At 50.0% G+C, this 115,343-nt stretch carries 112 protein-coding genes and 1 tRNA gene (2 of these 113 only partly in view); 55 read left to right on the top strand and 58 right to left on the bottom strand.

All coding sequences use genetic code 11. From position 1 onward, the window contains the following. Positions 1-247, bottom strand: the start of a protein-coding gene (locus AC55FS_RS05050) for a hypothetical protein (protein ID WP_496934983.1). Its footprint begins 740 nt before the window's first position; only the first 247 of its 987 coding nucleotides appear in the window; it begins with the start codon at positions 245-247; its stop codon lies off the left edge, out of view. A gap of 359 nt (positions 248-606) precedes the next feature. Here AC55FS_RS05050 and AC55FS_RS05045 point away from each other — a divergent pair, with 359 nt between their 5' ends. Then, positions 607-2,550, top strand: a complete 1,944-nt coding sequence (locus AC55FS_RS05045; RefSeq protein ID WP_496934982.1) for a methyl-accepting chemotaxis protein — start codon at positions 607-609, stop codon at positions 2,548-2,550. 334 nt (positions 2,551-2,884) lie between these two features. Here AC55FS_RS05045 and AC55FS_RS05040 read toward each other — a convergent pair whose 3' ends face one another. From AC55FS_RS05040 to AC55FS_RS05020, 5 genes are read right to left on the bottom strand one after another with little or no spacing between them, the layout of a single operon-like run. Continuing rightward, the gene (locus tag AC55FS_RS05040) at positions 2,885-3,232 is read right to left on the bottom strand and encodes a hypothetical protein (RefSeq protein WP_496934981.1); all 348 of its coding nucleotides are present in this window, start codon (positions 3,230-3,232) and stop codon (positions 2,885-2,887) included. Then, positions 3,225-3,563 (bottom strand): Bor family protein, encoded by a 339-nt coding sequence (locus AC55FS_RS05035; RefSeq protein ID WP_496934980.1) that lies wholly within the window; start codon positions 3,561-3,563, stop codon positions 3,225-3,227. The genes AC55FS_RS05040 and AC55FS_RS05035 overlap by 8 nt, the downstream gene beginning before the upstream one ends. Beyond that, positions 3,550-4,911, bottom strand: a complete 1,362-nt coding sequence (locus AC55FS_RS05030; RefSeq protein WP_496934979.1) for an ATP-binding protein — start codon at positions 4,909-4,911, stop codon at positions 3,550-3,552. The genes AC55FS_RS05035 and AC55FS_RS05030 overlap by 14 nt, the downstream gene beginning before the upstream one ends. Beyond that, a complete protein-coding gene (locus tag AC55FS_RS05025) occupies positions 4,911-5,576 on the bottom strand; it encodes a response regulator transcription factor (protein WP_496934978.1) in 666 nt (221 codons plus the stop codon). Before AC55FS_RS05025 ends, AC55FS_RS05030 begins: the two co-directional genes overlap by 1 nt. Then, positions 5,557-5,982 (bottom strand): hypothetical protein, encoded by a 426-nt coding sequence (locus tag AC55FS_RS05020; protein WP_496934977.1) that lies wholly within the window; start codon positions 5,980-5,982, stop codon positions 5,557-5,559. Before AC55FS_RS05020 ends, AC55FS_RS05025 begins: the two co-directional genes overlap by 20 nt. A gap of 233 nt (positions 5,983-6,215) precedes the next feature. Between AC55FS_RS05020 and AC55FS_RS05015 the strand changes: the two genes are divergently transcribed. Beyond that, on the top strand, positions 6,216-6,368 hold the full coding sequence (locus AC55FS_RS05015) for a hypothetical protein (protein WP_496934976.1): 153 nt from the start codon (positions 6,216-6,218) through the stop codon (positions 6,366-6,368). After that, on the top strand, positions 6,365-6,574 hold the full coding sequence (locus AC55FS_RS05010) for a hypothetical protein (RefSeq protein WP_496934975.1): 210 nt from the start codon (positions 6,365-6,367) through the stop codon (positions 6,572-6,574). The genes AC55FS_RS05015 and AC55FS_RS05010 overlap by 4 nt, the downstream gene beginning before the upstream one ends. A gap of 4 nt (positions 6,575-6,578) precedes the next feature. On the opposite strand, the gene AC55FS_RS05005 is transcribed toward AC55FS_RS05010, so the two are convergent. The 9 genes from AC55FS_RS05005 to xdhA are packed head-to-tail and all read right to left on the bottom strand — an operon-like array spanning position 6,579 to position 16,192. Further along, positions 6,579-7,754, bottom strand: coding sequence for a urate hydroxylase PuuD (locus AC55FS_RS05005; RefSeq protein ID WP_496934974.1), 1,176 nt, complete (start codon positions 7,752-7,754; stop codon positions 6,579-6,581). After that, entirely contained in the window at positions 7,754-9,043 is a 1,290-nt protein-coding gene (gene guaD, locus AC55FS_RS05000; RefSeq protein WP_496934973.1) for a guanine deaminase, read from the bottom strand. Before guaD ends, AC55FS_RS05005 begins: the two co-directional genes overlap by 1 nt. Then, positions 9,040-9,588 carry an ureidoglycolate lyase gene (locus AC55FS_RS04995; RefSeq protein ID WP_496934972.1) on the bottom strand — a complete coding sequence of 183 codons (549 nt, stop codon included), beginning with the start codon at positions 9,586-9,588 and terminating at the stop codon, positions 9,040-9,042. The genes guaD and AC55FS_RS04995 overlap by 4 nt, the downstream gene beginning before the upstream one ends. Then, positions 9,588-9,929: a hydroxyisourate hydrolase gene (uraH, locus tag AC55FS_RS04990; RefSeq protein WP_496934971.1), complete on the bottom strand. Its 342-nt coding sequence runs from the start codon at positions 9,927-9,929 to the stop codon at positions 9,588-9,590. Before uraH ends, AC55FS_RS04995 begins: the two co-directional genes overlap by 1 nt. A 1-nt stretch (position 9,930) precedes the next feature. Continuing rightward, complete coding sequence (uraD, locus tag AC55FS_RS04985; protein WP_496934970.1) at positions 9,931-10,443, bottom strand: 2-oxo-4-hydroxy-4-carboxy-5-ureidoimidazoline decarboxylase; 513 nt, start codon at positions 10,441-10,443, stop codon at positions 9,931-9,933. Beyond that, on the bottom strand, positions 10,440-11,465 hold the full coding sequence (gene alc / locus AC55FS_RS04980) for an allantoicase (RefSeq protein ID WP_496934969.1): 1,026 nt from the start codon (positions 11,463-11,465) through the stop codon (positions 10,440-10,442). The genes uraD and alc overlap by 4 nt, the downstream gene beginning before the upstream one ends. A 2-nt stretch (positions 11,466-11,467) precedes the next feature. Then, the gene (gene xdhC, locus AC55FS_RS04975) at positions 11,468-12,376 is read right to left on the bottom strand and encodes a xanthine dehydrogenase accessory protein XdhC (protein WP_496934968.1); all 909 of its coding nucleotides are present in this window, start codon (positions 12,374-12,376) and stop codon (positions 11,468-11,470) included. Next, on the bottom strand, positions 12,360-14,720 hold the full coding sequence (gene xdhB, locus AC55FS_RS04970; protein WP_496934967.1) for a xanthine dehydrogenase molybdopterin binding subunit: 2,361 nt from the start codon (positions 14,718-14,720) through the stop codon (positions 12,360-12,362). Before xdhB ends, xdhC begins: the two co-directional genes overlap by 17 nt. After that, complete coding sequence (xdhA, locus tag AC55FS_RS04965; RefSeq protein WP_496934966.1) at positions 14,717-16,192, bottom strand: xanthine dehydrogenase small subunit; 1,476 nt, start codon at positions 16,190-16,192, stop codon at positions 14,717-14,719. The genes xdhB and xdhA overlap by 4 nt, the downstream gene beginning before the upstream one ends. Before the next feature lie 237 nt (positions 16,193-16,429). On the opposite strand from xdhA, the gene AC55FS_RS04960 reads away from it, so the two are divergent. The 6 genes from AC55FS_RS04960 to AC55FS_RS04935 all read left to right on the top strand — a co-directional run bounded on the left by AC55FS_RS04960 (position 16,430) and on the right by AC55FS_RS04935 (position 22,574). Further along, entirely contained in the window at positions 16,430-17,977 is a 1,548-nt protein-coding gene (locus tag AC55FS_RS04960; RefSeq protein WP_496934965.1) for an ABC transporter ATP-binding protein, read from the top strand. Further along, a complete protein-coding gene (locus AC55FS_RS04955; RefSeq protein WP_496934964.1) occupies positions 17,970-19,052 on the top strand; it encodes an ABC transporter permease in 1,083 nt (360 codons plus the stop codon). Before AC55FS_RS04960 ends, AC55FS_RS04955 begins: the two co-directional genes overlap by 8 nt. Before the next feature lie 4 nt (positions 19,053-19,056). Then, on the top strand, positions 19,057-19,983 hold the full coding sequence (locus AC55FS_RS04950; protein ID WP_496934963.1) for an ABC transporter permease: 927 nt from the start codon (positions 19,057-19,059) through the stop codon (positions 19,981-19,983). A 17-nt stretch (positions 19,984-20,000) separates the two neighbouring features. Beyond that, positions 20,001-21,068: a BMP family ABC transporter substrate-binding protein gene (locus AC55FS_RS04945; RefSeq protein WP_496934962.1), complete on the top strand. Its 1,068-nt coding sequence runs from the start codon at positions 20,001-20,003 to the stop codon at positions 21,066-21,068. A gap of 17 nt (positions 21,069-21,085) precedes the next feature. Further along, the gene (locus AC55FS_RS04940) at positions 21,086-21,817 is read left to right on the top strand and encodes a hypothetical protein (RefSeq protein WP_496934961.1); all 732 of its coding nucleotides are present in this window, start codon (positions 21,086-21,088) and stop codon (positions 21,815-21,817) included. A gap of 109 nt (positions 21,818-21,926) precedes the next feature. Then, on the top strand, positions 21,927-22,574 hold the full coding sequence (locus AC55FS_RS04935) for a TetR family transcriptional regulator C-terminal domain-containing protein (protein WP_496934960.1): 648 nt from the start codon (positions 21,927-21,929) through the stop codon (positions 22,572-22,574). Here AC55FS_RS04935 and AC55FS_RS04930 read toward each other — a convergent pair. Beyond that, a complete protein-coding gene (locus AC55FS_RS04930) occupies positions 22,571-24,109 on the bottom strand; it encodes a sensor histidine kinase (RefSeq protein ID WP_496934959.1) in 1,539 nt (512 codons plus the stop codon). The genes AC55FS_RS04935 and AC55FS_RS04930 overlap by 4 nt on opposite strands. 257 nt (positions 24,110-24,366) lie before the next feature. Here AC55FS_RS04930 and AC55FS_RS04925 point away from each other — a divergent pair, with 257 nt between their 5' ends. Further along, positions 24,367-25,722 carry an 8-oxoguanine deaminase gene (locus AC55FS_RS04925; RefSeq protein ID WP_496934958.1) on the top strand — a complete coding sequence of 452 codons (1,356 nt, stop codon included), beginning with the start codon at positions 24,367-24,369 and terminating at the stop codon, positions 25,720-25,722. On the opposite strand, the gene AC55FS_RS04920 is transcribed toward AC55FS_RS04925, so the two are convergent. Beyond that, complete coding sequence (locus AC55FS_RS04920) at positions 25,719-27,182, bottom strand: TolB family protein (protein ID WP_496934957.1); 1,464 nt, start codon at positions 27,180-27,182, stop codon at positions 25,719-25,721. The two genes, AC55FS_RS04925 and AC55FS_RS04920, sit on opposite strands and share 4 nt — an antisense overlap. 310 nt (positions 27,183-27,492) lie before the next feature. Here AC55FS_RS04920 and AC55FS_RS04915 point away from each other — a divergent pair, with 310 nt between their 5' ends. Further along, the gene (locus AC55FS_RS04915) at positions 27,493-28,179 is read left to right on the top strand and encodes a hypothetical protein (RefSeq protein WP_496934956.1); all 687 of its coding nucleotides are present in this window, start codon (positions 27,493-27,495) and stop codon (positions 28,177-28,179) included. 27 nt (positions 28,180-28,206) lie between these two features. Continuing rightward, positions 28,207-28,722 (top strand): GNAT family N-acetyltransferase, encoded by a 516-nt coding sequence (locus AC55FS_RS04910; protein WP_496934955.1) that lies wholly within the window; start codon positions 28,207-28,209, stop codon positions 28,720-28,722. A gap of 327 nt (positions 28,723-29,049) precedes the next feature. On the opposite strand, the gene AC55FS_RS04905 is transcribed toward AC55FS_RS04910, so the two are convergent. Continuing rightward, positions 29,050-29,592 (bottom strand): PepSY-associated TM helix domain-containing protein, encoded by a 543-nt coding sequence (locus tag AC55FS_RS04905; protein WP_496934954.1) that lies wholly within the window; start codon positions 29,590-29,592, stop codon positions 29,050-29,052. A 195-nt stretch (positions 29,593-29,787) separates the two neighbouring features. Between AC55FS_RS04905 and AC55FS_RS04900 the strand changes: the two genes are divergently transcribed. Further along, positions 29,788-30,753 carry a helix-turn-helix transcriptional regulator gene (locus AC55FS_RS04900; protein ID WP_496934953.1) on the top strand — a complete coding sequence of 322 codons (966 nt, stop codon included), beginning with the start codon at positions 29,788-29,790 and terminating at the stop codon, positions 30,751-30,753. A 90-nt stretch (positions 30,754-30,843) separates the two neighbouring features. Here AC55FS_RS04900 and AC55FS_RS04895 read toward each other — a convergent pair whose 3' ends face one another. Next, a complete protein-coding gene (locus tag AC55FS_RS04895; RefSeq protein WP_496934952.1) occupies positions 30,844-31,104 on the bottom strand; it encodes a hypothetical protein in 261 nt (86 codons plus the stop codon). Between the two features lie 2 nt (positions 31,105-31,106). Beyond that, positions 31,107-31,958: a formyltetrahydrofolate deformylase gene (gene purU, locus AC55FS_RS04890; protein ID WP_496934951.1), complete on the bottom strand. Its 852-nt coding sequence runs from the start codon at positions 31,956-31,958 to the stop codon at positions 31,107-31,109. Positions 31,959-32,461: 503 nt separating this feature from the next. On the opposite strand from purU, the gene AC55FS_RS04885 reads away from it, so the two are divergent. Continuing rightward, positions 32,462-33,043 (top strand): CBS domain-containing protein, encoded by a 582-nt coding sequence (locus AC55FS_RS04885; RefSeq protein WP_496934950.1) that lies wholly within the window; start codon positions 32,462-32,464, stop codon positions 33,041-33,043. Between the two features lie 23 nt (positions 33,044-33,066). After that, on the top strand, positions 33,067-34,428 hold the full coding sequence (gene ppnN / locus AC55FS_RS04880; RefSeq protein ID WP_496934949.1) for a nucleotide 5'-monophosphate nucleosidase PpnN: 1,362 nt from the start codon (positions 33,067-33,069) through the stop codon (positions 34,426-34,428). Here the strand turns inward: ppnN and AC55FS_RS04875 are convergent. The 9 genes from AC55FS_RS04875 to AC55FS_RS04835 form a co-directional block, all read right to left on the bottom strand. Then, positions 34,415-36,142 (bottom strand): Aq_1262 family (lipo)protein, encoded by a 1,728-nt coding sequence (locus AC55FS_RS04875; protein ID WP_496934948.1) that lies wholly within the window; start codon positions 36,140-36,142, stop codon positions 34,415-34,417. The genes ppnN and AC55FS_RS04875 overlap by 14 nt on opposite strands. 58 nt (positions 36,143-36,200) lie before the next feature. Beyond that, entirely contained in the window at positions 36,201-38,024 is a 1,824-nt protein-coding gene (locus AC55FS_RS04870; RefSeq protein WP_496934947.1) for a PhoX family protein, read from the bottom strand. 436 nt (positions 38,025-38,460) lie between these two features. Further along, positions 38,461-38,751, bottom strand: coding sequence for a 4a-hydroxytetrahydrobiopterin dehydratase (locus AC55FS_RS04865; RefSeq protein WP_496934946.1), 291 nt, complete (start codon positions 38,749-38,751; stop codon positions 38,461-38,463). A gap of 210 nt (positions 38,752-38,961) precedes the next feature. After that, a complete protein-coding gene (locus tag AC55FS_RS04860; protein WP_496934945.1) occupies positions 38,962-40,335 on the bottom strand; it encodes an ATP-binding protein in 1,374 nt (457 codons plus the stop codon). Next, entirely contained in the window at positions 40,332-41,000 is a 669-nt protein-coding gene (locus AC55FS_RS04855) for a response regulator transcription factor (RefSeq protein ID WP_496935941.1), read from the bottom strand. Before AC55FS_RS04855 ends, AC55FS_RS04860 begins: the two co-directional genes overlap by 4 nt. After that, on the bottom strand, positions 41,000-41,884 hold the full coding sequence (locus AC55FS_RS04850; RefSeq protein ID WP_496934944.1) for an FAD:protein FMN transferase: 885 nt from the start codon (positions 41,882-41,884) through the stop codon (positions 41,000-41,002). Before AC55FS_RS04850 ends, AC55FS_RS04855 begins: the two co-directional genes overlap by 1 nt. 14 nt (positions 41,885-41,898) lie before the next feature. Further along, positions 41,899-43,266, bottom strand: a complete 1,368-nt coding sequence (locus tag AC55FS_RS04845) for a DUF3570 domain-containing protein (protein WP_496934943.1) — start codon at positions 43,264-43,266, stop codon at positions 41,899-41,901. Further along, positions 43,257-43,469: a DUF4266 domain-containing protein gene (locus AC55FS_RS04840; protein WP_496934942.1), complete on the bottom strand. Its 213-nt coding sequence runs from the start codon at positions 43,467-43,469 to the stop codon at positions 43,257-43,259. Before AC55FS_RS04840 ends, AC55FS_RS04845 begins: the two co-directional genes overlap by 10 nt. Next, positions 43,469-43,906 carry a TlpA disulfide reductase family protein gene (locus AC55FS_RS04835; protein ID WP_496934941.1) on the bottom strand — a complete coding sequence of 146 codons (438 nt, stop codon included), beginning with the start codon at positions 43,904-43,906 and terminating at the stop codon, positions 43,469-43,471. The genes AC55FS_RS04840 and AC55FS_RS04835 overlap by 1 nt, the downstream gene beginning before the upstream one ends. Positions 43,907-44,129: 223 nt before the next feature. Between AC55FS_RS04835 and dsbD the strand changes: the two genes are divergently transcribed. After that, positions 44,130-45,761 (top strand): protein-disulfide reductase DsbD, encoded by a 1,632-nt coding sequence (dsbD, locus tag AC55FS_RS04830; RefSeq protein WP_496934940.1) that lies wholly within the window; start codon positions 44,130-44,132, stop codon positions 45,759-45,761. A 102-nt stretch (positions 45,762-45,863) separates the two neighbouring features. On the opposite strand, the gene AC55FS_RS04825 is transcribed toward dsbD, so the two are convergent. After that, positions 45,864-47,570 carry an alkaline phosphatase gene (locus AC55FS_RS04825; RefSeq protein ID WP_496934939.1) on the bottom strand — a complete coding sequence of 569 codons (1,707 nt, stop codon included), beginning with the start codon at positions 47,568-47,570 and terminating at the stop codon, positions 45,864-45,866. Between the two features lie 466 nt (positions 47,571-48,036). On the opposite strand from AC55FS_RS04825, the gene AC55FS_RS04820 reads away from it, so the two are divergent. Next, positions 48,037-49,491, top strand: coding sequence for an FAD-binding oxidoreductase (locus AC55FS_RS04820; RefSeq protein WP_496934938.1), 1,455 nt, complete (start codon positions 48,037-48,039; stop codon positions 49,489-49,491). Positions 49,492-50,311: 820 nt separating this feature from the next. On the opposite strand, the gene AC55FS_RS04815 is transcribed toward AC55FS_RS04820, so the two are convergent. The 3 genes from AC55FS_RS04815 to AC55FS_RS04805 all read right to left on the bottom strand — a co-directional run bounded on the left by AC55FS_RS04815 (position 50,312) and on the right by AC55FS_RS04805 (position 51,830). Further along, positions 50,312-51,001 carry a hypothetical protein gene (locus AC55FS_RS04815; RefSeq protein WP_496934937.1) on the bottom strand — a complete coding sequence of 230 codons (690 nt, stop codon included), beginning with the start codon at positions 50,999-51,001 and terminating at the stop codon, positions 50,312-50,314. Positions 51,002-51,112: 111 nt separating this feature from the next. Further along, a complete protein-coding gene (locus tag AC55FS_RS04810; RefSeq protein WP_496934936.1) occupies positions 51,113-51,403 on the bottom strand; it encodes a hypothetical protein in 291 nt (96 codons plus the stop codon). A 70-nt stretch (positions 51,404-51,473) separates the two neighbouring features. After that, positions 51,474-51,830 carry a hypothetical protein gene (locus AC55FS_RS04805; RefSeq protein WP_496934935.1) on the bottom strand — a complete coding sequence of 119 codons (357 nt, stop codon included), beginning with the start codon at positions 51,828-51,830 and terminating at the stop codon, positions 51,474-51,476. A 321-nt stretch (positions 51,831-52,151) separates the two neighbouring features. On the opposite strand from AC55FS_RS04805, the gene AC55FS_RS04800 reads away from it, so the two are divergent. Both AC55FS_RS04800 and AC55FS_RS04795 read left to right on the top strand, forming a co-directional pair. Next, positions 52,152-53,114 (top strand): integron integrase, encoded by a 963-nt coding sequence (locus AC55FS_RS04800; protein ID WP_496934934.1) that lies wholly within the window; start codon positions 52,152-52,154, stop codon positions 53,112-53,114. Positions 53,115-53,760: 646 nt separating this feature from the next. Further along, entirely contained in the window at positions 53,761-54,306 is a 546-nt protein-coding gene (locus tag AC55FS_RS04795) for a hypothetical protein (protein ID WP_496934933.1), read from the top strand. A 412-nt stretch (positions 54,307-54,718) separates the two neighbouring features. Here AC55FS_RS04795 and AC55FS_RS04790 read toward each other — a convergent pair whose 3' ends face one another. Beyond that, the gene (locus AC55FS_RS04790) at positions 54,719-56,230 is read right to left on the bottom strand and encodes a fumarate hydratase (RefSeq protein WP_496934932.1); all 1,512 of its coding nucleotides are present in this window, start codon (positions 56,228-56,230) and stop codon (positions 54,719-54,721) included. A 91-nt stretch (positions 56,231-56,321) separates the two neighbouring features. After that, positions 56,322-56,951: a DUF2846 domain-containing protein gene (locus tag AC55FS_RS04785; RefSeq protein WP_496934931.1), complete on the bottom strand. Its 630-nt coding sequence runs from the start codon at positions 56,949-56,951 to the stop codon at positions 56,322-56,324. Between the two features lie 135 nt (positions 56,952-57,086). Here AC55FS_RS04785 and AC55FS_RS04780 point away from each other — a divergent pair, with 135 nt between their 5' ends. Both AC55FS_RS04780 and AC55FS_RS04775 read left to right on the top strand, forming a co-directional pair. Next, positions 57,087-57,599, top strand: coding sequence for a hypothetical protein (locus tag AC55FS_RS04780; RefSeq protein ID WP_496934930.1), 513 nt, complete (start codon positions 57,087-57,089; stop codon positions 57,597-57,599). Positions 57,600-57,622: 23 nt separating this feature from the next. After that, entirely contained in the window at positions 57,623-57,991 is a 369-nt protein-coding gene (locus tag AC55FS_RS04775; RefSeq protein WP_496934929.1) for a hypothetical protein, read from the top strand. On the opposite strand, the gene AC55FS_RS04770 is transcribed toward AC55FS_RS04775, so the two are convergent. Continuing rightward, complete coding sequence (locus AC55FS_RS04770; RefSeq protein WP_496934928.1) at positions 57,978-58,781, bottom strand: hypothetical protein; 804 nt, start codon at positions 58,779-58,781, stop codon at positions 57,978-57,980. The two genes, AC55FS_RS04775 and AC55FS_RS04770, sit on opposite strands and share 14 nt — an antisense overlap. Continuing rightward, entirely contained in the window at positions 58,778-59,515 is a 738-nt protein-coding gene (locus tag AC55FS_RS04765; RefSeq protein WP_496934927.1) for a hypothetical protein, read from the bottom strand. The genes AC55FS_RS04770 and AC55FS_RS04765 overlap by 4 nt, the downstream gene beginning before the upstream one ends. Before the next feature lie 253 nt (positions 59,516-59,768). Between AC55FS_RS04765 and sodB the strand changes: the two genes are divergently transcribed. Continuing rightward, positions 59,769-60,353, top strand: coding sequence for a superoxide dismutase [Fe] (sodB, locus tag AC55FS_RS04760; protein ID WP_496934926.1), 585 nt, complete (start codon positions 59,769-59,771; stop codon positions 60,351-60,353). A gap of 63 nt (positions 60,354-60,416) precedes the next feature. Beyond that, entirely contained in the window at positions 60,417-61,001 is a 585-nt protein-coding gene (locus AC55FS_RS04755; protein ID WP_496934925.1) for a Maf family protein, read from the top strand. A gap of 43 nt (positions 61,002-61,044) precedes the next feature. Here the strand turns inward: AC55FS_RS04755 and gspD are convergent, their stop codons facing one another. The 4 genes from gspD to AC55FS_RS04735 all read right to left on the bottom strand — a co-directional run bounded on the left by gspD (position 61,045) and on the right by AC55FS_RS04735 (position 66,837). After that, the gene (gene gspD, locus AC55FS_RS04750) at positions 61,045-62,934 is read right to left on the bottom strand and encodes a type II secretion system secretin GspD (protein ID WP_496934924.1); all 1,890 of its coding nucleotides are present in this window, start codon (positions 62,932-62,934) and stop codon (positions 61,045-61,047) included. 11 nt (positions 62,935-62,945) lie between these two features. Beyond that, entirely contained in the window at positions 62,946-63,827 is an 882-nt protein-coding gene (locus AC55FS_RS04745; RefSeq protein ID WP_496934923.1) for a type II secretion system protein N, read from the bottom strand. Positions 63,828-63,885: 58 nt separating this feature from the next. Further along, positions 63,886-64,647, bottom strand: coding sequence for a type II secretion system protein N (gene gspN / locus AC55FS_RS04740; RefSeq protein WP_496934922.1), 762 nt, complete (start codon positions 64,645-64,647; stop codon positions 63,886-63,888). Positions 64,648-64,767: 120 nt separating this feature from the next. Continuing rightward, complete coding sequence (locus AC55FS_RS04735; RefSeq protein WP_496934921.1) at positions 64,768-66,837, bottom strand: neutral/alkaline non-lysosomal ceramidase N-terminal domain-containing protein; 2,070 nt, start codon at positions 66,835-66,837, stop codon at positions 64,768-64,770. Positions 66,838-67,077: 240 nt separating this feature from the next. Between AC55FS_RS04735 and AC55FS_RS04730 the strand changes: the two genes are divergently transcribed. Together AC55FS_RS04730 and AC55FS_RS04725 are read left to right on the top strand one after the other, a co-directional pair. Continuing rightward, positions 67,078-68,607: a methyl-accepting chemotaxis protein gene (locus tag AC55FS_RS04730; protein ID WP_496934920.1), complete on the top strand. Its 1,530-nt coding sequence runs from the start codon at positions 67,078-67,080 to the stop codon at positions 68,605-68,607. Between the two features lie 26 nt (positions 68,608-68,633). Beyond that, on the top strand, positions 68,634-69,371 hold the full coding sequence (locus AC55FS_RS04725; RefSeq protein ID WP_496934919.1) for a substrate-binding periplasmic protein: 738 nt from the start codon (positions 68,634-68,636) through the stop codon (positions 69,369-69,371). A 54-nt stretch (positions 69,372-69,425) separates the two neighbouring features. Here the strand turns inward: AC55FS_RS04725 and AC55FS_RS04720 are convergent, their stop codons facing one another. Beyond that, positions 69,426-69,713 carry a GIY-YIG nuclease family protein gene (locus tag AC55FS_RS04720; RefSeq protein ID WP_496934918.1) on the bottom strand — a complete coding sequence of 96 codons (288 nt, stop codon included), beginning with the start codon at positions 69,711-69,713 and terminating at the stop codon, positions 69,426-69,428. A 67-nt stretch (positions 69,714-69,780) separates the two neighbouring features. Between AC55FS_RS04720 and trhA the strand changes: the two genes are divergently transcribed. Together trhA and arfB are read left to right on the top strand one after the other, a co-directional pair. After that, positions 69,781-70,434 (top strand): PAQR family membrane homeostasis protein TrhA, encoded by a 654-nt coding sequence (trhA, locus tag AC55FS_RS04715; RefSeq protein WP_496934917.1) that lies wholly within the window; start codon positions 69,781-69,783, stop codon positions 70,432-70,434. Continuing rightward, positions 70,434-70,871, top strand: coding sequence for an alternative ribosome rescue aminoacyl-tRNA hydrolase ArfB (gene arfB / locus AC55FS_RS04710; protein ID WP_496934916.1), 438 nt, complete (start codon positions 70,434-70,436; stop codon positions 70,869-70,871). Before trhA ends, arfB begins: the two co-directional genes overlap by 1 nt. 47 nt (positions 70,872-70,918) lie before the next feature. Here arfB and djlA read toward each other — a convergent pair whose 3' ends face one another. From djlA to AC55FS_RS04695, 3 genes are read right to left on the bottom strand one after another with little or no spacing between them, the layout of a single operon-like run. Further along, positions 70,919-71,722, bottom strand: a complete 804-nt coding sequence (djlA, locus tag AC55FS_RS04705) for a co-chaperone DjlA (protein WP_496934915.1) — start codon at positions 71,720-71,722, stop codon at positions 70,919-70,921. Next, on the bottom strand, positions 71,719-72,366 hold the full coding sequence (gene murU / locus AC55FS_RS04700; RefSeq protein WP_496935940.1) for an N-acetylmuramate alpha-1-phosphate uridylyltransferase MurU: 648 nt from the start codon (positions 72,364-72,366) through the stop codon (positions 71,719-71,721). The genes djlA and murU overlap by 4 nt, the downstream gene beginning before the upstream one ends. A 5-nt stretch (positions 72,367-72,371) precedes the next feature. Continuing rightward, on the bottom strand, positions 72,372-73,400 hold the full coding sequence (locus tag AC55FS_RS04695) for an aminoglycoside phosphotransferase family protein (RefSeq protein WP_496934914.1): 1,029 nt from the start codon (positions 73,398-73,400) through the stop codon (positions 72,372-72,374). 126 nt (positions 73,401-73,526) lie between these two features. Here AC55FS_RS04695 and AC55FS_RS04690 point away from each other — a divergent pair, with 126 nt between their 5' ends. The 10 genes from AC55FS_RS04690 to AC55FS_RS04645 all read left to right on the top strand — a co-directional run bounded on the left by AC55FS_RS04690 (position 73,527) and on the right by AC55FS_RS04645 (position 85,651). Next, positions 73,527-75,947 carry an LPS-assembly protein LptD gene (locus AC55FS_RS04690; protein ID WP_496934913.1) on the top strand — a complete coding sequence of 807 codons (2,421 nt, stop codon included), beginning with the start codon at positions 73,527-73,529 and terminating at the stop codon, positions 75,945-75,947. Beyond that, positions 75,937-77,217: a peptidylprolyl isomerase gene (locus AC55FS_RS04685; protein WP_496934912.1), complete on the top strand. Its 1,281-nt coding sequence runs from the start codon at positions 75,937-75,939 to the stop codon at positions 77,215-77,217. The genes AC55FS_RS04690 and AC55FS_RS04685 overlap by 11 nt, the downstream gene beginning before the upstream one ends. Beyond that, positions 77,214-78,185, top strand: a complete 972-nt coding sequence (gene pdxA / locus AC55FS_RS04680; RefSeq protein ID WP_496934911.1) for a 4-hydroxythreonine-4-phosphate dehydrogenase PdxA — start codon at positions 77,214-77,216, stop codon at positions 78,183-78,185. The genes AC55FS_RS04685 and pdxA overlap by 4 nt, the downstream gene beginning before the upstream one ends. A 3-nt stretch (positions 78,186-78,188) precedes the next feature. Then, the gene (gene rsmA, locus AC55FS_RS04675) at positions 78,189-79,007 is read left to right on the top strand and encodes a 16S rRNA (adenine(1518)-N(6)/adenine(1519)-N(6))-dimethyltransferase RsmA (protein ID WP_496934910.1); all 819 of its coding nucleotides are present in this window, start codon (positions 78,189-78,191) and stop codon (positions 79,005-79,007) included. Further along, positions 79,000-79,377, top strand: coding sequence for a Co2+/Mg2+ efflux facilitator ApaG/CorD (gene apaG / locus AC55FS_RS04670; RefSeq protein WP_496934909.1), 378 nt, complete (start codon positions 79,000-79,002; stop codon positions 79,375-79,377). The genes rsmA and apaG overlap by 8 nt, the downstream gene beginning before the upstream one ends. A 7-nt stretch (positions 79,378-79,384) precedes the next feature. Beyond that, positions 79,385-80,188, top strand: coding sequence for a symmetrical bis(5'-nucleosyl)-tetraphosphatase (locus AC55FS_RS04665; protein ID WP_496934908.1), 804 nt, complete (start codon positions 79,385-79,387; stop codon positions 80,186-80,188). Positions 80,189-80,203: 15 nt separating this feature from the next. Then, positions 80,204-80,545, top strand: coding sequence for a thiosulfate sulfurtransferase GlpE (gene glpE / locus AC55FS_RS04660; RefSeq protein WP_496934907.1), 342 nt, complete (start codon positions 80,204-80,206; stop codon positions 80,543-80,545). Positions 80,546-80,863: 318 nt separating this feature from the next. After that, positions 80,864-82,786, top strand: a complete 1,923-nt coding sequence (locus AC55FS_RS04655; RefSeq protein ID WP_496934906.1) for a PrkA family serine protein kinase — start codon at positions 80,864-80,866, stop codon at positions 82,784-82,786. Between the two features lie 64 nt (positions 82,787-82,850). Then, positions 82,851-84,134, top strand: coding sequence for a YeaH/YhbH family protein (locus AC55FS_RS04650; RefSeq protein WP_496934905.1), 1,284 nt, complete (start codon positions 82,851-82,853; stop codon positions 84,132-84,134). An 11-nt stretch (positions 84,135-84,145) separates the two neighbouring features. After that, positions 84,146-85,651, top strand: a complete 1,506-nt coding sequence (locus AC55FS_RS04645) for a SpoVR family protein (RefSeq protein ID WP_496934904.1) — start codon at positions 84,146-84,148, stop codon at positions 85,649-85,651. A gap of 54 nt (positions 85,652-85,705) precedes the next feature. On the opposite strand, the gene AC55FS_RS04640 is transcribed toward AC55FS_RS04645, so the two are convergent. Together AC55FS_RS04640 and AC55FS_RS04635 are read right to left on the bottom strand one after the other, a co-directional pair. Further along, positions 85,706-86,902, bottom strand: coding sequence for a flagellar assembly protein FlgT (locus AC55FS_RS04640; RefSeq protein ID WP_496934903.1), 1,197 nt, complete (start codon positions 86,900-86,902; stop codon positions 85,706-85,708). A gap of 10 nt (positions 86,903-86,912) precedes the next feature. After that, the gene (locus AC55FS_RS04635; protein WP_496934902.1) at positions 86,913-87,491 is read right to left on the bottom strand and encodes an LPP20 family lipoprotein; all 579 of its coding nucleotides are present in this window, start codon (positions 87,489-87,491) and stop codon (positions 86,913-86,915) included. Positions 87,492-87,673: 182 nt separating this feature from the next. On the opposite strand from AC55FS_RS04635, the gene traF reads away from it, so the two are divergent. Then, positions 87,674-89,323 carry a conjugal transfer protein TraF gene (gene traF / locus AC55FS_RS04630; protein WP_496934901.1) on the top strand — a complete coding sequence of 550 codons (1,650 nt, stop codon included), beginning with the start codon at positions 87,674-87,676 and terminating at the stop codon, positions 89,321-89,323. 72 nt (positions 89,324-89,395) lie between these two features. Beyond that, positions 89,396-90,619, top strand: coding sequence for a multifunctional CCA addition/repair protein (locus tag AC55FS_RS04625; RefSeq protein WP_496934900.1), 1,224 nt, complete (start codon positions 89,396-89,398; stop codon positions 90,617-90,619). Here the strand turns inward: AC55FS_RS04625 and folK are convergent. Genes folK through tsaD form a run of 3 tightly spaced genes read right to left on the bottom strand, consistent with a single transcriptional unit; the run spans position 90,610 to position 92,533 of the window. Next, positions 90,610-91,146, bottom strand: coding sequence for a 2-amino-4-hydroxy-6-hydroxymethyldihydropteridine diphosphokinase (folK, locus tag AC55FS_RS04620; RefSeq protein ID WP_496934899.1), 537 nt, complete (start codon positions 91,144-91,146; stop codon positions 90,610-90,612). The genes AC55FS_RS04625 and folK overlap by 10 nt on opposite strands. Then, complete coding sequence (gene folB, locus AC55FS_RS04615) at positions 91,143-91,499, bottom strand: dihydroneopterin aldolase (RefSeq protein WP_496934898.1); 357 nt, start codon at positions 91,497-91,499, stop codon at positions 91,143-91,145. The genes folK and folB overlap by 4 nt, the downstream gene beginning before the upstream one ends. A gap of 2 nt (positions 91,500-91,501) precedes the next feature. Continuing rightward, positions 91,502-92,533, bottom strand: coding sequence for a tRNA (adenosine(37)-N6)-threonylcarbamoyltransferase complex transferase subunit TsaD (tsaD, locus tag AC55FS_RS04610; RefSeq protein WP_496934897.1), 1,032 nt, complete (start codon positions 92,531-92,533; stop codon positions 91,502-91,504). 162 nt (positions 92,534-92,695) lie between these two features. Here tsaD and rpsU point away from each other — a divergent pair, with 162 nt between their 5' ends. From rpsU to AC55FS_RS04580, 6 genes are all read left to right on the top strand, one after another. Then, entirely contained in the window at positions 92,696-92,911 is a 216-nt protein-coding gene (gene rpsU, locus AC55FS_RS04605) for a 30S ribosomal protein S21 (protein WP_094058637.1), read from the top strand. Between the two features lie 37 nt (positions 92,912-92,948). Further along, positions 92,949-93,395 carry a GatB/YqeY domain-containing protein gene (locus AC55FS_RS04600; RefSeq protein ID WP_496934896.1) on the top strand — a complete coding sequence of 149 codons (447 nt, stop codon included), beginning with the start codon at positions 92,949-92,951 and terminating at the stop codon, positions 93,393-93,395. A gap of 145 nt (positions 93,396-93,540) precedes the next feature. Next, a complete protein-coding gene (gene dnaG, locus AC55FS_RS04595) occupies positions 93,541-95,370 on the top strand; it encodes a DNA primase (protein WP_496934895.1) in 1,830 nt (609 codons plus the stop codon). A gap of 229 nt (positions 95,371-95,599) precedes the next feature. Beyond that, entirely contained in the window at positions 95,600-97,414 is a 1,815-nt protein-coding gene (rpoD, locus tag AC55FS_RS04590) for an RNA polymerase sigma factor RpoD (RefSeq protein ID WP_496934894.1), read from the top strand. 311 nt (positions 97,415-97,725) lie between these two features. Continuing rightward, positions 97,726-97,802 (top strand) — tRNA-Ile (locus tag AC55FS_RS04585). 573 nt (positions 97,803-98,375) lie between these two features. Continuing rightward, on the top strand, positions 98,376-99,089 hold the full coding sequence (locus tag AC55FS_RS04580; RefSeq protein ID WP_496934893.1) for an MORN repeat-containing protein: 714 nt from the start codon (positions 98,376-98,378) through the stop codon (positions 99,087-99,089). A gap of 84 nt (positions 99,090-99,173) precedes the next feature. Here AC55FS_RS04580 and AC55FS_RS04575 read toward each other — a convergent pair whose 3' ends face one another. After that, positions 99,174-99,599 carry a hypothetical protein gene (locus tag AC55FS_RS04575; protein WP_496934892.1) on the bottom strand — a complete coding sequence of 142 codons (426 nt, stop codon included), beginning with the start codon at positions 99,597-99,599 and terminating at the stop codon, positions 99,174-99,176. Positions 99,600-99,825: 226 nt separating this feature from the next. On the opposite strand from AC55FS_RS04575, the gene AC55FS_RS04570 reads away from it, so the two are divergent. After that, entirely contained in the window at positions 99,826-100,152 is a 327-nt protein-coding gene (locus tag AC55FS_RS04570) for a hypothetical protein (protein ID WP_496934891.1), read from the top strand. Between the two features lie 59 nt (positions 100,153-100,211). Here the strand turns inward: AC55FS_RS04570 and AC55FS_RS04565 are convergent, their stop codons facing one another. From AC55FS_RS04565 to AC55FS_RS04545, 5 genes are all read right to left on the bottom strand, one after another. Beyond that, positions 100,212-102,215 (bottom strand): M3 family metallopeptidase, encoded by a 2,004-nt coding sequence (locus tag AC55FS_RS04565; RefSeq protein WP_496934890.1) that lies wholly within the window; start codon positions 102,213-102,215, stop codon positions 100,212-100,214. A 35-nt stretch (positions 102,216-102,250) separates the two neighbouring features. Beyond that, entirely contained in the window at positions 102,251-102,766 is a 516-nt protein-coding gene (locus AC55FS_RS04560; RefSeq protein WP_496934889.1) for a GAF domain-containing protein, read from the bottom strand. Positions 102,767-103,074: 308 nt separating this feature from the next. Beyond that, a complete protein-coding gene (locus AC55FS_RS04555) occupies positions 103,075-103,947 on the bottom strand; it encodes an SDR family NAD(P)-dependent oxidoreductase (RefSeq protein ID WP_496934888.1) in 873 nt (290 codons plus the stop codon). Between the two features lie 30 nt (positions 103,948-103,977). Further along, positions 103,978-104,916, bottom strand: coding sequence for an alpha/beta fold hydrolase (locus tag AC55FS_RS04550; protein WP_496934887.1), 939 nt, complete (start codon positions 104,914-104,916; stop codon positions 103,978-103,980). An 11-nt stretch (positions 104,917-104,927) separates the two neighbouring features. Further along, positions 104,928-106,433, bottom strand: coding sequence for a flavin-containing monooxygenase (locus AC55FS_RS04545; protein WP_496934886.1), 1,506 nt, complete (start codon positions 106,431-106,433; stop codon positions 104,928-104,930). A gap of 357 nt (positions 106,434-106,790) precedes the next feature. Between AC55FS_RS04545 and AC55FS_RS04540 the strand changes: the two genes are divergently transcribed. Then, positions 106,791-107,513: a TrmH family RNA methyltransferase gene (locus AC55FS_RS04540; RefSeq protein WP_496934885.1), complete on the top strand. Its 723-nt coding sequence runs from the start codon at positions 106,791-106,793 to the stop codon at positions 107,511-107,513. Between the two features lie 88 nt (positions 107,514-107,601). Here AC55FS_RS04540 and AC55FS_RS04535 read toward each other — a convergent pair whose 3' ends face one another. Next, complete coding sequence (locus AC55FS_RS04535) at positions 107,602-108,336, bottom strand: substrate-binding periplasmic protein (RefSeq protein ID WP_496934884.1); 735 nt, start codon at positions 108,334-108,336, stop codon at positions 107,602-107,604. A 578-nt stretch (positions 108,337-108,914) separates the two neighbouring features. Here AC55FS_RS04535 and tkt point away from each other — a divergent pair. The 5 genes from tkt (at position 108,915) to AC55FS_RS04510 (ending at position 112,620) form a co-directional block, all read left to right on the top strand. Beyond that, on the top strand, positions 108,915-110,915 hold the full coding sequence (gene tkt, locus AC55FS_RS04530) for a transketolase (protein WP_496934883.1): 2,001 nt from the start codon (positions 108,915-108,917) through the stop codon (positions 110,913-110,915). Positions 110,916-111,102: 187 nt separating this feature from the next. Then, positions 111,103-111,642 (top strand): sigma-70 family RNA polymerase sigma factor, encoded by a 540-nt coding sequence (locus AC55FS_RS04525; protein ID WP_496934882.1) that lies wholly within the window; start codon positions 111,103-111,105, stop codon positions 111,640-111,642. After that, positions 111,626-112,018: a DUF3619 family protein gene (locus tag AC55FS_RS04520; protein WP_496934881.1), complete on the top strand. Its 393-nt coding sequence runs from the start codon at positions 111,626-111,628 to the stop codon at positions 112,016-112,018. The genes AC55FS_RS04525 and AC55FS_RS04520 overlap by 17 nt, the downstream gene beginning before the upstream one ends. Before the next feature lies 1 nt (position 112,019). Further along, positions 112,020-112,217, top strand: coding sequence for a hypothetical protein (locus AC55FS_RS04515; protein WP_496934880.1), 198 nt, complete (start codon positions 112,020-112,022; stop codon positions 112,215-112,217). Further along, positions 112,207-112,620, top strand: coding sequence for a DUF3106 domain-containing protein (locus tag AC55FS_RS04510; protein WP_496934879.1), 414 nt, complete (start codon positions 112,207-112,209; stop codon positions 112,618-112,620). The genes AC55FS_RS04515 and AC55FS_RS04510 overlap by 11 nt, the downstream gene beginning before the upstream one ends. A gap of 3 nt (positions 112,621-112,623) precedes the next feature. On the opposite strand, the gene AC55FS_RS04505 is transcribed toward AC55FS_RS04510, so the two are convergent. Continuing rightward, the gene (locus tag AC55FS_RS04505; RefSeq protein WP_496934878.1) at positions 112,624-113,580 is read right to left on the bottom strand and encodes a hypothetical protein; all 957 of its coding nucleotides are present in this window, start codon (positions 113,578-113,580) and stop codon (positions 112,624-112,626) included. Between the two features lie 83 nt (positions 113,581-113,663). Between AC55FS_RS04505 and AC55FS_RS04500 the strand changes: the two genes are divergently transcribed. From AC55FS_RS04500 to AC55FS_RS04490, 3 genes are all read left to right on the top strand, one after another. After that, positions 113,664-114,089 carry a hypothetical protein gene (locus tag AC55FS_RS04500; protein WP_496934877.1) on the top strand — a complete coding sequence of 142 codons (426 nt, stop codon included), beginning with the start codon at positions 113,664-113,666 and terminating at the stop codon, positions 114,087-114,089. A 79-nt stretch (positions 114,090-114,168) separates the two neighbouring features. Further along, positions 114,169-115,071, top strand: coding sequence for a hypothetical protein (locus AC55FS_RS04495; protein WP_496934876.1), 903 nt, complete (start codon positions 114,169-114,171; stop codon positions 115,069-115,071). Positions 115,072-115,150: 79 nt separating this feature from the next. Beyond that, positions 115,151-115,343 carry the 5' end (the start) of an HD domain-containing phosphohydrolase gene (locus AC55FS_RS04490; RefSeq protein WP_496934875.1) on the top strand. 2,972 nt of this gene lie beyond the right edge of the window, so the window shows 193 of its 3,165 coding nt (coding positions 1-193); it begins with the start codon at positions 115,151-115,153; the stop codon falls past the right edge of the window.

The raw sequence follows: 115,343 nt of genomic DNA, 5'->3' as shown, positions 1-115,343 counted from the left end.
TGGAACCAGACGGCTCGCCACTGCGCTCGTAACGACCGAGTTCAACCAAATCGCTGGAGATTAGTGTCTCAACATCCATACCGAAGGTGAACCGAGTAAAGTCATTAGCTCCAACCGCTGTACGATCTATCTGCAAAAACGCCTGACCGGTATATTGGCTCAATTCTTCATCAGTGATGGGCTGAAGGGCGGCTGTTGCAACCAGTGGCATCAATAGCCAGGCGACAACAGTCAGTACTGCTTTCATAGGCATTCCGTGAGTTCCCGATCAGATCTGCACATGGCGATTGGCCGTGGTGTCAGCGCGATCGTGGCGAGTTTGTTGTTATTTTTTGAAACGTCTAGCCAGAGAGTAAGGATTTTCTTGCCCTCAGCAACCACTATTAATTGTACGATCGTACAGCTTATCCAAGCAATCCCGTTTGCGCCGCCATCATCGGACTTCCGGCGCCATGTAACAATTCGAGCCAACCATGACATCCACCAATGGGTACTACCCATTGACCGAAATATTCCGACCAGAAGGCCCAACAAACAGCCAAGTTTGCGAAAGCTAGCTAAGCTTATCGACATAGTGCCGCACTCGCTTTGAAGAGGCTTGCTCCCATGTCAATACGCACACGTCTAATGCTTGCTCTGTTGTCCGCCGTTATCCTGCCGTTATTGATTATCACCATTCAGGTAACCCTGAAGATTCGTGATCAAGCGGTAATGGACTTTGAGCAACGCGCCGCAGCCGAGATCAGCCATATAGATACTGCTTTCACCCTGTATCTGAACGGCTTGGCTGAAGATGCTACATTCCTGGCTCGTACTAATGCGCTTAGGCGTCTGACGGCAGATACCAACACATACATGGGTGCCGAGCGGCAGACTCGTTCAGAGCGTCAGGGGGATGCAGAGGCAGAGGCATTTGCACTGCTGGATGACTTCGGCAAGGCCCGACCAGATCTTGCCTATGTATTCTTGGGGTTGGAAACCGGCGGCTACATTCAATGGCCATCGAGTAAAATCAGCAACTATGACCCCAGAAAACGCCCTTGGTACACAGGTCCAATGGCCTCATCAACTCAACCTGTGCGCCCTCCCGCTTACGCCGATATCAACACCGGGGTGCCGCTCATCGATTTCTTGCACACCTTTACCACCGACAGTGGTTTGAAGGGCGTAGTCGGTGTTGATGTGACACTGGGTAAACTGACCGACATGGTCAAGGCCGTTAAGTTTGGTGAAGATGGCTATCTCATCCTGATCGAAGAAACCGGATCGGTACTGGCTGACAGTCGAAATAGTGATAATAACTTTAAGAACGTAAAAGTTTTGGGCCAGCCTTATAACGGCTTTTTTAAAACGGATGGGTTATCAGAAGTAGAACTCGATGGCCGGCGCTGGTTCGTTCAGGTTTCTACCTCAGCTGAGTTGGGGTGGAAATTTGTTGGCCTGATTCCCGAATCAGAAGTGTACGCCACCGCCAATGATCTGCGAAATGGCATCATCTTTATTAGCATTATCTTGATTGCTGCCTTTGCTGGTATTGGTTACTGGATCAGCAGCCTAATCGCCAAACCTATTGTTGCCGTGACCATGGGGTTAGAAGAAGTCGCCAGCGGCGGCGGAGATCTAACTAAACGACTGCAAGTGAATAGCAGTGATGAATCCGGCAAGATGGCGGCCGCGTTTAATCGCTTTGTCAGCATGATTCATTCCCTTGTCAGCGACATAAATCAGGGGGCAGGTAACGTCAAACATCAAGCAGAGAATACACTGGGGTTATCTGAACAAATCAATCAGAGCGCCGATCAGCAGCGCAACGCTATTGAGCAGGTGTCCACCGCCTTTAACGAGATGGTAGCTACGGCTAACGAGGTATCACGCAACTGTAATGATACTGCCAGCGCGGCGGATGAAAGCCAGCAACACGTGCAACAGGGTCGTGACTTTATCGATCACACTTCGAAAGCGGTGCAGCAGCTGGAGCAGGTGATTCAAGCTTCTAACGATGCCATGGGGGCGTTAGCGGATGAATCCAAAAACATTACCGTCATTCTCGATACTATTCGTGGCATTGCTGAACAAACCAATTTACTGGCACTAAATGCCGCCATTGAAGCTGCACGGGCTGGTGAGCAAGGCCGTGGTTTTGCCGTGGTGGCCGATGAGGTACGCACTCTGGCGGCAAGAACGGCTGAGTCCACGGAAGAAATTGATGCTCTGATTAGCTCACTGGTGAATCGTACTGGCGATGTGTCTGGCAAACTTTCGAGCAGCCTTGAGCATGCCCACGCGACCACCAAAGCGACCGAGCAAACGGGTGAGGTTTTCAGCCGCATTCAAGAATCTGTGACCGCTATTCGAGATATGGCGACGCAAATTGCGGCGGCTGCTGAAGAGCAACATCAGGTGGCAGAAGAAATTAATCAGAACATCATTAATATCAATTCAGAGGCCAATAACAGCGCCGATACGGCTGCTCAACTGCAACAAAATTCCGCGGGCATGGGCGATGTCGCCGCTGAACTCAACAAGCTGGTATCACGTTTCAAGGTTTAGTCGATACGAAAACGTTAGATTAGCGGCAGTAGTTAGTTGAAGCGATGATTACGCTAGGGCGTCACCAGGAAAGTTCATCCTTCAGCCACTAGGGCCTGTTAACACTATTTAGCTCTTTGCTGATTTTTGATGCATGAGGAGCGTGGTTTAACCGGTTAAATAAGCAACGAATAACACGACTCAGGGAAACAGGCTCCAGCCCTTCGGGGTATGGCTGAAAGCCCCTCAATCCGTGTTTCTCATCCTTCATTTAACTCGTTAAGCATCCTGCTTCGCGCCTTGATAGAGGGCTTTTCAGCACATAACAGCGTGATCGAAATAGTGTTAACTGGCCCTAGCGAGATTGATAAACTCCACATCGAATTTCATAGGCCCAAGGCGTGTAGGGGCTAACAAATGACAAAGCAGGTACCACAAAGCTCAATACACTGCTGCTGGCAATCGCGACCATGCTGTTGCTAAAGGTATATTCGATTTCAATTTCCGCCCAAGGCTTGCCACGACACTCCTGATACAAGTTCACCGGCTCACTGATTTCCACCATGCCGTCGATCGTAGTGTCATGCCATTTTTCATGACTGGCCACTCCAGCCGAATAACCATCAGGCAAGTCTTGCGTAAATCTCACAGTGCCACAACCAGTTAACATAATGGCGGCAAGCAAGAAAGCGACTTTATCCATGCGTTTCACCTGCACCAGGCTCCTCACACCAAACTTTTGCTGTTCTAGGAGTGTAAATAAGCACGCTAAAGAAGCTTTGTACCAGATCGGATAAGCTGTTCACCGTCTGCATTTGCATGACCCTGCGATCACCACAAATATCGCTAACATTGACTTCATGTTCACCAATCAACCAGCCTAAGTAAAATGACTTACTCGCTTTGTAATCGGGTTCGGTGGTGTCTTTTTCTCCACCGTAAGGTCGCACTGTAACGCTGGAGCATGCAGACAAACAAACCATTGCACACGTCACCAGTACATATTGAAATATTTTATATTTATATTCGGCCACTGGACTGGCCCCCCTTCCATCGCACAGAGAAGCTCGCTCCTCCTAAAGAGGACTGCGAGATGGTTAATTGTGCCTGATATGCATCCAAAATGTCTTTCACTAATGCCAGACCAAACCCCTGACCTGGCTGCTGACTATCTAAACGCACACCGCGGCGCATTATCTGTTCATGATGCTCGGTCGGGACTCCTGCACCATCATCTTCAACCGTTAAGGTGCAGTACTGCTGATTATTTGTCAAAGTGATATGCACCGAGTGGCGACCATATTTACAAGCATTGTCAATCAGGTTTCCAACAATCTCCATTAGATCATTGTCATCGCCGTAAAAAAAGCAGCCGTCATCACATTTTAACTGCCAACTAATTTGCTTATCGGCATACACTTTTTTTAATGCCGAGATCACAGAATCCAGGATTGGCTTTACAGCAATACGCTGAGCGGCACTGATACGACTGCCGGTTGTTGCCCGCTGCAATTGATACTGGACGGTATCTGCCATACGTTGCAATTGCTGCTGCACTTCCTGCTGTTGCTGCTCTGGCAATGACAACTGTGGCAGCATGCCCCCTAGTACCGACAAAGGCGTTTTTAAACTGTGTGATACGTCTGCTACTGTATTTCGATATCTTTCACGCTGGGCCTGCTCAGAGCTTAACACGCGATTAAAATTCGAAATCAATGGCCTGAGTTCTCTCGGGTAATCATCACTCAGTACGGCTTGCTGACCACGTTCTAATCTCGTCAGCTCATCGCTCATTCGTCGCAATGGACGCAGGCCTAAAGTTAGAATCAATACTTGCAATATCATTAATGCAACAACAATTTCCGCTAACAACGACCATAACTGTTGACGAAAAGCGAAGGCTTGCTGATCCAAACGATGACTGTTTTCTGCAAACACCAAATTGTAGGTCACGACTCCCGCTGCAGTATTAGCAGACATCCAATCAAAGCCGAATCGTGCGACTAAGAGCTCCTGTTCGCCATTACTGGCTCGACTGAATTGCCAGTCACCAGCTGCACTCCAGCCACTGCTAAATCGCCCCAGTCCAATGGTTGATGGAGCGCGCCACACTGTTTGATCGTCGCGCTCTATCACAGCGTACAAACCGGAGTCTTGTTGGTTAAAGCGTTGATCCGGCATTTGCTTGGGCAGCACAAGTTGTCCATTATTTTGATCTAACAAGGCCAGCAGGTTGTAGCTATGAATTTTCATCTGTTGCTGCCATTCTTGCACCTGCCCCTGCCGATAGACCGTATCCAGCACATAGCCCACCGCAGCCATCAGCAACAGTAAAAACAACAAAGTAAACAGCAATAAACGAGCAAGCAGCGACTGTCGCATTAATCGCTAAAACGGTATCCGCGACCACGTAAGGTGGCAATGGGAGCAAAACCTTCAGCTTTAGCAAGTTTACGCCGTAAACGCCCGACTAATACTTCAATAACGTTGCTGTCACGATCAAAGTCCTGCTCATACAGGTAATCGGTTAACACGCTTTTTGATACCACTTCATTTTTATGGCGCAGTAAATACTCCAGTATTCGGTGTTCAAATGCCGTCAACTCCAACGGCTGCTCCTGAAGTAAAAACTGTTGTGTCGTCAGGTTCAGACATAAAGGCCCAGAGACCAGCTCACTGCTATACCCGCTCACCCGGCGTAACAAGGCTCGCAAACGCGCCTGTAGCTCCTCGATATGAAACGGCTTTTCCATATAGTCATCACCACCCGCTTCTAAGCCGTCAACTTTAGACTTCCAACCTCCACGAGCGGTAAGAATCAGCACCGGCAAGGTAGAGCCACTGGCTCGTAATTGCCGGATCAGCTCAATACCATCTAATTGAGGCAACCCGAGGTCGACTACAGCAACATCAAAGGGCAGCTCTAACGCCTGAAACAAGCCATCACGACCATCCCTAGCTAAAGTAACGTCAGCGCCGCTACCCGTTAAGCCCTGTTGTAGCTGCGCTCCTAAGGCGAGATCATCTTCAACGATCAGGATCTTCATGGTTTTCTCCTTGGCTCGTGGATGGTTGGGTGGCTGGAGCCTGTTCCAGCAAAGTGCCATCTTTGGCGTTCATGTAATACAACTGTATGCGACCAGCACGACTCAATAAACGCAGCACATACACAGGCGGCTCCGACGCCAGCCATTGCACCCTGAGTACTTTGCCACGTTGAATCAGGGTGAGCAGTCGAGCTGCTTCGCTGGGGGCGATAACACCAACAGGCAGAGGATCGGGAACCTCGCTAACAAAGTCGCCTTGTGGATTTGAAGGGGAAGGATCCTGAATGGCTTTTTCCATCCAACGAGTGAAGGGGACAAAAGCCCGCTCCACCCATTCTGTCGATGGGGAAATATTCTCCTCGACCCAATCGCCGGATTCTCTATCGGCAAAGGCTAGAGGAGACATGCCTAACCACAGCAAACACAACAGCGCACACCGTCCTTGCAACAAGGAACAGCGGTGACAGATGTCATATAGCCAATAAAGATCAATTGCTCGCAAAATGGTGATCCACAAATAACTGCTGCCAGCATACCAGTTTGCGCATGAATCGAAACTGAATCAGACAGTTCAGCTAGCGTTCAGACAGGTGCCGTAAACTGCCGTGCTATCTGGCTAATACTCAGAAAGGAGCCTGTATGACATCGCCCTATATCGATCAGTTGCAATACTTAGTACAGCAGAATCGAGCGGCCATGCGTCGCAATCGCAAACAGCGTCCAGGCAAACAACAGAAATCAGTGCCTGGTGATATTATCGCCAGGCCAGTAATGGTCACACGAGCAGCATGAATAACCTGTATCTTTTATCGCTAGCCTTTGTTTGCTGTGCCTGTAGCTACAGCCATATGCAGGACAATCAAAGTTCACGCTGCATGCGTGAATTTCCTCCTGAGCAGTACGAGGAGTGCATGGGTAGCTACATGATGACTGAACAGGAGTACCTGCAACAGCGAGAACAGCTGCTGCAAGACGAAGATCTTTCACCTAAACCATAGCGCGCTAGTTCAAGGCTTCAATTAACTGGGCGCGCTGCTCATCAGTGAGACCACTGGTATTGCCCAGCGGCATATACCCGGTACGCAAAGCCGGAACGATGCGAGCAGCATTCGCTTCCACTTGAGACCAGCTTTCCAGAATAATGCCAGCTGGTGCTGCATTAAATGCAGGATGCGAGGGCTTAGTCACATGGCAGGCGCCACAATGTACTTGCACTAACTCCATCGCCGGCCCCTCATTCATCACGGGCTGCTCTGAACTCATGTGCTCAACTGGCTTTGGCAGCATCCAGCCAATGACCAACAACAGTGCCACAGCCGCTACCAGCAAAATCCAAGGCTGATGATTGTCTTGATGCTTGAGATTAAAGTAGTGGCGCGCAAAGGCTGCGATGGCGCCAATCAAGGCCAATACCAACCATCCGTGCTCGTGACCATAGGTCATAGGATAGTGGTTACTGATCATGATAAAAATCAGCGGTAGTGTTAGATAGTTGTTGTGTGTTGAGCGCAGCTTAGCCAGTAGCGCAAAATGCGCTTGCGGCGTTTCTCCGGCCTGCACTGCACGCACTAACTCACGTTGAGCTGGCATAATGCCAAACAAAACATTGCCCGCCATAATGGAGCCAATTAACGCGCCAACATGCAAGTAGGCAGCGCGATCGCTGAATACCTGATCTAGCCCCCAAGCAGACAACACCAGCAATGCATATAACACTGCGGCAAAAACCATCGGTAATTGACGTAATGGGCTTTTTATCAAGGCTTCGTAGAGCACAAAACCCGCTATCAGAAATGCCAGGCTAATGCCAATAGCCTGCCACTGGCTTAGCGCCATTTTTTGTGGATCAATCAGGTACTGATCGGCACCCCAGTAGTACATCACCGACATTAAGGCGAATCCGGTCAGCCAAGTGGTGTAGGCTTCCCATTTAAACCAGTGCAGTTTTGTCGGCATTGCTGGCGGCTGTAACTGATATTTGGCCACCTCATAAAAACCGCCGCCGTGGATGGCCCACAAGTCGCCTTTCACGCCTTGCTGTTTTTTCCACTCTGGTGGTTCACGCAGACTTAAGTCTAGCCAAACAAAGTAGAAAGAAGCCCCTATCCAAGCGATACCGGTAATGACATGAAACCAGCGAAAAAAGAGATTTAACCAGTCAAACAAGTAAGCTTCCATTAGCAGCCCTCGTGTTTACTGTAAGCTTTTTTCCCCGCCACCCAGGTTTCTGCAATACTGCGATCATCGCCCAGCATGGTCAGACAGAACAGGGTCTCGTCTAGCGTTGAACACGCACTCTGGCGCCGGCGCATCAACTCAGTTGAAGCCAAGTCTAAAACTAGAAAATCGGCTTCTTTTCCTACTTCAAAATTACCAATTTTGTCATCCAGCTTCAGTGATTGAGCATTGCCTAAGGTCATCATATAAAACGCCCGCAGCGGCGATAATCGACTGCCACGTAACTGGCACACTTTGTAGGCTTCATTCATGGTTTGCAACATAGAGAAGCTGGTTCCACCACCAACATCGGTGGCGACGCTGACTTCAACGGGGAACGGCTGATCATCCAGTGGCAATAAACCACTACCTAAAAACAAGTTCGAAGTTGGGCAAAAAGCTATCTTACTGCCTGTTTCGCTTAAGCGCTGATACTCGCTGTCTTCTAGATGCACACCGTGGGCAAAGGTGCTGTATTCCCCCAGCAAGCCATAATAATCGTATACATCCAAATAATTTTTACGCTCTGGAAACAGCTCTTTAACAAAGGCAATTTCGTCCAGATTTTCTGACAAGTGAGTTTGCATATAGACACCAGGATTAGCCGCCAGCAGCTCGCCCGCTGCAGCCAGCTGCTCTGGTGTCGAGGTAATAGCAAAGCGCGGCGTTATGGCGTACAGCTGACGCCCCTGACCATGCCAGCGGTCAATCAACGCCTGGCTATCGGCTTTGGAGCTGTCAGCATCATCACATAAAAAATCAGGTGCATTGCGATCCATCATGACTTTGCCACAAATCATGCGAGTATTCAGTGCATGACTGGCTTTAAAAAATGCATCTACTGACTGAGGATGTACAGTGCCAAAGACCAAGCCAGTGGTTGTGCCATTTTTAAGCAGTTCGCGCAGGAAAAACTCTGCGGTTTCTTCTGCGTGCTGTCGATCAGCAAACTTACCTTCATTAGGAAAGGTGTAGTTATTCAGCCAATCCAGCAGCTGTTCACCGTATGAAGCAATCACATCAACTTGTGGATAATGGATATGGGTATCGATGAAACCTGGGCAAATCAACGCCTGCTCATGATTGCTTACATCCGCTTGCGGAAACTGTGCCAGCACCTCGGCTGCATCCCCCACTGCCAAAATTGTTCCGCTGTCAGCGTCAGTGACCAGTGCACCGTCAGCAAAATATTGTGGAGTATTTTCATCCAAGCAGTGCAATACTGCGCCACGCTGGGCCTTAACATTCATAGCTCGTCTCTTTTACTCATGTGCTCTGCCACCGCCCCGTCCATTAAGCGCGGATCTGATAACTCAATACTAAGGGCGGTATCAAACCAGGCTTCTTCCAGGTTATTGCCTGGCCCCTGTCGGTCAACCACCCAAAAATCACAAACCTTGTTCAGTGCCAATAGAGGATGGTGCCAGCATCCGGCCCGATAATTGATACCCACCCCCTGAGCCATAAATAACATCAGAGTATCAGGCTCAGGCTGCTGCTCTCCCAGGCACACCAGCACCAAATAAGGCGTATCATCCGTCGGCAAAAATGCCTGACTTCCAAGCGGATGGCGTTCCATCATAGTTATTGCCATAGGCAGGGTTCGAGGCTGTGCACGGAAAATATTAATAATGGCATTGCCCTGCTCACCGACCTCAACAGAAGACAGGGCATGATGACGTTCCGTCGTGCCTTCGTTGATCAGCAATGGGGTTTCCTGCGTCTGAATCAGCTCGCCAAAAGGTGCAAACGCCTGGGCCGTAATCGGCTGCGGCGTCAGAACAAGATGCGTCACTAGGACCCCCGATAAGTGGAATAGCCATTAGCACTCAATAATAACGGAATATGGTAGTGCTCACTGGCGTCATCTATTTGGAAATGAATTTCCACTTGTGGATATAAGCTGCTGAGTTCATAACGCGAAAAATAGTCCTGGGTCGAAAACACCAGACGATATAGGCCCTGCTCTCGCTGACGCTCGCCTAACCAGTCAGTAATACGACCATCGTCATCGGTTTGTGCTTGCGCCATCAATTGCCAGCTTTGCTGCTGCCATTGGTACAGGCTTACGTCGACACCAGCGGCAGGTCGTCCTCGGTGGGTATCGAGAATGTGAGTGGTTATCACACTTTTCATATCAGCTTTCCCCCAATAACTTACGCAGGCGCAAGTCCGTTATTTGCTGTTGATTAGCGGCCGCATTGGCGATTTCTTCAGCGCGACTATTGTTCAATCGCTGCTCCAGCAGCGCTAACATTTGCTCGGCACTTTTACCAGTGGCGAAGACTATAAAAATAAAACCAAACTTATCTTCATAGGCATGATTTCCAGCTGCCAGCCTCTCTAACGTTTCATCACTGGCATACTGTGCGCCGCTTTGCTCGCCTGCCGCTAGCGCCTTAGTACTGGCATATTTTTCTCGCAGCGAGTCAACATCACCAATCTTTGGATGCGCGGCAAACGCCTGTAAATAATCGGCTTCATCCAGTGTTTGCCAAATTTGTTGAGCTTGTTGGCAAATATCCTCAACACTGGCAAAAGGACGCTGACTTAACATCTTGTCAACCCAACGCTGAGCCGCGCAGCAACGGCTCAGCTGCTCCCCCGCGTCACTACTGCCGAGTTGATTAAATTCATCCAACGTCATCATGACAATTCCTGCTCTGGATAGCCCCAGACACGCAAACGACTGATGCCACCGTCGGGGTACATCAACAACTTCACATGGGTAAAGCACTGCTGGGCAGTTTGAATTTCATCGAGATAGCCATGTTCGGCATCAGCCGTTAACCCTTGGCGTTCAATAATGGTTTGCCAATCAGCGCCTTCATCAGGATCGGTCGACGAATAAATACCGTGCAGGGCAAAACCATCCGGGAAGTTGCCTTTAAAATGTGCCGTATCAACCAACACTCGCGCAATATTGCCTGGTGTTGCCAGTTTTATAATAACCCAGTCGTATTCCCGGCCTCCACGACGGCGCTTGGTTTCCCAGCCATCCCCCATATTAAAACCACGATCTGGCATAATCAGATTGTTCATGTCACTAAAGAACATATCACTGCAAGCCAAGGGGCGAGCACCATTTTTGACATAAGCCAAGTCAATCGGCTCACCCGGCAAACGCCAGTGATCATCCATCTGTGCCTGCCCATAAACTCGTAAGCGTGCGATGCCACCGTCGGGATACATGGTCAGTCTCAAATGGCTCCAGCCCTGTTCACTGCTGCAATCAATAAAATTATCGCTATCAGGCTGCACATCTTGACGGTCAACGATAACAGTCCACTGAGTATCCTGGTCTGGGTTCGTGTGACTTTGGCACGCTTCGATTTTCACTTGCTGCGGTGCATTGCCAGCAAAAAATCGGGTGCACACATTAAAACCACGAATAACCCCAGTGGCACCTAGTTTTAAAATAGCCCAGTCAAAACCATCCTCCAGCTCTCCGGAAGGTAGGGTTTTAAGACGCTTACGCCGACTTTCCCAACCATCCATCCATTTACCACGATCCGTGTATTTATCTGCAATAAACACAGGCTCACTGGCTTTGATCAGGTTTTCCATTTCCGCGAAAAAGTCATCACTACAATCGAGTACTTGCCCACCCAAGCGACGGGAGGCTAGATCCACCCATTGCTGATACGGATGCTGTGCAACGGCCTGTGCCATAGTTATTCTTCTCCTGCGATGATATTGGGTTGTTGTGCTTGGGTAGGTTTATTATCCGTTGCCGGTGTTAACGCAGCCTTGAGCTGCTTCCAGTGAATGCCTTGACGTAAGCTGCGCGTTGGGCTCGAGCTTGTCGATAACGTCATTAGCTCGGCACAGATGGATATCGCCACTTCCATTGGCAATTTACCCTGAATATCAGCGTGGCCAATCGGCATACGAATAGCGTCAATGGCCTCATCAGAAAAACCATCATAGGCCAGGCGCATAGCGAAACGCTGGGCTTTGGTCTCAGAACCGATGCAGCCGATATATTCCAATTGGCCGTGCTCTATAGCAGCACTTAATAAATCGTAATCGAGCTGGTGGTTGTGAGTAACAATCACCACACGAGTAGCAGCGGGCAGGGAACGCATTTGGGCGATAGGATCACTGTGCCATTCACAGGATATTTTCTGACCCACCATCCCATTGGCTTGATCCACCATATCAGCGCGATTATCGATCCAGCGTAGCGGGCCAGGTAATTGTGTTAATACCGTCACCAATGCCTGGGCTACGTGTCCGGCACCGAAAATTGCAACGGGTGCATAGGCCGATATTCGACATTCCAATAAAACACTGACGCTGCCACCACAGCATTGCCCGGCTTTTGCGGCCAACGGCATGTTCAGCAATTGTTGGCTGCTTTCATGGCCCAAGAGCAGCTGTCGTGCTCGTTGAATTAATTGAAATTCCAACTCGCCGCCGCCAATGGTGTCGTATTGATGCTCGGCCGTGACCAGCATCTTGCTGCCCACATCTCGTGGAATAGATCCCGCCGTGCCCAGCACCGTCATCAACACATAGCTGTGGCCCTGACGCTCACAACGGTGCAGAGCTTCATGCCAAGACTCAGCAGCCATGCTCATCGCTATGCTCCTGACAGTAACGTATGGCTGCCAACACTCGCTCTGGTGTCGCTGGCGTATCCAGTGGCGGATTTATTTGATAATTGGCCACACTGGCGGCTGCATCGCGCAAGGCACACCAAACCGAAATACCGTGCATCAGTGGCGGCTCACCCACAGCTTTTGAGCGATAAATAGTGTCTTCTTCATTGTCGCGTTGCCACAAGGTTACCTGCAGTTCAGGTACGTCTATTGAGGTGGGGATTTTATAATTGGCAGCGGCATTGGACGTTAACCGACCTTCGTCATCCCAGCTCAGTTCTTCCGTCGTTAACCAGCCCATGCCCTGTACAAATCCGCCTTCAATCTGACCGATATCAATGGCAGGATTCAACGAACGGCCGGCATCGTGCAAAATATCGGTGCGGATGATTCGATACTCACCGGTTAAGGTATCGACTTCGACTTCACTGCACGAAGCCCCCAGAGCGTAGTAGAAAAACGGCCGCCCTGTTGCTGAATCACGGTCATAATGAATTTTAGGGGTACTGTAAAAACCCGTCGATGATAGCGAAACGCGAGCCTGGTACGCCAGCATAATAAAGTCGCTAAAGGCCACCCATTGCTCGCTATCACCTTGCACTACTAAATGATTCTGCTCAAAACGCAGCGCATCCCGGCCCACACCATAGTGCTGTTCAGCAAAATCCAACAATCGCGATTTAATAGTTAAGCAGGCATTTTGTGCAGCTTTACCGTTTAAGTCTGTACCTGACGACGCCGCAGTGGGTGAGGTATTCGGTACCTTATCGGTGGCCGTGGCCGATACCTGAACCGTATCGATATCCACATCAAACTCGCTGGCAACAATTTGTGCCACTTTAACAAACAGCCCTTGGCCCATTTCGGTACCACCATGATTAACATGGATTGAGCCATCGGTGTAAATATGTACCAAGGCACCGGCCTGATTTAAAAACTGCACAGTAAACGAAATACCAAACTTAACCGGCGTTAATGCCAGACCGCGCTTTTTAAAACGGTGTTTATTATTAAAGTCCGTAATCTCTTCACGGCGCTGCTCGTATCGACTTTGCTGTGCCAGTTCAGTCATCAACTCAGCCATAGGGAAATGCTCGATACATTGCCCATAGTGAGTGTATTGACCAGTTTGATAGATATTTTCTAGTCGCACCTGCAAAGGATCACGGCCAACGGCCCTGGCCACGTCATCCAATATGCCTTCACCTATCAACATGCCCTGTGGGCCACCAAAGCCACGAAACGCAGTATTCGATACTGTATTGGTTTTACAACGATGGCCAATCACTCGCATGGCCGGATAATGGTAGGCATTGTCGATATGAAACATGGCGCGATCGACGATAGCATCGGATAAATCAGGAGAAAAACCACATTTACCAGCCAGCTCTATATCTGCTGCCAATAATTTTCCTTGTTCATCAAAGCCCACTTGGTAACGGCCAGAAAAATCATGGCGCTTACCTGTCATCACCATATCGTCTTGGCGATCCAGACGAATTTTGATGGGGCGCTTTACTCGATTTGCAAAAACGGCTGCCAGACACGCCCAAGGTGCGGCCTGGGTTTCTTTGCCACCAAAGCCTCCGCCCATACGGCGTACTTCGGTTTGCACCAAATTAATCGGTAAATCTAATACTTCTGCCACCAGTTTTTGCACTTCACTGGGGTGCTGGCTAGAGGTGTAAACCTTCATACCACCGTCTTCCACCGGCACCACGTAACTCACTTGCCCTTCGAGGTAAAAGTGCTCTTGCCCTTTATTGTACAAGCTGCCATGCAACACCTTAGGTGCCTGGCTTAGCGCCTCTGTCACGTTTCCTTTTTGCATGGTATGGGCAGGACGAACAAAGGCGTTTTGCCGCAGTGCATCGGCGATGGTTAAAATGGGAATTTCTTCCTGGTAGTCTATCTGTGCCAGTTGCACAGCGCGCTTGGCTTGCTCAAAGCTGTGGGCAGCAACGGCAAAAATTGGCTGGCCATGAAATTCAACCCGCCCATCGGCCAGCAATGGATCGCCTTTAAACACTGGGCCAATGTCTTTTTCACCCGGTACGTCGTTAAGGGTTATGACGTCGACGACTCCCTCTGCAGCCCGCACAGCCGTTAAATCAATGTCACGGATCACTCCGCAACTGATCTGACTTTTGCCCACCGCCACATGTAAGGTACGCGCCAACTCGGGCATATCGTCGATATACTGAGCCTCGCCCGTAACGTGCTTGTGGGCGCTGTCGTGGGCCTGAGAATGACCACGACCGCCTTTGGCCGGACGTTGACGACGCTCACTGGCCGTTGCCAACCGCGATGACTGATAATTCATGCCACCCCCTCCTGCTCGGCCCAAATTTTAACCAACAAGTTTTGCACCAACTGAATGCGATACTGGCTGCTGGCGCGAACATCATCGATGGGCTGATAATCCAGGCTAACGTCTGCCGCGGCCTGCCTCATGGTCGCTTCACTCCAAGGCTGCTGGCGCAACCCCTGCTCAACCTGATAAGCACGCTTAGGCGTTGCCGCCATACCACCACAAGCAATGCGCACATCAACAATCTGATCGTCGTTGCGCTCAACCCAGGCCGCTAGCATCACTGCAGAGATATCATCATCGTAGCGTTTGGACACTTTGAAACAGTTTAATGTTTGCCCAGCCGTCAGTTTCGGCAGGTAGATCGCGCGCAGGTATTCTCCCTGGCGCAGACGGGTTTGCTTGTAACCGGTAAAGAAGTCGTTGGCAGCCATGCGATGGCGGCCATAGATGCCATCAATTTCCAACTCGGCTTCCAATGCCAACAGCACAGGTGGAGTGTCACCGATAGGAGAGGCATTCACGATGTTGCCGCCTAACGTGCCCATATTTCGAATCTGGCGAGAGCCAATGCGATGCAGTAATTGAGTAAAGGCGGGAAAGTCGTTAGCCAATAATAACTCTGCTTGGCTATAAGTTACGCCAGCTCCCAACACCCACTGCTGCTCGAGCTCTTCCGCCTGATTAAGACTGGCTATGTGCTGCAAAGCAATGATGGTGTCGAACTGACGAAATCGCTGCGAAATTTCCAATCCTAAATCCGTTCCACCGGCCCACAACAGCGCCTGAGGGTATTGCTGCAATAATTTAATCAGCTGACTTTCTGTCGTCGGTAAAAATAACCGACGCTGGCCTTGCTGCATTAAGGCTGATAATTCGCAACTGTCGTCGACTTTCATCTCTTTCGGGTCAAAGCTGACAACAACGTCAGTATTTGGCGGCGGATAGTCAGCCATTGCTCGGGCGGCATCGACAATAGGGCGATAGCCAGTACAGCGGCATAAGTTGCCAGAAATAGCGGCATGAATGACTTCATCGTTCGGCACAGGCCAAGGAGCCTTAGCTTCATTACTGACTGGCTGGACAAGCGCACTAGATTCTTGCCCTTGCCATTGCTGCTGATACAGCGCCGCCATCGACATCACAAAGCCTGGCGTGCAAAAGCCACATTGGGAACCATGGTGATCAATCAAGGCTTGTTGCGCTGGGTGCAAACTGCCGTTTTGCGACAGCCCCTGGGGCGTGATCACATAGGCATCTTGCACACTGGCGAGCAAGGCAATGCAACTATTGATGGTCAGATAGACAGGCCCGTCTGGCGATGCCTTGATCACCATCACAGTGCAGGCGCCACAGTCACCTCCGGCACAGCCTTCCTTCACATCCACCTGCGCCATTTGGGTGCGCAGGTAACGCAGGATGGTCCATTGCGGATCAGCATGAGCATCTTCTACCCACTGACCGTTGAGATTAAATCGAATCACGCGTTCACCTTTTTTTGCCGCTTCGCCTTTGAAATAGCGTATCATGGCGGCCGTTTTTCGGGCCCGCTCGCAGCCCGCAATCTTCCGGTTTGCAGCGGTCTTGTAAACAAGACCCTGCAAAAATCTGACCATTTAGTCAGGTGTGTTTTATCATATCCCAAATGGTGGATTTTTCGCAGTGGCAAACTAATTGCTAAGACTGGCCAACTGGTCAGCTTTATCAACCGAGGTTTCACTGTGAGTTCCAGCGATCGTTTACACCTGACAGGCATCACCAAGGCCTACCCAGGATGTATCGCCAATGACGCCGTTGAATTAAAGGTTCAACAAGGCGAGATTCATGCCCTGCTCGGGGAAAATGGCGCCGGCAAAAGCACCCTAATGAAAATTATTTATGGGGTGATCGCACCGGATGCCGGTCAGTTACTGTGGCATGGACAGGCACAAACGATCCGGGGGCCCGCCCACGCTCGCCAGCTGGGCATAGGCATGGTGTTTCAACACTTTTCCTTGTTTGAAACCCTGACCGTTGCCGAGAACATCGCTCTCGGCCTGCCGCCTGAGCAGGCCAAAGATATGCCGGCACTGCAGCAACGCATTAGCGAAGTGTCCGAGCATTATGGCATGGCCCTCGACCCTCAGCGGTTGGTACATACCTTATCTGTGGGGGAGCAGCAGCGAGTAGAAATTGTGCGCTGTCTGTTACAGGACATTGAGCTGCTGATTCTCGATGAGCCCACTTCAGTGCTGACGCCGCAAGAAGTCCAGCAACTGTTTAAAACGCTAAAAACCCTAGCCGACGAAGGCTGCTCGATCTTATTTATATCCCACAAACTGGATGAAGTGGTGGAACTGTGCACCGCTGCTACCGTGTTACGCCACGGTAAAGTCACCGGCCACTGCAACCCTCAGCACACCACCAGCACTGAGCTGGCGCGCATGATGGTTGGCAACGATACGCCCCTGAGCGAGAACTACGCCAAAGCCCAAGGCGGCGAACTAGCGCTGCATGCAGATAATCTCTGTTATCGCCCACACGATCCTTTTGGTGTAACGCTGCAGAATTTGTCGTTACAGGTCAAAGCTGGTGAAATCCTTGGCATCGCCGGGGTCGCTGGCAATGGCCAGGATGAACTGATGGGACTGCTGTCAGGTGAAGAACAGCAAGACAGCGGCTCTATTCATTTACACGGCCAAGCGATAGAAAAGCTCAGCCCGGATCAGCGCCGTCAACTGGGTTTTGCCTTTGTGCCAGAAGAACGCCTGGGACGCGGTGCTGTGCCCGATATGTCGTTGGTTGATAATGCATTACTCAGTGCCAGTCACCGCCAGCTTAAGCGCAAGGGATGGATTCAATATGATGCCGTGCGCACCTTTGCGCGCGACATTATCGATCGCTACAACGTTAAATGTGCCAATGAAGATGCCCAGGCCAAAAGCCTGTCGGGCGGAAATTTGCAAAAATTTATTATTGGCCGAGAAATCGAGCAACAGCCTAAATTTTTAGTCTGCTCTCACCCGACCTGGGGTGTTGATATTGGCGCAGCTATCTTAATTCGCCACGCGCTTATTCAACTGCGCGATCAAGGTGCAGCCATTTTGGTGATTTCTGAAGATATTGATGAGCTGTATCAAATCAGCGACCGCATCGGTGCTATCTGCGATGGCCAGTTATCGCCACTCGCAGCCACCCAGGATGTATCCATTGAACAACTCGGCCAATGGATGGCAGGTCAATTTGATAACGGAAGCAGTGATCAGCCACAGGAGTTAAGCCATGCTTAAACTGGAAAAGCGCCCTTCCGATTCGCGCTTAATGGCCTATTTATCGCCTTTGATTGCCATCGCGTTAACTTTATCGTGCGGCGCCATCTTATTTGTTTTTCTCGGCCACGATCCTTTGGGAGCCCTGCATACCTTTTTTATTGCCCCTCTAACCAGCGTCTATGGCTGGACCGAGCTGGGCATAAAAGTGGCGCCTCTGCTGCTGTGCGCCATGGGTTTGACCGTCTGCTTCCGTGCAAAAATCTGGAATATTGGCGCTGAAGGCCAATTCATCATGGGTGCTTTGGGCGGCAGCATGGCAGCGCTGCAGTTCCTTGATAGCGACAGCCGCTGGGCTCTGGTACCGATTTTATTGGCTGGCACGCTGAGTGGTTTGGCCTGGGCAGGCCTAGCAGCCTGGCTGAAAACCCGCTTTAACGCCAATGAAATTCTGACCACCATTATGCTTAACTACATCGCTTTAAACGCCTTGCTGTATGGCGTGCACGGGCCGTTAAAAGATCCCGACGGTTTTAATTTTCCAGAATCGGCTCTGTTTGCCGACGCCACCTTATTACCTGTGTTCAGCGACGATTATCGTTTAAACATTTCGATTTTGTTTGCCCTGCTGGCCATGGTTGCGATTTGGACATTGATGTCACGTAGTTGGATTGGTTATCAAATCCGCGTTCTGGGTGAAGATGCAAAAGCTGCCCGTTATGCTGGCTTTAAAGATCAGCGTCTAACTTGGTTTGCATTATTGTTGTGTGGCGCCCTGGCAGGACTGGCTGGCGTCGCTGAAGTCACCGGGCCACTAGGCCAGCTGGTGCCGCAAGTCTCCCCGGGGTACGGCTACGCCGCCATTATTGTGGTGTTTCTTGGACGTATGCAGCCGCTAGGAATTTTATTGGCCTCCATGCTGCTGGCACTCACCTTTATGGGGGGGGAGATGGTGCAAATTGAAATGGCCTTGCCTAAATCTTTAACCGGTCTTTTCCAAGGTATGTTGCTGTTTTTCCTACTGGCAACAGACCTGTTAATTGCTTATCGCATTGTTCCCAGCAAACTTCCCTCGACTTCAGTGAGCCAGGCCTGATTCTATGGATATCGATCTGATTACCAATATTCTATTTGCCACCATTCGCACCGGAACACCGCTAATATTGATTGCTCTGGGCGAAATGGTGTGTGAAAAATCCGGCGTGTTAAACCTAGGCCAAGAAGGCATGTTATTGATGGGTGCCGTGATTGGTTTTATCGCTGCCAGCCTCACCGGCAGCTTGTTTATCGCCGTTTGGTTTGCCATTGCCGCTGGCATGTTAATGGCTTTGCTGTTTGGTTTTTTGGCCATCAGCCTAGCCTCAAACCAGGTGGCTACCGGCCTTGCCCTGACAATTTTTGGCACCGGTTTAAGCGCCTTTTTGGGCACTAGTTATGTCGGTATTGGCCTTGAAGGCATGCAGCCATTGGCGATACCTCTATTAAGCGACATCCCGGTTATTGGCAAGGTGCTGTTCCAGCACGACCCATTGGTATACGTCGCGTTAATACTGTTTGCTGTAGTGTTCTGGCTATTTCACTCTAGCCGCCTAGGCTTGCAAATCCGCGCTGTCGGCGAAAATCCCGAAGCCGCCAATGCCATTGGTATCAATGTGCAGGCCATTCGCTATATGGCAGTACTGTTTGGTGGTGCCATGACCGGATTAGCCGGCGCGTATTTATCTCTGGTGTATACCCCCATGTGGTCTGAAGGTATGTCAGCAGGTCGCGGATGGATTGCGTTAGCACTGGTGGTCTTTGCCAGCTGGAAGGCCGAGCGTATTTTGCTCGGCGCGTATTTGTTTGGTTTTGCCAGTATTTTACACCTGGTACTGCAAGGCACACGCTTTGAAGTACCGCCCAATATTATGGCGATGTTGCCGTATGTTGCGACCATAGTGGTGTTGGTATGGCTATCTAGCGATGCCATTAAAACCCGCTTGAGCGCACCAAAATCCATCGGTCGCCCCTATCGGCCAATGAGTTAATGAGGAAGGAGAAGCACATGACGATCAAGAAATTGATGGCGGCTGCAAGCCTGGCGGTTGCCGCCAGCGTGGCACAAGCCGAACCACTGAACATTGGCTTTGTTTATGTTGGCCCTGTGGGTGATGCCGGCTGGAGCTATGGCCACGATGCAGCACGTAAAGCAGTTGAAGAGAAGTTTGGCGATAAAGTTAAAACAACTTATGTTGAAAGTGTCGCGGAAGGTGCTGACTCTGCACGAGTCATTCGCAACCTAGCGCAAAAAGGCAATGAGCTGATTTTCACCACCTCATTTGGCTATATGAACCCGACCTTGAAAGTGGCGCGCAAATTTCCCAAGGTAAAATTTGAGCACGCTACCGGCTATAAGCAAGGTAAAAACGTCGGCAACTATATGGCTAGAGCCTATCAGGGCCGTTATCTGACTGGCCTGGTGGCTGGCAGCATGACCAAAAGCAACACTCTTGGTTATGTCGCCTCTTTCCCAATCCCAGAAGTAGTCCGTGGTATTAATGCCTTTACCAAAGGTGCACGTGAAGTGAATCCAGATGTGAAAGTAAAAGTCATCTGGATCAGCAGCTGGTATGACCCAGCTAAAGAGCGTGAAGCCGCAGAAACCCTGATGCTGCAAGGCGCCGACGTATTAACCCAGCACACAGATTCCGCCGCCGTCATTCAGGCCGCAGAAGCGAACGGCAAATATGCCATTGGCTATCACACCGATATGTCAGCCTATGGCAAAAAAGCACACCTGACTTCTACGGTACACAACTGGGCACCGCTATACATAGCGAAGGCCGAAGCCGTTATGCAAGGCAACTGGGAATCACAAAGCCTGTGGTATGGCATAAAAGAGGGTGTCACTGATATTGCCCCCTTCAACCCTGCCATTCCTGCCGATGTACAGGATCTGGTAAAGAATAAAAAAGCTCAGTTAAAAGCCGGTGAGATCCAGGTATTTACCGGCCCTATTAAAGATCAGCAAGGCACCGTTCGCGTAAATGCAGAGCAAAACCTATCCGATGAAGATCTGAAAGGCATGAACTGGCACGTTGAAGGTGTCGAAAGCAAACTACCCGAAGCTTGAAGTAAGAGAGAGAAGTAATGAATAAAGTAGTCATTGGTACTGTTCTAACCGCTGCTCTGGTGGCACCGGTTCAGGCCGAGCAATATTGGGCCGATAACAGTGTCTCTGTTTTATATGGTGAAGATTACAAGCTGGTGCCAGAAGAGAAACTCACCACCATGACATTGGAGCATGCCTCAGGTCACAGCTGGGGTGGTTTGTTCTTCTTCGTAGATCGCCATGTCGGTGAAACCGGAGAAGACGGTGTGCAGTTTAAAGAAACTTATGGTGAGTTTTCACCAAAGTTTACTGTGGTAAAAATGGACGGATTTGTTAGCGCCATTAACGCCGCCTTCACTTATGAATTTGGCTCTACCAGCAACAACTCAGGCCAGCAGGACAACTACCTGTATGGTGTTGGCGCCGACTTCAATGTTCCTGGCATGAATTACGCCAGTGCGACCTACTTCTATGCCAACAACGAAAATGTTGAAGATGATCATCAGTTGACACTGACCTACGGTTGGAACAAGGGCAATTTCAACATCGATGGTTACATTGACTATTCGACGGCAACCGAAGACCTGAACGCTCAATTCCACTTTAACCCTCAAATTACCTACAACGTTGGCCCGGCTCTGGGAATCAGCAACAAAATCAAAGTGGGTGTGGAATACAGCTACTGGAACAACAAGTTTGGTCTGAACTTCTTAGAAGATGACGACAAGGATCAGAATGCAGTGAGCTTTATAATCAAGGCCCACCTGTAATCTGTTCGCCAAGGAGCAGCTCGCTGCTCCTTGGTCTCCATCCGATGTGGTGATGGCGCCGTTACTATTTGAATGTGATATTCTCAGCACTGGTTGCAGGAAGTGAATCATGAGCACACAAAAGTACAAACCTGGCAAGATCCGCGAACGCAATGAAGAAAACATACTAGCTGCTGCCGAGCGAGAATTCGTACGTAACGGATTTAAAGGCACCAGCATGCAGGCCATTGCGGATCGCGCTGAAGTACCTAAAGCCAATGTTCACTATTATTTCAAGAGCAAGGCCAATTTATACCGTGCTCTGTTGAATCACATCATGCAAAGCTGGAATGCGGTACTGGAAGATATCACTGCAGATGACGATCCAGCCGATGTGTTAAGCCGGTTTATTGCTGTAAAAGTTGAACAGTCTTATTTAAACCCTAATGGTTCTAAGATTTTCGCCATGGAAATCATTCAAGGTGCTCCCCACCTGAAAGAGCATTTAAGCCAGGAAATGCGCCACTGGGTCAAAGAAAAGTCGGCTGTCATTCAAAGCTGGATTGATCAGGGCAAGCTACGCGCTGTTGATCCGATGCATTTGATTTTCATGATATGGTCGACCACACAGCATTACGCCGATTTTGAAACCCAAGTACTGGAAGTTTCCAACAAACGCCAATATGAACTGGAGGACGTTGAGCGCATCACGCATTTTTTGCAGGATATGATACTGACCGGCTGTGGGCTCACTGTGCGGCCAACAACGCAGGCTTAACCGGGATTGGAAGACTGTGGCTGACATTGCTCTTCGGCGGTCACATCCATCGGCAAAGTCAGCACAAAATGGGCGCCAGGCTGTTTGTCAGTGGCTTGAATATCACCCGCCAGAATTTGATTTACTAGATTAAATACCAGGTGCAAACCCAAGCCGGTGCTGCCCTTAGAACGCCGAGTGGTATAAAACGGGTCAAATGCGTGCTGACGTATCTCTTCTGACATACCGATACCATCATCAGAATATTCCAACATCAACCAATTATCTTGTGGACTGCCCGCCGTCAAGCGTATAACAATAGGCCCACCTTGTGGATAACCATGCTCAATGCTGTTCGCTAATAAGGCACGAATAACAGTAACAAAACTGGCGTAATAGGTATTGAGCCAAATATCGCCCAATTCAATGTGCAAACTAATACGATCGGCAACTCCGTATTCGGCCACCCATTCTTCTAGCAGCTCTTCTAATTCGGTCAGACTAAAGCGGCGCCGGGCTTCATGTTTCTGCTGGACGCCCAGACTTTTGAAGGTATTAACGATATTGATGGCGCGCTGAAGGCTTTGCTCTAGTAACTCTAGTCCCTCCTCCATTTCGGCTTTACTGCCCTGCTGTAGTTGCTCTTTGACAAAGCTATGGGCCGTTAATGCTGTTCCTAGGGGGGTATTTAATTCATGGGCGACACCGGCAATCAAGCTGCCCAGCTGTGCCATTTTTTCCGATGTCACCAACTGCTGTTGCGTATCACGCAAATCCTCCAATGATTGCTGCAGTTGCTCAAAAGCATGGGTTAGCCGCTCAGTGCGCTCAGCAACCTTTTGCTCTAATGTCTCGTTTAGATCCTGCAGCTTACGATTGGCAGCATCACGTTGAGTTAGGCTTTTCAACACCCGTTTGCGTTGTCGGTCTATGGCCCGTACTAACCGAGTCAGCTCATCTTCACTGCCATGTTTGCGCTCTAAAGTCGGTTTTTTGTTTAAATCATCGTTATCCGCCCAGGCGGCCAAACGGTTGAGGTGGCGGGTCACCATGTGGTTCACCAACAGCAGAATCATGGTGGAGATTAATAAAGTGCGAATCATTTGTGACACTAAAATCGTCACTGCTTTGTTATATACCTCGGCCAGTATTTGGTCGCGATCAATCTTCAGCTCCAGCACACCAAGTCGCCTGGGGCCGCGCTTATCTTCAAATATGAGCTCAAATTCATAACTATCGAGGCTTTGACTGGCACGTCGCTGGCCCGCACTGACAACGGCACCAAAGTCATCAATCACCTGCGCTTGCACCACATAAGGCAAGTTCACCATACCATCGACCTGGGCCGCCAGCTGGGTTTCATCCATATTCCATAAACTGATGGCAACGGATTCAAGGTAGGTTAAGCGAATATGCTCGACGGCTTGGCGAGAAAAAGACACTTCACGCTGGTAATCTCGCCACAGGATAAACCCCGTCATCAACAAGGTCACTAGGGAGCTGCAAAGCAGAATAGCCAGCAATAACTTGCGGCCTAATACCCCAGGTTTGGACATTGAACAGCTCCCGCAGACTTCTGATCGTGATAACGATCATGCTTTTAGCCTAGCAGTGCCCAGCAAGGCTGTCAGCACGCTATTCGCGCCTTATCTGCCAAAGCAACCTTGATATTGCAGCACTGACATTCATTTGTGCCTTTGTTAGACTGCCACCAGCAGATTAACACGCAAGTCACTGCTGTTTACGGCACCCCAAGTGCCTTTCTAAACAGAGTGCGGCGCGTGGCGTCGCACCGTATCAAACGGAAACGCCTGTGACCTCTATCTGGATCAAACACCCTAACGCCTGTTTCACTGCCAACGATGAAAATGCCGACAATGGCGTGGTCATTGCCGATGGGCACATTGTCGAACTGGTAGCCGCTGGTAAACAGCCCAGCATCAATGTGGATACACAGTGGGATGCGAGTGAACACGTACTGCTACCAGGGTTGATCAACAGTCATCACCATTTTTATCAAACCCTGACCCGTGCCTGCCCTGCCGCCCTTAATAAAAAACTCTTCCCCTGGCTCAAAAGCCTATATCCCATCTGGGCTGGCCTAACCTCAGAGTGGCACGCATTGGCAACCGAACTGGCACTGGTCGAACTACTACTATCTGGCTGTACCACCGCCGCTGACCATCATTATTTTTTTCCCGACCATCTAAACGATGCCATTGATCAACAAGCTCAGATTGCAAAGCAGCTGGGCATCCGCGCGACCTTGACTCGAGGCTCTATGTCCCTTAGCGAAGACGAGGGTGGTTTACCGCCCAAGCAAGTCGTGCAAACAGAGCAGCATATTCTGCAAGACAGCGAGCGTTTGATTCAACGCTGGCACCAACAAGACAGCCAGCAGTTAGTGGAGATTGCCCTTGCCCCCTGCTCACCCTTTTCAGTGACTACAGAGCTGATGTCGGCCACGGCCAAACTGGCCCAACACTACGACGTCGGTCTGCATACACATCTAGCTGAAACCGAAGATGAAAACGCGTTTTGCCTGCAACGCTTTGGTTTGCGCCCGCTCGATTACCTCGATTCCGTGGGTTGGCTGCAACCGCGCACTTGGCTGGCCCACGGCATTCATTTCACTGGCGAAGAAATCCGCCGTTTAGGCCAAACGCACACCGGCATCTGCCACTGCCCCTCTTCCAATATGTTATTGGCTTCTGGCATTTGCCCTGTCAATGAACTACTCCAGGCAGGCTGTCCAGTGGGGCTGGGGGTCGATGGCAGCGCCTCTAACGATCACAGCAATCTGATGCAGGAAGTCCGCCAGGCACTACTGATTCAAAGGCTGCGCTACCCCGCCGATAGCTTCGGTCACATAGAGGCGCTCACACTAGCCACTCGAGGGTCGGCACAACTGTTGAATCGCTCCGATATCGGTCAATTAGCAGTTGGCAAAAAGGCTGATTTAGCGCTGTTTAAACTCGATGAGCCACGTTTTAGTGGCAGCCATGATCCACTGGCAGCGTTAGTATTAAGCGGCGCCCACCGTGCCGATGCTGTTATGGTGCATGGCCAATGGCGAGTACTCGACGGCACCTGGTTAGGCGGTGACCTGACTAAGCTGATGCACCGTCATCAGACTGCTGCGCAGCGCTTATTACGTGAGTCCTGCTAAGGTGTATTGGCCAATTCATCCCACAGCCCTTGGCAGGCATTAGAAGATTGAAGAGCCACCTGCTCAAAGCGTCCGCTGGCCAATGAGGTATCGTCCTTTAATAAACGAAACCGCATTGGCCACCATAGCTGATCTACGCGCTGATACTCTGACTCAACACCAATAACACCATCGTCATAACGCAGCTGCTCGATTTTTTGCAGACTGTTATCCAATAATACACTGTAGGGCGATGCAGTATTTAATTGCAGTCTAAATAATCGGCCTTGCTCAGCTTCGCTAGCATACACTTCACGCCAACGTGGCTGTCTTTGTTTTAGCAGATAAACAAAATTAACTTCCGTTGCTGACATCAACTGATCGACTTCTTCCTTCGACATGGTCTCTACTGGTTGCCCGCCGTAACGCTTAAATCCCGTGAGGCCATCACTCCAGCGCTGCAAATCACCACTGAGCTGACAAATAGAGAAGGGTGAAAACAGCATTGAAGTATGATTGCGAGTAACCGCTTGGTTTGGCTGGTCAATGAATAGGTCAAACGAAAACCCCATCAACCCAGCAAAAAACTCTGGTGGTGCTAGTAGTGGCAAAACTTTGGCAGCGAGATGTGCAGTATACCAAGACTGAGGAAAGGCTTTGTCCGTGGCGATACGATATATGTCCAGGTCTGATTGCTCATCGCCGGATGCGGCATAATATAACCAACGAGCGTCGGCCGAAAATTGGGGGGTAAATATATGCCCAGAAGCTGGAACAAATGGCTTCAATGACTGCGGTGATTGCCACTGTCCATCAGCCCAGCGCATAGCCATCAGTTCAGTATGCTTTGTATTCGGCGGTAACTGCCAAAACACCGCCAGTTGTCCATCGGGTGAAAAAGTTAAATCACTCACTTGCCCGGCCATATGTTTTAGCGGCTCAAACAAGCTGACGGAAACAGGCGAAGTGGATAAATCAGCCTGATACAGCTGTAACCGTCCATTCCGATCTGAGCTAAAAAACAACGTCTGACCATGAATTTCTGGTCCCAGCTCGTCATGTTCCGAATTAATTGTTAACGGCAACGGTCCTTGGGTCTGCCAGCGACCTTGCTGCCAGTTAGCCTGCCAAATATTATAATCAGAGCGATCATCATCAACGCTCAGAGGGCGGTCAGAAATATATAATAATGTCTGACCATCTGCGCTGATCATAGGGTCAGAATAGCGGTATTCTGCAGGTCCTAAATCCACTATCGAAGGCTTTGAAAAGCTGCCATCGGCTTCAAGCAATGATTGATAAACTTGGCTGTTTGAAAAATCGTCATCAGAGCGCGCCAATATGTATCGATCAAATTGTGCACTTTGCTGCAAGCCATAATCACTGCGAGACGTTGACCAATCTAACGATGGATTTGCTCGTACCGGAAGCGATATTGATATAAACAATATTAATCTGACTGCGCTCGCCATGCTTTTCATTGCCTGTTTTCCCAACAAAATAGATTCAACTGACCTTATCTTAGCCACCAGCAACGACACTCTCAGGACCAACAGCAACACCACTCAGCAGTGCAAAGTAAGCCAAATGCCTGATATCAATTCTGTTAAATGGCCATCTGGTGAGATCCAGTCCTCATATTCAAGCAGACCATGTTCACAGTCAGGCGATAGCGACACATCAGCGCTGGAAAGCGTGCAGCGATGGACATAGGATACGCCCCTAAGACCAATTCAGACACATTCGGTTGCGCCACTGCACGCAGCCCTTCAATTACAGGGAAGCCTTCACATGAATTCCGCTAAAACTATGTTATGGGCGCTGTTACCACTGATGGCCAGCCACACAGCCATGGCGAGTAACTATATTTGTACCCACAAAGATCAGCAAAGACAGATCAGCGTGGTGTATTTAACCGAGGGCGCCGCGGTTCCGTGTGAAGTGCGCTACCAAAAAGACGGCCAACAACAAACACTGTGGCAAGCCAGTAAATCCGTCGGCTTTTGTGAAAAAAAAGCTGAGCAATTTATGCAGAAACAACAAGCCTGGGGCTGGGACTGCCAACAGAGTTCAGATACAGAGATCACACCACCGCAAAACGAATCGACTGAGCAAGCATTACTGGACAGCCAACCAGATTATCAGCGTAGCGCACAATTTTCGGCCATTTTTCAGGCAGTGATGCCCATTAAGCTAAAAACAGACGAGCACGCCCGACGCTTTGGTGAGTTCCCTGCAAACATGGCCACCATGGGGTTAGACACGCCAGACTACCTGCAACACAAAAAGTACAATCGGGTAAAAGTCGTTGATGGTGTAATCACAGTGGAAGCTACTGATGATCATGGTGAACCAACAGTACTGCGCATGACGCCACAGTTTTCTAGCGGTGGTACTTATGTGGAGTGGGATTGCAACACCAACCTGACACTGGTCAATCAAGAGATCTGTCCATTGCAACCGGCCCTAGTATTCTAACTATCAAGGTTGCCATTAGTACTGATTATGAGCTCCCGTTACCCGCTCGGATTTTGCACTCAGCGAATCACTGCCAAAGAAATTCGTCAGCCTTTGACCGATAGTGATCGTCAAAGGCTGCTGCCTGCATTGCCCACCTTGTTATCCGCTGCCGTGGTTGAACACTTACCAGACTATTTTCATGGTATTGATAGTCCAGAAAAGGCTGAGCATTGGCTGCAGCGCAGCCTGAACGAAGGACATGTGTTGCTGTTGCAACAGCAGCAGTCATTGCTGGGTTTGATGCTTATCGCTAGCCCCGATGGCAGTAATGCTCATATTGGATACTTGCTGGCGCAAGCGTACTGGGGGCAAGGTCTCGCTAGCGAACTGTTACAGGGTTTTATTGCCATGGCAAAGCAAAATACACCATGGCAGCAGTTGTTCGCGGGCGTTGCCAAAGACAATCTAGCGTCATCACATGTGTTGAATAAAGTGGGGCTTGTACCCCACCAGTTCAATCAAGATAGCACAACTTATCGCTATGACCTTGGCTCAAAGTAATTCTATCAAGCATCAAGCTCGATTCCAGATCCTGAGCCAACTCAGACAAGATAAGCGGGTCAGACTCAAAGCGGTATTTCTCAAAATAGTGATCACCAACGACACCACTGCGCAGCATGAATTGACTGGTTAGCTCAGAAATATTTTTGATTTTTTTAGCCAGACTCCAAGGTAAACATACGCTCTGTCGTAGATAACAGAGCGCGACATGGACGGGCATATTAGTCCCCCATTGCAGAGCAATCCTGTTACGCCTGCCGTTTTGCAATCGGCATTCTCACACAAGAAGTACAGTGGCTGTGGCTAAGCAACCACCTGCAGTCCAGACTATATCAGCGCCAACACTGCAAAAGCTAAAATACCCGAGCAACTCAATATCACAGTCTGCTTTTTAAACATAGGTGACAGCAATCCCAACGCCATACCCGACAGCATGACAACCACTAGGGCAATCGCAAATAATTTTTCCAACCACTTAAACCACCCCGGCCCATGACCCTTGTGCAACTCCATTATCATGGCCTGCAAGTCTGGATTGGCCTCAGCAATACTGACGCGACTCCCCTGTAATTCAATTTTATAATGCTGGCGACTGGTGGGGCGGGTATACCAGGTATCACCTTTTTCTTTCACGTATTCAAACCCAGCATCCAGTTGCGCATCTTGCAGCAATTGTTTAAGTTGCTGCTGACGCTCAGCCCTGACGTCAGACCAGGTCGGTGCCTCCAACGTCTGCAGCGGCTGATAATTCATGTTTCCTTTTATGCCAAACAAGTACAAGCCACCAGAGATTGCCATAATAATGACCATGGGCGCGAAGAAGGCTGCCAGATACAGGTGAATAGAAACAATAAGTTTTCTTGACATCATTAACCATATACTCAATAAGGTTTAAAGGTGTGGCAAGCCTAACAAAACTAGATTGCAGTTTTACGAAAAAAGTATCAGTAAGTGTCAGTCGCAGCAGCTCCAAGTCAATTGCCCTATTAGAGTCTAGGCTGCGACTAATGGGCAATTGACCCCAACTACAGATTCCTACATCTTGCAGATTTTTATCGATTTATCATGACCCTTGTTTCTACTTCTTCATCCGGCTTAGTCTCTCAGCCGGCCTTACAGTGTTTGATGGATTTGGTCCGCTGGCGCAGTGGTGACCCAGATGCGGTACTGCTAGCCACTCGACTGAATCCTCACGCCGCCATGCAACCCATGTCCGACAAACAGTGCCAGCAGGCACTCAATACAGCTGCCAGTGAAATGGATGAACCCGCATTGGGGCTCTATCTGGGCAGTCAATGGTTTTTATCCTGCTACGACCTAGTGAATAGTTGTACGGATAACAGTCCAGACCTGCTAACAGCACTGCAGCGCCTGTGCACACTACTGGCGCAACATATGCCGCTGCTACAGTTTGACTTGGACCATCATGCCGATCTGACTCGCTTGAGTATCAGCGCCACTCAACCGGTGCAAAAAATAGAACCCATATTGCTGGAGTTCAGCGCGAGTCTGATTAACGGTGTTTTGGCCTATATTTCCGATAATCGCTGCCACCCCCAAGAAGTGCAGCTCGATTTTACCGAGCCTGCCCACCAGGCTCTGTATACAGTATTTTTTGCTTGCCCGGTGAACTTTCACTGCAGCCAAAATCAGCTGTTATTCGATAGAAAGAGTCTCTCCAGACCACTCAGTCAACGTGATATCAATGCCCCGTTCTGTGTGCAAATTGAACACTTGCTTACTCACGTGCGCGGCCGCTATCCCAATATTGAACAAGTGGCTGAGCGCATGGCGCTATCGGCACGTACGCTACGACGTCGTCTGCGTGATGAAGGTTGGAGTTATCAACAACTGGTGGAGCAGTGGCGCCAGCAAAAAGCGCTGGAGTATTTATTAAATACCCGACTTACCGTGCAACAGGTGGGCTATGTATTAGGCTATTCAGATCCAGCTAACTTTGGCCGTGCGTTTCGCCAGTGGTTTGGCAAGTCACCACGACGCTTCCGCGAAGGGCGCGGCCAATACGACTAACATTCAGGACGATTAAAGAAGAAGAGCAGGACGCTCTTCCCCATCCGCCATGCTGATTCTGACAGCAGGCACCCAGCCGATTCCAGGGTGTTACAAAGCAAACTCTTTGATTTCATCATTCAACTGACACCAGCAGCGATCTGGCACCGAGTGAAAGCGCGAATCCATTTCAAAATCAAAGGCCTGCATCCAGCCACCTTGCTGCCGACACCAGTCGCGACAGTTGCAGCGTGCCTCGACATAGGTATAAATAAACAAAGCCGCCATCCCAAGCAAACAGACCACAAATAAACGTCTGGTCCAGTGTTCCAAGGTCGCATCAAATGGCGTTGATCGCAGTGGCGGCCGCATAATTAAAACACAATCGTTTTATTGCCGTGGCGCAACACCCGATCTTCCAAATGGCTGCGAACACCACGCGCCAGCACCATTTTCTCCACGTCTTTGCCAAGGCGCACCATGTCTTCGACGGTATCTTGATGGGATACGCGAATCACATCCTGATCAATAATTGGCCCGGCATCCAACTCTTCGGTGACGTAATGGCAGGTGGCACCGATCAGTTTCACGCCACGTTCTGCTGCTTGGTGATAAGGTTTGGCGCCCACAAATGACGGTAAAAAGCTGTGGTGAATGTTGATTACCTGGCCGGCGTAGCGCTGGCATAAGTCGCTGGGCAAAATTTGCATATAACGAGCCAACACTATGGTATCCGCATTATGTTCATCAACAATGGCGCTGACGCGACGGAAATGCTCTTCCTTATTACTTGCATCAACAGGTACATGGAAAAACGGAATGCCATGCCACTCCACCATAGAGCGTAAAGTATCGTGATTAGAGATCACACAAGGAATATCACAATCTAATTCCTGGCTATGCCAGCGATGCAGCAAGTCTGCCAAACAATGGCTTTCACGGCTGGCCATCAAGATAACTTTTTTCGGTATGCCAGAATCTTTAACGTCCCATTGCATATCAAACTCAGCCGCAATCGGTGCAAATTCCTGTTTAAACTGCTCCAAGCTCAACGGCATGCTGTCAGCCTTGATGCAATGGCGCATAAAAAACTGACCACTGGCCAAATCGGAATAGTGATTCGCTTCCACAATCCAGCCACCATGGCCGGACAGGAACTGCCCTACTTTGGCAACAATGCCAACACGGTCAGGACAGGAGATGGTTAAACGGTACACACGTTCCATAAAAATGCTTTCTTCTCTAGAGTATTTGCCCATAACGGGCGTCAAATAAGGGCGCAGATAATACCAGCTCCACTCCCCTGTGACTGTGCTTTTAATCTACCTAGGCGTTTTTATGTCAGCAAAGATACAGTCCGGAGACTCAAAGTTTGTTCATCTGACGAAGATAGCTATGACTGTGGCCATCATTGCGCACATTGCTCAAACGAAGTGCGTAGGCCACTTTACTCAACCTATCGTCTAAAAACTCATGTACTGATAGGGCCATTTAGAGACCGTCTCTGTCCGAGCTACGGCAGTTTCGACTGTGCAAAACCGTGATCTGGTCGCGCTGTTTACCGCCACGTTATTAGTCTGCAACTGAGCTCAGTATACAAAACCCTTGTTCAGTAAACGGCAGCGGATGAGAAGCAACGCCATTGGCGCTATGCTTAGTGTGACTTTGATCTATCACACAGTATGGCCTGTCAGGTTCTCTGTGTTACCGCCAAGGAGCGAAGCAAAGTATGTCACTGGTTGTCTTCGATATGGGGCGAAGAATAGAAACACCGCCACGCCCCGACCGGTTGCGGACCGAAAAAACGTCCCCCAGCGACACGGTTCATGACGAGCATGCCGCCGTGCACAGCTATGAAAGCCAATCTGGCTCGGCATATCAGCATGCCCAGCAGCGGCCACCGCAACCCGTCGCCTATGTACAGGATATTATGTCACCGCAGGTGGAAACTCTGGCACCTGGAGACAGCTTGGGCCTGGCACTAAGGCGATTTCAGCACAGCAGTTTTCATCATTTTCCAGTGGTAGACAATGATCTGAAGGTGCATGGTATTTTATCGGATCGCGATGCCCTCAATGCCATGTTGAAACACACCGATATTCAGCACCATCCCGTTAGTCGCTATGCCAGTCATCCGGTGGTTTGCATACAAGCAAGCGCTGACATTCGCCAAGCTGCACAAACCCTGTATCAATACAATATTGGCGCTTTGCCAGTCGTGAACGATCAGCAACAATTGTGCGGCATCCTGACACCATCCGATATTTTGCGTACCCTGAGTCACTACGGCCCGATGGAATTATGGGCCTGATCATCAGGAATTAAGGAGTAGCCATGATCAAAAATTACCAACTTGTCCATCCAAAAACCCACCTGCGCGTTTTATCACGCTACGAAATTCAGCAACTAACCGACACCAACAGTGAAACCCATGAACTGGTTCGACGCTGTTGTTACGCCGTATTAAATGCCGGTAACGGCACCGATGATTATCTCGACCTAGAGCAAGACTATCGCCACTTCAATATTGAAGTGCTGCAGCAGGACCGCGGCATAGTATTAAATTTAACCAATCCTCCCGCATCAGCATTTGTTGATGATGAAATGATTCGCGGTGTTAGAGAGCAGTTATTCTCAGTACTGCGCGATGTATTGTACGCTCAGGATTCCATCTTAAGGGCGCATAGGTTTGATCTAAATAACTCCGAAGACATCACCAATGCCGTGTTTCATTTATTACGTAACGCTGGGGTATTGCTTCCCGATATGGAACCAAACCTGGTGATCTGTTGGGGTGGCCATTCCATTCCACGTCACGAATACGAATACACTAAGCAAGTGGGTTATCAGTTGGGACTGCGTGGCCTTAACATTGGCACCGGCTGCGGCCCAGGTGCGATGAAAGGGCCAATGAAAGGTGCAGCTATTGGCCATGCCAAACAGCATATTTGTGATGGTCGTTATATCGGTATTACTGAACCTGGCATTATTGCTACCGAAGCGCCCAACCCAATCGTTAATGAGCTGGTGATCTTACCAGACATAGAAAAACGCCTTGAAGCTTTCGTTCGTATGGCACATGCCATTGTCATTTTCCCTGGCGGCCCAGGCACCGCTGAAGAGCTGTTATACCTACTCGGTGTTCTGTCACACCCAAACAATCAAGAAATGCCTTTTCCTGTGGTGCTTACCGGCCCTAAAGAGGCAGAGAGCTATTTACGCGCCATTGATGCCTTTATTGGCACCTGCCTGGGTAGCTCGGCACAGAAGCGCTATCAACTGATCATTGATAATCCCGCTGAAGTTGCCCGAACGATTAAGCAAACACTGAAAGATGTGCAGGCATATCGCAGGCGTGAAAACGATGCCTATTTCTTTAATTGGCGTCTCAATATCGATGCCGACTTTCAGCATCCATTTGAACCCACCCATGAAGCGATGGCAACACTAGATTTAAATAAAGATTTGCCAGAACATGAACTGGCCGCCAATTTACGCCGTGCTTTTTCTGGCATAGTCGCAGGGAATGTGAAGGAGTCAGGCGTTACTGAAGTTAGAAAGCATGGGCCGTTTCAGCTTAGTGGTGACGCTGGCATTATGGCCGGCATGGATGCCTTATTGAAAGCCATGGTGGATAATGGCCGCATGAAAATCAGCGGCCAATATACACCCTGCTATCAAATTAGTAATAGCTAAGTACGGTATCGATACCAGTATCGCTGTCCAGCTCAACCTGTTGGTGAACGTTGGTCAGCGGTGCCACAACCGCATCCCGCCCTAGGGCAAAGCTTTGCTCTTTTACGATAACTTGGTAAGCCTTATTCAATTGCAAAGCACGCTCTGCAGAGGGCATAAGTAGAAACGAGATATCTGATTCGAGCTTTGCAAAGGCAGCTTTGTTAGGTGTTTTATCGGCATTAAAGAAAGTATTAAACACGTCCATATTGTTGCGATATTCGTTGCCAGTTGGATTATTCATCAAATAAAACGCGTATTCCCCCTGACCATCTTCGCGCTTGGGATCAGCTACTCCAGCTAGGCCTTTTTCGCTCCAGTGATACCAACCATCTTTAAAGCTACCATGATCAAACTTACGTTCCAGCGAGATAATAGTGTCGTTGCTGGCTCCCATACCACCGTGACAACCAGCACAGAAGTAGGTTTCTTCATAGGTTTGCGGCCTTAACTCGCCAGCATCGTCTTCAATAAAGCCTTGATATGTCCAACCATGAGCCACCGTTAAACCTTGCTCTGCATTGCCGGTTACCTGTTTAGTTCGATCAGGAAAATCGTGGCGCTCTTTAACTTCGTTATCAACCACGGTACGTAGCTGATGATAGTTACGCCAAAATGCTTTTTTACCATAGCGGAACTCTTTCATGCGCTTGGCCATTACAGCCCCCTGCTCGGTAACATCGATATAGCGCACACTGTGAGCAAACTCGGTTCCAACTGGCAACAGTCGTGCTGCGGCTTTGACCTCACCGGCTTTTTGCAGCTCACCTGCCAAGCCAACATAGTACATATGGCGATCTTGCAGCGGTGCCCAATCGTAACGAATCACTGAGCTGATACTCAACACACCATCTTTGTTTAGATCGACACCCACTTGAGTTTCATCCACAGGACCAAAAGGTACGTCCTTTTCTCTAGCTATGGCCTCGGCAATCGCCAAATTTAATTTGTAAATGTCCTTATCGAACTCGCCATTACGGTTCTGGCGAAATGGCTCAGGCAAACGAATCATCACATCATCCGTTGAGCCATTAGTCGGCATAAATGTGCCTGGAAAAGGATAATAGGCATAAACACGCCAGCCCGTTATTTGACCATCAGGGGCACGATCAAAACCTTCGTCATCAAAGTTAAAATACACATCGGGTACGTAGCCATCCCACTGGCCGTTGCCATTCCTATCCCAGGCCGATGGTAGCTGCTGTAACTTCTGTGCCAGAATTATGTCGCCATTTTCGGTTTTGTAGTTGTCTTCACGCACATACTGCAAGATGCCATCATCGCTAATGGCTGCTATCTCATCGCGGCGATCTTTAAATAGGTTGGTCCAATAGTTTTTATAACCAGGTTCTGGAAAGCTATAGCTTTGCTGCACATCGGTGTCATTTAGGAAATTAGGGCGTTTGCTGTCAGTATGGCAAACATAACAAGGGTTCTGACTGCCTTCTGCTGTCACGGGGTCGGTATAACATTGCGGCGGTATGTAGGCTACCGGGTTGGCACTGCGATCGTGGCTTAAATCAACCAAGGTACCGAATTTAAGATTATTGGTGGCTATTTTTTCACTGCCGGTTGACGTGCTATTTGCTTTGCTGGCCATTGCAGCAGAATCATCCTGATCATTAAAACAGCCGCTCAACAACAATACAGCGATCAGGCCCATAGATTTTTTCATGACACTCTCCAAAACCAAAAAAGGACGGCCAAAGCCGTCCTGTATAACATCGCTCAGATTATTGCTTCACCGCAGGGAAAGGCCCCATGTAACCTGTGTAGGCACGTGCTTCACCGGCACCTGTGTCTTTATCACCATCAGATTCGCCGTACGGGTGCTGAACTACCGAGGTCAGGTAGGCCCAGCCATTAATATTTGGATACCAGTAAGGTGACGTGGTTTCTGCACCATATGGCGTGGTTTGAATACGCGTCAGTGACTGATCAGCAAAGTCATAAGCCCAGATAACATCGTTCTGGTGGCCACTACCAGTGTCTTCGCCAATAATCAGCTGATCGTAACCAGACATATAAGTAACGTTGTCTGGATTGGCCAAGCCGTTGATGTGACAGCTGTTGTTGTCTTCAAAACCAGCTAACTGTGGGTCTTGCTCAGATACAGGGCGGCCAGCCAATAAACCTTTCATGCTGATCGCAACAAAATCGGAACCTTTACTTTCACTGCGTGCCAGATCCAATTCATACACAGCACCGCACTTGTTGTAGCTGTCTAAACGAATATGATTTGGCCCACCCAAGTCATAAGAGTTACTTTGGTTGCCATTCTTTTTAAAGTCTTCCATACCACGTTCAACAGAAGACATTGCAACGTACAGCTTGTTGCGTTTGCTATCGAAGGTCACCCCTTCTTCCTTGCGGAATTCTGTGGTGGCTCCCATCATGGCAGCATAGCGACGGGTTTCAAAACGTGACGCCACCTTTTCCATGCCGTCTTTCACTTTCAAACATTCCTGACCGTTGCCACCAGCATTCACTGAGCTGTAACCAACCGGACATACATTGGCTTCGGGCTCAACGGCATCAAAAATATCGGCAAATTTAACCGCAGGCTTACCATTGGTACCGTGCACATAATCTTTTAATTCAGCATTGCTGGCATGGCCTAAGCTAACCCATTCTAAGTTTGCTGCGCCTACGCCTGCTGCTGAAGTTTGCTTCCATACCGCAGCATAGGTAGTACCTGAGCTGAGGTCGCCTTTGTTATCAGCAACAAACATATAAAAACCGACGTTAGTGCCATCGTCCGTCATGTATACGGTTTTCTGATCCGGCATCACATACGACAGCTCAAATGCTAATCGACCCATGGCATAGTGCTTAGTAGTAGTGACCGCAGCGCTCTCATCGACCGCCACTTCAATGTTCCAGCCATAGAAGTACGGATTCCATTGATTGATATCAGCGTAGTAATCCAGCATGCCAGCGCTGTAACCGTCTTCAGCCGCGTCTGCTCCGCTAATTAAACTGCGAGCATTGGGCTCGTATTCTTCTGAAGCCAGATGGGTTGTCCATGGAGTAACGGAACCTGCACAATGTACCCAACCGCCATCAACACCAGACTGGTCGATTTGCTGCAACGATTTAACGGACAGAATGCCCTGATCATCCTGATCCAATTCCATCAAGAACATGGCACCGGGGCGATCTTCAAATTGCGAGACAGAGAACAGCTTGTCGCCTACAGGCAAGATAGATGTGAACTCGTTAGAGTCCGAAATGCGTGACGAGCCATCTTCAGCTTTTAACACAGCGCCGGTTTTATCCACCAACTGTCCAAACTGCATGCCGCTTTTATCTTCGCCCGAGCGTAAGAAGGTACGGTATTCGCCAGCATAGGTTTTGTCTTCTACTGTCGCCGCGGATGCGAGGATAACGCGCTTTTCGGCATCGGTCGCTGGAGCTTCAACGCCTGCAAAGTTGATTACACGGCTTTCAGGCAGGCTATCGTTGTCATCATCGTCGCTGCCACAGCCGGTTACTGCGGTCGCTGCTGCTGCGATCATCATCGCCTGAACCAGGCGCGACTTCATCATCGTGTCCATGTTTTATCTCTCTCATTGAACCCAAGTACGGTCAGGAGAGGGCAGCCTAGCGTCGATAAATGACAATTCCGTTAAAAACTATGACAAAGGTATGGCAAATTGACGAGCGTCCTAAGACATCTCAGGCTGCAAGCGGCCTATGGCGATGGCCACCTAAGTGAATTTTCCTAGGGCCAATTAACACTGGGTTGGTCTTTGTTGCTAGAGTCAGCTTTTCTCGGGTGAGGCATTAGCTGCACCGTTTAGCCCTGGAACTAATCATCAATAACACAGCTCAGAGGAAAATGGACTCCTGCCCGTCGGTGGCTGAACATCCCTCAACCTGCAGCGCTCATCATTCATCTAATTCACTAAATATCCATCTTTACGCCTTAGTTGAGCAATATTCAGCTCATAACAGCGTGATCGAGTTAGTGTTCATAGGCCTTTGCATTGGCTACAGCGTTTCACACAACTGTGCCAAACGAATATCACGCTGACTAATACCATTGATATCATGGGACCACCACAATACCTCAACATGGCCATAACGAATGGTTAGTTGCGGATGATGGTTTTGCTCGTCGGCCAGTTTGGCTACTTTTTGTGCAAACACCATAGCCTCGGCAAAATTGTCAAAGCGAAAGTCCTTTTGCAAAGCCGCAACACCCTCGAGCAGCAGCTGCTGCCATTGAGGTAAGGTGATCAGCGCCGCTTGGATCGCATCATCTGATAACTTATCGCCCATCTTACTCAATCTCTATGTGATGACTTATCATCACCATATCCATGTCACACTATGCTTTAAAGTAGTTTGAGGAGATTGGCACCTTGTGTCATCTATTAAGCTTTGTCATTAACGGGAAATATAGGTGAGATAAGTAGTAAAATATAGGATGGAATTAATGCACATTACTTACCTCAATACTTAAGCAATAAAGTCCTAACTCAGCGATCATTAGGCCTTAAGAAAATACAAACTTACGGCCAGACCGCCAGCTGGATGATTGTAAATATCCAGATATCCTCCGTGAACCTCCATAATACGACTAACAATTGACAACCCGAGCCCGGCTCCATCGCCACGTAGGCCATCAACTCGATAAAAGCGTTGTTGAATATGCTCTAACTCATCCACATGAACACCTGGACCAAGATCCCTAACGCACACACAGTAATGATCTAATAAGGTGGTCAAACTAACCTGAATGGGTTGTCCGGCTCCATAACGCACAGCATTGCCCAATAAATTACTCAGCGCAATATCAAATAATGTGCTGTTTATCATCACGTTAACAACCTCATTGTCGCTGTGAAAGCTGAGATCACAGCCAGCCTTTTCAGCCCGATAGTGCATATGGGCCAGTGTTATACGACTTAACTCAACAATATCCTGCAATGTAGCTTGCAATGTATGCTCAGGGTGATCGAGTTGTGCTAATAACAACAGCTGCTCAATCACTCTGGTCGAACGATCGACACTCGCCTCCAACTGTTGCAAGGGTTCCGTCATGGTTGCAATATTTTGCCGCTGCAAGGTTTGCGTTTGTAGCTTTATAACGCTTAAGGGTGTACGCAATTCATGAGCGGCATCCGCTATAAATCTTCGTTCACTGTCTAATCCTTGCTGCATTCGACGAAACATTTTGTTGATGTCGTCGATAACCGGCTGCAATTCAATAGGATTTCTCAGCAAAGTCACTGGCGAAAGATTGGTTAACGATCGCAACTTTAAAGAGGTCGCTAACTCACGTAACGGGTATAATCCATATTCAATAGCCGCTAACGCAATTAACGTGCAGAAGATAAGCGCCACCATACCTGACATCAGTAATACGGAGCCGAGGTTTTCACTGATTTCTTCCCTGCCATAAGGATACTCACCAACCATTAACCAGCTGTTGATGGTCGGCAAGTCAGTAACATATACCATCCATTCCTGACCTTGACTGTCGTGATGATAATAGCCTTTATGCATAGGAGCCAAAGCGTACTGAGGTGCACCTGGAGAGCGAAACAAGAGTTCACTGCCATCTTGTCTCCATATTTGAATCAAACGAGTACGTTCGTAGGCTTCTAGCTCAGGTTGCGCAGACTGTACCGTACCTAGAGATTCGTCAAATGCAGCAGCAATTCGTGGCAAGTCGTCAGCAAGATTTCCCTCACTCAATAAACCTTTAATGATTTTTGCTGATAGCGCTAATTCCGCATCAAATACTTCATTCACTTCATGATGTGTCACTATAGTGGCCAACACACTATTCATGGCGATGGCCAACAGTAACGTTAGAAATAATAGCAGTAGTAATGTCGTACGAATTGACAGAATCATCGTGGTGGTTCTGGATTCAGACGATAGCCCACACCTCGAACCGTTTTAATCAAGTCGGTGTAGAACTTCTTACGCAAGTGATGAATATGAACCTCTAACGCATTGCTTTCTACTTCTTCACCACTACCATACATGGCTTGCTCCAACTGCTGACGGGTATAAACCTGGCCAGGGCGACTAAGAAACACTTCCAGCAAACGCATTTCTCGCCGTGACAGCGATAATTCTTTGCCGTGAAAGGATACTTGATAATTATCTTGATTAAGGACAATACCGGAAAAACACAGTTCATTACTAATGCTGCTAGCGGTACGACGTGTTAAAGCACGTAAACGAGCAAATAGTTCGTTAAGATCAAAGGGTTTTAGTAAATAATCATCAGCACCGGCGTCCAGGCCGCGGATTTTATCTTGCACCTGATCTCGTGCTGTTAGAATCAAAATAGGCAACGACAACTTTTGAGCACGAAGCTCTTCAATCACTCGAATACCATCTAAGCCTGGTAAACCCAGATCCATGATCACCAAATCAAAACTCTCGGCCTGCAACACGGATAGCGCAGCGATACCATTGTCGACCCAATCAACTTGATAGCGTTGTTGCTGCAATGCAGTTTGTAGACTTTTACCCAACATGGCATCATCTTCAACGACCAACAAACGCATCAACGCATACTCCAAAACTGAATATCTTGTTGCTGCAAAAATTCTTCTGCTTGCTCGCCCATCATCGCCGCTAAGGTTGACAATACTCCCGCCTGAACACAAGTTTTGGCACAAACAGTAATGGCATGAGGCGCATTGGCCACCGGCCAGCCAGATCTGGGGTCTAAAATATGACTGTAACGAATACCATCGCGTAATAAGTAACGCTGGCTGTCACCGCTGGTGGCAATAGCGCCGGTGTTTAGCTGCAACAAATCAGGCTGTTTGCTCGACACTTTTTCAACACCCACTTGCCATGACACTCCATTTTTACATGGCCCTCGGGCACGCAAGTCTCCGCCAAAATTGACCAGCATGGCACCATCAAAATGCTGTTCCAGCATGGCAAATACTTTATCAACAGCTAATTCCTTACCAATACCACCGAAGTCAATTTCCATCCCGGCGGGTAAGGTCAACGCTGGGCGACGCCAGCGAACCTTATGCCAACCAATATAAGGCAGCAGCGCTTCTATAGTTTTCTGCTCTGGAATATGATCCGACCCATCAAATGTCCAGGCTCGACGTAAAATACCCGAAGTAATATCGAATCGACCATCGGATAAGTGATATAACTCGTCGGCAAAGTCCAACAAATGGGCCACTTCTTGATCAACAATAGTGGTTTGGCCAGCAGCTTGATTTATCGCTGCTACCGGATTATCACTGCGATAACGTGACAGCTTGTGCTCCAACCGTTGACACTCATCTCTGGCCATTTGCCCGAGGGTGAGGGCCTGCTGTGGGTCTTGTGTGTCTAGCAAGACCTCACATACACAGGCCATGGCATGAAAGTTAACCCGACAATATTCTTCCAGTTGGGTTAACTGAATGCTGTAAGCCATGATGCCCCTCTAATTTACCATCGCAAGGTGTACCCCAACTGTAGCCAGTTTGCAGACAATTCTGCAAACTGACTTTGCCCATCTAGATTGGAGCCCGGCAACACCGATTTAACAGTGTTGTTATCGTATTGCTGGTAATGTTCAGCAACCAATGTTAGTTCTTCATCCTCTCGCAAAGGTATGCCCAATTTCAAGCCAAATGTATGTGCTGAAAACGCCGCTAATCTCGGATCTGATGAGGCATCATCAACCAGCGCCCTAACGCTGCTCTGATCTAGCTTGACGTCACGGTCGGTGTCCAAGAATGGTACCCAGAAGTCAGCAGCAGTTTGCTGGTAGTAACGATAATGGGGCTGCAAATACAAGTGCTGAGATGCACGCCAGTGGTAGCTCAAGTCGAGTGTATGTGAATTCACGCCCCAATCATCCATCATGTAGCGATAGCTCACATCCATGGAATCTTCTTTAGCAATGGCCACTTTATTTTGCCAATACAAGCTGGTTTTGAGTCGTTTATCCGGTCGACTTTCCATGAGATACAAGTAGCTCGAATCATCGTACGGATCCAAAATTAAATTACCTTGATTAGCAACGGTTAATAACTTGTAGGGATCACTTTGATAGCCAGATGAATAACTCATACCGAGATTAAACTGCATCAGCCAACGGCGATTAATGACCTGGCTAACACCCGCCATAACGTCGACTACATACTTGCTTTCATCGCTGCCTTGACTGGCACGCTCGGCATAGCTACTGAGCGCTAACGGAACGCCGCCATTGGGTGCAATGCTATCCAGTTCAAAATTTATACCCGTTGATAACGTGGTATTTTTATTATTGATCTCACGTGCCAGAGCAGCATTGATACTTACCGACGTAAAGTCCCCTTCGCTGGAGTAAGCTCCGCCTAGGTTCAATGTATTATCAGTATCGAGTTTGTGAGTCCAGCCCAACGACAATACCGTGCGGTTGTCTTCAAATGATGGATCTAACGGTAAGTCGCCTGGTGCTATGGTGTAAATGCCCTTATCAGCGTATTTCTGCAGCTCATCGTCATCAGCATTTTCTTTACGAGCTGCCGCTGATGCTGAGGTAAAAGTTTGAGCTACGTTGGCAGCCATGGCGCCATTCGGTGATGAACCGGTTAACGCATCATAAACCAGACGCACGTTTACACTGCTTTCATCGGCAAAGTCTCGACCAATGTCTAACACTGGCTCAATCGCCTGTACCCGATCATCGCTTTCGCTATACAGCAGTAAGCCAGACGATACTTGCCAGGAACCGTCATCAGCCTGCGCTGGTAACGATGCTGTACCTAACAATGCACTGGTCGCTATGGCTAAACGTTTGGCAATTGCATGGTCATTTAATTGCATCCACAACCTCCTCCACCAAAGCCACGACCACCAGAGCTGGCTTCTTTACTAAAATAAATATGATCGTCAAAGGCAGTCTTCAGTGGATCTGGATCAAGAGCCATATGCGGCTTGGCCAGTAAATCTCGCTCCCAAGGTTTAATCGTGGTACAAGCAACCAAGTTGCAAAATATGACCAGCAATAATATGAGTTTTAACGGCATTATAAGACCCCCAATAGCTGCTGAATTTCAGTTTCGTAGTTCACCAGCTCGCCCGTTTTAAAGCCACGGTGTTTAATCGTCACTCGGCCTTCACGATCGATCAAAAAACTGGTTGGCATGGCGTCAACGTTAAATTTCTCAGCCAAACGACCTTGTGGGTCATAGTTAATACGAAACGATGCTGGAAAGTGCTGTAGAAATACCTTTGCCAGTTGTGTTTCTTGGTCCATGTTGATGGCAATAATTTCCAACCCTTGAGCAGCATATTGCTGGTGCATTTTCTCCATCCAAGGAAAAGAGCTGCGACACGGACCACACCAGGATGCCCAGAAATCCAGGTACACCACCTTGCCTTTCAGGCGTTCAAAATCAATCTCTACGGCCAACACATGAGATGACAGCAACAGCCCTGCCAAAACGATCAACAGCCTTTGCATAGTGAGTCTCCAGATTCGGTTCACCATCACATTACTCCGGCAACCTTAAGGCAAACTTAACAAATCAATTGTGGCTCTTAAGTCAGCGTTAAGTCACCCAACACATACTCCCATCACCTTTATACGCAGGTGGGAATCACAGATGAAATACCTCCTCAGACTGATATCAGTCTGGCTAACGTTAGTCATCACGCAATGGAGCTGGGCTGGCGCAATGCCTGACATGTCGGCAATCAAGGATAGCGACCAGGATTTTCTTACCGTTGAACGGGCCTTTATCCCCACTGTTACCCGGGTCGATGGACGCATCAACATCCACTTTGCGATTGCTCCGGGCTACTACCTCTACCAAAACCGCTTTGGCGTACGTGGCGACGATGACGCCAATCTAATGTTTCAACAACAGGCGCAATTGAAACAAGACAAAAACTTTGGCCAAGTGCAGGTGTTTCATCATCAGGTCGATGTGGCCATCACCGTAGCACAAGGCTCCGAGCCCCTGTCTCTGATTTACCAGGGGTGTTCCGAGCACGGGCTGTGTTATCCACCACAAACTCTATCCTTATCGTCCACTGACGATCCGCCACCCTCAGCGTCGAAAAGCATCACCACGCCATCGTCGCTTGCCAACAACAGTCTGGGCTGGTTACTGCTGAGCTTCTTTGGTCTGGGCATTGGGCTGTCACTCACGCCCTGTGTTTTCCCAATGATTCCGATTCTATCGAGCATTATTGCTGGCCAGCCCATTAGCCAACTATCGGCTCGCCGCGGAGCCACCCTGGCCCTGGCCTATGTCATCGGTATGGCCAGTGCCTACTCACTGATTGGGACCTTAGTCGCTGCCTTTGGTGCACAGCTCAATCTGACGGCACTGACCCAGTCACCTTGGGTCTTATCTTTGACGGCGCTGATGTTTGGGCTATTGGCTTTATCAATGTTTGGTTTATTTGAACTGCAATTGCCAGCGCGCCTGCGTCAACAACTGCAGCATTGGCAAAGTCAGCAGCAAGGAGGCCGCTGGTTGGGCACTTATTTGATGGGATTTGTTGCCGCACTGGTCGTTTCTCCCTGTGTTTCTGCTCCGCTGGCAGGCGCGCTAATTTACATCAGCAGCACTGGTGACATCGTCAAAGGTGGCGGTGCATTATTTACCTTGGGCCTGGGCATGGGGATGCCGTTGTTGCTGCTTGGTATCAGCGGTGGTCGTTGGCTACCCTCTGCCGGCATCTGGATGATCTATATACGCTCAGCCTTTGCTGTGGGTCTGCTAGCCGTGGCATTGGCACTGCTCAGTCGTATATTGCCTGCCCCCCTAGTGCTAGCACTAGCAGGCGTGCTGGCCCTTGGCTGCGCTGTCTACCTTGGCTTACTGGAGGCCGCCGTTAACGCCGCTCAGCGGTTACGGCAAACCCTGGCCTTGTTGCTAGCCGTGATCGGATGCCTGTGGCTAGCAGGCGCTGCACAAGGCAATCGATCCTTGTTACAGCCACTACGGCCCGCTTTAGCAGCTACGCCAGATGCAGGCATAGAAACGATTACCTCGGTGGCAGAGCTAGACCGAATAATCACCACATCACACCAGCCATTGTTAGTGGATATTGCCGCAGATTGGTGCAGCAACTGCAGAGATATGGAAGCGCTGTTGCAATCACCGCAACTCAAAGTAGATCTGACTCGCTACAAGGTGGTACGTTTTGATATCACGGCGAATCAAGTGGAGCAGCGCAACTTACTCGCCCAATGGCAAGTCTTTGGCCCACCGGCTTTGGTCCGCTTTGATCAAGGAACAATGAATAAGGCACCGCTACAGGGGGTGCCAAATAAGGCACAGCTCTCACACTGGCTAACGAATTAATTTGACAAATCCGGCATAAAAAAGCGCTGATTAACACAGCGCTTTTTTATAGCATGTTGAGCCGTAGCTGCCTGCCACAGGCAGGTGCTGTACTCAAACAGATTATTCTGCAATCAACGCATCAATCATTTTCTGCCCTACTTCAGTATGTCTCTGCAGGGTTGAAAATTGCTTGGTAATGGCTTCTGGGCCAAACACATACACAGGCACAGGCGCTGCTGTATGGGTACCATTGCCCCATGTGACACTTTGCTTAGAGGCAAGCTCACGGGCGATAAGCGCACCGGTATCATCATCGGCATAAACATAGAAATCTGAGAAGTCGTTGAACTTCGGAATATTGGTAGCACTCAGGTACTTGTGTTCTGGATGTACATCTTCCGCAGGCACCTCGTAACGAGCAGCGATGCGCTCGCCAGACGCTGTATCAATATGAAAATCTTCATGCACGCTGGCATTTACTTCCGCCACCCAATCCGCCGCTTGGGTATTGGAGAAGTCCCAATCGCCATTGACCGCACTAAGGATGTCGTAGAAAGAGCGCTTCTGGGCATAGATTTTATCCAATGTCGCCAATGCACCAAAGTTATACTGTGGTTGATAATCGCGCGCACTGCCGTCGGCATTCAACATGGCATCGCCCGACAAGGTTTTCGCCTCAGGAATATCATGTTTATGATAAGAAATACCAAAACCGCCAGTTTCATGGTCTGCAGTGACAACCACCAGAGTATCGTCTCGTTCAGCCGCCCACTCATAAACCGCCTGCACGGCTTCATCGAACTTCAACATTTCATGCAATAACCAACCCGCGTCGTTGATATGGCCTGCCCAGTCTATTTGGCCGCCTTCCACCATGAGGAAAAAGCCATCTGGATCTTGTGAAAGAATATCCAAGGCTTTTTTGGTCATTTCCTTCAATGACGGCTCGTCGGCACACTTACTACCGGCCTCCGCCGGTGCCGATGTTTTACACAGCGAGTAGGCAATACCATCATTCATGGCCGAGTCATCAAACAAACCTAGCAGCTTGCCGGAGGTAACGGCGTTCATCTGTGCACGATCAAATGCCAGGGCATAACCGGCACTTTTCGCCTCGGTGAACAAGTTACGTTCGTCATCAGCACTGCGCTTCGATTTTTTAATCACGTGAGTCGGCGCATTCAGCTCTGCAGCCAAGGCAGCAAAATCGTCCACTGCTGGTGCCCAGTGGCGCGAGCCACCGCCTAGCAGTACATCAACACCGGATGCCAACAAATCTTCGGCGATCTCATTTTCCATCGAACGGTGTGGGCGGTGAGCAGCAAAACCGGCAGGGGTCGCATGGGTGAGACGAGTATCAGTAATTAATCCGGTAGCTTTACCCATCTTTTTGGCTTTTTCCAAAATCGTTTCGGCTCTATTGCCCTGGTCATCCAGACCAACGCCTTCAGATATAGACCCCTGACCCGTGGCCAACTGCGTCGCCGAACAAGCGGAATCCACCACCAGCACACCGTTTACCCCCATAGGCGACGTCAGCGACAGACCAACAGCGCCTTTGTCTGCTATTTGATGAAAACCCGTCATCTGGCCAACCTGAGCCGCATTGGCAGGCGAGCGGCGAGCATATTCTTCCAGCAGACCAACCTGCTGAGCGCCCATACCGTCGCCAATCATCAAAATCAGGTTTTTTACTTTGCCTTGCGCAACACTGTTCTTAGAATCGGAGCTGGAATCAGAGTCGCCGCCGCAGGCGATCAGCATGCATGAAGCAACCGCTGTAGCGCTTGCCAATACTGCCGCTGACAGTTTGGTGAGGGTTTTCATGAAATATTTGGCCTTCGATAAATCAATTATTGCTGTACCGGGGGAACCCGGAACAAATCCGCCGCGCATGATACAGAAGTAATATGAAGATTGTGTTACAAAAATCAGACCACTATCCTGTTTGTAGTTGTTTTTCATTACAAAAGCCGTTAAAGACAAGCTGGACAATCTGCGCTATCAGGCAGTTCGCACTACGTCAGCAGACTTCAATAAGGGATAGCAACTGTGAAAAATAGAAGATGGGACTTGCAGGAAGTCTGGCGCATATGATTTTAAAATATCCAGAAGATCTGTTTTAAGCGTGGTGACATGAGCGCAGCGTGAGGGATATATACAAGGTATAATCGACTGGCACTGAAATTGATCCTCATAAGCACTTCAACGGCAGGTATAAATCTTGCAAATTTGTAATAATTCACAAATCACCGAAGAATATCGTCTTATAACTTCCCATCTAGGGTAAAGAGTGAGCATCCCTGTGATCCGTATATGTCTTTTTGCAATTCTTTTATCAGCACTTCCCCCCATTTCTTATAGCGAATCGTGGAATGACGTTAGTCGATTAAACCCAGAATCTGTATCCCGAGTGATTAATGTACAATCGCAGCAGGACATAGTCGATACGCTAAAAAACCTTACTAGAGACGCAAAACTGACTATATCGGGAACTCGACATAGCCAAGGTGGCCATATTGTGTATCCTGATGGAATCGTTCTTGACATGACGAGCTTCAATAAAGTCATCGACATTTCGCCGCAAGAAAAGCTCATTAGAGTACAAAGCGGCGCTACCTGGCAGCAGGTTCAGCAAACCGCTAATCAACATGGATTAGCTGTGAAGGTCATGCAGTCGTCCAACATATTCTCTATTGGCGGCTCATTAAGCGCTAACGTCCATGGCCGAGACCCGAGGTTTGGCCCTATCATTGAGACTGTTCGCAGTATTAAACTGGCTCTGGCCAACGGAGAGGTTGTCGAGGCAAGCCGCACCGTCAATTCCGATCTATTTATGGCGGCCATTGGTGGATATGGCTTACTGGGTGTTATTATCGAAGCAGAAATAGAATTAACAGCGAACCTTCCCCTCAAGAAATACACACAACACATAGCCGTTAGTGATTACGCCAAATTAATACATAATCAGGCTGATGAACTACAGCTGCACTATGGGCGCTGCTCATTCTCCCCTGGCGAGAATTTTTTAACCGAATGCTACTCTACCAACTTGATATCAGCCAGCGAACACATCACCGTAAGCGAGTTACAAGCAGAGAAGAACATTGCTCGCAACGCCCTGATATTCAACGCGTCCAGAGCCAGCAATACCGGGAAATCCATCAGATGGTGGTTACAAAAGCAACTACTAGACAAACCTGGAAAGGCTTCATTCACTGATCGAAACCCAGCAATGCAGCCAGACATACGATTTTTGCAGTATGACAGCTCAACTGATACCGATATTCTTCAAGAGTACTTCGTACCAATAAACGCCTTCCCTACCTTTTTTATTCAGCTAAAGACAACGCTAGAGAAACATAACGTTAACCTGCTTAGCATCACCTTGAGATACCTAAAAGAAAATCACGAAAGTTATCTGAGCTATGCAACCGATAATATGATCGCCATCGTCATTTATGTAAATATTGAACTGAACCAGCCTTCCATTCAAACAGCAAAGACCTGGACAAGGGAATTGGTTGACCTAGCGCTACAAAATAACGGAACTTATTATCTGACTTACCAGAGATTTCCTACACTGGATCAATTCGAAATGGCCTATCCGGGCTGGAGCACCTTTATGACGGTGAAGTGTAAGTATGACCCGGCCGAAGTTTTCTCCAGTCAGTTTTATCAGCAGTATTTAAAAGCTGCATACCGAAGGGCTAAGCAGTCGGATTCTTCGGGGTGTGGTTACAATTAAAGACGATTTTTACGCCTTACAACCGAAAGCCTAGCTTGATGGGGCTGGTTTTCCCCGAACTAGCGGGATATCCACTCAAGCTGTGAACTCGCTCTTGCGCCCAGGTTGCCCGCGTATTAGCAGGCTGCTTGAGTTGGCAATGGCTGTACCCGCAGGGGCTGCCCGGACGGCAGCACCAGCCAATATCCTACTAGGATGCAGGCTGTTGGCGTTGCGGCGACCAAAGCATTGCCAGTGACGGGAATATGGCCTGCACAGCGCAAAGCAGGGAGCTCGCCCGCCCGACGTGAGGGATAACCTCAAGGAGGGCAGAGAATTTGGCAATAACAGATCCGATAATCGTCAAAAAGCTTGAAATGGATGTCCTGCTAGTACCGTCCTGCTAGTACCGAGGGACGGGCATTACCCTGCAGATTCCTGAGCGTCTTTTTATGTATTACTTGAGCTCTTACCTATATTAGCAAGAGATATGAATACCAAAGATACCGACAGAGATATAAACCCAATTATGAATGCAGTATCTATTGAGTTGGAATACTTCAGTTCTAGCCTCTTTGCATATTCTTCACAGAGCATTGCATCAATTGGTTGCTGAGTAACGAATGCAGCTAAAGAACTAAAAAGCACTATATTTTGAGCTACGAACAATCCAACTAAAACGATACAAAGGAGCAGTTTTACTACGATATATTTATTCAATGGTTAATCCACCAAATACACATAACGCCCGGCTCACCGAGCAAATTTTTGATGGCGGCTTTTTTGCCACGCAAAAAAGGTGACAGCGAAAATTTGTCCGGTGCAGCCGCTCGTTATGAGTTTACTCGGCGATGGCAACAGTAACAGATATTGCATCGCTGTTATAATCTCCGAAACCCACCAGCCAAGCTGTAATTGGATTTGCAAGCTCGACAGAATTCAGTCCATTCTCTTGTGGATGGTACTCTAAGCCTATAGCCGCGTGATTCCAGAGTAAGTCTTTAAAATACTGCGAATGTGACTCAATCACTTTTCTCGCTGAGGAATACTTGCTCCTCACTTTTTCTATATGAGATTCATAGCCTTCACCAAATGGCTTCGGCACATGAAGAAAAGAGCCACACTTTTCCCACATACAGATCAATTCAATATGAGTCGCCTCAAACCCATTTTCAAAATGATTAAGACCATTTTTGCTCGTCATTTCGCCCAGCGGGCGAGGCATAAAGTGAGGGCTAATATCTTTCATCTTCTTCAAGATCGTAGGAGACTTCCAGTCTTTCACGTAGTTCCCGTGATCTTTTGATCCGGTTTCTCCTTCAAGCCTCCTAAAATCTTCGTACCGATGTTTATCACATAGGATGGAAGAGAAACAAATTTGCTCGACTATCATTCTTGAGTTTAAAAAGCAGAATTCCGCATCTAAGGCTGACAATTCTCCTTTTTTCGCTAGACAGCTATCTATCGCTCTAATTCGTATCTTTATTTCCAGCATCATGGACTGGTATATCTGATGTGGTTCTACCGCCATAATTAGATACTCGTTGATTCATAACACCTTGCTAAGGGGCAGCTGAAACGCAGCGTAGGCTGTCCCACGGAGGCCGCGCTTTTTGCGGCCGGAGTGTACTTGAGCAACTTGTTATGAGTTGAACTTGGCACTTATGTAACCCGCAATTTCTCGAACCAAAGGTTCTGCTGACTTAGTTTTTGCATTTACGATATAGCCTGACCAATTGTCCCACTCTAGGCCAACAACGTCGTTGCCATTTTTGAAGTCTTGGAACACTTCATCAAGGCCGCTAGTTTTGGAGCCTGCAACCTCAAGATTGAAATGATTAACAACTTCGAAGGTGATCTTTTTATACATCACAGCTTCGATGCTATGAAAGTCGATTGTTAATCTATCGCTATTATCCCTGTGCTCATTCATTCTTCAATCTCAAGACTCATAACGCCCAAAGCTGCGGTGCGAAGCATCCGGCAGCCTTTGCTTGTTATGTTTATTTACACCAAACATTTCTAATGTCCCGCGTAAAAACAGTTTCAGGTTCATCTTCGTCGACGTGCAACATTCCACAGTCTTGAAGTATTCCTTGATCAATCAGTGTCGATACAATTTGATCAGTTTTGTCCGGGTATGACCAGGCTTTGTCACGACTGCCAGTTTTGAAAGGCCAATCATCGTAAGTGTCAGAAACAAGTTGAATCTGGTCGCCCTGATTATTTAGAAGATACCAAGTAACAATCGCTGATTGCGCTGCATTGCCAGCAAGCTCTCTCTTTTTGCTTCCATTGAGATGGCTGAAAGAAATAATTTCTTTTTTAGTTTCATTGACGAGAATGTATTCTACGCCCATCTCTCTTCCTTAAACATAACAGTTTAATAGTGTGCGTGCCTGTTTTTCCAGCTAGAACCATTCGAGGTATCTCTTCCAACTCACTAATTTAACGCTGGATATCCAGTTTTTCTCACATTTCCTCCGGAGAAAACGTGCTCGCCTACTATCCACGCCTCAAAGTTCTGGCGCTCTAAGACTAACCCACTGATTTCTCCGGCGTTTAAGCTACCACCCCAGGGAAATACAGGCAAGTCAGCCAAGAAAGCGTGCCAACATACTCTCCAACCTCCAGATATACTGTATATTTGAACAGTATATCTTTACATTCAGGTGAGCGCGATGGCCAAGAGCAAGTTCATCCAAGAAATTCGCCAATATATGCGGCTTCGTGACTACAGCGTTCGCACTGAGCATACCTACCTGTACTGGATCCGATTCTATATTCGCTTTCACCGCTTGCAGCACCCATCAGAGCTTGGTGCACCACATGTTATGCAGTTTCTTAGTTACCTAGCGAATCAGCGTGATGTTACCGCCAATACACAACGCGTCGCACTCAATTCTCTTGCCTTCTTGTATAACAAATTTCTTGGCCAGCCATTGGGAGAATTGGGCTTTACCCTGGCAAGCCGCCCGAAGCATTTACCCACCGTCCTCACGGCCAAGGAAGTAGGGCAGATACTTGCACATTCCCAACCGCGCGAGCGGCTGATTTTCTCTCTGCTCTATGGCTCTGGGTTGCGTATTTCGGAATGCTTGCGACTTCGCATTAAAGATTTGAACTTTGAAGCAGGCACGCTGACGGTTTTTGATGGCAAAGGCCGTAAGGACAGAGTTACCCTGCTTGCCAGTAGCTTAACAGCGCTATGTGATGACTATGTGCAAAAAGCCATCGCCCTGCAAGCCAGTGATAACACGCAAGGAATCGGGCCCTCTATGCCTGGCGCCTTGGGAAAGAAATATCCTTCAGCCTACCGTGAACCTGCTTGGATGTTTTTGTTTCCGTCGATCGGACTATGTCGCCATCCGACCAGCAACATCGTGTGCCGCCACCACTTAGATGCTTCGGTACCCAGAAAAGCACTCAAAAGATCTGTACAACAAGCCGGGCTGTCGGCCAAGCGCATCACCTGTCACACTTTTCGGCATAGTTTTGCTACCGAGCTGTTACGCTCGGGGCGCGATATTCGCACAGTGCAGGAGCTGTTAGGGCACAACGATGTAGCGACCACGCAAATTTATACCCATGTTATTGGCCAGCATTTCGCTGGCACCACCAGCCCGCTGGATCTTTTGTCATAGCCGGTTTAGTCATCCCTACGGGAACATCTCTCTTAGAAATTCTCGGTTTCGCGGAATCAACCGAACGCGCCTTAGCAGGCCGCCTGCGTTGGAAATGTCTGTGCCCGCAGGTGCTGCCCGGACGGCAGCACCAGCCAACATCCTGCCGGATGCAGGCTGTTCGACCACAGCATTGGTAACGAGGGGAATACGGCCTGCGCTGCGCAAAGTAGGCTGAAAGCTATCTACGTTGTTTCTGCTGCGTTAAAAAGCGCTCGTGCGCGAGTCCGACTCAATGCTCACTTACAGCTTGTAAGCTACTTTTTGCCTGGCAGAAACTGACACGATGTACGACTTTCAGTCGTTCGCCCGCCCGGCGTGAGGGATAACCTCAAGGAGGGCATAGGGTTTGGCAGTCAAAAATCAGATAATGGTGAAAAAAGATCCCTCAAGAACAGAATCACCAAAAGGCACGGCTTCCTACTTCCCTAAAGCTTGAAATAGATATCCAAATAATGAGTTAACACTGTCGATATAAGACACCTGCATTATAAATGCTAGGCTTTCACAAAGCTCTGGAAACCCGCGTTGTTACAATCAAACAATGAAACGAACTCGTCTCAACAACAGACACGGGATTGCCAAGTTGCATGGTAAAGAAATGAACATGATCATCGAGATAATGAATAAGGCTTTCGAACTACTATCAGGTGAATTTATACTTAAATACATCCCCAATGGGGGAATGGCCATAACCATTCGCACACTAATAGTTTCTCTCATCATATATTTTCTTGCCATTGCTATAAGGTCATACACTGCTCCCAATGCAACTTTTTCCTTTTCATCCGAACAGCTTATGGTAGAAATAAACGAGACCCTTCCTTGGCTCGGAGCAATAATGGGTGGTTGCTATGCAGCTTTTTATACACGCTTTTCGTCTCAATGGTCATATCTAGCAAATTTATACAACCACCAAATGGAAGTGTCTTTAATCCTTTCCTATGAAGATTGGGATGATGGACAAATGCATTCATGGCAGGCCGCATTTGTTGAAGATGCTGTAGAGATGCACCTAGCTGATAAATCTGTATTCAAAACCGTTGTAAAAACATACATTACCGATGCCGAAGTAGAAAAAGTACTACTGGAGGAACCAAATTTTGGAAAAACTAGGCTAGATTCGCTGAAGAAGAAATTAAAAATTGAGTAGACGAGTCTTGCTCCATTTTAGCCATACAATCATTACCCGCATTAATAGCTACTAATCCAGGCGAAGGGGAAAACCTAGCAACGCCCTACAGCGTCGAAGACTTCTGGCAAGCAACCGCTGTCACTACGCCCAATCGGCCTGAGATGGCGCCGCTAGCCTGCGATGCCCACTAGGCTGCTCTGCACGGACGCAGAGCAAGCAAACGGGGCGTGGGATTCGCCCTGTTTGCGGGCCGCCTGTTGGCAAGCAGGTTGGCGGAAATACGCCATCTCGGCCGGGAGCAGGATTGTTAAGGGGAGCGGCCTCCCCTTAACTGATTAAGCCCGCGCTCAGCCGGGCGAATCATTCCATCAACTCGACAGCCAATAGCCAATAAAAAAGGGCCTTGCGGCCCTTTAAATTCAAACAATAATTACCCTACATTCTCAGCATTAATCCGCTGATACCACTCCTGTGGTCCGGTTTGGTGAACCGATTCGCCCTTGCTATCAACAGCGACGGTCACTGGCATATCTTCCAGCTCAAATTCATAAATCGCTTCCATGCCCAAATCTTCAAAGCCGACCACTTTGGCGCCTTTAATCGCTTGCGACACTAAATAAGCGGCGCCGCCTACTGCCATTAAATACACAGCTTCGTTATCTTTAATGGCTTCAATCGCGATAGGGCCACGTTCGGCTTTACCGATCATGCCCAACAGGCCGGTTTTTTCCAGCACGGTGCGAGTGAATTTATCCATGCGGGTGGCGGTGGTTGGGCCAGCTGGACCAACCACTTCTTCGCGTACTGGGTCGACTGGGCCAACGTAATAAATAAAGCGGCCTTTTAAATCCACCGGCAACTCTTCGCCTTTGGCGATCATATCTACCATGCGCTTATGGGCAGCGTCGCGGCCGGTGAGCATTTTGCCCGACAGCAAAATGGTTTCGCCTGGTTGCCAGTCTTTAACATCGTCTGGTGTGACGGTATCCAGGTTCACGCGGCGTACGTTATCGCCCACTTCCCAGCTGATTTCTGGCCAATCTTCTAATTTGGGCACTTCCAGCTGTGCTGGGCCCGAGCCATCCAAAACAAAGTGGGTATGACGCGTGGCCGCACAGTTAGGAATAATCGCTACCGGCTTGTTAGCAGCATGGGTTGGATAATCGGCGACTTTAACGTCCAACACTGTGGTTAAACCACCCAGACCTTGGGCGCCAATGCCCAATTTATTCACTTTTTCGAACAGCTCTAAGCGCAGCTCTTCCGAGCGATTAGAAGCACCGCGTGCTTGCAGCTCATGAATATCAATCGGGTCGAGCAGGGCTTCTTTGGCGATTTGCATGGCTTTTTCTGCCGTGCCACCAATGCCAATGCCGAGCATGCCAGGCGGACACCAGCCAGCACCCATTTTGGGGATTTGTTCCAGTACCCAATCCACCACCGAATCAGACGGGTTAAGCATGGCAAATTTGGTTTTCGCTTCTGAGCCACCACCTTTAGCCGCCACATGTACATCAAGGGTATTGCCCGGTACCAGTTTCATATGGATCACGGCAGGCGTGTTGTCTTTGGTGTTAGCCCGCTTGCCATCTGGGTCGGCCAGCACCGAAGCGCGTAAGACGTTATCAGGGTGAGTGTAAGCACGGCGCACGCCTTCGTTGGCCATATCTTCGACACTCATATCGCCTTCGAACTTAACGTCCATGCCGATGGTGAGGAATACGGTCACGATGCCAGTATCTTGGCAGATGGGGCGTTTGCCCATGGCACACATGCGCGAGTTAATCAGAATCTGCGCCATGGCGTCTTTGGCGGCTTTAGATTCTTCTTTTTGATAAGCCTCGTGAACGGCGTCGATAAAGTCTTTCGGATGGTAATAAGAAATGTACTGCAGCGCGTCTGCCACGCTTTGGATCAGGTCTTCTTGCTTGATCACCGTCATGGGAGGTCTCTCTCTGGCTAAGTAAAAACCCACGCTGCCAGACCAGGTGGGTTTATGCGGTTAGCCAGATTGTACCGCAAGCCAGAGTGCGCTAAAACGGCCACCACCAACTGCTGTCATCTTCGCCTTGCTGCAACTGCCCATCAAACACTTGCTGTAGCTGCTCATCGCTTTCAATGGCTAGGGCACTGAGCTTCTCCATGCCATCGTCGAGCATATGGGTATGGCTCATTTCTTTATAGGCCAAGTTGGCGGACACCAGCTGCAGTGGTCCATCGCCTAGAGGCATGATTTCAGGGTCGGGAGAAATAGGTGCAGGGTCGATTTCTGAATAACGCCAGTAATACACGCGCCCAGGCTCAGCACTAAACGACAACTCGCTAATGCGATGGATTTCGAACCATTCGATGCCTTCAAAGCCAAACAGGCCACGTCGAATCACCAGATCGTATTCACCCGGCTGCAGTTCATACCAGGTGTAACCACCGCCTTTAATGTTAAACAGCCGTTCGCCATTGACGTTAAAACTCGGCGCTTCGATTTCGTCCATCGACCATTCAGTAGCGGGACGATAGACATACATATAGGCGGCGTTATTGCCTTTGCAGAGATAACCAGTACCAGCAAACTCAGCACCATCGGGTTCGCCAAGGTAGGCGCCAAAGTTATGACCAATCGATTGATGGACCGTACAGCCGCTCATCAGGAGCAGTGCGGCCAATGATATGCCTGCTTTTATCATTATTGTTCTGCCTGCAGCAGCGGCCGCGATTCAGGCCAGCCGGTATACAAAAAAAATCCGCATTGCTATCATGCCATACTTACACAAAATAACAAAAACAACGAGGTCAGCTCAATGGACAAGACCTTAACCTCCGCTCCCCACTGCCTCGCTATGATGGCGTTATGTGCTGGTTTTATAGCCACTCCAGCCAGTGCCACCGAAGAGGGATACTACACCACAGAAATTGATCAAGCGGTTGAATATGCCCAACAGAATCCGGTACGCCCTGAGTTGATTGGCGATACCTGGTACGATCGCTCTACCTTTAAAAGTTTTGCCCTGCCAACCCTTGCCAATGAGGTGATGGATAATCAGGTTATTGAAGGCGCCATGGGCCCCACCGCCGCCGGCGAAGCGGCAGCAGCCGATGCCGGTCGACCTATCCGACAAGCGGCATTGGGCCGCACTCGTAAAGATGGCGTACTTGAAGAGGGCAGCGAACGCAGCCCCAGCAATTCTGCGGACGTCGAAGCCGATAAAAATGACTTAATTATGGAAGAAGTCAGCTCGACCACCAATTCAGGTCGCAGTCGGGTCAGCCAAGTACGTGGTAGCGTTACTATTCGCACCCGTGCCACCCCCTAAGCACGCATTTGGAGGTCGATAAGATGTTCAGACTAGTGTTTCTGTTACTGGCGATGTTACCAGCCACGGGCCAGGCCAATCAGGACAACTATTATTCCGACGATCTGTTCGAAGCCATTGCTGAGGCACGTAAACGCAGTCATCACTACGACTACAGTCAGCCACAGCGCTATAACCGCTCTACTTCGCAAAGCATTAATATACCGCGCATGCTGAACCAGGAGCTGGGGCAAAAATACGTCATGACACCCATAGAGGTGGATTTACAAGGCAACCCCAGCAGCCATGCCACTTCCGATTCCAACTTCGAACCTCCCGCTACTCAAAGCCAAACACAGCAAATAGGCAATAACGCCAGTAGTCCGGTCTCGGTGACGGTCAGCGTGCGCTGAACTTCGCTCTTAATGCTGTGCGCGCTTTGGCAGACAACAGCATCAGTGCCTGATCGCGTTGCCACTGCTGTCGATCGGTTACGCTTCGAAGGGTTTTTTCCGCAGCAACGAGCTGTTCTAGGCACTGCTCTAGGGTATCTAACCCGGCAAGATCATAGTGCTGAGGGTGACGGTCAAAATGTTCAATCAATGCCTGAGCAGCGGATGCTAGTAACTGTGGATCAGCCACCCGGTTACGCATCCAGCCAGCCAGCGCCAACGCGACATGCACGTCTTCCCAGTAGCGAAATGGTTTATTCACCCTGTTGTGGGCATCCGCCAAACAGAAATCTGCTTCCACTGGCACCTGCTCAAACCGCACCGGACAATGGCGCACCTGAGGCACAAAGGGCTGTGCCAGCGGCGCCTGTGGGTGAATGCCATCAGCCTGGGCCGATACTTTAACCAGCACCAACTCGTCGTTTTGCCTGGCCAGCACATACAGCCAATCAAGCTCTATCGGCTGCATTAACATGACATGGGACTTTAGGCCCGATAAACGCCCTTGCTCAAGCTGGCACGACATCTGCCCCAGGGACCTTACGCCGGTTTCTGAAACACAAAAGGCCGCCAGCTCGGCAGCCTTCAAGTTGCGATCGAGGTAGCGCAGCGCCAGCTGATAAGCCAGCACAAATGCCGTACCGATATCATCCGCTTGTGCCCCTAACTGCCAGGCTAAGCTGGCCGAACTCGTTAGTGGCGCAGCCGGTAACTGGTCGCGCAGCGCGCTGATATCGGTAACGCTGATCATGGCTGTATTTGCGGCCTAAGGGCACTCACTTGTTGGCGCAAAGAGGTGATCACCACTTGTTGGTCTCGCAGCTGCTGGCTGTGTTGAGCCAGCTGGCTTTCCAGCATTTGCAGAGCTTCATTATTTTGACCACCACGCAGTTCACTGGCATTCACGGCCGCTTGTAGTTGCGCCACCTGCTGCTTCAACGTGGACGAGCCTTGGGCCTTTTGCAACGCCTTAAGCTCGGTTGTTAAGGCCGCCAGCTGCTGCTTTAGCGAATCCTGTGCCTGAGTTTGCTGTTTATGCTGCTGTGAAGTGCTGGCTTGTTGCTTTTTCAAATCATTGCTCAGCGCTTTCAGACTGCTGCTATTGCTGGCGATGTCATTTTTATTGCGTTTGTTGGACACGTCCCACAGCTTGCGAATTTCCGACATATGCAGTTTTTGCGTGGCACGTACCGCCGCCAGGGAAACATTGGCGTCTTCATCGGTGGCACTGAGTTGTTGCTGCAGCGTCTCGAGCGCCTGTGATTGCTGCTGCAATTGCTCGGTTAAACCATTCAGTTGCTGATGTTGCCAATAACCCAACGCCCCCAGACCTGCCGCCGCCAACAAGGCCAGCACGGCTAATCCGGTGCCTGCGGAGGAATGACCAGCGCCCTTAGCGGGAGCGTGTTTGCCGCCAGCGCGTGACGGGGTATCGTCGGCGCTGATTTGAATATCACTGACAATAGGCTCTTTACGATCTGACATAGCACATTCCTAATTGCAATCGCGCCAGTATACCGCCTTGCTGCCACCTTGCGAGCGGTGAGTCGTTTGACGCTGGAATAGCCCTACATTTTGCGTGCATAGCACGCTGCATGGGGCGGTGCTATTATGCCAGCACTTAGTAGCCGCCAGCCTTGAAAAATCGCTAACTGGCCGCACATCTAAATAATAAGGTCAGCCCTGTGGCCGACCACCGCGTTAAGCAACCTGACCCAGCTAAGAATGGAGACCTATCATGGCGTTCGAATTACCGGCCCTGCCTTACGAAAAAAATGCCCTTGAGCCACACATCTCTCAAGAAACTCTCGAGTTCCATCATGGCAAGCACCACAACACTTATGTGCAAAAGCTGAATGGCCTGATTGAAGGTACTGAGTTCGCTGGCAAATCGTTGGAAGACATTATCAAGAGCTCTTCTGGCGGTGTATTTAACAACGCGGCACAAATCTGGAACCACACCTTCTACTGGCACAGCCTGAGCCCAAATGGTGGCGGTGAGCCAACTGGTGCCATTGCTGAAGCCATCAACGCAGCATTTGGTTCATTCGCTGACTTCCAGGCCAAGTTTAACGACATGGCAGTGAACAACTTCGGCTCTAGCTGGACTTGGTTGGTGAAAAAAGCCGACGGTACACTGGACATTGTTAACACCTCTAACGCAGCAACGCCTCTGACTGAAGAAGGTCTGACGCCACTGCTGACCGTCGACCTGTGGGAACACGCTTACTACATCGACTACCGCAACGTTCGCCCTGACTACCTGAAAGGTTTCTGGGCACTGGTTAACTGGGAATTTGCTAACCAGAACCTGGCTGCTTAATTCAGCCATGTTGCAAAGCCGGGCGCTGCCCGGCTTTTTTGTATCTGCCGTTGGGAAATCCTAATGAAACTGTTACTTGCTTCCAGCTCACCCTACCGCCAACAACTGTTACAACAGCTACGCCTTAACTTTGACTGCGCCAGTCCGGATATTGATGAAGCGGCTTTGCCCAATGAAAGCCCAACGGCTTATGTCGAGCGCCTGGCACGGCAAAAAGCCGCGGCCCTGGCTCCAGAATATCCACAACACTGGATTATCGGCAGCGACCAGGCGTGTGTATTAAACGGTGAGATTTGCGGCAAACCTGGCAACAGCGAAGCGGCAGTACAGCAACTATTGAGTGCCAGCGGTCAGCGCGTTGAATTTTTAACTGGCCTTTGCCTGCGTGCGCCCAACGGCCAGCAATGGTCCGTGGTGGAACCCTTCGCGGTGCAATTTCGCACACTCACCGAGCCACTGATACGCCGCTACGTTGAGCTAGAACAGCCGCTTAATTGTGCCGGCAGTTTTATGGTCGAAGGCTTGGGGATTAGTCTATTTGAAGCATTAGACGGCCGCGACTTTAACAGCCTGATAGGCCTGCCTTTGATTGCATTGCGAGAGCTGTTGGCTGAGGCGGGAATCGAATTACTGCAGTTGGCCAACTAGAAAGATCATATTGGCGCCTCTGCAAGCAGAGACGCCAGTCGCTTTAACGTTGCAGCGGATAGCCTTTGAACAGGCTTTCCATTTGCTCATTCACGCTGTCCTGACCCAGTTGATCAGACAGAGTAAATTCCCAAATGCCTTCGAACTTCTTACTGGTCAGCTCGGCACTTTTACCTTGAGACAGCACGATAGTCGGGCGCAGGAACACCATCAGGTTGCTTTTTACATGCTCAACCTTAGTGGAGCGGAACAGCCAACCCAAAATCGGAATGTCGCCTAGCAGCGGTACCTTGCTTTCCAGCTCACGTACGTCATCACGAATCAAACCACCCAAGACGATGGTCTCTTCGTTTTCCGACAATATCATGGTTTTGATCGAACGTTTGTTAGTGATCAAATCGGCACTGCCTTCAACACTGGTGGACGATACCGACTCCTGAGTGACTTCCACTTCCAGACGCACATCATCACCTTCATGAATGTGCGGCTTCACCTTTAGGGTGATACCCACGTCTTCACGAGTGATGGTGGTATATGGGTTGGCGTTATCACTGCCTGTGGTTGAGCCCGTACGGAAGGGCACGTTCTGACCGACGATGATTTCCGCTTCCTGGTTATCGAGGGTCATAATGCTCGGCGTCGACAGCAGGTTGGTATTGGTCTCACTTTCCAACGCCTGAATGATGACACCAAAATCAAACTCACCGTTGATTTCACTAAAACCACCCAGGTTCAAACCATTGGCCACGGCACTGGCCGGATTATTGCCGGCAATGGCGGTAGCAATGCTGCTAATCGATGGCCCGGCATTGTCGAAGTTAGTACCCGCGACCGGCGCATCCAAGTTACCCGTCGCCCACTGCACTCCTAGCGCATCTTTGACATCGCCCGTCACTTCAACAATGGCGGATTCAATCAGTACCTGGGCACGACGCACATCCAACGAGGTAACCAACTCTTCGATTTCTTTCATCAACGAAGGCTCAGCACGCACCACCAAGGCATTCAGTTCTTCATCGGCATGAATACCGGCTTTGCCTTTGGCTTGATTTTCACCCTCACCGGCTGGCGCATCCGCCAACAGGCCTTTCAACAGCTCTGCCAGCTTTTTGGCATCGGCATACTGCAAGCGCAATACCTTGGCGCTGCCAGAAAAATACGATGGCTGATCCAGCTCTTCGATTAGTTTGCGAATGCGCTCGCGGGCACTTTTTTCGCCTTTGATAATCAAGCGATTACTACGCTCGTCAGCCACCACACGGATACTGCCTGCAGTATTGTCCTGACTGTTGTTATTGCCCTGACTCACCTTGGATGGGTCCAAGCTTTGCAACATGGTCACGACGTTGCCAACCCAGGCTTCTTTTAGCTGGATGACTTCCAGCTCTTCACTGCCAGATTTATCTAAGCGCTGAATTATCTGCTCAATGCGGCGAATGTTAGTGGCGTGATCCGAGATAATTAATGAATTAGCCGACTTCACTCCAGCCAGGTGACCATACTTGGCCACCAAAGGGCGCAAAATAGGTACCAGATCTAATGCCGGTGTGTTTTTGATGGTAATGACTTTGGTCAGCATTTCCTGACTTTCAGCAGGCGTCGCGTCGGTCATGTCACGACCTTGCTGTTTGATCTCGTTTTGCTGCACCACCAGCGTCACGTCACCGGCCGGTACTGCGGCAAAACCATGCACTTGCAGGACTGACAAAAACAGTTCATAGACTGCAGCCTGGTCCATCGGCTCACTACTGAGCACGTTCACTTTGCCTTTAACACGCGGATCAACCACAAAACTTTTGCCAGTAATGTCGGCTACCTGACTGATAAAGGCACTGATATCCGCCTCTTTCAGATTGATTTGCCAGTTATCCTGCGCCTGGGCGGTGGCCACCATCAGTGCCAGCACCCCTGCTATTAACCATTGCTTTAACACACTGTGTTCCTTTAATTCAGACTGTGATTGACCACGAAGCGTTGATTTCCGCGCTGCACTTCAATGCGCGCTTGTCCTGAATCCCGCACTTGCTGCAGGATCATCTGATCGGCACTTGCGTCGCCCAGACGCTGGCCGTTAACCGATAACACGATATCTCCCGGGCGCAAATTCAGTGCGCTCAGCATAGAGCCAGACTGGACCTGATAGCCCTGACCCGGACCGTTGCTGAGCAGCCCCAATTGACGGATCGCCGCTTGCGGGTCTTGAGCTGCAGCGTCGGTAGTCATTTCGAGAAAATCAGACGGCGAGCGAACGTCGCGGAAGCGTTCGCGCAGTGATATTGGTGATGGCTCCGGTCTGGCCACGGCACGAGCCGATACGCCACGACGGTTTTGTTCTTCAAACTTCAATGTTTCAAGCTTGCCGTTGGTATCAAGAATCACTTTATCGGTCTGCACACCGGCTAACTTGGTACGGCCTTGGATGCGATCACCAAGGCGATAGAACTCACCTTCGCCATTTTGTGGCGCGATAATGGCACCTGAGCCCTGATCCTGACTGGCGACAGTGACTCCCAGTAATTCCAGCCTGAGCTTGGTATCTGGGGCATCGACTGTTTGCTGCACCGGCGTTACAGGTTCTGCACCGGGCTCACCGAACAGGTGATAGCTAGCAGTGCCCGCAACTTGCTGGCTACTGCTAGCATCGGCACTGCCCTGTGCGGGCGGCGGTAATACCACGGGTGTCGGTGCGATAACTAGCCAGACGAGGTCTGCCAGCTGCACCGCGATCACTAGGGTACAGGTCAGTTTGCCCAGTCGCAGTAGCCAGCGCTGCCAAGGAGCCTGAGCATTGCCGTCCGTGGTGACTGCTGCTGTGGATTGCATCATGTAGAACTTCCGTTACTGCTACTCATACGCCGGCGGCGATAGTGAAAGGCGCTCAAGGTTATAGAATCTTTTCAGACACTTCAAAAATTACCGTATCGGCTTCGGCTTTAGCCGGCCACTGCTGGCCCAGCACATCCAGGAAGCGTCGGCGAATTCGACTACCACCCCAGCCATCTGGCTGCAGATATAACTGACCCAGAATCTCGTTATCCGTGGTGGTTAGCGCCAGCACAGTGTTGCTGTTTTCTGTGGCAATGTTGCCAATCAGCATCGGCAAGGTAGCCTTCACTGGCTTGCCATCCACCGGGAAAGAGACATCTCCGCCACTAAATACCAAGCGGCCCGATGCGTCTGATAACTTTCGCTCAGTCATATCAAATTGCGCATTTAACTGACTAACTTCGAAATGCCCTGCCAAAGACGCCTGGCCACGACGCAGCAATGGGCCCAGCATATCGGCATCCACATAAGCACTGACCTGCTCAAGCTGTAGAACCTGCTGATGATCTAATGCCACCTGGCCTTCTATACGTGCAGAACCCACCTTCACCTCTAGCTCTGACGCCAAGGTACCCGTCAGTAGTGCCAGCGGTTTCAGCTGCCACTGGCCATCGATGCGGCCCAGCATGCGGTCACTCAGCTGTGCCTGGCCGTGCCAAAGGGTGCCTGTCACACTGTTAACTTGCAGCGGCAAAGGACCGAGTTGGTCCCTAACGTACGGCCAAACAAAATGCAGCGGCGTTTGCACCACAGCAACGATCAAAAATGTGAACAACCCGAGTATCCAATACCCACGAGCGGCCCAGAATGCTTGTAACATGATGACCTGCGTATCCGTATCCCTAAATCGACGGCCATTCTACTCAACCAAGCGGGCGAGTGTAACGCCGTCATGTGACAGGATTGCAAAAAAAAGCCCCCGATGTGACGGGGGCCCCGTTCACAACGACACCCGAAAGGGCGCTGACACCAGTGCCGGCAACTTCTCTCGCGAGGCAATGGTTAAGCGATAGTTGCCACCCGCCACTGGGTTGTACCAACGCACCTGATAACGCGCCATGCCGTCGTCGTCATCCTCCAGCCAGCGAACCTCAAGGTCATAGCCATCGTCTGAAATAGGACGGCCATGATGCGTTAACGGCTGCCATTGACCGTCATGTTCAACCTCAACCTGCACCAAGGGTTGGTGGAAACGGATTTTACTGGCTCCGACATCGAGCCATTCCCACGCCATATAGTCTTCTTCACTTGGCTGCTTGGCGATGACAGTGCGTCCTTGTTGCAGCCATTGCCGTTGTCCCTGCGCAGGTTGAGACACTGGCAGGAACTGGTTGGTATGTAACTGATAACGCCAATCAGGCAGCAGCTGCTGAGATGGACCTTGCTGGCGCATGTCCCTGGCCAAAAGACCTAGCTGTGCGCTGAGGTAGGGGGTTGTTTGACGGCCATAGAGCGTGTGTCCACCCTCGTAGTTTTGAAAGCGATACTCTTCTGGGGTGGTGGCGTAACCAAAATAGCCATTACTGGTACTGGTAACCCAGGCATGACGAATGGGCTGCTCTGCGTTTTGCCACTCGGCCAGCACCGCTGCACTGATGCGCCGACCGGCTTCTGTTGTTACCTCAAAGGGTAACGGCAAAATGGCGGTGTCGTTGATACGTAGCAGCTGAAACATCACGATATGCGGAAAGCTGTCTTTCGGTTCAAACAGAGGCTGAATAAAAGAAAAGCCCAGGTGTCGCTTATTGCCCTGACAGCCCTCGGTATTAAACCACCAACGATGAGACCACGCAGTGCCCCCTTTAAGAAACGGCAAGGCCGCCAACCAGGGCGTGCGGCGTTCATAAGCCCCCGCCGCCACTGGGTTGCCAACCGCAGCATCCTGACACAACTCAATATCAGCAATGCGGTTATGCTGGCGGATATCGATTTCCCGCGCCGTACTGGCCAACTGCAGCTCATCTTGCAGTTCCTGACCGAGTTGCTCAAACAGCAAAATCGCTTGCTGCCCCAGTCGCTGCCCAAGCCCACGCGCATCGTGCCAGTTCAGCTGGTGATGGCCAAAGGTATTGTCACCACGATCAGGAACCGCAGGCGCCATATCACCTTGGGTGCCTGTGGTCATGGCGTGTACCACAGGCCAGGGCGTCTGATAGCGTTCAGCCATGCGCCATTCTAAATCTTTTTGCGCATAGGCAAACAAATCGGCGTTATACACCTCAACCGGCACTGACACACTGGTAGCATGCACGGAAAAACTGGAAAACGCTGCTAACGGCAAATAACGGCCAGACTCATCGGCAACATCGATGCGTACCATATAAAGGTTGGGGTTAACCGCCTGAAATTTGGCCATCGGGTCCGTGGTATCAATATCACCGACCGTGCTGTTCAGTGCATACGCCTGCAAGGCGCGATTGCGATTGATACCAAACACCTGACGCACTCCGGTCGCTACCCGTGCCGCACGCTGCTGCTGATGCGCCTGGACGATACCGTCGCTGATGCGCCCGGTCACAAACTCAAGAAAGTCGGGCTCCAGCCACTGGCCGCTCGACATATGCTTGTTGTAGAAATCATTGTGAAAAAAGTTAACCGGTGCCGAATGACTGTGAGAGCCGGTGATCACGATATCTTTTGGTTGCAAACCCGTTAGCGCAGCCACTCGCTGCGACACCTGGTGATGAACTAACAGCGAACCTGCGGCCAAGTCGGTTTGCACCAGCGCCATTGATTGACCACGGCCATCGTTTAAGTACAGCACCCGGGCTTTGAGACGGGTGCGAAAACCTTGTCCACGATTGGCCATCACCGAATAGCCACCCATTGGCATTCCTGGCGGCGGAGTGATGTCGATACTGACGGCGGCTGCACTGGCTCCGTGGCCATCAACGACTGCCGCAGCCTTGGGTTGATCAATATAAATTTCCTGACTGGCAGCACAGCCCATCAGATGCAAGGTGCCCAACAGCGCCACCACGGTGGCAAACAAGGATCGATAACAGAACATAGTGAGATACCGGCATTGTCATTATTATTTTGCACATTTGTACCATATTGATTGGCAAAGGTCATAGATCCACTTCATACCTCAGCATGAGTAACAACGGATCCGAAGACAGCAAAGACGTAATAACTAAACCAGGATAAAAAATCTGTTACTTATAAGAAATTTGCCTTAGCAGAAAACTTCGGCCACCACGTTGCTCGACTAACCTTGCAGATAAACCTGTGAAAGAAGTGAACCGCCATGTCTTTAAACAGCTTGTTGCTGAAGACAATCCTGCAGATTGTCGCCGGTATCACCGTGATTCTGGTGCTGTTAGGCGCCTTTAACTACTCCAATACTGAAAAACGGTTGTTAGCCGAGGTGCAAGCGGATGCACAAAATGTGGTGAAGCGACTGCAAGGTAGTTTGCCTCTACCGATCTGGAATTTCGATCAGGATACCGTGGTTAAAAACATCGAAGCCGAATTAGCCGCGGATTTTGTTAACCGCATTACCGTCGTGGTCAATGAAGACATCTTTGCCACCCGTGCTAAAAACGCCGACAACGAAATTATCGAAAGCCAAGCCAGCGGTAAAAAAGATGCACTTGAGCTATCTGAGCCACTAACCTACGCCGCTGACGGTGACGAAAGCGAAGTCGGTAAGTTAGTTATCGCTATCAATAAAGAGCGCGTTACCGCTGCTTTGAACTCAGCGCTACAAATTGAGATCTTCCGCGTTCTATTACTGGCCGTCATCGCTTCTATTCTCATTACTTTGATTATTAAAGGTTCAGTGATTTCACCTTTGAACAAAATTCGCGAAGCCATTCACGATATCGCCGAAGGCGATGGCGATTTAACCAAACGGTTGGACGACAAGGGTGCCATTGAGCTGGCCAAAGTCGCCAGTGAATTCAATGTATTTGTCGCCAAGTTAGCTGATCTTATTCGCGATATTGGTGAAACCGGCGCTGCCATGGCATCAAAATCGCAGGAAAGCCAGGGCTACGTTGAAGATATTCGCGGTGAGCTGCAAAGTCAGCGTTCCGAAATCGACTTAGTTGTATCCGCCAGTACCGAGCTGTCCAGTAGTACTGACATGGTGGCGCAAAACGCGCGCCAGGCAGCGGAAGCGGCTGTTAATGCCAACCAAAATGCGCAACATAGCCATACCATTGTAAATACCGCTGTCGACAGTATTAATGCTTTGTCGACAGAGATCGGACAAATATCCGAAGTGATACAAAATCTGGTCAAAGAAGGTGAAAACATCGGTGCCGTCAGTGATGTCATTCAAGGCATTGCCGAGCAGACCAACCTGCTGGCTTTAAATGCTGCTATTGAAGCTGCCCGTGCAGGCGAGCAAGGCCGTGGCTTTGCTGTGGTTGCTGACGAGGTTCGTACTCTGGCACAACGTACCCAGCAGTCGACCGAAGAAATTAACCAAATGATCGAACGGCTGCAAAAATCCACCGAAGAGGCTGGTGTAGCGATTCAAAAAGGTACCGAAAACGCACAAACCAGCGTACAGAAAATCACCCGTGCCGGCGAAGCAATCAGTGAAGTTGCTGTCAACATGGATGAAATCAATACCATGAATTCGCAAATCTCCCAGGCCGCATCTGAGCAGAGCAGCGTAATCACTGAGCTCAACCAAAACATCGTCAATATTTCTCACAACGCTGACAGTACCGAGCAGCTGGCCAATCAAACCGCCGGGGTCAGCTCAGGTACCATGGAACATGCCCTTGAGCTGCAGGAAAAAATGCAGCGATTTAAAACATCCTAACTCGCTTAATCCGCTAAGGAGCCGCTATGTTAAAGCGCATTGCACTATTGCTAACATTGACGTTATGCACCAGCCTGGCCTGGGCTGAAAAAACAGTGTATTTAACCTCTCTCGATTGGCCACCCTATTCAGGCAAAAGCCTAAAAAACCAAGGCGCCTCGATTGCCGTAGCCAAGGCTGCCTTTGAAGCCATGGGTTACAAACTGGAAGTGGAGATATTTCCTTGGAGCCGGGCGGTTTCCTTAGCTAAAGATGGCAACAGCAAGTATGCAGGCTACTTTCCCGAATATTATTCCGATGGTGTCGCAGAAGAGTTCACGTATTCTGACCCGATGGGCAAAAGTCCCGTCGGTTTTGTTGAGCAGGCCAGCAAGCCGATCCCTTGGAGCAGTCATGAGGATCTGAAACAGTATTCCATTGGAGTCGTACAAGACTACGTTAACGAAGCCAAATTTGACGCCATGGTCGCTGACGGGTCACTGAAGGTGCAACCCGTCATCAGTGACAAAAACAATTTGATGAAGGTTATCAATGGCCGGCTAGACATGGCTGTAATTGATAAAAACGTAATGAAATATTTGTTTGCTAATGACAATGCACTAAAAGGCAAAGAAGACAAAGCTAACTTTAATAGCAAGCTATTAGATGACAAAGACATTTTCATTTGCTTCAAGAAAACAGCGGAAGGGGCTGAGTTAGCCAAAATATTTAATGATGGCCTAAAGAAAATTGACCTAGAATCAATCCTTGCCGCTCATATGTAGAAATTAAAATTTACATTCACCTTTTCACCCAAAGCCCGGTCGAATCCGGGCTTTTTATATTTCTAATGGTAACAATTCAGTGAGCTGTACAGCGCCGCAAATCAAGGCTTCTTTGTCCTTTTTGGGCAAACGTTTCAACCGATATTCCAGCCTTAAGGCTTGTGATCGCCCCCCCACGGCTTGCTGAAACTCTAATCTGAGTGGCCCACGCCCACGCACCGCTTTAGCCGCACGCGGACCACCTGAGCAATGCTCATGGAAGCGCCTGTTAACATCCGTAGTAATGCCACAATACAGATCGCCTCGCGCTGTGCGAAGCAAATACAGCCACCAGCTATGCACATTATCCCCTTGTATCCCATTGCAAAAGTCGTATCGTAGCGGCACTTTAAGTCTTTTTGTAACCACTATGCACAGAATATTTCGCGAACCGATTAGCGGCCTGACACATCTTGCCGGCGCCATCTTTGCCGTGGTTGCTCTGTGCATTATGTCGGTTCAAGCAACGTTGCACGGCGGCATCTGGCACACAGTGTCATTTGCTATCTTCGGTGCTTGCATGCTGATCATGTTCACCAGCAGTACTATTTACCACCTGTTACACGGCAGCGAGCATATGATTGCTTGGCTAAAACGCCTCGATCATATGGCCATCTTTTTAATGATTGCGGGCTCCTATACCCCTATTTGCCTGATACCACTCAACGGACCGCTGGGATGGGGGTTATTGGCGTTTATCTGGCTGGTGGCATTGGCCGGTGTTCTGCTGAAACTGTTTTGGATCAATGCTCCCCGCTGGTTATCTACCTTGCTGTACGTTTTGATGGGCTGGTCGGTGGTATTCATCTACCCGGCCTTGGAGCGCATCCCGACTGATACGCTGCAGTGGATGCTATACGGCGGCATTTGTTACACTGTGGGAGCGTTAATTTATGCGCTTCGATGGCCCAACCCTTGGCCCAAGTGGTTTGGTTTTCATGAAATATGGCACCTGTTTGTTATCGCCGGTGCATTTTGCCATTTTTGGGCCATGGCCTTTTCGTTAACCAGAGTTGTGGTGTAATGCCTGCCGTCATCACTGATCCATTATTTATCTCGCGCACGGTACAAATACCTTGGCGAGAAATCGAATTGCATGCTATCCGCGCTCAAGGCGCCGGCGGACAGAATGTTAATAAAGTATCGAGTGCCATTCATCTGCGCTTTGATATACAAGCATCCTCTTTGCCCGATCACTACAAAGAGCAGTTGCTGCAATTAAGCGACCAACGCATTACCAGTGACGGCATTGTTGTTATTAAGGCCCAGCAATACCGCACCCAGGAACAAAACCGCGAAGACGCTTTACTGCGTTTACAGGCGTTGTTGCGCAGTGCCACCGTGGTGAAAAAGAAACGCATTGCCACGCGGCCAACCCGTGCGTCCCAACAACGACGAGTCGATAAAAAAGTAAAGCAAGGGCACACCAAAAAAATGCGCGGCAAGGTGAGTTTCGACTAGGAATCCGCTGAATGATTCGCTGCTCGCACTGGATAACCCGAGCAGCCCTAGCGCCTAGCCTTTCGAACCTGATCGTAAGCATGCTGAATCTGCTGGGTTTTTTCTTTGGCCAAACGAATCATTTCATCGGGCAAGCCCTTGGCGTGCAGTTTGTCTGGATGATGCTGACTCATCAAACGCCGATACGCCTGTTTCAACTCGGCATCTGTGACACTGTCTTTAACCCCCAGAATATCGTAGGCCGCAGCCAAAGACTGTTGTTGGCTGCGCGCAGACTGTTGTTTTCCTGCCTGTCGCGCCGCTTTGACCCGAGTATGAATCCATTCAAACTGGAAAGCACTGATATCGAGCGCCCGGCACAATCGTTCAAACAGTCGCCGCTCCGCCACCGACAGCTGCCCATCGGCATACGCCACACTCAGCTGAATTTCGAGAAACATCTGCGCCAAAGTACCGTGCTGCGATAACGCTTGCTTCAATCGTTGCAAATCATCGCTCAGATCGTAATCAGACTGCTTGCCTTGGTTAAAACACTCAATAGCTTGCTGACGCTGATCACCTCGCAAATGCATTTGATCCATCACGTGGGTAGCTGCAGCAATTTCAAGTTCACTGACGCGACCGTCTACTTTCGCCAACCGCCCCATGGTGCGAAATGTCGCTTGAAAGAACACCGCTTGGATCGCCACGCGTGACAGTCCAGAGCCCTGATGTTCAAGCGTTCGGCCATGCAAGGCATGCTGGATGGCACGGTCAATCAAATGACCTGCAATCAGTCCAACGATGGCGCCAGTAGGCCCGCCACTCAGTAGCCCGACGGCCGTCATGGTCAGTTTACCGGCCCAGATCATGACGTCATTCTACCCGCTTGTTGCAGGCGCTCGGGGGTGCCGACATCCAGCCAAGCATTTGGCCAGTATTCGCCGCTCACCTTAGATTCTGCTATTGCCTGGCGCAACAAAGGCGCCAGTGGCTGTGCTCCATGGTCGAGATGCTCAAACAAGCGAGGGTGCAATAGGCTAATGCCCGTGTAGGTGAGCTTGGGTGACGATAGCGTTACCCGCCCATGCTGGAGCGAAAAATCCCCCGCAGGGTTGTGATCTGGGTTATCCGTTAGCCACAAATGGGCCAAGTCATTGGCCTTAAGAGTGACCAACGGCGGCAGCCCTTGAGGCAAAAATACATCGCCATTGACCACCAAAAACGGCTGCTCACCTAACCATGGCAACGCGTGTTTTATGCCACCGGCGGTCTCCAATGCCTGCTGCTCATGAGAATACCGAATAGTGACGCCAAAACGTCGACCGTCTCCTAACTGAGCTTCGATTAAATGGCCTAGATAGCTGACGTTAATAACCACTTCGGTTATACCGAGGGACGCCAGCGCAACTAAGTGGTATTCAATTAATGGCTTACCAGCAACAGGCAGCAAGGGTTTAGGCAAGTCATTGGTCAGACTGCCCATGCGCTGGCCTCGTCCAGCCGCCAGAATCATGGCTTTCACGCGCTTTCCTCAACCTCAGGCAGCAACGCAGGCATCAGCCGCTCGGCTAGCCAGTGGTGAAACTCTGCAAGTTGTGGATATCGTTGGCTAACGTTGAGCAAATAACGACAGGTATTGGGGATGTCACCCAGATAGTTATGTTTGCCATCGCGCAACGACAATCGAGCAAAAATACCAGCGGCCTTCAGGTGGCGCTGCAGTCCCATCCAGTCGAAATCTTGGCGAAATTGCGACCATTCCCCCAGGTAAATACCCAGAGGGCGAGCGGCCTCCCAGTATTCACCGGCAAGTTCTTCGATCCAGCTCTCAGGCCAATTGACGTAGCAATCTCGCAACAAGGACACCAGATCATAGGTTGGCGGACCGGCCACGGCATCCTGAAAATCAAGTACTCCGAGCTGATCATCCTCCAACACCATTAAGTTGCGCGAATGATAATCGCGATGAACAGTCACTGTCGGCTGGGACAAGGCCTTCTCAGCCAACAAGTCAAACGTCGATTGCAGCATCTGTTGCTCAGCCTCAGACAACTGCATCCCCAGATGGCGCTGGCACAACCAATCGCGAAACAAGGCCATTTCACGCTGCAATAAAGACTGGTCATAGACAGGTAAGCCAACCGTAGACAACTGTTGAATTTGCAATAGTTGCCGTATCACCTGGCGATACCAGCCACTCACCTCATCCTGGTTTTGTGATGATGACTGCAGCACGTGCCATAACCAGGTATCGCCCAAGTCTTCCAGCAGCATAAAACCCTGTTCGACGTCGGCTGCCAGCACCTGTGGCACTCGCACGCCCTGGCGATGCCACTGCTCTGCCAACTGTATAAAGGGACGACAATCTTCTTGGTGTGGTGGTGAATCAACCACGATCCAACTTAACTGGCGATAGCGCAGGCGATAATAACTACGAAAACTGGCATCACCGGCCACTACTTCCAGTTCAGCCACTACATTTACTGACGAATGCTGCCGTAAAGCATCGGCAGCCCATGCAGCGACGGCAAGTTGTCGCGTATCCATGCTGGCCTCTCAGGTTCAGTCGTTCTAGAATTGGCGCCGCGTTGTGTCAGACGACGACTTATCAGCGCGCTAATGTAGCACACATCGTCGACATTCATCAGACACAGGATCGGCCCTTCCTCCGCCATGAATTTTAATGCTGTCAAAGGTTCTTTAGTACTGTGCATTGGCTTAAGCAATGTCAGTGTTGGTGCACAGCCTAACGAGAATGCCACAGAGCTATCCTGGTACCCTCGAGCGCTACTCAGTGAAGAGCAGCAAGCCAGTCTGCCATCTTTTTGCAGTGGCATGTACTTGCCACCAGAGTTGCCGTCTATCGCCGGTGAGCAAATTGAGCTGGAAGCCAACAGCTCCAGTTCCGATGCATCCGGTGGCGTGTATTTTCGTGGTAACGTCGAATTTGCTCGACAGGGCCAAAGATTGCGCGCCGATGAAGCCGACTGGTTTCGTGATCAAGGCGAGGGAGAATTCCGTGGTAACGTGCAGTTCGACAGCACTAACCTGGTGCTGGCCGGTGAACAAGCGACGCTAAGTCAGGACAAGGGCACACGCCATACCGATTTGTTTGGCGCCCGCTATGCTCTGACCGACCAGCATTTACGCGGCAGTGCAAACCATATTCGCCTTCAGGCTGATGGCAAATTGCAGCTACAGCAAGCCAGTTTTACCTACTGCGAGCCAGGCAGCAATGACTGGGAGATCCGAGCCAGCAGCATGACCCTCGATCAACAGTCGGGTATGGGCAGTGCTTGGCATACTCGGCTGAATTTGGGCGGTGTGCCCGTGGTATACCTTCCTTATTACCGTTTTCCGATCGACGATCGGCGTATGACGGGTTTTTTGAATCCGCAGCTCAGCCTCAATCAAGAACTGCAGGCAGAAGAGATCCGACTGCCTTTTTACCTCAACTTGGCTGACAACGTCGATGCCACCATGACGCCTCATCACATTCTCGACAGAGGATTGCTGTGGGAAAGCCAGCTGCGCCATAAAACCGAACTGCTGGGTGATGGTGAGCTGAACTACGGGTATTTAAATCAGGATGCCACCGACGATGATGAACGCTGGGGCATTAATTATCGTCAGTCTGGCGCTTTTGGGCAGGGGTGGAGCCACAGCTGGGTCTACAACAATGTCAGCGACGGTGATTACCTCAAAGACATGAACCCAGGTGGTGCCATTGACCGCACTACCCATTTGCCACGTCGTGGACAAGTTAGCTATCAACAACAAGATCTGACCTTTAGTGCGATAGCGGAAAGCTTTCAAACGCTGGACGACAGCATTTTACTCGAAAACAGGCCCTATCGGCGGCTACCGCAACTGGAGCTGAGCTATCAGCCGGTTCGTTTTAACGATTGGCAATGGCAACAGCGCTTGCAGTACAGCCAATTCACTCGCGATGACGACGCCAGTATTGCCGGCTCACTGCAAACATTAACAGGCGCGGATGCTCTTAATGCCCATCGCTGGGCTGCTGATACCGCCGTTAGCTATCCCTTATATTGGTCCTATGCCAGCATCGAACCAAAGGCTGAGTGGCGTTACCGCCACTATCGCTTCAGTGGCCCAGAGCAGCAGTGGCTTGATTCGGCACAAGCGCCAGATCGACACCTAAGCTATGCCGTACCGCGTTACTCTCTGGATGCCAGCTTATTTTTTGAACGACCCTTTGAATGGTTTGGCAAACAGCAACTACAAACGTTGGAGCCGCGTTTGCTGTGGGTCAAAAGTCCTTACCGTAAAGACCAGCAAGCAGTACCCAACTTTGATACTGCAGCCACCACAGTATCCTATGCCAGCTTGTTTAGCGGCGACCGTTTTACCGGCGATGATCGTCTGGCGGATCTCGACCAAGTTAGTGTTGGTGTGACCAGCCGTTGGCTCAATGAGCGAGGAGAAGAACGCCTACGAGGCAGTATCGGGCGGATTTTTTATCAACAGGACCGACGTATTCAGCTGACAGGGGATATGGCTGAAGACAGCGATACCTCCAGTACTCTGGCAGAATGGCAGTGGATGCCAACGGATGCGCTGCGAATCTACAATACCTTGGAGTGGGACCCGTATCAGGATTTCTTCCGTCAACAGCGGCTGGGCATACGCTTTCGTCCTGACAGCAATCGTTTAATCAATGTGGCCTGGAACACAGACCGCCGTTTTGACTCAGACAATGACCGCATTCAGACCAACAACCGCCAATTGGACGTTGGCGTGTTCTGGTCAATCAACGACCGCTGGGCCCTGGTTGGCCGACTGCTTAGAGATTTGAAAGACTATGACGACGACGAATTACGCCCTCTAAACCCGGTACTGGAATCCATTGCCGGCTTTGAATACCAAAACTGTTGTTGGCGTGCACAGCTGCTGTATCGTGAAAGCTCACCCAGCAGCGATGACTTCAGTGATGGTTTCAGCACCGATAAAAAATACAGCTTCATGTTGAACCTGCAGCTCAAAGGACTCGGTTCCTTTGGCAGCGGCACCGACGACTTGTTAAGTGACAGCATATTCGGATACTCAAGACGACAATACCATGACTATTAAGCGTTATTTTTTTGCTCTAGGCCTGACCCTGTTAACCAGTATCAGTGTCGCCAAGCCACAGCCTCTGGATCACGTAATTGCTGTGGTCGACGAAGGCATCATTATGAACAGCGAGCTGCAACAGCGGCTGTCACTGTTAAAGCAGCAAAATGCTGGTGCCCAATTGCCACCGGACAATGTGTTACGCAAACAAGTGCTAGAGCGCATGGTGGTGGAAAGCATCCAGCTACAAATGGCCGATCGTGCTGGCATCCGCATCAGCGATGCTCAACTCAATGATGCCTTGCAGCGCATCGCTGCACAAAATGGTATGAGCCTGCAGCAGTTCCGCCAGGCCATGGAAGCCGAAGGTACTCCTTTTAACGCTGCTCGTGAGCAAATTCGTGACGAAATGCGCATCAGCCGAGTGCAACGCTTTCAAGTCGGAGAACGGGTACAGATTTCAGAGCAAGACATCGACTACTTTCTGGCATCGGAACTGGGCAAAATGACCTCAGCGGCAGAATATCAGCTGAGCCACATATTGATTGCCGTTCCAGAAGCCGCTTCTGCCAGCGATATTCAAGCCGCCGAAGCGAAAGCTGAAGCGCTACGTGAGCAAGTAATCAATGGCGCGGACTTCCGCCAGCTCGCTATTGCCGAGTCAGCCGGTCGTAACGCCCTCAATGGCGGCGAGCTGGGTTGGCGCAAAGAGGCACAGCTGCCGAGCATATTTGCTGATGTTGTTCCTAAGTTGAACATTGGAGATGTGTCTATACCGGTTCGCTCCAGTAGCGGCTTTCACTTAGTGACACTGACCGACAAACGTGGTGGCAGCACCCGCATTATCAATCAAAGCAACACTCGCCATATATTGATCACCACCAATGAACTACGTGATTCACATGAGGCCGAAGAATTGATCAACAGCCTTTATCAACGCGCCAAAGATGGTGAAGACTTCGCGGCCCTCGCAAAAGAATTCAGCGATGACCCGGGCAGTGGCGCCAGTGGCGGTGATCTTGGCTGGGTAAGCCCAGGCGATATGGTGCCTGAGTTCAATCAGACCATGCTCGATATGCCCATCGGTGAGATCAGCGCGCCATTTCGCAGCCAATTTGGTTGGCATATTCTCCAAGTGCAGGAACGCCGCGATACCGACGTTGGTGAAAAGCTGCAGCGCCAACAGGTAAGGCAAATGCTGTATGGTCGCCGCTTTGAAGAAGAACTGCCCATCTGGCTACGTAAGATTCGCTCCGAGGCCTATGTTGATATCAAGGCAAAGCCGTGAGTTCATGCCTTGCGCTCACCTGCGGCGAGCCTGCCGGTATAGGCCCGGACTTGATCCTGCAACTGGCACAGCAGCCAAAGACTCAACCTTGGCTGGCGATTGGCTGTCGCCGCACCTTGCTTGACCGCGCTCAGCAACTCGGCCTGTCGTTGCAAATCCAGCGCTATGAGCCAGATATTCCGGTGCAAATGCAAGCCGGGCAGCTGACTCTGGTCGATGTACCCACCCAAGCGGAGGTACAACCAGGCCAGCTCAATCCTGCCAATGCCCAGCACGTGTTGGATATGTTGCAAATCGCAGCACAAGGCTGCTTGCAAGGTCGCTGGCATGGCATTGTTACTGCACCGGTGCATAAAGGCATTATCAACGACGCCGGCCAAGCGTTCAGTGGCCACACCGAGTTCTTTCGAGATATTAGTGGTGTCGATGAAGTGGTCATGATGCTGGCTACCAACGATTTGAGGGTGGCGTTAGTCACCACCCACTTGCCGCTGCGTCAGGTCGCTGACGCCATCACAGCAGAGCGCCTTGAGCGGGTCATCCGTATCCTGTATCAAGACTTACAGCGTTTTTTTAAATTGCCAGCCCCCCGAATCCTGGTCGCTGGCCTCAACCCTCATGCGGGTGAAAACGGCCATTTAGGCCATGAAGAACTGCAGATTATTGGTCCGACATTGCAGCGCCTGCGCGAGCAAGGCATGCAACTGATTGGGCCGCTGCCAGCCGACACCCTCTATACTCCAAAACAATTGCAAACCGCCGACGCAACGCTGGCCATGTATCACGATCAAGGCTTACCGGTACTGAAGTTTCATGGCTTTGGCCGTGCTGCCAACATTACTCTGGGGCTGCCTTTTGTACGCACCTCAGTTGATCACGGTACCGCTTTGGATCTGGCCGCCACAGGTCAAGCCGATGCCGGCAGCCTGGCAACAGCAATCGACGTCGCCGCACAAATGGCTCAATAACCCATGTCAAAACACGTTCCTAAGGCCCATGGCCACAAAGCCCGTAAACGCTTCGGGCAAAACTTTCTGCACGATCAATATGTGATCGACAAGATAGTGCGCGCAATTCACCCTGTGCCGGAAGACCGCCTGGTAGAAATTGGGCCAGGTATTGGTGCCATTACCGAGCCACTACTGGAGGCAGCCGGTCGCTTGGATGTGGTCGAATTGGACCGCGACCTGATACCCATTCTGCGCACCAAGTTTTTTAACTATCCAGACTTTCGCATTCATGAAGGCGATGCACTCAAGTTCGACTTCAACCAAATTGCCGAGCAACAGCCGCTACGCATTGTCGGTAACTTGCCCTACAACATTTCAACTCCGCTGATCTTCCACTTGTTGAGCCACCACAATACCGTGCAGGACATGCACTTTATGCTGCAAAAAGAGGTGGTTGATCGACTAGCAGCGGGGCCTGGCACGTCAGACTATGGCCGCTTGGGCATCATGGCACAGTACTACTGCCGAGTTGAGCCACTGTTTATTGTCGGCCCAGGTTCCTTTAATCCTCCGCCCAAGGTCGACTCGGCCATTGTAAGGCTGGTGCCGCATACCGAGTTACCCTATCCAGCTCAGGACGTTAAAATGTTGGAGCAGGTGGTACGCAGTGCTTTTAGTATGCGCCGCAAGACGTTGCGTAATACTCTAAAAAACCTGATTGATGCCGATCAGCTCATCGCGCTGGGCATCGACCCATCACTGCGCCCAGAGCGCATCACCTTGCCCGAGTATGTGCGTATCGCCGATGCCATCAGTGCCCGTGGAGCCGATGATGAGTAACGAAGACAGCATCGAAGTAGCCGTGGATAGCGAATTCCTGGCCGACCAATCGGAACTGGAAGAGCAGCGCTACGTCTTTGCCTACCATATCGCCATTACCAATCACGGCCAGCAAGCTGCGACTTTGCGCAGTCGCCATTGGTTTATTGCCAATGGCAATGCCGATGTGCAGGAAGTCAGTGGCGAAGGTGTGGTCGGAGAGCAACCAACCATCGAGCCTGGTGAAACCTATCACTACTCTTCAGGCGCCGTGCTCAGCACAGAAGTCGGTAGTATGCGCGGCTACTATGTGATGGAATCAGACGATGGCCAGCTGTTTCATGCCACCATTCCGGTATTTACCCTGGCTATGCCGCACGCGCTGAACTGAGACTGTTATGGCCATTTATGCAGTAGGCGACATTCAAGGTTGTTATGATGCTCTGCAGCGTCTGCTCGAGCGTATTCGCTTCGACCCCGCATCAGACCAGCTATGGCTAGCGGGCGATCTAGTTAACCGTGGGCCAGATTCACTGTCGGTATTACGCTTTATACGCCAGCTAGGGTCTCAAGCCATCGCCGTATTAGGCAATCACGACCTACACTTGCTGGCTATTCGCTATGGCCAGCAAGCGCCGAAAAATAAAGACACCCTTGACGACGTACTGAGCGCTAGCGATAGCGATGAGTTATTGGACTGGTTGCGGCATCGTCCGCTGCTGCACTATGCCCACCACTGGTGCATGACCCACGCCGGCTTGCCTCCACAGTGGTCGGTGGAACAAGCGCAAAGCCTTGCCAGCGAAGTAGAACAGTGCCTGCGCAGTGATAAAGCAGGCGACTTTTTTGCTGCCATGTATGGCAATCAGCCAAACCTGTGGAATGATCATCTAACAGGACAGGAGCGCCTGCGTGCCATTGTCAATTACCTGACTCGTATGCGCTTTGTCGACCAAAGCGGCCGTTTGGAGCTACGCAGCAAAGAATCTGCCGGCAAGGCACCCGAGGGATGTGCTCCTTGGTTTAGCTATCAACGCAAAAGCCAACCCACACGCTTGCTGTTTGGCCACTGGGCAGCGCTAGAGGGACATACTGGCGTTGATGACATTATTGCACTGGATACTGGCTGCGTTTGGGGTGGCCAACTGTCTGCCTTACGCCTGGACGACCAACGCTGGTTCCGGGTTAATGCTGAGTCTTAATTGGAGAACAAAGTTATGAGCCAGTTTCAGCACATCGATGCCGCTAGCGCCCAGCCGCTGATCGAACAACAAACCGCTACCGTGGTAGACACTCGCGATGCCATGAGCTTCTCCGTTGGGCATATTCGTGGAGCTACACCACTTAATAACGACACTCTGGGCGAGTTTATGGCGACGGCAGACAAAAGTCGCACTTTGATCGTATGCTGCTACCATGGCAACTCCAGCCAAGGAGCTGCCCAGTTTCTTGCTAGCCAGGGCTTTAATCAGGTGTTCAGCCTGGATGGTGGCTATGAACACTGGAAGCTGGTTTATCCGGAGTTATGTGATACCAGCTCGACCAAACCACAAGACTGAACCAGCAAAGACCCGCCTCCCCAGCGAAGACGAATTGTCTCTGAACGAACCTTTCCTCGATGATTTGTACACTATAAAGAACCGGCTTTTTACGCCGGTTTTTTATTAGCCTGAGTTCCTTAAGGCACAAACAATGCATCGTTTTCTTTAACAGGCTCAATGTTAACACTGAACGTTTGTTGCCCGAATAAAGGTCAATTTATTCATAAATAAACTGGTCGTTAACCCAAAAACTGAACCATACTGAATAACAGCACTCGAATTTTTAACGAGCCGTTATGTAAAACGTGACTACATCGTCATCGAGAGAGGTGGACCATGAGCGTATTCAATCGCTATCAGGAGAGATACCAAGCCACACAGGAAGAGGTGATGTCTCTCCAACAATATCTCGAACTGTGTAAACAAGACCCTTCGGTCTATGCCACCGCAGCTGAACGCATGTTAGCTGCCATTGGCGAGCCCGAAGTGGTAGACACGTCAAAAGACATACGACTCAGTCGCATCTTCATGAATAAGGTCATTAAACGTTATCCCGCGTTCAATGAATTTTATGGCATGGAAGAAGCAGTAGAAAATATCGTGTCATATTTCCGCCATGCTGCCCAAGGCCTGGAAGAGCGCAAACAAATCCTTTATTTACTTGGCCCAGTGGGTGGCGGTAAATCATCTCTGGCCGAGCGGCTAAAACAGCTGATGGAAAAAATTCCTTTTTATGCCATCAAAGGATCTCCGGTTTTTGAATCTCCACTTGGGCTTTTTGACCCAGTGGAAGACGGTCAGATTTTAGAAGAAGACTACGGTATTCAAAAACGCTACCTTGGCAGAGTGATGTCACCCTGGGCAGTAAAACGCCTGCATGAGTTTGGTGGTGACGTCAGTAAATTCGAAGTGGTCAAACTCTATCCATCGATTCTAGATCAGATTGGTGTTGCCAAAACAGAACCAGGTGATGAGAACAACCAGGATATCTCGTCATTGGTGGGCAAGGTGGATATTCGCAAGCTGGAAGACTACGCCCAGGATGATCCAGATGCCTACGCCTACTCAGGTGCATTGTGCCGCGCCAATCAGGGCTTGATGGAATTTGTCGAAATGTTTAAGGCCCCCATCAAGGTTCTTCACCCGCTTCTGACGGCAACTCAGGAAGGCAATTACAACGGCACAGAGGGCATGGGAGCCATGCCGTTTGAAGGAATTATCCTCGCCCACTCGAACGAATCTGAATGGCAAACCTTTAAAAACAACAAAAACAACGAAGCCTTTTTAGACCGCGTTTATATCGTCAAAGTGCCGTACTGCGTACGTGTAGATGAAGAAGTTAAGATTTACGAAAAACTACTCACAAACAGCTCACTGGCGGAAGCCCACTGCGCTCCGGATACTCTTAGCATGCTGGCGAAGTTTACCGTTTTATCTCGACTAAAAGTACCAGAAAACTCCAGCATTTATTCAAAAATGAGGATTTATAACGGCGAGAACTTAAAAGATACTGACCCCAAAGCAAAATCCATTCAGGAGTATCGTGATAGCGCCGGGGTTGACGAAGGAATGAACGGAATATCAACACGCTTTGCGTTTAAAATTCTGTCAAGAGTATTCAATTTTGATTCTTCGGAAGTTGCTGCCAACCCTGTGCACCTTTTGTATGTGTTGGAGCAAGCAATAGAGCAAGAGCAGTTCCCTGAAGAAACACATAACCGCTACCTGAATTTCATAAAAGAGTATCTAGCAACCGAATACGTCAACTTCATAGGCAAAGAGATTCAAACAGCTTATCTCGAATCTTATGCCGAATATGGCCAAAACATCTTTGATCGCTACGTAACCTATGCCGACTTCTGGATTCAAGACCAAGAGTACCGCGATCCAGAAACTGGCGAGATGCTTAATCGCACTGCGATTAATGAAGAGCTAGAAAAGATCGAAAAATCGGCCGGAATCAGCAACCCGAAAGACTTCCGTAATGAAATTGTGAACTTTGTCCTACGCGCCAGAGCCAATAACAACGGACACAATCCATCCTGGCAGTCGTACGAAAAAATGCGCTCAGTTATAGAGAAGAAAATGTTCTCTAATACTGAAGACTTGCTACCCGTTATTTCATTCTCAGCCAAATCTTCTACTGACGATCAGAAAAAACACGATGATTTTGTCGCCCGCATGACAGAGCGGGGCTACACGGAGAAACAGGTACGCTTGTTATCAGAGTGGTATCTGCGGGTTCGTAAATCGCAATAGTGTCTGGCTGATTCACTGCCAGGCTCAGGCATAGCCCGTTTGGCTATGCCTTAAGGGGGAGCCGATGTCCTACATCATTGATCGTCGCCTGAATGGCAAAAATAAAAGCATGGTCAACCGTCAGCGATTTCTGAAACGCTACCGCGACCATATCAAAGGTGCAGTGGCTGATGCCGTCAACAAACGTTCCATCACAGATATGGAGCGCGGCGAAGATATCAGCATTCCAACCCGCAGTATCAATGAACCTATGATTACCCATGGCCAGGGCGGCAAGCAACACCGTGTATTTCCTGGCAATAAAGAATTCAATACCGGTGACGAGCTGGAGAAACCCAGCCAAGGTGGTGGATCTGGTAGCGGCAGTGGTCAAGCCAGCAACCAAGGAGAAGGAGAAGACGACTTCACCTTCTTTATCACCAAAGAGGAGTTTCTAAACTACCTATTTGATGACCTTGAACTGCCTAACATGGTGAAAAAGACCCTGAGTCAATCTAAAGAATTTAAATCCATGCGCGCTGGCTTTGTGTCTGAAGGCACACCCAACAATCTAGCCATTGTACGTTCGTTAAGAAACGCTCACGCCAGGCGTATCGGCATGGGCGCAGGTAAGCGTCGTAAACTGAAACAACTTGAGGAAGAAAGAGCTAGCTTGCTTGAGGAAAATCCAAAAGATTCTGAACGCATATCATTACTGGATGAAGAAATCTCCGATCTAAAACGACGACTAAAAGCGTTACCATTTATCGATGATTTAGATCTTCGTTATCGCAACCAGGTTAAGGTTCCGGTTCCCAGCAGTAAAGCTGTGATGTTTTGCTTGATGGACGTCTCTGGATCTATGACTCAAGATGTTAAAGACATCGCTAAGCGTTTCTATATATTACTCTACCTATTTCTTGAAAAAAATTACGATCATATTGAGTTGGTATTTATCCGCCACCATACCAGCGCCAAAGAGGTAGACGAGAACGAGTTTTTTTATTCACGTGAAACAGGCGGAACCATCGTATCCAGCGCATTAAAGCTCATGCAAAAGATCGTCGCAGATCGTTACAGCAGCAGCGAATGGAACATATATGCAGCCCAAGCATCAGATGGTGATAACTGGGATGACGACTCCCCTCTGTGTGCACAGATACTTCGCGATCAGCTACTACCAGAAGTTCAGTACTTTGCTTATATCGAAATCACGCCAAATCACCATCAAGCGCTTTGGGAGTCCTACCAGGGAATTATGAATCAATTTGGACAGCAGTTTGCTATGGCACAGATTAAGGATGCTGGAGACATTTATCCTGTATTCCGCGAGCTGTTTGCCCGCAAAGAATACCAGCAGGCAAGTTAAAGGAGCGGAGTATGAGCCAATATATCTCCACTGAATCTGACTGGACATTCGACTTATTGGAACAGTACGACGCGGAAATTGCTAAGGCTGCTGAGCACTTTAAGTTGGACACCTACCCTAACCAAATCGAAGTGATAAGCGCCGAGCAAATGATGGATGCTTATTCATCCGTGGGCATGCCCATTGGTTATAACCACTGGTCTTATGGCAAACAGTTTCTGGCCACGCAAAAGGGGTACAAACGAGGCCAGATGGGCCTGGCATATGAGATTGTGATCAACTCCAACCCCTGTATCGCCTATCTCATGGAAGAAAACACACTGACTATGCAAGCATTAGTGATTGCCCATGCCTGCTACGGTCACAATTCCTTCTTCAAAGGCAACTACCTGTTTCGAACCTGGACCGACGCTAGCTCCATCATAGACTACCTGTTATTTGCCAAACAGTATGTGCGTAAATGCGAAGAACGCCATGGCCAAGAAGAAGTTGAACGCATCCTAGATGCCTGCCACGCATTGCAAAATTACGGAGTCGATCGCTACCGTCGACCGACGCCGATATCCGCGGCAGAAGAAAAATCCCGTCAGCAGGAACGAGAAAGTATCCTACAGCAACAAGTTAATGACTTGTGGAGAACTCTGCCGCAAAAGAGCAAAGATGACGCGCCTGAAAAACGGCGCAAGTTTCCATCAGAACCGCAAGAAAATCTACTGTACTTTATGGAGAAAAATGCTCCCTTGCTTGAACCCTGGCAACGCGAATTGATTCGTATTGTCAGAAAAATTTCTCAGTATTTTTATCCACAAAGACAGACCCAGGTCATGAACGAAGGCTGGGCGACGTTCTGGCACTACACCTTGCTCAACTATCTCTATGATCAAGGCAAAGTGACTGATGGCTTCATTATGGAGTTTTTGACCTCCCATACCAATGTCGTCTTCCAACCAGACTTTGATTCACCCTACTTCAGCGGTATCAACCCTTATGCTCTGGGCTTCAACATGTTCAGAGACATCCAACGAATTTGCCAGAACCCAACCGATGAAGATAAGGAGTGGTTCCCTGATATTGCGGGCAGTGACTGGTTGGAAACAGTGCACTTTGCTATGCGGAATTTTAAGGACGAAAGCTTCATTCAACAGTTTTTGTCACCCCAAATTATTCGAGACTTTCATTTATTCAGTTTGTACGATGACGATGAAAAATCTCACTACAAGGTTGAAGCCATTCATAATGATATCGGCTATAAAACCGTACGAGAGATGCTAGCCAGCCAGTATGATTTATCAGTGCGCGAGCCTAACATTCAGGTAGTGTCTGTTGATGTTCAGGGAGACCGCTCCATGACACTAAAACACACCATGACAGACAACCGACCACTCTCTGCTGACGTTCATGAAGTGCTTAAGCACCTGCACTTTTTATGGGGCTTTGATATTCACCTAGAAAGCTATCAAGGTGATCGTATGATTAAGCGCTTTAGCTGCCCTGCGATGAGCGTTGACGACATATAAGCGCAGCTAAGCTGCGCTGCTTTTCTGTCTCTTGCGTTATCAAAATCCATTGGCTCACCAAGCAATCACCATATCATCTCGCTGAATCGCCAAATGTTCCGCCGTAAGCTTCATTTCAGCCACCACAAACTGGGGCTGAACCTGTTTAATGACCACTTCTGTTGCCATATCGGTTAGCTCAGTACGCGGTTCAAGGTCTAAATTATAAAAGGTACCAGTCCGATACACTTTAAAGGTATCTCCCGGGCGTATACCCGCGCCGGCACTGGCTTCGATGTGCAGCCTATGTCCACGTGCTTTAACAATACGAGCCATAAAGGGCTGGCAGCGAAGCACTTCATCAATGTCATCAACCACACCTGTCAGTAAGCTACGCACCTCTTGCCCGTAAGGTATACGCCAGAATTTAGGTGAGGCAAAACCAGGGCGGTCGGTTCGGGCTGTTGTCCACTGTCCTTTTGTGGCATAGCTGCGCTGAAATAACATAGCGCCACTCAAACCATCGTGCACAAATACATCTATCACAAATTGACGTTGGCGGTTGTCACTAGTCCAACCCATTAAATCCAGCCAACCAGGGCCCTGATGTTCTTCATCACCCGCTTCACCTTCCATCGCAAGGCTGCGAACCACACCAGAAACAACATATTGCGCTCCTAACTGAGTCGCTAAAGCAACCGATGTTGTCAGGCGTTGCTGCGCCGTTTCCGTTGACGGCGCACGGCGAGGATTTTGATACAGGCTAATGCGAGTTGCGTCGTAAGCGTGGATAGCTCCACGATCGTTTAAGCTATTTACCAGAACTCGCGGCAAGGCTTGCTCAACATTAAAAAGGTCTCCCAGGGCAGCTTCTGTGGGGGTAGCCAGGCCAAAACCCGCTATTGCAATGGCTTTGCGGTAGCGCTGGGTGCTGGCCGGACACATGGCTTGTGGAGACACGTCAGCTCGAATCGCCACTTCGTATAAACCATCACGCTGATCTTCCCATAGAACATCGACATTGCTCAGGCGAGAACGACTGGATACGCGCACGTCATCCTGCTCGACGATTCCCTTGCTCATAAGTTGAGTACTGCTGACTTGAGCTCCAGCACGTAAACTGGCACGCCGCATCGCATCTTCCAGCGCTTGGCTACGACTATTGGCAATGGATGCGCTGATTTCGGCTCGCCCTACCACTTCAACCGTCAGTGCTGAGACATTCCCCACCCAACAGAAAAATAACGATAATGTTAAAGCCTTGTAAAACATGGCTCCTCTCCTATTCGATAAAGTAGAAGCCACCATCAGGGCTGCTACTTTCATCCATTACGCGCTGCCGTTGCGTTGCGGCATAGTGGTCATTGCTGTTACCCAAAGGCACCCGACAATCAACATGAAAACGCTGTTGATCTGTGGTTTGTAGACAGTTTCTAAAGCCCTGATCGACGGTCATTTCCAATACTGTTTCAACGCTATTGTCCGGAAGGATGTCACTGGATATCACCCGTGCACCGTGCATATACGCATCGACATAGGTACGGAAGCGATCGTTTTGTACCACCATATCTCGCACCGTCGTTGAGCCTGACAGCTGCATCCCGTACACCCGCTCAGCCATGGCACGAAACGCATCAATTTTGGAAGCACGAATACCCATCAGGCGGCGCTGCACAGAGCTGAGCTTGTTACTGTGATCTATTGCTCCATAGCCCACCACTCGTAATGTCATAGGTGCTACTGGATCAACTTGCTGCTCCACTGGCTGGAAAAAATCTCCCGATTGTTGCGGGCGATCGTCCATCAGTAAGTTTGAACAACCCGATAGCGCCAGTGGCGCCACTAACCATACCCATTTCATCTGCTGTCTCCTGAAATGCCGCAACTCTTTTTCATGTATCGGCGCCGCGAGCAAAAGATTGAGCGGCTATTTGTCAAAACTGCTAGCTGGTCGGTGGGCAGAGTGGGTTCCGCCAACTAGGCTATGACTAATAACAGCAACATCTATGATTGAAGATCATCACTGCACAAGGAACTGTCGTCATGACCAAGCCCTCGCTATTGGCTGCGTCCATTGCATTCGCCTCTGTCACTTCGGTACAGGCCGCTCCATTTACTCCACTGGATGCACGCGGTATGGCCATGGGCCACACTGGCGTCGCCAGCGCACAGAGAGCCCATGCCCCTGCGTACAATCCTTCTTTGCTAGCGCAAGCTGATGAAAATGAAAACTTTGCCTTACTCTTCCCGCAACTCGGCATTCAAGTACGGGATGAAGAAGAATTGGCCAGCACGGCTGAAGATATTAGCGACGACCTACAACCCAGACTTGAAGACCTGATTAATGGCACCAGCGGCAACAACGGCTTTGAACAAAACATTGAACAGCTCGATACCGCGGTGCGAGCCTTCAATCAGGCTTTTTTAGACGCCCTCAATTCGTCCGGCAATATCACCCAGCAACTGGATAATCTAGAGGCCGCCAATAATGGTTTGACCACCGCACTTGCCAGCGTCGAACAGAGCCTCGAAGAGGTCGATAGTGTGTCATCTGAATTAACCGAAGCATTACGCTCTATCTCCGGCAATCCTGTCAGCGGCCGCTTGGGAGTGTCCGGTGCCATGGCGTTCCCTGGCAAATCATTTGCTGGTGCCATCAGCATGCGAGGCCATGCGACCTTTTCCGGACGCGCCCTGTTCAGCGACAACGACCTAGGCCTTATAGATGCATATGCCCCAGCAGGATTGCAATACACACGCATAGCACAAGAAGCGAATGAAGACGTTTCACGAGCGCTGGATTTAGCGCGTAATTCAACCACCCAACCTGAACTCATTTTGCAGTCTGAGCTTAACCGCGATGACAACAACAATGGCCAACGCGATCTAGAAGAGCAACTCGACGCTATTTTGGGCTTTAACTACACCTCTGATCAGGGGGTAGAAATATTCCGTGATGGTCAACTGACAGACAATGCCAGTGACCCTGACCTTGACTCAACCGTCGAAGTGGTGGCTCTTGCCGTAGCAGAAGTCGGTTTATCTTTTGCCCGCGAGTTTTCCATTGCCAATAGAGCTGTCGCCATTGGTATTACGCCCAAGATTCAACGCATATCCACTTTTCACTATGTCACTGAAGTTGATAACGAAGAAGACGTTGAAATAGACGACATTGAGGATTCACGTGAAGACTATTCCAGCTTTAATTTGGATATCGGCGCCTCAATGCGCTTTGGTGAACTACAGCGACTGACCGCAGGCATAGTAATTAAAGACATATTGGGTGGAGACTACGACTACCAAGATACCGAAGTCCGTACCGGCCTTAATTTACCCAACCCTGCCATCGTAAAAGGCGACACCATCAGCTTGTCCCCTCAGGTCAGAGCGGGATTGTCATATAGTGACGGTTCCACCACTTTAGCAGTGGACTTAGATTTACTAGAAAATGATCCCGTTGCCTATGAAAACGCCACCCAATTTCTAGCCTTTGGCGCTGAGTTCGATTTATGGCAGACCATCCAGTTACGGGGCGGCTATCGCGCCAACTTGGCGGCCACCGACTCCGACATTGTGTCGCTAGGATTTGGTGTTTCACCGTTTGGTATACATCTGGATTTGGCCGTAGTGGCCAATCCATCCAAACTAGAAAAAGAAGCGGGGGTTGCACTAGAAACGGGTTTCTACTTCTAGCCATCCTCGATACACTTACCCAATGGCCGCCCTATGCGGCCATTTTTGTTTGCAAGAGATGCAGGAACCAGCATGCAGGTATATTTAGTAGGTGGGGCAGTACGAGATCATTTGCTGCAGTTAGCAGTAAAAGATCGGGATTGGGTTGTGGTCGGCGCGACACCAGAACAACTACTGCAGCAAGGCTATCAACAAGTAGGGGCTGATTTTCCTGTTTTTCTGCATCCAGACAGCCAAGAAGAATACGCCTTGGCGCGCACCGAACGTAAATCTGGCCAAGGCTATCAGGGCTTTGACTGCCGTTTCAGCCCCGACATCACGTTGGAACAAGACCTGCTACGCCGCGACCTTACCATCAATGCCATGGCCATGGATGAACAGCAGCAACTGATCGACCCTTACGGCGGCAAGCGTGACCTAGAACAGCGTATTTTACGCCACGTCTCTGATGCTTTTGCAGAAGACCCACTGCGCGTGCTCAGGGTCGCTCGCTTTGCTGCCCGATTGGCACCGCTCGGCTTTCGCATTGCCGACGAAACTCAAACACTGATGCAACAGATGTGCGAGCAAGGTGAACTGCAACATCTGGTGCCTGAACGTGTTTGGCAAGAGACCCGTCGGGCGTTAATGGAGCATCAGCCAGCACGTTATTTTGAAGTACTGCGCGACTGTGGCGCACTGGCACAATGGTTCCCGGAAATCGACCGATTGTTTGGAGTGCCGCAAGTCAAGCAATACCACCCAGAAATCGACTGTGGCATCCATGCTTTGATGTGCTTGCAAATAGCTGCACAAGAGCAAGCCAGTGTTGAGGTTCGCTGGGCTGCCCTAACCCATGATTTAGGTAAGGCGCTGACACCGGCCAGTGAATGGCCCAAACATCATGGCCATGAAAAACGTGGTCTAAAGCCGCTGAAAACATTGCAGCAAAGACTCAAAGTGCCAAATGATGCGAGCAAGCTGGCCGAGCTCACGACTGAGTTCCATACCCATGTGCATCGGGCCTTTGAGCTACGCAGTGAGACCCTACTCAAGCTGTTTTCGCAAACCGATGCCTGGCGCCGGCCTGAGCGTTTTGCAGAGTTTCTATTAGCCTGTCAGTGTGATGCTCGTGGCCGCACCGGTTTTGAGCATAGTGACTATCCACAGCGTGAACACTGCCAGCAGGCACTACAGCAGGCTTCTGCCATTCAAGCCAAGGATGTTATTCAGCCAGGTATGCAGGGAGCAGAAATTGGCCAGGCACTACAGAAAGCACGGCTACAAGCGCTGAAGAGCTTTCGCACTCAGGCGTGAATTGCCTGCTGCCAGGCCTCTGGCGTCATGACGGTTAGAACTTGCTGACTAACCGCTGGCCAATCGTCACACAGCGGCTGTTTGCGCAGCGGGCAAATAGCATCTGGGCAAATGTCCAACAAAGGCTTGAGCACAAAGGCATAGCGCCAAATATCATCGCGCGGCAACGTCAAAGTGCCGTAGCGGGTAGGCCAGCTGCCGCAGATATCGCCCATCATCAATATGTCGATATCCAACGCTCTAGAGGAATATTTGCTGGCATTGTGCGGCCGACCGAAATCAAACTCTAACTGCTTTAACGCCTCGGCCAGGGCCACGGGTGAATCATGGGTCGCGATTTCGACCACTAGGTTAACAAACTCTGGCCCAGCAAAGCCGACCGCAGGGGATACGTACCAAGGTGACTGCTGTACCAGCGAATAGCGCTTAGCCAGAGCCTCTAGTCCCAAGCGTACATTGCGCTCGGCATCGATATTCGACCCCAGGCCTAAAAACACCCGCGTTGTTGTAGCGCTGTCTAGATTCACGACCGAACCCCACGCTCAATTTTCAGGCCCACGGCACGAGCCTGGGGCACCACCGCCGGTTTTTGCACGCGAATGCTCAGCCAGGGAATGGCGAATTCATGTTGCAAAGCAGCAGCCAGGGCTTCTAACAAAGATTCCAGCAGCTCAAATTGCCGGCTCGTAACAAACTGCTCGATAAACTCAGTCACCGCCTGGTAATTGAGTGCGTATTGCAAGTCGTCAGTGGCAGCGGCCTGGCGAATATCCCAAGCCAGATCCAAGTCAAAAATCAGCGGCTGCTGTAGCTTTTTTTCCCACTCAAACACACCAATCACAGCATCAATGGCGAGGCCATGGATATAAACAATGTCCATCGTCAGATATCCACCGGTGACAGGTCTGTTAACGGCCAGCGTGGCACCACACGCACTGCCAGATCACTGTATTCACCCGCCAATAAACGCTGAGTGCCAGCATAGGCAATCATGGCGCCATTATCGGTGCACAGCTCAGGACGCGGATAAAAGACTTGGCCTCCCATAGCTCTGGCCGTTGCCTGGAGCTTCTGCCGCAGTTGACGATTAGCCCCAACTCCCCCGGCGATGATGAGTCGATTGATGCCCGTTTGCTGCATCGCCCGCTTGCACTTAATCGCCAGCGTATCGACCACCGCCGCTTGAAATCCGGCGGCGATATCGGCCTTATCGTGCTCGGCTAAATGCCCGTCATTGGCACAATCGAGAATGGTGGTGCGGGTGAAGGTTTTAAGGCCGCTAAAGCTAAAGTCCAACCCCGGACGATCCGTCATTGGCCTAGGAAACGCAAAGCGCTGAGCATCGCCCTGATCGGCCAAGGCGCTCAGCGCAGGCCCGCCCGGGTAAGGCAAATTCATCATTTTGGCGGCTTTATCAAAGGCTTCGCCGGCGGCGTCGTCCAGCGACTCTCCCAACAGCTCATAACGGCCAATACCTTCAACTTTTACCAGCTGGGTATGGCCACCAGAGACCAATAAGGCAATGAAAGGAAAGTCAGGTTGTTCATCTTCTAACATGGGCGCCAGCAAATGGCCTTCCATATGATGCACAGCCACGGCTGGAATGTTCAGTGCCCACGCCAGGCTGTTGCCGATACAGGCTCCCACCAGCAAGGCACCGACCAATCCAGGGCCTGAGGTATAGGCAATGCCATCCAACTGCTCGAAGCTGACGCCGGACTCGTCGAGGACCTCCTGAATCAGGGGCCTAGCTTTGCGAATGTGGTCACGTGAGGCCAATTCAGGCACCACACCACCGTACTCAGCATGCACCTGAATTTGAGAATACACGCGGTGCCCAAGCAGGCCACGTTCGCTGTCGTACAGTGCAATGCCGGTTTCATCGCACGAGGTTTCTAGTCCCAATACCCGCATGAGGGCCCCCGAAAATAGCAAGGGCGGCAATGATACGCGGCCGTTGGGTTAAAATCCATGCAGAGGTTTTGCATTCCGCCGACAAACTCTTTAGAATGCCCGCCCTCTAACTGGGGGTCGTGGTTCCCTCAATGAACGAACACTTATAGATAAGGTGATTGGATGCCAGCTGTAAAAGTGAAAGAAAACGAGCCATTCGACGTAGCACTGCGTCGCTTCAAGCGTTCTTGTGAAAAAGCCGGTGTACTGTCTGAAGTACGTCGTCGTGAGCACTATGAAAAGCCTACTTGGGTGCGTAAGCGCAAAGCAGCTGCTGCTGTTAAGCGTCACCTGAAGAAGCTGCAGCGCGAACAGCGCAAGATGACTCGCCTGTACTAATCAGCTTTTTGCCTGAACTGAGAACAGGGAGTCGCTCATGAGCACACTGGTTCAAACCATCAAAGACGCTGTTAAAGACGCCATGCGGGCTAAAGACAAGCCTCGCCTTGGTGCCTTGCGTCTGATCACTGCCGAGTTCAAACGCGTCGAAGTGGATGAACGGGTAGAGGTCAGCGACGAGCGAGCACTAGCCATTCTCGATAAGATGGTGAAGCAACGTCGCGATTCGATTGCTCAGTACCAGCAAGCCGGCCGTGATGAGCTGGCTCAGGCTGAGCAGCAGGAAATCGATATTATCAGCGAGTTCCTGCCAGAAGCTCTGAGCGAAGAAGAGTTGGCCAAACTGGTGGCTGATGCCGTTGCACAGTCCGGTGCTGCAGGAATGCAGGACATGGGCAAAGTCATGGGCATCCTAAAACCACAAGTGCAAGGTCGTGCTGATATAGCACAGGTCAGCCAACTGGTTAAGTCGCAACTGGGATAAATCCTGTCCCTGTGCAGGCTATCAAAAGCGCTAGCGGGCAACCGCTGGCGCTTTTGTCGTTGCTGCGAGCCTGGCTTAATGTCTTGTTCAGCAAGACAAAGCTCCGTATTCTGCAAACTTCTTACTTAATTCTGTAGCCGCAGTTATGGCCGGTCGAATACCGCAATCTTTTATTGATGATCTGCTGGCCCGTGTTGACGTGATCGATGTCGTCGACAGTCGCGTCAAACTGAAAAAAACCGGCAAGAATTACTCCGCCTGCTGCCCTTTTCATAACGAAAACACACCCTCGTTTACCGTCAGCCCTGACAAGCAGTTTTATTATTGCTTTGGCTGTGGTGCCTCTGGCAGCGCATTGAAGTTTGTTATGGAGTTTGACGGCCTGAACTTTCCCGATGCCGTTGACAAACTCGCCGCCCAGGTTGGTGTTGAGGTTCCGCGCGAGCAAAACAGCCTGGAGATGCGCCAGCAACAAGAACATCAGCCCTTATATGAACGCCTGCAGGATGCCAGTCAGTATTATCAGCAAATGCTGCGCCAGCACCCTGAGCGTCAACGCGCCATAGACTACTTGCAGCAGCGTGGCCTATCGGGCAAGGCCGCCAAATTCTTTGCCATCGGTTACGCACCGCCTGGCTGGGACAACTTGTTGCAGGCCTTGGCCGACGGTGATCAAGAACAACAGCGGCAGTTGATCAGCAACGGCATGCTGATCGAAAAAGAAGATGGCCGCTGCTATGACCGTTTTCGTGATCGCATTATGTTTCCCATTCGTGATCAACGCGGCCGCACCATTGCCTTTGGTGGGCGAGTATTAGGCGACGACAAGCCTAAGTACTTGAACTCACCCGAAACACCGGTATTCCATAAAAACCGCGAGCTGTATGGCCTCTATGAAGCGCGTAAGATACGCCAAAAGCTTACTCGTTTTGTCATTGTCGAAGGCTATATGGACGTCGTTGCCTTGGCCGAATACGGCATTCACTATGCCGTGGCCACACTCGGTACGGCGACCAGCGAGCATCATTTGCTGCGTTTATTTCGCATGGTGCCAGAAATTATTTTCTGCTTTGACGGCGACGACGCCGGTCGTACCGCCGCCGCTCGTGCAATGGAAACCGTGTTACCGGTACTCGAAGACGGCCGCCAGGCAAGATTTTTATTTTTGCCGGACGGCGAAGACCCAGACACCCTAGTACGCCAAGAAGGCAAAGACGCGTTTGAACAGCGCTTAAACCTATCGGAGCATTTGCCCGAGTTTTTGTTTAAACACCTAAAGCAGCAGGTCGACTTTGACACCCTGGATGGCAAGGCCCGCTTTGATCAGCTGGCAGCTCCCTTGATTGCTCGCCTGCCCCATGGCGCACTACGGGACTTAATGAAACAACAGCTAGAAAAAGAAACCGGGGTAGCCAGCCACGCACTGGACAAAATCGAACAACAAGCAGCGCAAAGCAGTGAACCTGATAGTGCTTATGAAGCCGACTATATGGATCCAGCCGCCGTCCCGGCAGAACCGCCCAGCATGAGCCAGCGCCAGGATGTCGGCGCCCGCCAAGCACTGTGCAGCTTGCTGCTGCAGCCAGAACTAGCCAGCCAACTGACCCTGCCTGAGGTTGAGGCACAAAGTGAATATGAGCGACTGCTACTGGAAGTCATTCGCAAACTACAGCAATCACCCCAGCAAAATAGCATTGGTGTCATCATTCAATGGACCGGCTCTCCTTATCAGGACGAACTCAAACAATTGGCCGAGCAGGCCGCACAGCAGCAACACATGGCCAGCGCCAGTTCGGTGGAGCATGTATTGCAACGCATGGATACCCGCCGACTCGACGCCGAATGGCAAGCGCTACAAGCCAAGTTGCGCGCCGGTGATAAACTCGGCGATGACGACAAACAACGCCTGCGCGAGCTGAGCAAAGAACGCCATATGCGCCACCGCAAACGCACTGCCATCTATCAACGTCATTAGGCCTTGAAATCTGCTTCATCGCCCCTATATTTCTTTGTGCCCCAGCAAGCGGGCAACACCGACGACCTGACAGCCACCACCAGCACCCGAACCGATACGATCACGCCTCGCGCCCACAATGACAGGGCATCAGTCGGGAACAATCCTCCGGCACGGCTGGCCTAAAGAGCGGTTAAAAGTTATACTCCCGCGCTTTTCTGCGCCTCACAATACGGAACACAGGGCTTCTATGTCAGCGAACACCCAACAATCCCGTTTGAAAGAACTTATTGCCAAAGGTAAGGAGCAAGGCTACCTCACTTTTGCACAGGTGAACGATCACCTGCCGGATGACATTGCCAATCCGGATCAGGTTGAAGACATCATCCGTATGATTAATGACATTGGCATTCCAGTGTCAGAAAACGCCCCCGATGGCGAGTCCCTGTTTAACGAAGCCGCAGACGACGCCGCAGCCGAAGAAGCTGCCGCGGCACTGGCGTCGGTAGAATCTGATGTCGGTCGCACCACCGACCCAGTCCGTATGTACATGCGTGAAATGGGTACCGTTGAGCTGCTGACCCGTGAAGGCGAGATTGTCATTGCCAAGCGCATCGAAGAAGGCATTCGTGAAGTCATGTCTGCCCTGGCCTATTACCCAGGTGCGGTCCACGTTGTTCTGAACGCATTCCAAGAAGCAGAAGAAGATCCAAACCGCGTTAGCGACATTTTCAGCGGCTTTATCGATCCTTCCGATGAAACTCCTGAGCCAGGTCCACAATCGGGCCCGGATGTGGAGACGGATGACAATGTCAGTGACGACGACGATGAGTCTGAGGAAGAAGAAGACAGCGGCATTGACCTGACCGAAGTGATTCGTCGTTTTGATGAAATCAAAGATGCCCATGTTGCTGCCGAGGCGGCACTGGAAAAACACGGTCGCGCAAGCAAGCAAGCTGAAGAAGCATTGTTGTTATTGGCTGAACGTTTTGCGCCTATCAAGCTAACGCCTAAGTACTTTGACCAGCTGGTGAGCGATGCCCGTGAAGCGCTGGAGCAGATCCGCGCCCAAGAGCGTCAGATCATGGTGATGATGACGCGCAAGTGCGGCATGGATCGCAAAGACTTTATCGGCAATTTCCCTGGCAATGAAGTTAACAATCAGTGGATTGAAGAACTGATCGCTGGTGGTCATAAGTATTCCGACAAGCTCGACACCTATAAGCTGGAGATTTTCCGCGCGCAGAAGAAAATCAAAGCCGTTGAAGATCGTGTTGGCTTGGCCATACCTGATATTAAAGAAGTTAACCGTCGCGTCTCTATTGGTGAGGCTCGTGCCCGCCGCGCCAAAAAAGAAATGGTGGAAGCCAACCTGCGTCTGGTAATTTCTATTGCGAAAAAATACACCAACCGCGGCCTGCAGTTCCTCGATCTGATTCAGGAAGGCAACATCGGCTTGATGAAAGCGGTAGACAAGTTCGAATACCGTCGTGGTTATAAGTTCTCAACGTACGCGACCTGGTGGATTCGTCAGGCCATTACTCGCTCTATTGCCGACCAGGCACGCACCATCCGTATTCCTGTGCATATGATCGAGACCATTAACAAGCTCAACCGTATTTCACGGCAAATGCTGCAGGAAATGGGTCGCGAGCCAACACCAGAAGAGCTGGCCGAGCGTATGGATATGCCTGAGGATAAAATCCGCAAGGTGTTGAAAATCGCTAAAGAGCCTATCTCGATGGAAACTCCGATCGGCGACGATGAAGATTCGCACCTGGGTGACTTTATCGAGGATACTCAATCTGAGTCGCCACTCGATACCGCCACCGTTGAGGGTCTAACGGACGCTACTCGCTCAGTGCTGTCTGGCCTGACCGCGCGTGAAGCCAAGGTTCTGCGTATGCGTTTCGGCATCGACATGAATACCGACCACACGCTGGAAGAAGTCGGCAAACAATTTGACGTAACCCGTGAGCGTATTCGTCAGATTGAAGCGAAGGCTCTGCGCAAATTGCGTCATCCAAGCCGCTCTGACCACCTACGCAGCTTTATTGACGAATAATAACTGGCAGTCACTGAATAATTCGTGGCTTGCTCTGGTGCGCCAGCAGGCTTCGAATCACGAAGCCACTGTGCCGCTCTAGCCTGTGGCGACAACGGCTGGCGCTCCACGCAGGATACGAGCAGTTAGAACCACAGGTTCAACGAGCTTGTCATTTCGTGCATAGCTGTGCAGCATTATTTAGCGACTCCCATGGCCCGGCTCTGCCGGGCTTTTTTATATAAATCAAAGGGGTAGCGTCATTCGTCGAAGCTGCATATAATGCTCCCTCGCTGCAACTAGCAGCCAGGCATCCACTGCCTGATTCCTAAGGGCCCGTAGCTCAGTTGGTTAGAGCATCCGACTCATAATCGGCAGGTCCCCAGTTCAAGTCTGGGCGGGCCCACCATTAAAAACCCTAGTAAACCCGCATAAAATCTGGCCTCGATTGATCTTAAATGGCTATATAAATTGGTCATTCATAAGACGCCAACCAGGGACCGCACCCCAAAATTTCAATATAAGTGTCTACTGTTGGCGTTTAACGGAGCCATTAGCAAATGCCAATGCTCTCAGATCACTAAGGTGACTATCAGTGTATTGACCTTTCACAGTGCTCACTTCACTAAACGCCGGCCGTGAAATCACGGTGATTAAATCGACTCAGCGATTTATAACACTCAGCATTGAGCAATGCTGGCAGCTGCAAGTGGCGCAACTAAAAAAGCCCCCCTCAATTAGTCGCTCATCTTAATCCAATAGGCATCAATGAATTTAGTTCGTTTTCATGCAATCCAGATAATTACCCAGCATGTACTACGGTTCAACATTCACCATAGCGCCCTTACACAGGCACACATACCAACAATCCAGGCAGCTAAAACCTACGACACAAGACCTTACCGGCGTAGTTTCACCAATATTATTGATTATCAGAGACTTGATAAAATCCGCCGCCCAAAAAACAACAAGGCTTTCGATAATGGATATTCGAAGCACGATTTTGATCGGCTCCTTCACACTGGTTAGTTCAATGGCTATGGCTGAGCCTTGTGAGGTGTTATTACCAGATTCCTCACGTTATACCGGCAACTGCGAAAATGGTCTATTTCATGGGCAAGGGCGCATCGATTTCCAACCGATTGGCCACTATGTAGGGAGCTTTAAAAAGGGTTTGTTCCATGGCCCTGGCACAGTCACCTACGTTAATGGCCAGACCATGACCGGTAGCTTTCAGCAAGGTCTGATGCAGGGTAAAGGCACATACACAGATCCCAAGTGGGGCACCTACCAAGGCGAGTTTAAAGATAGCCTCTTTCATGGCCATGGCGTTTTTAGCTACTCAACTGGCGCAGTCTGTGAAGGCGAATACAAAAACGGCGCCAAAAATGGCCAGGTTACCTGCTCATATCCTGATGGCAGTCACGTCGAAGCGGAATACCAAGACGATGTTTTGCACGGCCATGGCCAAACTGTATTCCCAAGTGGCGAGGTGTATACCGGTGAATATGCCAATGGCTACTTTAACGGCCAGGGCATGCTGGAATATCCCGATGGTTCTAGCCATATCGGAGAATTTGCCGACGGTATGCTGCACGGCTATGGCACAGAGTACGACGAAGGTGGTGAAGTGTTACTGCAAGGATTTTGGTGCAATGGCGCTTACTATGGTGACGAGCACTGCGATTGCGAATAAAAAAAGCCTCTGAGCAATCAGAGGCTTTTGACTTAGCTAGGGGCAGTTCATTTCATGACCGAAGATGCCCCAAAGCATGCCTGCTTAACCGGCTTTTGATACCGGTCGAACAGCCTCAGCTGCCCAATCCTGTGGGCCGAACTTATCCACCACCCAGGTGTACAAGCGACGTAATGGCCAGTTTCGCTCCAGCATCATATCGTGAAATATCTGCACACTCTGTGCTTTGGTAATAGGTAACTCAATACGAAACTGACATAAAGCATCATGCACTAAAGATGGCTCGTACATCCATGCTTCGCCCTCACGTAACACACCATCCGGCGTACCGATAGACCACACTCCCAGCAGTTGATACTTTGGACTGCAGCCATCCCAAGCGTAACCCGCCGAGACCTTCATACGACCATTGGCGATCACAACCCAATCATTGCGAAATGACACACCTAATAGTGCCGGATGCTCAAATGTACGCTGCTCTGTGAGACAGAACTTCCACTGCTTTTTCATATCTATCTTGGTACTGGCTAAATTCGATGGAGCGACTTTACCATACGTCGCTGATCAAAAACCGGGCAACTTTTCCAACTTTTGTCATTAATCTAACGCTTGTTTATCGCTTTGATACATGGATCACACCACAGATATCGACCAAGGTGCGATGTTGGGATAAAGACTCAGTTGCTAGGCTTTGGCCGCACACAAACAATACCGATTTACTAAAGGGAGCAAGTTAATGACAATCAAGACACTAATCCCCATGGCGCTAATGGCCATGGCGATGAACACACACGCCTATGAAGTATCTGCACAGAATAGCCAGTTAGAAGGCCAAGTCAGTCGCTATAAGGGCGATGTGACATTGGTATTCAATAAAAGAGAGGTCGCTAGCATTGAAGCTGATCAGCAATCGGTAGAGGGCAAACAAAGTCACTATCAAGGCAATGTTCAAATTCGCCTAACAGACGGCTCAAGCATTCGTACCGAGGAATTAACCCTTATCCAAGGAGCTCAATGGACAGCGCAGGCTCAGAAGATTGAGATACACAGCGCTGCTCAATAGGTGACTTTCAAATAAAGTGGTTTTTGTTGGCCTGCCCATACGAGCAGGCCATCCTTCACTTACAGAGACGCGGCTTCTCCGGCCAGCGACTTCAAGCTATTGATATAGGCTGATTCGTTAAATGGACGTCCCAAAAACTCAGTGACCATATTGGCCGCTGGTTTGCTACCACCCGCCGCCAATATTTTATTGCGATAAGCATCTGCCACATCACGATTATTGATGCCTTTCTCTTTAAAGAGTGAGAAAAGGTCTGTTGCAATCGCCAGCGACCATTGATAGGTATAGTAGTTAGAACTGTAGCCATACAGATGGCCAAAGTTAGCATAAAAGTGAGTATCTTCAATATACGGATACGGAGAGTACTCTTTCTGTAACTGTACCATCATGGGCTGCAGCTCGAACTTGGCAGGATCATGCATGTAATACTGCAAAGATAACTGGGCATAGAATATTTGCACTGCGGTGCCTGTGGCTTTGCCATAGTCGCGAGCTTTATTCATCTTCGTAACCAGCTCTTTAGGAATTATCTCCCCTTGCTGATTCCGAGCAAATGTTTTTAGCGTGTCATAATCCCATACCCACTCTTCCAACATTTGTGAAGGTGCTTCTACAAAGTCCCACTCCATTGCCAGACCCGAGTTGTCCAGCCAGCGCTGATGTTGGCCAGCAAAGATGCTATGCAGCAAGTGGCCAAATTCATGCAGAAAGGTTTCTACTTGGCCATGCTCCATTAGACCTTTAGGAAAGTTCTGAGCCAGGGCTGCCAGTGGTATTTGTTTGCCTTTAATACCGTCACGCAAGCCCCAGTAGGCAGCATGCTGATATTTTCCATCACGAGGATGGTTATCCATATAGAATCGCCCGATCAGTTTGCCCTGATCAAAAATCTCGTAAGACTCAACATCCTCATGCCATGTTTCGGTTTTCCAAGGGCGGATTTGTATATCAAATAAAGACTCTGCTAATGCGAAGACACCTTTGCGAACATTGTCATACTGAAAATATTGGCGAACTTCTTTTGCATCTAGGGCATATTCTTCCTGGCGAATCAAATTGTCGATATAGGAAGCTTGCCACTGGTTGACCAACTTTGCAGTTGGATCGATCTTTTGTAAGCGTGCCAACGCACGCTGACTTTCTTGTTCAACAGGCTTTTTCAATGCCGAGTTAATACGTTGTAGAAATGCATTGGCTTTTTCTGGCGAGCCAATCATCTCGGTTTCCATGTTGTACTCAGCAAAGCTGTTGTAGCCTAGAACCTTGGCCATCTCATGCCGGCGAGATATTAACTCTTTTAATACCTTTTCGTTGGCAGGATATCCACGCTGCATAGCCAGAACGCGCAGATCATGCCGCACTTTATCACTATGGGCATAAGTCAACACAGGATACAAATCAGGGTAGTTTGTCGTTAAAGTAACGGTTTCTTCACCCTTCTTAACTCGCTCAGCGATATAGTCATCAGGAAGACCAGCCAAATCATCAACACTCACTTCCAGTGTGCGAACATCTTCTTGAATGTTGCGACTGAACTCATTCCCGAGTTCTGTAATTTGCTGTTGCAAAGCAAAAATTTTGTCTCGCGTTTCTTCATCACGATCAACACCAGAGCGCCGTAAGTCTCTTAACAAGCGATGTAAGAAGAAACGTGTATCATCTTCCAGGTCAGTGTCGTCAATTGCACTCAAACGTTGATAGAATGGCTGTGATAAATAAATTTCCGAATCAAAATCTGCAATCTTTTGGCTACAGGCCTCTGCAGAATCTCGCACCGCTTTGTCAGGATGAACTGCTGTAATGTAGGAAGCAGGCATCAGCGGCTGAAGCGCATAATTCACCTGTTCATATTGCTGCAGCACTGTTTCGACATTAGCTGGCCCAGTGCCTTGCTCTACCGCAGCAAAGTGATCACGCGCCTTAGATAATTGCTGTTCACACAATTTTTGCCAGTCATCAGCGCTGGCCTTGGCATTAAAGCCTTCAACAACTAGTTCACTTGCCCCAGCCCAGCTAGCGCTTAGCAGCGTTGCCGTTAGGGCAGCAGTGCGAAAATACTTCATTCTGTTACATCCTAGTGTTTATTGTATTTGTTCGATTAAGCTGACACTGACCAGTGCCTACTTAACAAAGCAGTCAGCTGTTCTAGCCAGTTCTTATCGCTCATATCAAAGTCACTCAGCCGGACTGAGTCGATATCTAACACCGCCACCACTTCATCGTTAACCATGACGGGCACAACAATCTCTGAGCGACTGTCACTACTGCAGGCGATATGCCCTGGAAACTCATGAACATCAGTCACAACCAGGCTTTGTTTTTGTTGCCAAGCAGTACCGCATACACCTCGGCCAAAGGCGATACGAGTGCACGCCGATGGGCCTTGAAAGGGACCCAGCACCAGCTCTTCACCTTTGACTAGGTAAAAGCCTACCCACCAGAACCCCAACGTTTGGTACAGCAACGCAGAAACGTTGGCTAAATTTGCTACTAAATCGTCTTCACTCGTGATCAATGCCTCGGCTTGCAGCAGCAGCATACGGTAGTGCTCCTGACGCTGATCAGAAGCAACCGCCGGAGTCTCAGCACGTTGCCAGTAGTTGCTTGCTTGCATAATAAGCCCTCATTGCGATCGGGAAAGTACCGGACAAAATCATTAAAGGCCGAGGATTGTACGCCATTTATACGTACGTTGAACATTCGATCTGGGACAGTGTTAGCAACAGAATGCGCCAAAAGCAGCACACCTGGAAACAGTTGCGGGTGGCCAGCTGGATCCCGCTGGGCTGTGGATAAAAACGAACTCCAGCCCTTCGGGAGATGGCTGAACAACGTGATCGGAAGAGTGTTAACAGCCGCTAGGCAAAACCATAGACAGCAGGCGATGCTGAATCGCCTGCTGTCGGTTAATTAGACGAAGGCTTAACGATTGGCTTGGCGCATAGTTTTTTGTCCACTTTGGCGTCCCTGGTGACGTACCGCTGCAGTAAACAAACGTTGATAGCTGGAAGGTAACAAACGCACTAACAAATCAAAGACCTTCGCATCTGGGCCAATCAAAACTCGGCGTTTATTTTTTTGCACTGCCTGGATAATCATAGCAGCGGCTTTGTCGGGGCTATTGATAAATAAGCGCTCAAAGTCAGCCGTCGCTGATTCTCGGTCAACCCCAATCGCCTGCTCGCAGCTGCGGTCCATACGAGCGGCTCTAGCAATATTGGTTTTTATCCCACCAGGGTGCACACTGGTGGCACTCACACAGCTATTTGTAAGTTCCAGATCCTGGCGCAGCGACTCAGTAAAGCCGCGCACAGCAAACTTGCTGGCATTGTAACCACTCATCAGTGGCTGCGAAGCTAAACCAAAGACGCTGGATATATTAACGATATGCCCCTGCCCTGCAGCTTCCAGTTTGGGCAAAAACGCCTTACTGCCGTACACCACACCCCAAAAGTTTATGTCCATAATCCAGCGGTAATCATCTAGGCTCAAGCCCGCCACGGTGCCCGATAATGCTACGCCAGCGTTATTAATCACTAGGTTGACCTGGCCATGATCCGCCACCACTTGCTCAGCCCAGGCGTATACGGCCTTTTCATCGGCAACATTGAGGGTTTGTCGAGTCACCTTCACCGGCTGGTTAGCCAATAACTGACAGGTTTTATCCAATCCATCACTATCAATATCGGCTAACGCCACATGACAGCCTTCATTCGCTAGCTGGATTGCCAGTGCCCTGCCAATACCGGAACCAGCACCGGTGATAGCAGCTACTTGATTGCGCAATGATTTCATTGTCGGTCTCCTTGGTTATTATTTTATTCACTACTCAATGCTGCTAAGAAAGGCACGGTACTCTGCTGCGGTTTCCGCCGGCGCTTCCATCATGGGCATATGACCGAGCTCCGGCCAGATACGTACTTGCAAGTTTGGTACGGCACGGCGCCAGTTATCCACAGCACTGACGTGCAGTAAACGATCTTTACTGCCCCACCAAAGTAATGCTGGCGCTTGAAGTTGGGGCAAGCGTTGTGCAAGTTGAGTGCCTCGATGAAAATCGTCAAAGATCTTCGCTAATTCCGTTTGTCTCTCGATATATCTGTGCGCCACAGCCTCGAGTAGCATATCAGGCACAAACGGTGGCTGTGCCATGGTCATGGCATAAAATTGATCAAATTCATTGCGGTTCTTGATTAAAAATGGATTTCGGCCCAGCGCTAACATTTGTTCCATATCGCTCTTTTGTGGCGAGCCAACACCTGCCGGATCGACCATAGTGGCCGACAACACTTGCTCTGGATAATGCAGAGCAAACTCCGCTGTTAAATATCCTCCCATAGAGTTGCCAATCACATGTGCGTTTGCAATCTCCAACACATCCAGTAGCTTAGATAAGCGTTGCGCCTGGGCGGCCATGCCATAGTCCCAGTTAGGGTCGTAAGCGCTATCGCCATGCCCTGCCATATCTGGAATCAGCACCTGGAAATCGTCGGTTAAGTGGCGAGCAAAGCGCGCCCATACGTCTTTATCGGCACTGTAACCATGCAACATCACCACAACGGGTTTAGTTGGGTTATGGTTGCGGTATAACGCCAGAGACATTCCTCCAATATCGACCTGTTGTTGTTCCAAGCCATATAAACTGGCTTCAAAATCCGTTCCCTGTTGATAAAGCCATTGCCCTAGTGGCAAATAAGCCCCCTGAATAACCCCAAATAGAGCTGCCAGTATCAACAGCGAAAATAAACTTAATATTTTTTTCATAAAGGCTCCTGTTAACAAAAGCGATGATCGGCTGGTCGAAAGTTTTTGGTCCAACGCCTGAAGGTAAAACTAAAGCCAGGGAACATGGCGATTACCTTGTCACTTTTACTCTTATACCAACTATTGCAACCACCGCTATGCCAGACGGTTTTTTCCATCTCACGATGAATGTGCTGTGTGTAACGTTGCTCAGCATCCTCTTTAACTTCAATTGTCATGTATTGACTCTGCAGCACGGCCTCAATCGACTGCATGATGTAGTTCATCTGCGCTTCAATAACAAAGATTGCCGAAGTATGACCGATGCCGGTATTTGGCCCGGTGACAATAAATAGGTTGGGGAAACCAGGCACAGAGGTACCCAAATATGCTCTTGGAAAATCCTGCCAAAACTGCGAAAGAGTTTTATCTTTTTTACCTATCACTGGATAAGAAATCACACCATCAGTTGCATCATAGCCGGTTGAATAGATAATCAAGTCCAGCTCCAACGCCTGACCTTGCTGTGTTGTTATTCCACTTTCTGTAATTTCATCTATGCCATCATTTTTATCATGCAAATAGACGTTATCCCGACAAAGCGCAGGGTATAAGGTATCTGACAAGATGACACGTTTGCATCCAATGGTAAAATCGGGTGTCACTTGCTGGCGAAGAATCGGATCTGGTATTTGTTTTTTGATATGTCGTCGGGCTTTACGACCAGCCAACAGCTCCAGCATTAAGCGTGAATACTTAAAACCAATAACTCGGCTCTCCAACCCCCAATAAATACCACTGCGCAACAAACAATAAATGGGTTTGCAACGAAGCAGCGCTCGTTGCCAGGAATAAAACTGATAATCAGGCCTAGGAAGAACCCAGTGAGGTGTGCGCTGAAAAACATGTAAGCATTTCACATCGGCAGCAATAGCAGGAATAATTTGTGCCGCACTGGCACCGCTGCCAATAATGGCCACTTTCTTACCGTGGTAATCAAAATCATGATTCCACTGGTTGCTATGGAAGGCCTCACCTTTAAACTGATCACGCCCTCTAAGGTTTGGAATCACAGGTGTACTCAGTGGTCCAGACGCATTAATCACAAAGCGTGTCCAGAAAGTTTGATGACCCTGCTGAGCATGTCGAGTGTCCACTTTCCAACACTGCTTCTCCGCCTGCCAGGCGATGCTAATCACATTGGTTTCGGTATGAGTTTTTTCACGTAACCGATGTTTGGCGATGACATGTTCGGTGTACTGTCGCAACTCATCTTGCTCGGCAAACATTTGCGACCAATCATAAGGTTCTGATGCAATCGAATACAAAGGTGATTGCACATCAACAGCCGCACCTGGATACGAGTTCTGCGCCCAGGTTCCACCCATAAACTCACGCCGCTCTAACATGATAAAATCACAGATCCCACGCTTTTTCAGATTCATAGCTGCGCACTGTCCACCAAAGCCAGTGCCAATGATAATTACGCTATGAATGTCTTCCTTTTCCATCGTCATCAAGCTGATCTCTGTTGTCATGTCATATACACTCTCACGAGTATTTGGCTAAACAGCTACCAGAATGGTTGCCAGTTCCCAAAACTGACGCCGTAGCCGTTAACTCCTATCACCCAAAAGACGTACATATCCCACCAGTGCAAAGCCACGGCGCCACAATCCTTTAGTTGTAACCCGAAAGTCATTACGAGTAGAGGTGCAAATCCGCCGATTAAAGTAGCCCTTGTGCTCTCAGGAGATTACGGGCCGAGGCCACAATAGCGGATAGCAGTTCGCCCAACAGCAGGTCGGGTTACAAAGCAATCAGAGAACCATGCTCCCTTCACTCTGGACAGCATGCAGAGCAGCGCTATACTCGCGGCACTTGCCGGGGGCTCTATGAAATTCGACGACGTTAAGAAACTGCAGCAAAAGAAGTATCGCCAGCAAAGCCAGTATTTTTTACTGGAAGGCGAGCACCTGATTCAGGAATTGGCTAAAGCCCGTCAGCAAAATCCCAAGCTTGCTCAAGCCGAACTGTGGCTGACCGAGCACTATCAAGACTGGCCTGGTGATTGGCGCCGCCATATCATCTCTGATAAGCAAATGAAGCAGCTGTCAGAGACCAAAACTCCACAAGGCATCGTGGCAGCGGTACCCATGTCGGCATTGAACACGTCGTCGTCGACCGGCAAAGCCGTTTATCTGCATGAGATTCAAGACCCCGGCAATCTTGGCACTATTTTGCGCACTCTGGCTTGGTTTGGCGGCTATCGTTGTTTGCTCAGCCCAGGTAGTGTTGACCCATTCAACAGTAAAGTACTGCGCGCGAGCATGGGGGCCATTTTTCATACCCCTATTGAGCAAGGTGTCACCTTAGAGCAGCTGCAACGGCGCTATCGCAAGCTGGGCTATCTCGATATGCAGGGTGAGTCTCTCGCCTCCGGACAATTTCATCAGTGCGATTGTCTAATTTTTGGCAATGAGGCCCGTGGCATACCTCAGGAAAGTATTCAATCGCTGCACGCGAGCGCTTTTACCATTCAAGGCCAAGGCTTGATCGAGTCACTTAACCTCGCTTCCGCCGTTAATATTTGCATCTATGAGCAGCAACGCAGCTAACTACAGCTATCTTAGGCAATAAAAAAAGGCCATGTTAAACATGGCCTTTTTTATCTCTCCGGCATCACAGCCTAGCTGTGACTATCGCTTAGCGACCGTAAGAGCGCTCGATATTGGAGAAGGTTCCGTCTGCAATAAGCTCTTGTGCCGCTTTTTTCAGAGCATCGGCCATACGCTTATCAGTATTCTTGTTCAACGCTAGATACAGTGGTGTGGTTTTAAAGGTCAGGACTTTACGTGGGTCCATATCCACCGCATCAGAGGCTGTGTAAGGCCCCGCCAGTTCATCCGATACCCACAAGTCAATCTGACCAAGCTGTAAGCGACGTGGATTCAGCGCATCGTTATTGATAACAGAGACATTAAAGCCCTTATCTAGCAAGAAGTTGGTCATCACGTCGCCTTTGTAGCCGCCAATTTCATATTTTTTGGCGTCTTCCAGCGACTTCAAAGTAATTTTTGAGTCGGGCTTAGAGAACAAGGTCCAACCAATGTTGGTCAAAGGGCCAACCCATTCAAACCAAGCTTCACGTTCTTCTGTGCGTGCGGCACAGAAAATACCGTGGTTAGGCTTGCGCTTAACGCGATCCAGGCCATAGCTCCAGTTACGCAATTTTACTTTTACTTCGTACGGCACCTTTTCGATGATCGCACGTACCATGTCAGTGCAAAGTCCGCTGACTTCGCTGATGTCATGAGCAAAAGGACGACCATCCAGGGTCATGTTGTAAGGCGGGAACTGCTCGGTAAAGAAGTAGAGCTTGTCATCTGCCTGTGCATGGCACGCCAGTATCAGGGCCGTCATTGCAACCAGTTTTTTCATGCCTGTGTCATCTCCGCTGTGCAAGTACTTATGTGCAAAGCCTAGCTGACAAAGTGACGCTAGGTTGTCACACATTGTTATGGTTTGTTATCTCGCGAATTGTACCGACTGTACAGTATTTAGCCAGCGCTAAGAAAATGCTTGTCATGTATGTCGTAGTTTTACGGCGACCTGGGCCGCCAGCACTGCCGTAAATGACGCATTGCATCAGCCCTTGGCTCAAAAAAACACCAAACAACAACAGACGTTCACTGTCTTGAAGCTGTTATCACCAAGGCTTTTCAACGGCCCCTTGTCATGGCCTTTATATTGTTACCACTAACAGCACTCAGAGAGACAGTGATCATCGCCTTTTATTGCGCTGTGGCCAACAACACTCAGAGAGCCACACATCGTCTTTAATCACGTTGCCGCCAGCTGCATTCGGAGAGACAGTTGTCACCGCCTTTATCACCTTTATCACGTTGCCGCTAACGGCATTCTGAGAGACAATAGCGCGCCTTTGCAGGGGGTACCGGTGTGGACCGCGACCGCCTCTGATGTCTTAAACAGATCACTGTGATTGTAGGAGTCGTTACATGACCACCCGTTCCGAACTGGCGAACGCCATCCGCGCATTGAGTATGGACGCCGTTCAGAAAGCCAAATCTGGCCACCCAGGCGCGCCAATGGGCATGGCTGATATTGCCGAAGTCCTGTGGAACGACTACCTCAAACATAACCCCAATAATCCAGAATGGGCCGATCGCGACCGCTTTGTGCTGTCCAATGGTCACGGCTCTATGCTGATTTATTCCCTGCTGCACCTAGCCGGTTATGATCTCAGCATCGACGATCTGAAGAACTTCCGTCAGCTGCATTCAAAAACACCAGGCCATCCTGAGTATGGCTATGCCCCTGGCATCGAGACCACCACTGGCCCTCTTGGCCAAGGCATCGCTAACGGCGTTGGCATGGCAGTGGCTGAAAAAGTACTGGCTGCCCAGTTCAACCGCGATGGCCACGATATCGTTGATCACAACACCTATGTGTTTATGGGTGACGGCTGCATGATGGAAGGTATTTCCCATGAAGCCTGCTCTTTAGCCGGCACCTTGGGCTTGGGCAAGCTGATCGCCTTCTACGATGACAATGGCATTTCCATCGACGGCGAAGTCGAAGGCTGGTTTACCGACGACACGGTTAAGCGCTTTGAATCTTATGGCTGGCAGGTGATTCCACGTGTGAACGGCCACGATCCCGAAGAAATCAAACAAGCCATCGACACTGCCCGCGCCAATAGCGAGCAGCCAACGCTGATCTGCTGCAAAACCATTATTGGTTTTGGCTCGCCTAATAAAGAAGGTAAAGAAGAATGTCACGGCGCACCGCTGGGCGACGATGAAATTGCCTTAACACGCGAGCGTCTGGGCTGGAAGCACGGTGCTTTTGAAGTTCCTGAAGACGTTTACCAGGGCTGGAGCGCCAAAGAAAAAGGCGCAGCGGCTGAGCAAAGCTGGAACGACAAGTTTGATGCCTATGCACAAGCGCACCCAGAATTAGCAGCTGAGTTTAAACGCCGTATGGCAGGCGATTTGCCAGCTGATTTTTCAGCCCAAGCCCAAGCCTACATTGAAGAGTGCCAAGCCAAAGGGGAAGAGGTCGCATCACGTAAAGCGTCACAAAATACCCTCAACGCTTTTGGCCCTATGCTGCCAGAGTTCCTCGGCGGTTCTGCCGACTTGGCTGGCTCTAACCTCACCTTGTGGAAAGATGCCAAAGGCGTAAGCGACATCGACGCCTCAGGCAACTACCTGTTTTACGGTGTGCGTGAATTTGGCATGAGCGCCATGATGAACGGCATCGCTTTGCACAAAGGCTTTGTCCCCTACGGCGCTACCTTCCTGATGTTTATGGAATACGCTCGCAATGCCGTGCGTATGGCTGCCTTGATGAAGCAACGCAGCATCTTTGTGTACACCCACGATTCCATCGGTTTGGGCGAAGACGGCCCCACTCACCAGCCAGTTGAGCAAGTCGCTAACTTGCGTAACACACCGAACCTGGAAACCTGGCGCCCTTGCGACACCGTTGAGTCAGCAACCTGCTGGAAAGCCGCCATTGAACGCACAAATGGCCCAAGCGCGCTGATTTTCTCCCGTCAGGGCTTGAAGCATCAGCCACGCAATGCTGAGCAAGTGGCCAATATCGCCAAAGGCGGCTACATTCTGCGCGACGCTGTTAACCCACAAACGGGCACTCCTGATGCCATCATCATTGCTACGGGCTCGGAAGTAAATCTGGCCATGGAAGCAGCTGAGCAGCTGGCGGGTAAGCAGGTGCGAGTGGTGTCTATGCCGTCGGCTGAAGTGTTCTGCAAGCAAGACGCTGCTTACATTGAGTCGGTACTGCCTGCGAGCGTGAGCGCACGTGTCGCGGTAGAAGCACTGCACAAAGATTTCTGGTACAAGTTTGTTGGCCTCAACGGCAAGATCATTGGTATGGATACCTTTGGTGAGTCGGCGCCAGCTGGCGATTTGTTCAAAGAGTTTGGCATCACCACAGACGCCGTGGTCGAGGCGGTCAACAGCTTGCTGTAAGCTCGCTGGTGATAGTACTAAAGCCGCAGCTGAGACTGCGGCTTTTTTGTATCTGCAGAACAGGCTTAACTGAGTAACAGAGTTATCGCGCTGAAAAATATTCGCCCGTGGCTGTCAACCTTTTACCGCGGCCAGCGTTATAACAACAACAGCCTGAGCACACACAGACTGCGGAGACAACACACGGGTGCAGACACTGGATCAATTCCTCGCCTCGGTTGAGCGCAAAGCGTTCCGAATGGCACAGCTGGCGGTCAAAAATGAAGCCGATGCGCTGGATATTTTGCAGGACAGCATGATCAAGCTGGCGCAGAGCTATGGCCATTGGCAAGGCAGCGAGCAGAGTCAGCAGTGGCGAGCGTTGTTTTATCGCATACTGCAAAACCGCATCCTCGATTTTCACCGCAGTCAGAGCCGTTGGCGGCGTTGGTTCATGCCGCTAAGCGGCCAACAGGATGACGACGATCATCAACTAGAGCAGCTTAGCCAGGCCACAGAGTTTGCCCCGGAGGAGTACTTACACCAGCAGCAACTGGGCCAGCAGGCGTTACAAGCGATCGAAGCGTTGCCATTGCAACAACAGCAGTGCTATCTATTGCGCAGCTGGGAAGGACTGTCGGTGGAAGACACTGCCGCCGCCTTGAATATTTCACCCGGCAGTGTGAAAACTCACCACTTTCGGGCCATGAAGAAACTGCAACAGGTGTTACATGAAGAAGCCGAATGAGCTAGAGCAGCAGCTGAATCAGCATCTCGACCAGAGTGTTGAAGACTTGCCCGTGGCAACACAACAGCGCCTGGCCCAGGCACGTCAAGCGGCACTGGCCGCTAACAGCGGCACCCTGGTCGAACTGCCGAGCCAGCACCGCTCACTGACCGCACCCGTGTGGGGCATTGCTGCCAGCGTGCTGTTAGCCGTGCCACTGTGGTTTTTTATGCAGCAAACACAGCATGGAACGCAAACGTTAACCGATCCTCAACTGTCTGGTTTAGACTTCATCACCACCCTGGCTGAGGTGAGCGATGATGACATTGATGTGGCGGATGATCTGGAATTTGCCCTGTGGCTTCTGGAGCAGGATATGCCTGCCGATCGTGGTTAGCATGATGTGCATACATAACCTTCAGGCACAGCCAAGTGCTATTGATGACGAAGCCTTTTTATTGTTTTTGGCCGACAGCCAAGAGCAAGACGGAGAATGGCTAGACCCACTCAGCATGGCCACAGATGACGAACAAGCAGAGCAACCAGCAGCGGATAAACCTGCCGACAACAGCGAGGAGGCCGACGATGAACACTAATGTCCTTCTGCTGTTATTACTGAGCTTTAACCACTGGGCTTATGCTCAAGAGTTCAAACAGTTGCCTGCAGATGTGCAAGCAACATTAAAACCCTTTGAGCAACGCTGGGATTCATTGGCCAGTGATAAACAAAACAAGTTGATCACAGGCGCCCAGCGCTGGAATCAATTGTCACCCGAGCAAAAGTTGCAAGCGAGACAACGATTCGAGCGTTTTCAACGCCTGCCCGATGCTAAGCGTCAGCAAGCTCGTCAGCGCTTGCAGCACTATCTCAGCCTGCCGCCCGACCAGCGCCAGCGGCTCAAGCGCCAGTACCGGGAGTTCCGCCAACTGAGCCCACAGCAGCGCCAGCAGCTAAAGCAGCAATTTCACCGCCAGCGAAAGCCGGCTAAACGGCCGTAACGACTAAAACACCAAGCCCAAAGAAAGTGTACGGTAGCCATCTGACCAGCGCTGATCACTGCTGCGCTGCCAGCTCAGCCCCAAGTCCCATTGCTGATAAAACAATGACAGAGAGATATCTTGGTCGTTGACGGCAGCAGCACTGTCGCTGGATGACTCTTGCACCGTGCGCGCTGGCAGCCGCGCCCGGGCGTAACGGGTTTGCATCGAACCCTGGCCCGCCAAACGCCAGCTGCGACTTAACCCCAGAGTCAACATCAGCTCTAGACGCTCGGTAGGCGACCAAAACTGCGACCACTGCAGGCCCAGGCTGCCGATACTCGTATAGTCATCCGAGCGCATATCCACACGTTGCAACGGTTGTTGCCGGCGCATCAAGCTCTGCTGTTGTTGCTGCTGCGACGATTGTCGCATCAGACTCGCCATGGCCGATAGTTGATGGTTTGGCCACTGCCACTGTGTACCGGCATCCAGTGACACACTTTCATCGTCTTGTTGCAACGATTGACTGGCCGAGCCATCGGGCAGGGTCTGAAACAGGGATTGCACGCTATGCTGGGCGCCGTAGCTAGCGCCCAGCCAACTGTCCTGCCAGCGATACTCACCATACAGACTCCACTGATGGCTTTGGTAATCAATAACAAGAGAATCTGACTGTTTTTTATCACTGCGACCGCCCGACAGATACACACTCCAGTCGTCCTGGCTGACCCCCAACAAGGCCGCTAGACCGGGTACCTGTACCTCTTGCTGCTGCTCATTGAGCTGCGCGTGCAACACTTCCTGTGTCAGTCCGAGTTGGCCATACCAGCTAGCATCTGCCAGACACACAGGTGTTGCTGTGCACAACAGCAGGCAGGCAACCGTCTGCCGCAGCTGAAATTCTTCCATATAGCCACGTCGAGACTGGCCTATCGGCTGTTTGCTTAGCGCTGAAAAATTTTTTTTTATTTTTTTCATGTTTCCTGTCAACCAAATCGAACCTGCCTCGTTTTAACACCATGCACGCACTTGCGGCATAACTCAAATTACGGGAGCACACCATGAATAAAATGACTTCAACTCTATTATTGGCCCTCACCATCAGCAGCCCATTGGCTTTTGCTGGAGAAGCGGCAGAGCGCTGGAACCGATCAGAAGCGCGCCAAGAGCGTATACAAGAACACGCCGCCGAACTGGGTTACGACTTGAGCACAGAAGAAGGACGCTCAGCATTTAAGGAATATAGAGAGCAGCAACGAGCTGAAAAAGCAGCCGAACTGGGCTTCGATATTTCCACCGAAGAAGGCTTGGCAGCATTTAAAGAATATCGTCAGGAAATGCATGAACAGCACCGCGCTGAGCGCGAAGCCATTCGTGAACAGATCTCCCAGCTGAGCGAAGAAGACCGGTTGGCACTGCGCGAAGAGCTAAAAGATCTAAGCCGTGAAGAACGGCGTGAACTGCTGCAACAACGCTTTGGCAGCTAACACTCCGCTGGCAAATCCACACAACGGAGCCCTATGAGTAGCGCTCCGTTGTTACCCCTACAAGATCTGGAGAATCATCATGCAGACAATCATTTTTTTTATCCTGATCAGCAGCCTGACATTGACCGCCTGGGCTCAGCCACTGGATCTTGAGCTGGATATTAACCGTGGATTTAACAATAACGTCTTTTTAGAATCCGACGAAATCCTTAGCAATGCCAACAGCAGCAATGCTCAAGCAGAAGACGTGCAAACACAAACAGGAATATTTTTAGCGTACGAATTTCTCGATGCAAAAAACAGCGATGCCAGTCTGGTGGTCGATTATTTTCAGGAGCGCTTTGACAGCAACGATTTAGAAACCAGTATTCAAAGTTATTCACTCCCCATCAGTGTGTATCTGGCAGACTACCGTATCAAAACCACCCTGGCTCATACTCGCTATCAATTGTCCGGCAACGACGTGCTGGCCTACCGCAATGCTCAATTGGACGTTGCCAAACGCTTAAGCGATGATCGGCTGGGATTGCTGTTATCCGTGACAGCAAAAACCCCGCAAGATGACGCTTATAATGGCTATGACGGCACATCCCGCGATGCCAGCCTGTATTATCTGTGGCGCGGCGACTTTTATTCTATGCGCTGGGCACTGCACGGCTTTGATAACGACTATAGCGATGAGTATTTGGCTAGCCACGGCTACGCCGTAAAAGCCAGCTTTACCCACAGGCACAGTGGACACCATGGCACCCTATCGGGCCGGTTTAAGCACAGCGCCTACAATCCCGATCCCTTGTATGATCAAAGTCGAAATGATGGCCAGTATTATCTCAGCTACAGCCATTACCTTTATCTGTTCTCCCACCTAGATGTTTACCTACGCTCGGAATACACGGTCAATCGCTCCAATATCGCCGAGCAGGATGATAACTTCAATTACAGTCAGTGGATCAGCAGTGTTGGCCTGACGGTGTCGCTGTGAGTGCATTAGCGGCAACCTTTGCCTTGCAATCAGACAGTTCAGACTAAACTCAGTCAGAACTGCCTGAACGGACTCCACCATGATATTAAGAGCTGGGATTCGACTCACCACCGTGACTGTGTTTGCCCTGGTTACCCTGGTCGTCGCCCTGATTGCCATCTCCCTGCAGTACTACTTTGGCCAACAGCTAGCACGTGAAGTTGCCGAAGAGGAATATTTACGCGCATCCCACTCTGTGGTTACCCAATTGACCAGTATGGAAGCGCAAAGTG

Source organism: Bacterioplanes sp. CLAM21, assembly GCF_059641015.1.
The sequence above is the reverse complement of the archived record's forward strand: the minus strand, read 5'-3'. Positions and strand labels throughout refer to the sequence as shown.

What these genes read in the sequence shown, in the direction of transcription:
- AC55FS_RS05045 (WP_496934982.1), top strand. Translation starts at nt 607, where the DNA reads ATGTCAATACGCACACGTCTAATGCTTGCTCTGTTGTCCGCCGTTATC.
- AC55FS_RS05040 (WP_496934981.1), bottom strand. Translation starts at nt 3,232, where the DNA reads ATGGATAAAGTCGCTTTCTTGCTTGCCGCCATTATGTTAACTGGTTGT.
- AC55FS_RS05030 (WP_496934979.1), bottom strand. Translation starts at nt 4,911, where the DNA reads ATGCGACAGTCGCTGCTTGCTCGTTTATTGCTGTTTACTTTGTTGTTT.
- AC55FS_RS05025 (WP_496934978.1), bottom strand. Translation starts at nt 5,576, where the DNA reads ATGAAGATCCTGATCGTTGAAGATGATCTCGCCTTAGGAGCGCAGCTA.
- AC55FS_RS05020 (WP_496934977.1), bottom strand. Translation starts at nt 5,982, where the DNA reads ATGTCTCCTCTAGCCTTTGCCGATAGAGAATCCGGCGATTGGGTCGAG.
- AC55FS_RS05015 (WP_496934976.1), top strand. Translation starts at nt 6,216, where the DNA reads ATGACATCGCCCTATATCGATCAGTTGCAATACTTAGTACAGCAGAAT.
- AC55FS_RS05010 (WP_496934975.1), top strand. Translation starts at nt 6,365, where the DNA reads ATGAATAACCTGTATCTTTTATCGCTAGCCTTTGTTTGCTGTGCCTGT.
- AC55FS_RS05005 (WP_496934974.1), bottom strand. Translation starts at nt 7,754, where the DNA reads ATGGAAGCTTACTTGTTTGACTGGTTAAATCTCTTTTTTCGCTGGTTT.
- guaD (WP_496934973.1), bottom strand. Translation starts at nt 9,043, where the DNA reads ATGAATGTTAAGGCCCAGCGTGGCGCAGTATTGCACTGCTTGGATGAA.
- uraH (WP_496934971.1), bottom strand. Translation starts at nt 9,929, where the DNA reads ATGAAAAGTGTGATAACCACTCACATTCTCGATACCCACCGAGGACGA.
- uraD (WP_496934970.1), bottom strand. Translation starts at nt 10,443, where the DNA reads ATGATGACGTTGGATGAATTTAATCAACTCGGCAGTAGTGACGCGGGG.
- alc (WP_496934969.1), bottom strand. Translation starts at nt 11,465, where the DNA reads ATGGCACAGGCCGTTGCACAGCATCCGTATCAGCAATGGGTGGATCTA.
- xdhC (WP_496934968.1), bottom strand. Translation starts at nt 12,376, where the DNA reads ATGAGCATGGCTGCTGAGTCTTGGCATGAAGCTCTGCACCGTTGTGAG.
- xdhB (WP_496934967.1), bottom strand. Translation starts at nt 14,720, where the DNA reads ATGAATTATCAGTCATCGCGGTTGGCAACGGCCAGTGAGCGTCGTCAA.
- AC55FS_RS04955 (WP_496934964.1), top strand. Translation starts at nt 17,970, where the DNA reads ATGCTTAAACTGGAAAAGCGCCCTTCCGATTCGCGCTTAATGGCCTAT.
- AC55FS_RS04950 (WP_496934963.1), top strand. Translation starts at nt 19,057, where the DNA reads ATGGATATCGATCTGATTACCAATATTCTATTTGCCACCATTCGCACC.
- AC55FS_RS04945 (WP_496934962.1), top strand. Translation starts at nt 20,001, where the DNA reads ATGACGATCAAGAAATTGATGGCGGCTGCAAGCCTGGCGGTTGCCGCC.
- AC55FS_RS04940 (WP_496934961.1), top strand. Translation starts at nt 21,086, where the DNA reads ATGAATAAAGTAGTCATTGGTACTGTTCTAACCGCTGCTCTGGTGGCA.
- AC55FS_RS04935 (WP_496934960.1), top strand. Translation starts at nt 21,927, where the DNA reads ATGAGCACACAAAAGTACAAACCTGGCAAGATCCGCGAACGCAATGAA.
- AC55FS_RS04930 (WP_496934959.1), bottom strand. Translation starts at nt 24,109, where the DNA reads ATGTCCAAACCTGGGGTATTAGGCCGCAAGTTATTGCTGGCTATTCTG.
- AC55FS_RS04920 (WP_496934957.1), bottom strand. Translation starts at nt 27,182, where the DNA reads ATGAAAAGCATGGCGAGCGCAGTCAGATTAATATTGTTTATATCAATA.
- AC55FS_RS04915 (WP_496934956.1), top strand. Translation starts at nt 27,493, where the DNA reads ATGAATTCCGCTAAAACTATGTTATGGGCGCTGTTACCACTGATGGCC.
- AC55FS_RS04910 (WP_496934955.1), top strand. Translation starts at nt 28,207, where the DNA reads ATGAGCTCCCGTTACCCGCTCGGATTTTGCACTCAGCGAATCACTGCC.
- AC55FS_RS04905 (WP_496934954.1), bottom strand. Translation starts at nt 29,592, where the DNA reads ATGATGTCAAGAAAACTTATTGTTTCTATTCACCTGTATCTGGCAGCC.
- AC55FS_RS04900 (WP_496934953.1), top strand. Translation starts at nt 29,788, where the DNA reads ATGACCCTTGTTTCTACTTCTTCATCCGGCTTAGTCTCTCAGCCGGCC.
- AC55FS_RS04895 (WP_496934952.1), bottom strand. Translation starts at nt 31,104, where the DNA reads ATGCGGCCGCCACTGCGATCAACGCCATTTGATGCGACCTTGGAACAC.
- purU (WP_496934951.1), bottom strand. Translation starts at nt 31,958, where the DNA reads ATGGAACGTGTGTACCGTTTAACCATCTCCTGTCCTGACCGTGTTGGC.
- AC55FS_RS04885 (WP_496934950.1), top strand. Translation starts at nt 32,462, where the DNA reads ATGTCACTGGTTGTCTTCGATATGGGGCGAAGAATAGAAACACCGCCA.
- ppnN (WP_496934949.1), top strand. Translation starts at nt 33,067, where the DNA reads ATGATCAAAAATTACCAACTTGTCCATCCAAAAACCCACCTGCGCGTT.
- AC55FS_RS04875 (WP_496934948.1), bottom strand. Translation starts at nt 36,142, where the DNA reads ATGAAAAAATCTATGGGCCTGATCGCTGTATTGTTGTTGAGCGGCTGT.
- AC55FS_RS04870 (WP_496934947.1), bottom strand. Translation starts at nt 38,024, where the DNA reads ATGGACACGATGATGAAGTCGCGCCTGGTTCAGGCGATGATGATCGCA.
- AC55FS_RS04865 (WP_496934946.1), bottom strand. Translation starts at nt 38,751, where the DNA reads ATGGGCGATAAGTTATCAGATGATGCGATCCAAGCGGCGCTGATCACC.
- AC55FS_RS04860 (WP_496934945.1), bottom strand. Translation starts at nt 40,335, where the DNA reads ATGATTCTGTCAATTCGTACGACATTACTACTGCTATTATTTCTAACG.
- AC55FS_RS04855 (WP_496935941.1), bottom strand. Translation starts at nt 41,000, where the DNA reads ATGCGTTTGTTGGTCGTTGAAGATGATGCCATGTTGGGTAAAAGTCTA.
- AC55FS_RS04850 (WP_496934944.1), bottom strand. Translation starts at nt 41,884, where the DNA reads ATGGCTTACAGCATTCAGTTAACCCAACTGGAAGAATATTGTCGGGTT.
- AC55FS_RS04845 (WP_496934943.1), bottom strand. Translation starts at nt 43,266, where the DNA reads ATGCAATTAAATGACCATGCAATTGCCAAACGTTTAGCCATAGCGACC.
- AC55FS_RS04840 (WP_496934942.1), bottom strand. Translation starts at nt 43,469, where the DNA reads ATGCCGTTAAAACTCATATTATTGCTGGTCATATTTTGCAACTTGGTT.
- AC55FS_RS04835 (WP_496934941.1), bottom strand. Translation starts at nt 43,906, where the DNA reads ATGCAAAGGCTGTTGATCGTTTTGGCAGGGCTGTTGCTGTCATCTCAT.
- dsbD (WP_496934940.1), top strand. Translation starts at nt 44,130, where the DNA reads ATGTCGGCAATCAAGGATAGCGACCAGGATTTTCTTACCGTTGAACGG.
- AC55FS_RS04825 (WP_496934939.1), bottom strand. Translation starts at nt 47,570, where the DNA reads ATGAAAACCCTCACCAAACTGTCAGCGGCAGTATTGGCAAGCGCTACA.
- AC55FS_RS04815 (WP_496934937.1), bottom strand. Translation starts at nt 51,001, where the DNA reads ATGGCGGTAGAACCACATCAGATATACCAGTCCATGATGCTGGAAATA.
- AC55FS_RS04810 (WP_496934936.1), bottom strand. Translation starts at nt 51,403, where the DNA reads ATGAATGAGCACAGGGATAATAGCGATAGATTAACAATCGACTTTCAT.
- AC55FS_RS04805 (WP_496934935.1), bottom strand. Translation starts at nt 51,830, where the DNA reads ATGGGCGTAGAATACATTCTCGTCAATGAAACTAAAAAAGAAATTATT.
- AC55FS_RS04800 (WP_496934934.1), top strand. Translation starts at nt 52,152, where the DNA reads ATGGCCAAGAGCAAGTTCATCCAAGAAATTCGCCAATATATGCGGCTT.
- AC55FS_RS04795 (WP_496934933.1), top strand. Translation starts at nt 53,761, where the DNA reads ATGATCATCGAGATAATGAATAAGGCTTTCGAACTACTATCAGGTGAA.
- AC55FS_RS04790 (WP_496934932.1), bottom strand. Translation starts at nt 56,230, where the DNA reads ATGACGGTGATCAAGCAAGAAGACCTGATCCAAAGCGTGGCAGACGCG.
- AC55FS_RS04780 (WP_496934930.1), top strand. Translation starts at nt 57,087, where the DNA reads ATGGACAAGACCTTAACCTCCGCTCCCCACTGCCTCGCTATGATGGCG.
- AC55FS_RS04775 (WP_496934929.1), top strand. Translation starts at nt 57,623, where the DNA reads ATGTTCAGACTAGTGTTTCTGTTACTGGCGATGTTACCAGCCACGGGC.
- AC55FS_RS04770 (WP_496934928.1), bottom strand. Translation starts at nt 58,781, where the DNA reads ATGATCAGCGTTACCGATATCAGCGCGCTGCGCGACCAGTTACCGGCT.
- AC55FS_RS04765 (WP_496934927.1), bottom strand. Translation starts at nt 59,515, where the DNA reads ATGTCAGATCGTAAAGAGCCTATTGTCAGTGATATTCAAATCAGCGCC.
- sodB (WP_496934926.1), top strand. Translation starts at nt 59,769, where the DNA reads ATGGCGTTCGAATTACCGGCCCTGCCTTACGAAAAAAATGCCCTTGAG.
- AC55FS_RS04755 (WP_496934925.1), top strand. Translation starts at nt 60,417, where the DNA reads ATGAAACTGTTACTTGCTTCCAGCTCACCCTACCGCCAACAACTGTTA.
- AC55FS_RS04745 (WP_496934923.1), bottom strand. Translation starts at nt 63,827, where the DNA reads ATGATGCAATCCACAGCAGCAGTCACCACGGACGGCAATGCTCAGGCT.
- gspN (WP_496934922.1), bottom strand. Translation starts at nt 64,647, where the DNA reads ATGTTACAAGCATTCTGGGCCGCTCGTGGGTATTGGATACTCGGGTTG.
- AC55FS_RS04735 (WP_496934921.1), bottom strand. Translation starts at nt 66,837, where the DNA reads ATGTTCTGTTATCGATCCTTGTTTGCCACCGTGGTGGCGCTGTTGGGC.
- AC55FS_RS04730 (WP_496934920.1), top strand. Translation starts at nt 67,078, where the DNA reads ATGTCTTTAAACAGCTTGTTGCTGAAGACAATCCTGCAGATTGTCGCC.
- AC55FS_RS04725 (WP_496934919.1), top strand. Translation starts at nt 68,634, where the DNA reads ATGTTAAAGCGCATTGCACTATTGCTAACATTGACGTTATGCACCAGC.
- trhA (WP_496934917.1), top strand. Translation starts at nt 69,781, where the DNA reads ATGCACAGAATATTTCGCGAACCGATTAGCGGCCTGACACATCTTGCC.
- arfB (WP_496934916.1), top strand. Translation starts at nt 70,434, where the DNA reads ATGCCTGCCGTCATCACTGATCCATTATTTATCTCGCGCACGGTACAA.
- djlA (WP_496934915.1), bottom strand. Translation starts at nt 71,722, where the DNA reads ATGATCTGGGCCGGTAAACTGACCATGACGGCCGTCGGGCTACTGAGT.
- murU (WP_496935940.1), bottom strand. Translation starts at nt 72,366, where the DNA reads ATGATTCTGGCGGCTGGACGAGGCCAGCGCATGGGCAGTCTGACCAAT.
- AC55FS_RS04695 (WP_496934914.1), bottom strand. Translation starts at nt 73,400, where the DNA reads ATGGATACGCGACAACTTGCCGTCGCTGCATGGGCTGCCGATGCTTTA.
- AC55FS_RS04690 (WP_496934913.1), top strand. Translation starts at nt 73,527, where the DNA reads ATGAATTTTAATGCTGTCAAAGGTTCTTTAGTACTGTGCATTGGCTTA.
- AC55FS_RS04685 (WP_496934912.1), top strand. Translation starts at nt 75,937, where the DNA reads ATGACTATTAAGCGTTATTTTTTTGCTCTAGGCCTGACCCTGTTAACC.
- rsmA (WP_496934910.1), top strand. Translation starts at nt 78,189, where the DNA reads ATGTCAAAACACGTTCCTAAGGCCCATGGCCACAAAGCCCGTAAACGC.
- apaG (WP_496934909.1), top strand. Translation starts at nt 79,000, where the DNA reads ATGAGTAACGAAGACAGCATCGAAGTAGCCGTGGATAGCGAATTCCTG.
- AC55FS_RS04665 (WP_496934908.1), top strand. Translation starts at nt 79,385, where the DNA reads ATGGCCATTTATGCAGTAGGCGACATTCAAGGTTGTTATGATGCTCTG.
- glpE (WP_496934907.1), top strand. Translation starts at nt 80,204, where the DNA reads ATGAGCCAGTTTCAGCACATCGATGCCGCTAGCGCCCAGCCGCTGATC.
- AC55FS_RS04655 (WP_496934906.1), top strand. Translation starts at nt 80,864, where the DNA reads ATGAGCGTATTCAATCGCTATCAGGAGAGATACCAAGCCACACAGGAA.
- AC55FS_RS04650 (WP_496934905.1), top strand. Translation starts at nt 82,851, where the DNA reads ATGTCCTACATCATTGATCGTCGCCTGAATGGCAAAAATAAAAGCATG.
- AC55FS_RS04645 (WP_496934904.1), top strand. Translation starts at nt 84,146, where the DNA reads ATGAGCCAATATATCTCCACTGAATCTGACTGGACATTCGACTTATTG.
- AC55FS_RS04640 (WP_496934903.1), bottom strand. Translation starts at nt 86,902, where the DNA reads ATGTTTTACAAGGCTTTAACATTATCGTTATTTTTCTGTTGGGTGGGG.
- AC55FS_RS04635 (WP_496934902.1), bottom strand. Translation starts at nt 87,491, where the DNA reads ATGAAATGGGTATGGTTAGTGGCGCCACTGGCGCTATCGGGTTGTTCA.
- traF (WP_496934901.1), top strand. Translation starts at nt 87,674, where the DNA reads ATGACCAAGCCCTCGCTATTGGCTGCGTCCATTGCATTCGCCTCTGTC.
- AC55FS_RS04625 (WP_496934900.1), top strand. Translation starts at nt 89,396, where the DNA reads ATGCAGGTATATTTAGTAGGTGGGGCAGTACGAGATCATTTGCTGCAG.
- folB (WP_496934898.1), bottom strand. Translation starts at nt 91,499, where the DNA reads ATGGACATTGTTTATATCCATGGCCTCGCCATTGATGCTGTGATTGGT.
- tsaD (WP_496934897.1), bottom strand. Translation starts at nt 92,533, where the DNA reads ATGCGGGTATTGGGACTAGAAACCTCGTGCGATGAAACCGGCATTGCA.
- rpsU (WP_094058637.1), top strand. Translation starts at nt 92,696, where the DNA reads ATGCCAGCTGTAAAAGTGAAAGAAAACGAGCCATTCGACGTAGCACTG.
- AC55FS_RS04600 (WP_496934896.1), top strand. Translation starts at nt 92,949, where the DNA reads ATGAGCACACTGGTTCAAACCATCAAAGACGCTGTTAAAGACGCCATG.
- dnaG (WP_496934895.1), top strand. Translation starts at nt 93,541, where the DNA reads ATGGCCGGTCGAATACCGCAATCTTTTATTGATGATCTGCTGGCCCGT.
- rpoD (WP_496934894.1), top strand. Translation starts at nt 95,600, where the DNA reads ATGTCAGCGAACACCCAACAATCCCGTTTGAAAGAACTTATTGCCAAA.
- AC55FS_RS04580 (WP_496934893.1), top strand. Translation starts at nt 98,376, where the DNA reads ATGGATATTCGAAGCACGATTTTGATCGGCTCCTTCACACTGGTTAGT.
- AC55FS_RS04575 (WP_496934892.1), bottom strand. Translation starts at nt 99,599, where the DNA reads ATGAAAAAGCAGTGGAAGTTCTGTCTCACAGAGCAGCGTACATTTGAG.
- AC55FS_RS04570 (WP_496934891.1), top strand. Translation starts at nt 99,826, where the DNA reads ATGACAATCAAGACACTAATCCCCATGGCGCTAATGGCCATGGCGATG.
- AC55FS_RS04565 (WP_496934890.1), bottom strand. Translation starts at nt 102,215, where the DNA reads ATGAAGTATTTTCGCACTGCTGCCCTAACGGCAACGCTGCTAAGCGCT.
- AC55FS_RS04560 (WP_496934889.1), bottom strand. Translation starts at nt 102,766, where the DNA reads ATGCAAGCAAGCAACTACTGGCAACGTGCTGAGACTCCGGCGGTTGCT.
- AC55FS_RS04555 (WP_496934888.1), bottom strand. Translation starts at nt 103,947, where the DNA reads ATGAAATCATTGCGCAATCAAGTAGCTGCTATCACCGGTGCTGGTTCC.
- AC55FS_RS04550 (WP_496934887.1), bottom strand. Translation starts at nt 104,916, where the DNA reads ATGAAAAAAATATTAAGTTTATTTTCGCTGTTGATACTGGCAGCTCTA.
- AC55FS_RS04545 (WP_496934886.1), bottom strand. Translation starts at nt 106,433, where the DNA reads ATGACAACAGAGATCAGCTTGATGACGATGGAAAAGGAAGACATTCAT.
- AC55FS_RS04540 (WP_496934885.1), top strand. Translation starts at nt 106,791, where the DNA reads ATGAAATTCGACGACGTTAAGAAACTGCAGCAAAAGAAGTATCGCCAG.
- AC55FS_RS04535 (WP_496934884.1), bottom strand. Translation starts at nt 108,336, where the DNA reads ATGAAAAAACTGGTTGCAATGACGGCCCTGATACTGGCGTGCCATGCA.
- tkt (WP_496934883.1), top strand. Translation starts at nt 108,915, where the DNA reads ATGACCACCCGTTCCGAACTGGCGAACGCCATCCGCGCATTGAGTATG.
- AC55FS_RS04520 (WP_496934881.1), top strand. Translation starts at nt 111,626, where the DNA reads ATGAAGAAGCCGAATGAGCTAGAGCAGCAGCTGAATCAGCATCTCGAC.
- AC55FS_RS04515 (WP_496934880.1), top strand. Translation starts at nt 112,020, where the DNA reads ATGATGTGCATACATAACCTTCAGGCACAGCCAAGTGCTATTGATGAC.
- AC55FS_RS04510 (WP_496934879.1), top strand. Translation starts at nt 112,207, where the DNA reads ATGAACACTAATGTCCTTCTGCTGTTATTACTGAGCTTTAACCACTGG.
- AC55FS_RS04505 (WP_496934878.1), bottom strand. Translation starts at nt 113,580, where the DNA reads ATGAAAAAAATAAAAAAAAATTTTTCAGCGCTAAGCAAACAGCCGATA.
- AC55FS_RS04500 (WP_496934877.1), top strand. Translation starts at nt 113,664, where the DNA reads ATGAATAAAATGACTTCAACTCTATTATTGGCCCTCACCATCAGCAGC.
- AC55FS_RS04495 (WP_496934876.1), top strand. Translation starts at nt 114,169, where the DNA reads ATGCAGACAATCATTTTTTTTATCCTGATCAGCAGCCTGACATTGACC.